Below are 115,343 nucleotides of genomic sequence, written 5' to 3' on the forward strand. Positions count from 1 at the left end.
AGCTGAAATGGCAGAAGAGCTTCGTAACTGGACAGCAGAGCAACGTACAGATGACATAAATCGGACAGGCTCCTTTACAGCACAAGCGTAATGATGGAGGTGAGAACACAATGACGACTACAGACAACAATGTATCCACCAGTAACGTCTGGCCGAATTACAATGTGAATAATGTCAAAACAGCAAGTGCCAAGGATACTAAAACGATGGGTAAAGATCAATTTCTAAAAATTTTGATCACTCAGCTGCAAAATCAGGATCCAATGCAACCATTGGAGGATAAAGAATTTGTCGCTCAAATGGCACAGTTTTCCTCGGTGGAACAACTGATGAACATTTCTACGCAGTTGACTGCATTGGGGCAGTCTTTGGGTACAGCTTCCGGTTTAATTGGCAAAGAAGTTAGCTGGATTGAGCCAGGTAAAAAGGATTCCATTACAGGTGAAGCAGGCGCAGGTACAGTGAAAAGTGGAATCGTAGATTCCATCGTTATTCGCGATGGTGTGCAGTATGCCAAAATGGGAGCAGCTGAGGTTGCATTAAAAGATGTAACATCCGTAAGCCAGGCCAACACAACGGCTCCTGTTTCAGAGACGTCAGATACTTCATCTTCTTCCTCTACTGGAAGTGGTGAGAACTCATGAATGACAGGATAACGGTTGGACGTCTTTTTCCTACCAGCGTTCCTCCGGCGATCTCTCAAAACCGAGTAAATTCGGTTACAAAGGATACCAAACCATTCGGTCAGGTATTGCAGGAACAGGTACTCAAGCTCAGCAACCATGCAGCCAAGCGATTGGAGCAGCGGGGAATAGAGTTGAAAAGTGATCAAATGGCGAAAATTAATTCTGCTGTGGATAAGGCTGCTGCCAAGGGCGCTAAAGAATCCTTAATTTTAATGAAAGATATGGCTTTGATTGTTAGTGTGCCTAATAGAACAGTTGTTACTGCGATGGACAAGCAGTCCATGGAGGATAACGTATTTACGCAGATAGATAGTGCTGTAATCATTTCATAAATATATACGAAGTGGCTGGCCCGAATAGGAAAGCCATGAAAAAGCCGCGGATCGACTGATGCGGTCAACTAAGCAATCAATCAGAGGAGGATTTATACTCAATGTTGAGATCAATGTATTCAGGTGTATCGGGCATGAAGGGCTTTCAAACAAAGCTGGACGTTATCGGTAACAACATTGCAAACGTAAATACTACAGGCTTCAAGTCCAGCCGAGTGATGTTCAAGGATATTTTGAGCCAAACCAGCTCGGGCGCAAGTGCACCTGATGCTACGACAACTGCAGGTCAAAATGCCAAGCAGGTTGGTCTAGGGGTGTCTGTCAGCTCAATTGATACGATGCATCTTCCAGGTAGTGCAATGACTACGAACAATCCAACGGATTTGCGGATTAACGGTGACGGTTTCTTCCTGGTCAAAATGAATGATGCACAGGATGTCCCTTATTTGACTCGTGCAGGTGATTTTCACGTAGATGCGAACCGAAATCTGGTGACTTCCGATGGATTTTTCGTAGGGGATGCAGGTGGCGATCCAATCACACTTGCTGACAATGTTACATCGTTCTCTATCTCGCAGGATGGCACAATTGTGCAGCAATTGGATGACGGAACAGTTGACAATGGTACGCAAATTGGTATAGCCAGAGTCACAAACCCAGAAGGTCTGGAAAAAATCGGTGGAAGCTTGTACCGTACTACGGTCAACTCAAATATTGATGCAATTGAGCCTGGAGCAGCCAACTCAGAGGGGCGTGGAGCTATCATCGCGGGTCAGTTGGAAATGTCCAACGTTGATCTGACAGGCGAATTTACCGAAATGATCGTGGCTCAGCGTGGATTCCAAGCGAACTCACGTATCATTACGACTTCGGATGAAGTGCTTCAGGAAGTTGTAAACTTGAAACGATAATCTCATTTAAACGCGGAGGAGTAGAGGCTCCTCCGCACCTATCAGGAGGTTGGTGTTACGATGATCCCGTTAACGCGGCTGAACGGCTCGCCTATGTGGCTTAATGCGCTGCTCATTGAGACTGTGGAGGAAACACCGGATACATACGTTACTTTGGTAACGGGGAAACGGTTGATTGTATTGGAAAAAGCGGCAGATGTCGTCTCCTTGATCAAGAGTTACAGCCGTGAAATCGGCATGCATGCCGCCACGATAAAAGTGCAACAAATGGAGGAAGACGAATGAAGAAGATGCTGCCATGGCTCATTACAATTTTACTCGCGATTACTTTGATTGCAGGCGCGGCCTTTGTACTTATACCAGCGCTTAGCGGGAAGAAGTCGGAAGTCATACCGAATGCGCAAGCCGCCGCTCAAGCAGAACAGCTTCCAAGATTGTCAGCAGATGAATTGGTGGAAGTAAGCTCTGAAATTACCGGTATCAAAACGAATTTGGCAGACGCAGATTACATTGTGCAGATGAATCTTGCTTTTCAATTGAACGATGCCAAAGCAAAAGAAGCTTTTGAAAAAATCAAGGATATCAGTATTAAACCCATCGTTATTCAATTACTTGCAGACACCAAACCTGATGAGCTCAGAACGGCTAAAGGCCGGGATCAGTTCAGTGACAAGCTGACGGATCTCATCAATAAGTCGCTCCCTGAAGGTCACCTGGGGAACGCCAAAATTACAGACTTTTTGCTGGCAGCCATTTGATTCCAGGTGATTTTGTCAGGAACACGTAAGGGGGTGAATAACATTGGTGGATGTACTGTCACAAGGGGAAATTGATGCCCTTTTAGCAGCTCTCTCGTCCGGTGAAATGGATGCGGAAGAACTCAAAAAGGAAGAGACCCAAAAGAAAGTTCGCGCATATGATTTTAAAAGAGCGCTTAGGTTTTCCAAGGACCATATACGAAGTCTGACGCGGATACACGAGAACTTTGCACGGTATCTGACCACTTACTTTTCAGCACAGCTTCGTACTTTTGTCCAGATTAATGTCGTTCAGGTGGAGCAGCTTCCATATGATGAATTCATTCGCTCCATTCCGAAAATGACCATACTAAACATTTTTGAAGCTGAACCACTGGAAGGCCGAATGGTGCTTGAGGTTCACCCGAACGTAGCTTATGCCATGCTGGACAGGCTTCTCGGAGGAACAGGTTCGGCACCAACCAAGGTTACCGCGTTGACTGAAATCGAGACGACGATCATGGAGCGAATTTTCAGCCGTACCTTTGATAGCCTGCAAGAGGCTTGGAAAACGGTACTGGACATTGAACCGCGCCTGGAGGCGATGGAAACGAATCCGCAGTTTATGCAGATTGTTTCGCCGAATGAGACGATCGCTCTGATTTCGCTCAGCACCAAAATTGGTGATACCACAGGGATGATTAACCTCTGTATTCCACATGTGGTATTGGAACCAATTATGGCCAGACTGTCCACGCACCAGTGGTTTACATCCGAAAAGAAATCAAGGGCGCCTGAAGAGATCGACGCCTTGAGATTACGGGTCACCAAAGCAGAGCTTCCGATTATTGCGGAGTTGGGTGAATCCCGGATAAATGTAGCCGAGTTTTTGGGCCTTTCGGTTGGGGATGTCATTTCATTGAACAAGCCAGTCAAAGAAGGACTATCCATCCGGGTAGGCGAGAAATTGAAGTTTATGGGAAGTCCCGGCATGGTAAGAGATCGTGTTGCCGTACAAATTGATGAAATTGTCAACGAAGGAGTTGAAGAAATTGACGAGTAAAGACTATTTGTCCCAGGAGGAAATTGATGCCTTGCTGAAACAGTCTGAAGCGGGGACGGATTCTACTCCCGCAGGCAAGACCGTTGACGATTTTCTGACTTCGCTGGAGCAGGATGCTCTCGGGGAAATCGGTAATATAACGTTCGGCAGCGCAGCTACGGCTCTTTCCACACTGCTCGGTCAAAAGGTGGATATTACGACACCTAAAGTTTCAATTATTACACGTTCTGAATTTGAAACTGCTTTTCCAAAGCCGCACGTAGCCGTACATGTAAATTATGTCGATGGATTTGAAGGCATTAACTCGCTTGTAATTAAAAAGCGTGATGCGCAGGTCATAGCGGATTTAATGCTCGGCGGTGGAGGAAACCCGGTTGATGAAGAATTGAATGAAATTCACATCAGTGCCGTGCAGGAAGCGATGAACCAGATGATGGGATCGTCTGCGACCTCTATGTCTACCATGTTTAATCGTTTTGTTAATATCTCTCCACCGGGGATTGATATATTGGACCCTCTGCACGGTGATGGAGTGTCCAGCCTGCCAGATGAAGAGACGCTGATTACAGTATCCTTCCGGTTATTGATTGGAGACCTGATTGACTCTACGCTAATGCAACTGTTGCCTGTTAATTTCGCCAAAAAGATGGTGAGCATCTTAATGAATGGCGGAGAGGAAGACGAGCAACCGCAAGCGTCCGCACAGCAGGCAGCTGCAACAGCTGCTCCCGAAGCGCCGAAACAAGCTAGTACTCCGCAGCCACCGTCTGCACCAGCCTACCAACAGCCGCCTGCGGCCGCGCAGGCGCCGCAAGATGCAGGCTATGGGCAACAACCGCCGATGTATCCTCAAGACCCGGGATATGGACAGCAGGGCGCTCCAGGGTATGGAACGCCGGGGTATGGAATGCCAGCAGGTGTACCACCGCAAGCGCCTTATGGAACGCCTCATCATTACGGGGCTGTACCGCCGGGACGTAATGTAAATGTGCAGCCTGTACAATTTTCTAATTTGCAGTCTGGTGGATTTCCGCAAGTGGATGAAAACAATTTAAATTTATTGATGGACATTCCCCTTAGAGTCACCGTAGAATTAGGAAGGACCCAAAAGCAAATTAAAGATATTCTGGAGCTCTCGCAAGGTTCAATTATTGAACTGGACAAGCTTGCCGGGGAGCCGGTGGACATTATGGTTAATAACAAACTGATAGCCAAGGGCGAGGTTGTCGTAATCGACGAGAACTTTGGCGTGCGTGTAACGGATATTGTAAGCCAATGGGACCGAATTCAAAAATTACAATAAAAGCATAATTTAGGGAGGATTTATTTCAGATGGCAAACCGTATTTTGATCGTGGACGATGCTGCATTTATGAGAATGATGATTCGGGACATCCTGTCCAAGAATGGATTTGAAGTAGTAGGAGAGGCTCAGGATGGATCACAGGCCATTGAAAAATTTAAGGAGCTTCGTCCGGACCTGATTACGATGGATATCACGATGCCTGAAATGGACGGCATTGCCGCTCTGAAGGAAATCAAACAAATTGACCCGAATGCAAAGGTTATCATGTGTTCCGCGATGGGTCAGCAAGCGATGGTTATTGATGCCATTCAAGCTGGCGCAAAAGATTTTATCGTTAAGCCATTCCAATCGGATCGGGTTATCGAAGCCATCAACAAAACACTGGGTGTGTAAGGCGCATCCAGTATGGATACACAACAGGGTGCCTCTGACGCTTTGAGTACATCCAGCAATATAGGAAACATTGCTTGGGTCCTTTTCGTGCTAATCTTTATCATCGTACTGATCGTGTACTTGATACGGTTTTTGAGTAAAAGAAATCAGAGCTGGTTCAGCAACCGCTCCGTTCGCATACTGGGAGGCGTGGGACTTGGCCCCAATAAATCCCTTCAGCTTGTTGAAGTTGGTAGCAGTGTGTACCTCATTGGTGTGGGAGAAGATATCCGGCTTGTTGACAAAGTGTCCGATCCTGAAGAAGTGGAGCAAATTTTGGCCGCACTGGAGCAGGAAGCTTCCCTGCAGCGCGGCCCAATTGCCCCGCTATTCGCTAAAATTGCGGATAAGCTTCGCCGGAACAACGCGGCACAGCAACAGCAACCTGAAGAGGAAACGTCTTTTCATGAGATGTTTGAATCCAAGCTCCGGCAGATGCCGAATCGCAAGGATAAACTCGAAAAGTTGCGCAATGAGGAGAATACTACAGATCGGTCGGGAGATTCATGAGAAAAAAGATTATACTAGCATGTTTGCTGCTTGTCTTGTTCAGTTTCATTTCGGTGACGGCGGCCTCTGCTGAACCGATTCCGAACATTGATATTCAAGTCGGCAATTCGGACAAAGGACAGCCCGGTGCCACCTCGCTGTCTATTATTTTACTTATTACTGTCATTAGTGTAGCGCCTGCGTTGCTCGTACTTATGACAAGTTTTACACGTATTGTGATTGTGCTTGGCTTTGTACGGACTTCACTGGGAACCCAGCAAATGCCGCCCAATCAGGTGCTTGTTGGACTGGCCTTGTTTCTCACCTTATTCATTATGGCACCGACCTTCTCAGCTATGAACGAAACTGCGCTTCAGCCGTACCTCAAGGGGGATATAACACAGTCTCAGGCACTGGATAAGGCAGCGGTACCAATGAAAACCTTTATGTTCTCTCATACACGTGAGAAGGATTTACTGCTTTTTATGAAATACACCAAGATGGAAAAACCAAAGAATTATCAAGAGATTCCACTAACGGTGATGGTTCCGGCTTATGCAATCAGTGAGTTGAAAACGGCATTTCAGATGGGCTTTATGATTTTTATACCCTTTTTAGTGATAGACATTGTAGTGTCCAGTACACTTATGGCTATGGGGATGATGATGCTACCGCCGGTAATGATTTCACTTCCTTTTAAAATACTGCTCTTCGTACTTGTAGATGGTTGGTATTTGGTCGTCAAATCATTGCTTCTGAGTTTTAACACATGAATACTTTCTGCAAGGACAGCAATCAAGGAGGACGGCAATGACTTCGGAGTTTATTATTTCCCTGGCTGGGCAAGCGGTGTACATTGTACTCAAGGTGAGTGCTCCGATGCTGATTTTGGGGCTAGTCGTGGGTTTGATCATCAGTATTTTTCAAGCGACAACTCAAATCCAGGAGCAGACACTGGCTTTTGTTCCGAAGATTGTCGCCGTATTGCTGGCATTGCTTTTGTTCGGGCCCTGGATATTGACGACATTAGTAGACTTTACGTATAACATTCTGGACAATTTGTACAAATATATAGGTTAGGCTGAAAGTTATGAACATATTGTTGCAGAGTTTTCCTGTTTTTTTGCTGATTTTTTGTCGGATTACCTCATTTTTTGTAGTAGCGCCTATTTTTTCAACCCGAGGGGTACCTAATATCTTTAAGGTTGGAATTTCGGGATTCCTAGCTTTGGTCGTGTATCTTACTTATGGTACGCATCAACAGGTGCCGACGGATGTAGCGTATGTGCTATTAGTAGGCCGTGAGGTACTGATTGGGCTGTTGCTGGGGTTTACTGCATATCTGTTCATGACAGCAATCCAAACCGCAGGTTCATTTATAGACCTACAGGTGGGATTCGGAATGGCCAGTGTATTTGATCCCATGACAGGGGCTTCAACGCCTCTAACGGGTAATTTTAAATTCGCTATAGCTGTTTTGTTCTTTTTGAGCATAAACGGGCACCATCATCTGCTAAACGCTATTTTATACAGTTATGATTGGATACCACTGACCAATGATTTTTTTATAAAGCTGTATGGTGGCAGTGTAACTGAATTCCTGGTACGTTCCTTTGCGGAATCCTTTATGCTGGCCTTTCAAATTGCTGCTCCCATTGTAGTAGCTACTTTTTTAACGGATGTGGGACTCGGTTTTTTAGCCAAAACAGCACCGCAATTTAATATTTTTGTCATTGGCGTGCCGCTAAAAATAATTGTGGGATTGTTCATGTTACTGCTGCTTATGCCAGGTTTTGCTTTTATATTCGAAAGATTGTTTTCTGTGATGTTCGAATCCATGCGCAACTTGTTGGATATTATGGGTAATCGTCCTTAATGTCTGGTCTGGAGGAACGTAGTTTGTCATTTAAATATGCTATGAACCTGCAGTTGTTCTCAGGGGAAAAAACGGAAAAAGCTACACCCAAAAAGAAACAGGATGCAAGACAAAAAGGGCAGGTTGCCAAGAGCATGGAGTTGCCCGCTGCTGGTGTCCTGCTAGTTACGTTTTTTTGCCTCATGATTTTCGGCGGGTATTTTAAGGATCATGCAGTCCGCTTGTTTCGGGATATTTTTATGAATCGTCTTTCTATGGAAGTAACACCGAATACAACGCTGCTTATGATGGGGGAGTATGGTGTACAAATCTTGATTATGCTGGCCCCCATTTTTGTTGGTGCCATTGTCATCGGAATAGCAGCGAATTACATGCAGATCGGTTTTTTATTAACCGGAGAGGGCATTACACCCAAGTTTAGCAAGATCGACCCGATTAAAGGCTTTAAAAACATTTTTTCCATGAGGTCATTGGTTGAATTTCTGAAATCTGTGTTAAAAATGACCGTAATTGGTTATCTGGTGTACAGCGTACTTTGGAAAACAAAGGCGGACCTACCCAAACTAGCTGAGATGTCCGGCGACCAGATGTTGAGTTTTACAGCTTCATTAACGATGGAACTGGGACTCAAAATTGGTGTGGTGCTGTTCATATTAGCGATATTGGATTATATGTATCAACGTTATGAGCATGAGAAAAATCTGAAAATGTCCAAACAGGACATCAAGGATGAGTACAAGAAAATGGAGGGTGACCCGCTGATCAAAGGGAAAATTCGCGAGCGGCAGCGCCGTATGGCTATGCAGCGCATGATGCAGGAGGTCCCTAATGCAGATGTCATCATCACCAACCCTACGCACTTTGCTGTGGCTTTGAAATATGACGGTTCGGAGATGGAAGCGCCGCAGATTATTGCGAAAGGACAAGACTATGTTGCGCTCCGAATTAAGGAAATTGCCAAGCAAAACGGCGTTATTACGATGGAAAACAAGCCGCTGGCGCGGGCGCTGTTTCAAAGAGCCGAAATCGGGGATGCGATACCAGCTGATCTTTTTCAGGCCGTTGCCGAAGTGCTGGCGTATGTATATAAATTAAAAGGTAAAGTGAAATAAAGGGATCGGAGGCCAAGAGACCCGTGAAAATAAAAGAAATAACCGTCCTTGCAGGCGTCATCGGTATCGTTCTTATGATGATTCTCCCGATCCCTTCATGGCTGCTGGATGTTCTACTCGTTATTAATATTTCTATTGCTTTGATGATTTTACTCGTTTCAATGAATACGAAGGAAGCTTTACAGTTCTCTATCTTTCCTTCATTGCTACTCATTACGACGTTATTTCGTTTGGCACTTAACATTTCTACGACCAAGCTTATTTTAGGTGAGGGCCATGCCGGCGAAGTAGTTGCTACGTTTGGCAGCTGGATTGCAGGCGGTCAAATTGCCGTCGGCTTTGTTGTCTTTCTCATTCTTGTGGTCGTACAGTTCATAGTTATCACCAAGGGATCGGAGCGGGTAGCAGAAGTGGGCGCCCGGTTTACACTGGATGCGATGCCGGGTAAACAAATGAGTATTGATGCTGATTTGAATGCAGGTCTGATTAATGAGCAGCAAGCCCGTGAACGACGTAGTAAAATCGAACGGGAAGCGGATTTTTACGGAGCAATGGATGGTGCGAGTAAATTCGTTAAAGGCGATGCGATCGCCAGTATTATCATTTTGATCATTAACTTGGTGGGCGGCTTTATTATCGGTATGGCTGTTCAGGGAAAAGGATTTCAAGAAGCACTGTCTACATATTCTGTTCTCACGATCGGTGATGGATTAGTCAGCCAGATTCCCGCATTGCTCATATCCACGGCGTCAGGGTTGATTGTTACGCGGGCTACGTCGGATGGCAACTTGGCAGAGGATTTAACCGGACAGCTCTTTTCTTATCCCAAATTGATCTACATTGTGGCTGCTACCATAGCATTATTGGGCCTTTTCACGCCTATTCATATCATTACAACTCTTCCACTTGCGATTCTATTGTTTTTTGCAGCTCGAAGAATGCAGGGCAATATGGAACGCAAGCAAATGGCTGATGAACAGCTGGAGGAGGAGCAACAAATCGAAGAGGTACGGAGTCCGGAAAGTGTCATTAATTTGCTGCAGGTTGATCCGATTGAATTTGAGTTTGGGTACGGGTTGATTCCGCTGGCGGATACACAGCAAGGCGGTGATCTGCTGGATCGGATCATTATGATTCGCCGTCAATGTGCCTTGGAGCTCGGGTTGGTTGTGCCGGTCATTCGTATTCGGGACAACATTCAGCTCAAGCCTAACGAATATGTAATTAAGATTAAAGGCAATACGGTAGGCGGCGGAGAGCTGTTGTTGAATCATTACCTGGCTATGAGCCCAGGATATGACGACGACTCTATTACAGGAATTGAAACGACAGAACCGGCCTTCGGATTGCCTGCACTCTGGATTGATGAGAACACCAAGGATGTTGCTGAACTGTCAGGTTATACCGTAGTTGATCCACCTTCAGTTGTAGCTACTCATCTAACAGAGACGATCAAGAAACATGCCCATGAATTGCTTGGCAGACAGGAAACACGGTCGCTGGTTGACAATCTCAAGGAGAATTATCCAGTGCTGGTGGACGACCTTATTCCTTCTGTGCTTGCCATAGGGGACGTACAAAAAGTGCTGGCCAAGCTGTTGAAGGAAAAAATCTCTATTCGCGATATGGTGACCATATTCGAGACACTGGCTGACTATGGTACTTATACAAAAGATCCAGACGTGCTGACTGAATATGTACGTCAAGCGTTATCGCGTCAGATTACGCAGCAATTTGCACAGCAGGGAGAAACGTTACGCGTTATTACCGTGGGACCAGGATTGGAGAAGAAAATTGCTGAGAGCGTGCAGCAGTCGGAGCAAGGTAGCTATTTGGCTCTAGATCCGGTGTCAACGCAAACGGTGTATCAAAGGATGATGGAACAAATCAACCGTCTCATTCAATCTGGACAGCAGCCAATTGTGTTAACGTCACCAACAATACGTATGTATTTGCGGCAAGTGATGGAGCGGACAATGCAGGATGTCCCGGTGCTGTCGTACAGTGAGCTGGAGCCGAACGTTGAAATTCAAAGTGTCGGGGTGGTGAACTTATGAGAGTGAAACGATATGTAGTGGATACCATGCCAGAAGCCATGCTGCAAATCAGGGGTGACTTGGGAACAGATGCCGTCATATTGAGTACAAAGGAAGTGAAGGTTGGCGGTTTCATGGGGATGTTCAGTAAAAAGAAGATTGAAGTGGTTGCTGCAGTTGAGGAGCAGCAACCTCAACAGCCTCGGCGGGCTGGACGATCGTCACAGCAGCTTGCCCAGGCTGCTTTTCCTCTCATGGACGCCCCTGAGCAACCGGAAAAATCATCAGTACCTGTAGTCCCAAGACAGGCAGCTCCAGAAGCTTATCGACGGGTTACACAACAGATAGCTGGTAATTCCAAAGAAGGACAAGCTGAATTGTCGATTAATACAGAACAAACTGCATCAGCAACTGAGCAGTTGTCAGCTAAGCCAGCTAATAATCTGGAGACTACGGCTCAGGCACTGGATCACGAAGTAATGCTTTCGAACATGAAATCATCTAGTGAGCTGCAAAAACGGCCAATCGAAGCAAGTGTTCCAGACAAGAGTGGAGCAGAGGAAAATCAGGCATTGCTTAATGAATTACGAGAAATGAAGGCAATGATGACTCGGTTTTCCAGAAGCTCTTCAATGGAAAGCACTTGGCCGGAGGCGCTACAAGAAATTTGTGAGCATGTGTTGGAGCAGGAAGTGGAACGTGATCTGCTGGAATATTGGATCGAGCAGGTACATGTGCGCCGAAGTGAGCACACTTTTGCGCCTGAAACTTTTGATTGGGAACAAGCCTTTCGGGAGGTAGTCACTGGTTTTATACAGACAAGACTGGATCAAGGGATATCCAAAGATACCAAAATTGTGTATGTTGCAGGTCCTACCGGAGTAGGAAAAACGACAACCATTGCAAAATTGGCAGCGGAACAGTTGTTCAAGCATCATCGCAAAGTTGGATTTATTACTTCTGACACGTACCGGATCTCAGCCGTCGAGCAACTGCGTACATATGCTACGATTTTGAATGTACCGCTTGAGGTTGTGCAATCTCCCGGTGACGTCCAAAGGGCTATCCAACGTCTGGGGCATTGTGACTTGATCCTTATGGATACTGCGGGGCGAAATTATCGTAATGAGCTGCTTGTATCAGAGCTGCAAAGTTTGCTTTCGCCTATTAATGAAAGTGAGACCTATCTGGTGCTCAGCCTGACATCCAAAAGCAGGGATATGATCAATATAACTGGACATTTCAGTAAGTTTGGTCTGGGTAAGGTTGTATTCACCAAGATGGATGAGACAGGCAGTTGCGGCAGCATGTTTAATCTTTTGGACCAGTTTCCTATGCAGTTGGCGTATATTACCAATGGACAAAATGTTCCTGATGACTTGCTTCATCCCGATGCGGAAATGGTGACAAGCATGCTGCTTGGAGCCAAAGGATCAGGATCACCAGGAGTGGACGGAGATTCCATATGAGTGATCAAGCCCAATCGCTTAGGCAAATGGCTTCATCCTTGGATAAGTATCGATTACCCCCACGCAATCGTCACGCAAAAGTTATAACGATCACCAGCGGTAAAGGCGGGGTGGGCAAATCCAATTTTACACTAAACTTTGCATTGGCCCTGCAATCTCTTGGTCGAAAGGTACTTGTGTTTGATGCTGACATCGGTATGGCCAACATTGATGTGTTGATGGGGGCCCACTCACAATACAATCTTCTTCACCTATTAAAACGTGAAAAATCAATTGATGAGATTATTCAGACGGGGATAGGTGGTTTGCCTTATATTGCTGGAGGGTCTGGCCTGAGCGAACTGTTTGCGTTATCGGATGAGAATCTGAATTATTTTGCTGAAGAAGTAGAAAAAATGGCGGCAGACATGGATTATATTCTTTTTGATACAGGTGCAGGTTTATCCAAGGAAAGCCTTAAATTCATCACTTCGGCTGACGAATGTATGGTAGTAACCACCCCAGAACCGACGTCCTTAACAGATGCGTATGCACTAATTAAAGTCGTCAACGGGTTGCAGAAAGATACAGTATTCAAAATTATAGTCAATCGTGCCGATAACGATAATGAGGCCCGTCAAGTTGCAGATAAGATTGCGCTTGTTGCGAAACGCTTTTTGGAGATCGAGATCCCGCTGCTGGGACATATCAGTGATGATGCTCATGTCATGCAGGCAGTCAAAAGACAAGTACCTTTTATGGTTGCTTTTCCGGGATGTGCGGCTTCAAGGGATGTACTGAATCTGGCACACCGTTTTGCAGCAATGCCACAGGTTCCACAATCAGGTGCATTGAGTGGAATTAAAGGATTTATGCAAAAATGGTTGCGGCGTTCTATGCATTGATTTTTGATGAGAGGAAACAGGGGTGTTAAACATGTGTGCTTACCGGGTGCTGGTTGTAGATGATTCGGCCTTTATGCGCAAAATTATTACAGATCTAATTGTAAGGGATGAGTCGTTCAACATCGTAGGTACAGCCGCTAATGGCAGAGAGGCTGTAGAGAAAGTGAAAGAATTGCAGCCTGATTTGGTCACCATGGATGTCGAAATGCCTGAAATGAATGGTCTTGAAGCGTTGCCACTGATTATGGCAGCCCATCCGCTACCTGTCATTATGTTGTCAGGCATTAATGAACAAGGCATGAGGGAGACCATCATGGCTTTGGAGGCAGGGGCTTTCGATTTTATAAGAAAGCCTTCCATTGCTCATGCACAAGATATTGAGCAGGTGAGCAAGGCGTTGCTTGAACAGATGCATACTGCTATGCAGGCAGTGCGTAGCCGCTTGGAGCGCAAGGAAGCTAATGAGCGGAAAGCTGCAATGGAACAAGCGAAAAAGACGCCAATGGAACAGCCGCCTGGACAGGCTCTGAGTGAGAGACGATCTGGAAGTCAAGCTTCGACAGACAAGCCTACTGCTGTTCCGCTTGCTCCTCCACCTGCTGCATCGGCTCAGCCAAAGCGAGATGCTGGGAATGTCGTCCCTACAGCTGCCAAGCAGGAAACTAAACGACAGGTGTCTGGTACATCTAGTACGGGTGCTCGGATAGATCAGCCAGTTGTTCAGCCGAGGAAACCAGCGCAGGCACCTCATGCGCAGAAGAAGGAAGACCTGTCCATGGGTACGGGAAGAACGCCGGGGCAACTGAAAGGTTCTGATCCAGCCGCTAGCAAATCACTACAGGGTAAGGAGAAAGCAGGGCTGGTCAAGCCGGAGACACGGAAGACAGTAACTTCATCAGCTTCTTCCACGCCTGCGGCTGCAACGCCTCCAGTAACGGCGCCTACAGCTCCAGCCGCGCCAAAGGAATTGTCACTTAAAAAAGGTGTGCACACGTCCAGCTTTAGAAAACTGGTGGCGGTCGGATGTTCTACAGGCGGACCGCGGGCGCTTAAGACGCTGCTGGAGCGCATTCCTGGAGATTTTCCAGCTCCGATCGTTATTGTTCAGCACATGCCGCCAAACTTCACTCGTTCGCTAGCACAACGTTTGAATACGTTAAGTCCACTACGAGTTGTAGAGGCTGAGCAGGGGATGATGCTGGAGACGGGAACAGCCTATATCGCTCCAGGGGGATATCAGCTAAGAATTGTGCCTGGAGCCGGTGGTAAATACACTGTGTCACTGAAGATGGAAGAGGCTCGCAATGGTCACCGTCCTTCCGTAGATACGATGTTCGAATCGCTGCTCTCGTTAACCTCACTGGAAAGACATCTAGTATTGCTGACTGGAATGGGAAGCGACGGGGCTAAAATGATGAAAAAGCTTTATGATGCTGGGGTTCAATCCACATTTGCTGAAAATGAGGAGACTTGTGTAGTGTACGGAATGCCGCGCTCAGCAGTTGAATTAAAATGTGTGCGCCACCTTCTGCCAATGCAGGAGATCGCCCCTAAGCTTGTACAAGTTGTGAAATAATCGGAGTGTAACTCATGGAGGAGGTGTCTCACAATGGACATGAACCAATATTTAAACATGTTTATTGATGAGTCGAATGATCATCTGCAATCACTTAACGAAAATATGCTTCAACTGGAAAGCAACCCGACCGATCTAGGCATCGTTCAGGTGATTTTCCGTTCTGCTCATACCCTCAAGGGAATGGCTGCTACAATGGGGTTTGAAGACCTGGCATCGCTCACTCACCAAATGGAAAATGTTCTTGATCTGGTACGTAACAACAAGCTGGCGATGCATGAATTTATATTCGATACCTTATTTAAAGGATTGGATGCTCTGGAGTCCATGGTGCAGCACATTACAGAGGGAGGCGATGGAAAAGCGGATGTCTCCTCTATTGTATCTTCACTGCAATCCATCGTGAGTGGGGATTTCCTAAAGTCCGGCACAAATGCGGCCACTGAGGAAGCTCCTTCTACAAAAAAAGCGGGTTCAAACGATAGTGCTGGACTTGTTTTGGACCAGTTCCAGTATTCTGTATTGGAGCAATCCATTTCGGAAGGGCATCGAGTTCACTATATACAGGTAACCATCAGTTCAGAGAGCCAGCTGAAGGCAGCACGTGCCTTTATGGTATTCAACGCGCTGGAAAACTCTGGTGAAATCGTCAAGGCCTACCCGTCCGTACAGGATATCGAGCAGGAAAAATTTGAACAAAGCTTCTCGTTATATTACATAACGCAGAAAGAAGTTGGAGAGCTGGAAAAGGAAATCACGGGTATCTCTGAAATTGATACGGTCTCAGTGGTACAACTTGATCAGGAATCGCTTAAACAAATGAGCGAAGTTACTGCCGGACTCGCTGAGACAGCAGCGGTACAGGAGGCACCTGTTGCCGTGCAACCGCCCGTTCCATCCCAACCGCAGTCTCCAGCTACGGCATCTGTCGCCAAGCCAGCAGCAGGCAAAGCGCCAGCAGCCAAGGCGGCTGCTCCTACGCATAACCGTACTATTCGCGTAGATATTGAACGTCTGGATGTACTTATGAATTTATTCAGCGAGTTGCTCATTGACCGTGTGCGGTTGGAACAGTTAGCCAGTGAGGCTTCCAATCCAGCACTGACAGAAACGGTTGAGCATATGAGTCGTGTGAGCAGTGATTTGCAAAATGTTGTTCTAAAATTGCGGATGGTACCTGTAGATACTGTTTTCAACCGTTTTCCGCGTATGGTTCGCGATTTGGCCAAGTCGCTGGATAAAAAGCTGGAATTGATTATTACTGGAGCAGAGACTGAAATGGATCGGACGGTTATCGACGAAATTGGCGATCCCCTGGTGCATTTGCTTCGTAACTCCGTGGATCATGGCATCGAGTCGGTAGCCGACCGAATTGCAGCTGGCAAACCAGAGACTGGAACAGTTCACCTGCGTGCTTTCCATAGCGGCAATAACGTATTCATCGAGATTGAAGATGATGGGAACGGGATTAACCGTGAGAAGGTACTAAACAGTGCTATTTCCAAAGGAGTTTTGACAGCAGAACAAGCAGCTTCGATGACTGACGAGGAAGCTTATCAGGTATTGTTTGCTCCGGGCTTTAGTACAGCGGCAGTCATTTCAGACGTTTCAGGACGCGGTGTAGGTCTGGACGTTGTTAAATCCAAAATTACCGCTTTGGGTGGTAATGTTACAGTTCACTCGACATTGGGCCAGGGCACTAATTTCTCTGTACAATTGCCGCTGACCCTATCCATAATTGCAGCTATGATGATACAGATCGGTTCTGAAAAATATGCGATTCCTTTGTCTTCCATTGTGGAAACTGCAATCGTCAAACGTAAGCAAATCCGTTCTGTGCATGGTAATAAAATGATTGCTTTCCGCGATTCTCACATCCCGCTTATCTCCTTGAGTCAGCTGTTTGAGGTTCCGGACTTCAACGAAGATGAAGAGGAAGAGACAGAGGTCGTGGTCATCCGTAAGGGAGACCGTCTGGCAGCTCTTTCCGTACAGGACTTCTTGGGACAAAGTGAAATTGTCCTTAAAAACCTGGGCAAGTATCTTCCAAACATCCAAGGAATTTCAGGCGCCACGATTCTGGGTGACGGTCAGGTTGCTTTGATCATTGACCCGAATGTTTTCATTAAATAATGTCTTCATTAAAAATGAAAGAAATGTGAAATTGCTGACATCAATAAGGAGGGTTTTTAGACATGGGAGAAGAAATTAAAGTTATCGTATTTAAGCTTGGTGAAGAGGAATACGGTGTTGAAGTAGAAAAAGTCCAATCTATTGAACGCATGGTGCCGATTACTCGAGTTCCGAGAACCTATGATTTTGTTAAAGGCGTATTCAACATGAGAGGCGTGGTTATTCCGGTTATTGATCTTCGTGGTCGGTTTGGATTGCCTGAGGCTGAATATACGGATCAAACCCGTATCATTATTGTTGCTGTTGGCGAGATGCAAGTTGGCTTTATCGTTGACTCAGCGAATGACGTTATTGACCTGAATACTGACAACATTGAGACACCACCGGAAGTGATTGGCGGAGTTAAGGCTAAGTACCTGCGTGGAGTTGCTAAAATTGGTGAAGAACGTCTGTTGATTATGCTGAACTTGTCCGAAGTTTTGAACCGTAGCGAAATGAACCAACTGGAAGGCTTAGAGGATTAATTTATGGAGAATTTGGAAAATCTTGAAGACTTCAAGTTGGATGTATTGAAAGAAGTCGGCAACATTGGCTCGGGGAACGCTGCTACAGCGCTCTCCCGGCTTCTCAATAAACCAGTCGATATGGGTGTGCCCAAAGTGCAAATGCTGCCCTTTGAGGAAATTGCGGACAAAGTCGGCGGAAATGAACAACTTGTTGTTGCAATATTTTTTAGGGTAGAAGGGGAAGCACCTGGTAATCTATTCTTCATATTGCAACCCCAGGCGGCGAAAAGCTTACTATCCCGTTTGGCGAATATTCCTTCAGATGACGAGGATAGCTTTAACGAAATGGAGCATTCAGCTCTGTCGGAGATCGGTAATATTTTAGCAGGCTCTTATCTTTCTTCGCTGGCGGATTTCACACGTCTGTCCATGTACCCAACAGTCCCTGCGCTGGCACTGGATATGGCAGGAGCCATTCTCAGCTACGGACTGCTGCAGTTTGGACAGATGGGGGATGCTGCTTTATTGATTGACACATCATTTCTGGAAGGGCAGAATCAGATTGAGGGTCAATTTTTCCTGATTCCTGATCCAGAATCGTTCGGGAAAATCTTTAAGTCGTTAGGAGTCCCGATGAACGATGATTGAGGATAAAAGCATCATTAAAGTCGGCATGGCAGATTTAAATGTTACCAGCAACCCGAACTCGATTCGCACGACAGGACTTGGCTCCTGCGTCGGATTGACCCTCTATGATCCTCATTTGAAACTGGCAGGCATGGCACATGTGATGTTACCGTCCTCGGATATTGCGCGTGAAGGGCAGCTAAATATTGCCAAATATGCGGATACAGCACTGCCAGAGTTATTGGAACGAATGTTAAAACAGGGTGCTGAACGGCGCAGACTGATTGCCAAAATGGCAGGAGGAGCGCAAATGTTTGCCTTTGCCGGTAGTGGAGACACCATGCGGATTGGCCCACGCAATGTGGAGTCGTGCAAGGAAATGCTCGTAGATTTGGGCATTCCTTTAATTGCGGAAGATACGGGTGGCAATTATGGACGAACAATTGAGTTGGACTCTGAAACTGGCGTTTTGAATATTCGAAGCGTACAAAAAGGTGTAAAGGAATTATAAACATGTTATTTGGTAGCTTACGCATTAATCTTTGGTCTGGAGTAGTCGGATTTATTCTGACTTTTGTGTTGTCCGTTGGCAGCAATCTGCTGACCACGAGCTTAATTCGTGGCTTAATCGCCTTCGTTTTTTGGTTCCTACTTGCATTTGTGCTGCGCTGGACACTTGGTGTGGTGGCGCGGCCAGATCTAGGGAATGCCCAGAATAGGGCAAGCTCTCAGGTAGACGGCGTGGGGGGGAATCTGGACCTGACGACACCAGACGAAAATGAAAACCTGAACGAATTGCTAAAACCGAAACCGGAGCAGACGGACGAGGGGAATAATGGTTTCGCACCTTTAAACCCGCCCAAGCTGGTTTCCAACAAGGACCCTGAAGAATTGGCCAAGGCCGTTCGTCACCTGACAGACAAATAAGGAGGGTGAAGCCGATGAACGAGCGAAAAGCCGCTCATTTGAACCATTCCGAGCTGTGGGAGCAATGGAAAGAACACGGTGACAAGGAAGCAAAGAAGCAGTTAATTGAAAAGTATCTCCATATTGTGGAGTATGTGTCGGGCCGTCTTGCAGTAGGCTTGCCTAAAAATGTATCCAAGGATGATTTGGCGAGCAACGGCGTCATGGGTTTAATTGATGCTTTAGAGAAATTTGATTATGAGCGTGGTTTGCAGTTTGAGACTTATGCTTCTTGGCGTGTTCGCGGAGCGATTTTGGATGGTCTTCGACAAGGAGATTGGGTTCCTCGTTCAGTTAGGGAAAAGGCAAAAAAAATCGAAGACGCCTACCAGCATTTAGAACAAAGATATTTACGCACAGTGAGCGACGAAGAGATGAGTCATTATTTGGACGTCTCTGAAAAAGAGTTTCAAAGTATGATCCAGGAGGTCGCTGTGATGTCGATTGTCTCACTGGAGGACCCGATCCGCGAAGAAGAGTCGGAAACACGGCTTTCCCTCTTGGTGGACGAAAAGGCGAAAAATCCGGATCATAAGGTCAATGAATTCACGCTTCGCGATGCCTTGGCACAAGGTATTGATAAATTGACTGAAAAAGAGCGTATCGTTGTTTCTTTATTGTATTACGAGGATCTGTCACTCAGCGAAATTGCTGAGGTCATGTCACTTTCTCCTTCGCGAATTTCTCAGTTGCATTCCAAAGCAATATTACGTCTGAGAGCGACACTGGATAAACAACGGGATTTGCTAATGCGTAAAGATTAACATACGGGAGGTTACAGTAACAGTTAGACGGAAGGAGCACCCATGTGGAGAAGCAGTATGCTTTGGATCAGTTTTTAAAAGTGGTTGTCTCACCTGACAAACAATCCGCCTACTTGGAGTTTGCCAAACGTGAAGAAGGCTTTGCCTGTTCTGTGGAAGAATTAGAACGTTTTCTAAGCAACCAAAAAATAACGTACGGTGTAATTACCGATGCAATTCGCGTGTTTGCAGCAAATCCCGAAGATCATTTCTTTGGGAAATTACTAATAGCTCAGGGGAAACAGCCGATTCATGGTACAGATGGAAAAATTAATCTGGCCGAGATTGTGACCGGTGAAGATGCCCATAAGCCACTTGAAACTGTAGATGGACGGGTGGATTATAAAGAATTAACTCGTTTAAAAAATGTAAAACGTGGACAACTGATTGCCGAACGGGTGGATCCTCTGCCAGGTGTACCGGGGATTGCTGTAACTGGAGAGGAAATTCCTTTTCTTCCAGGTAAAGAGGCGCGTTTTAAAGTTGGAAAAAATGTAGTGATTCATCCAGAAGGCGTTGCGATGTATGCAGCTATTGATGGCTTAGTGACTACAACTGAAAAGGGCAAGCTTAATGTGTTCCCTGTGTATGAAGTGAACGGAGACGTCGATTACAGCGTCGGCAACATTGATTTTGTTGGAACCGTCGTCATTCGTGGGAATGTCTTGACAGGGTTTCGCGTTCGGGCGGCTGGCGACATTCGTGTCATCGGCGGTGTAGAAGGTGCTGAGATTGAAGCGGATGGTTCAGTGGAAATCAGCGGAGGTATTATCGGATACCATAAAGGATTCGTGAAAGCTGCACAAAATGTGAAATGCTCGTTTATACAAGATGGTAACGTGATTGCGGGGGGCGATATACTTGTATCCCAAAGCATCATGCATTCCCAAATCAAAGCGAGTAATAATGTAATCTGTGAAGGGACAAAAGGGCTCATCGTAGGTGGCAGTGTACAAGCTGGTAAAAAAGTGGTGGCTCGTACCGTCGGTAATACGATGTCCACAGCTACCAATATCGAAGTGGGTGTGCTTCCCGAACTGCGTGACGAGCTGACAGAACTCCGCGCACGGTTAAAGCAGCAGACTGACAGCCAGGATAAAACGAACAAGGCTCTAACGATATTGGATCAGCTAGCGGCTGCCGGGCAGCTTGCACCTGACAGAATGGCTATGCGAATCAAGCTGACATCAACTAAAAAATCTAATGAACAGGAATTACTGGAAACCAAATCCAGAATGCTTGAAATAGAACGGACATTAGAAGATACGAGCCGCGCCCGGGTAGAAGTAAAAAATGTGATTTACGGTGGCTCTAAGATAGTTATCGGCAGATATACAAAATTTATTAAAGATTCTGTGGAAAGAATGGCGTTTTATTATCATGAGGGAGATATTAGCATGTCCTCCTATGTGTAATTCAATACACTGATTATCATTCAATTTATCATATTCCTCGGTAGTCTAATACGGATGCCCAATCGGAAAGGGTGTGGTCCAATGAGCTTGAAGGCTGTTGAATTGCAAATTGCTGTACCTCGCACCAGTGAAGCAGGGAAATACCATAGTGAGTCTCAGCAGCGGCCGATGAATGATCAGGCATTACTTGGACAAAAAACTGCGCTGGAGACAGAAAACATGCGTCAGCGAAGCAGTGCCATAGATCAATCTGCGGAAACATTCGTCGGTGAGAGGCAGACAGGTGAGCAGAGCAGAGATTCTTCCCAACAGAACCGCTCCCGCTCAGATGAGACTGAGTTGCCTAAGGAGCATCCGGCAGAGCATCCGTATAAGGGACATCATATTGATTTTTCGCTCTGATCCAAGGGTGGAGAAGCGTTATTAAAGGAGACGATGGGCAGTGGATCAACCATGGATTTATATTGTTCTGCTGGGCGCCGCAGCTGTTGTCTACGCTTGGCTTCTGCCTAAGCGCCAGCCAAGTCGGGGAACAGAAGAGGCCGTCGTTCAAAAGGTTGAGGCTACATTGGAGCAATATATGGCCGATATTGAAAACGACAATGACGAGCTGATAGAGCTCGTATCTGGAATGAAGCAGGAACACGCAGTTAAGCAGACAGCATTGCAAGAGCAAGTAGCTGAGCTTCGAAATCGTATTGTGGAGCTTGAGCGTCAGGCAATGCTTGCTACCGTCTCTATACCAGTCCCAGATTCAGAAGCTTCTTTCGTAACTTTGGAGGAGCAGACGGCACTGCAAGAGCCTCAAACTGAGCAGCAACCAGAGTCCATCCGAGATCGTTATCAAGAGTTGTTCGCGATGCATGAGCAAGGCAAGTCAGTGGATTACATAGCCAAGCAATCAGGCATCCAGCGGGGCGAAGTACAGCTCATATTACAACTTGCGGAACGGGAGGATGTGACGTGATCAAAAACCGTTCATTTATGTTAGGCATGGGTACTGGTCTTATAATGGGGGCATTGCTGTTGCAATTGGCAATAATTGGTCAAGGGCAGTCGCAGCAATCTTCGGTAGATCCGAAAAACATGACGCGAGAGCAACTAGAAAAGGCGGCAGCCGAGTTAAACCTTCAGATCAGTGACAGTTCTGATCCGAAAATGACAGAAGAGGAATGGCGTAATAAGCTGATCAAGGAAGGCAACAAGACTCCCGCTGCACCTCAACAGGCAAAACCAGCTCAAACGCCATCAACACCAAAGGTGCCTGCAAACAGTATATCCTCGGCTGCGACGAAGCCATCGACTAGCACGTCTGCACCACAAAGTCCGAACAAGCCGCAAACACAAAAAGCTGGCACTACAACTAGTCCTAATATTCCTGAACAGCCTGTCAGCCCACAAGTGCAATATAGCATTGCATCAGGCAGCAACTTGAGAAGTGTGGCATCAGGATTGGAGCGGGCAGGAGTCGTATCGGATGCTAGCGCTTTTGAGGCGGCAGCAAAGGCTCAAAAAATCAATACTAAAATTCGTACAGGCACCTATCAGTTTGCTAAAGGTGAGGATTTTAGCTCTATTATTACTAAAATTACAAAGAAGCCGTCCAACTGACCTAATCGGGAAGAGGACGGCTTTATGTTTCTATAACAAGTTAGATGAGGAGTAAAAACTAAGAATCTCCCTCAATCCAACTATTGTCGAAAAGCTGGTTGCAACGCTGCAAGTGTTATGGTATATTAATTGACGGTGTTAAAAACGCACGTCGGTTAATTTTATAAAGGGTGCTTTCAAAATAGAAAGTCTTTATAAAAAATGATGTCGGCGGAGGACACACAAAAAAAACCAAACTTAGGAGGTGCGTGAAGATGGCAGTAATCTCCATGAAACAGCTTTTGGAAGCTGGGGTTCACTTTGGTCACCAAACACGTCGCTGGAACCCGAAAATGGATCGTTATATCTTCACTGAAAGAAACGGTATTTACATCATTGACTTGCAAAAGACAGTGAAAAAGGTTGAGGAAGCTTACAACTTCGTAAAAAGCATTGCAGCTGAGAATGGTACAATTCTGTTCGTAGGCACGAAGAAACAAGCGCAAGATTCTGTTAAAGAAGAAGCAGCACGCGCTGGTCAATTCTACATCAACCAACGTTGGTTGGGTGGTACACTGACTAACTTCCAAACTATTCAAAAACGTATTGATCGTTTGAAACAATTGGAAGCTTGGGAAGAAGATGGTACATTTGCTGTACTTCCTAAAAAAGAAGTTATTATTCTTCGCAAAGAAAAAGATCGTCTTGAAAAATTCTTGGGCGGTATCAAAAACATGAAGGGCCTTCCAAGTGCTCTGTTCATCATTGATCCACGCAAAGAGCGTATCGCGGTTGCTGAAGCTCGCAAATTGGGTATCCCAATCGTAGGTATCGTTGATACAAACTGCGATCCAGACGAAATCGACTATGTTATCCCAGGTAATGACGACGCAATCCGCGCTGTTAAATTGCTTACAGGTAAAATGGCTGATGCAGTTATGGAAGCGAACCAAGGCGAAGAAACTACAGCATAATATTTCCGATTGGAAATATCTATACGAATTAAATGAAAAGGGTGGTTGGTAGGTGGTAAACCTCTCACTACCCTTTTTTTAAGGAATAAAGCTCATATATATCACTGAATATCAAATTTGGAGGGAAATAATATGGCAGTTAATGCTAGCGCAGTAAAAGAGCTTCGTGAAAAAACAGGCGCAGGAATGCTGGATTGCAAAAAAGCGCTTGAAGAAGCAAATGGTGATTTGACAAAAGCGGTTGAAGTTCTGCGTGAAAAAGGACTTGCAGCTGCAGCCAACAAAGCAGGTCGTATTGCTACTGAAGGCGTTGTTGAATCCTATATCCATGCTGGCGGCCGTATCGGCGTACTGGTAGAAGTAAACTGCGAAACAGACTTCGTAGCGAAAACTGACCAGTTCAAAGAATTTGTTCGTGACATTGCAATGCATATCGCTGCATCGAACCCTCGTTATGTTCGTCGCGAAGAAGTGCCACAGGAAGAGATTGAAAAAGAAAAAGAAATCCTGAAAGCACAAGCTTTGAACGAAGGCAAACCAGAAAAAATCGTTGAGAAAATGGTTGAAGGCCGCATCGGTAAATTCTACGAAGAGTTCTGCTTGCTGGAGCAATCTTTCATTAAAGATCCAGACAAAACAATCTCCACGCTGATTAACGAGAAAATCAGTACGATTGGTGAAAACATCTCCGTACGTCGCTTTGTTCGTTTCGAACTGGGTGAAGGTCTTGAGAAAAAAGAAGACAACTTCTACGAAGAAGTTATGTCTCAAGTGAAACAATAATTACCAACGATCGGTAATTGCATACGAAAAAACAGAAATGGAACACATCAGTGTTCCTTTTCTTGCAACAGGACACCTATCCTGTTACATAAAGAATATATGAAATTGGAGGGTGATCATTTGGAAAAACCTGTGTTTAAGCGTGTTGTTCTGAAAGTTAGTGGGGAGTCGCTGTCAGGTCCTAACGGTTATGGTATTGATGCGGACACAATTGCGTCGATTGCTCAGCAAGTCAAGGACGTAGTGGAACTGGGAGTAGAAGTTGCTATTGTGTGCGGAGGTGGTAATATCTGGCGTGGTATTGCTGGAAGTGCCAACGGGATTGACCGGGCAACGGCAGACTACATGGGTATGCTTGCAACCGTAATGAACTCACTGGCTTTACAGGATGCTTTGGAGCAAATTGAAGTACCTACGCGTGTACAAACATCCATCGCGATGCAACAGATTGCAGAACCTTATATCCGCCGTAGAGCTATCCGTCATTTGGAAAAAGGTCGAGTTGTTATTTTTGCTGCAGGCACGGGTAATCCGTTCTTCTCGACTGATACTACAGCTGCTTTGCGTGCCGCTGAGATCGAAGCTGAAGTGATTCTGATGGCTAAAAATAAAGTGGATGGTGTGTACTCCGCCGATCCGTTTAAAGATAGCACAGCTGAAAAATATGAGCAGCTTACGTATTTGGATGTACTTAATAAAAATCTCGGTGTCATGGACTCTACTGCTTCCTCGCTGTGCATGGATAACAATATTCCGTTGATTGTCTTTGCTATTACAGAGCAAGGTAACATTAAACGTGTCGTACTGGGTGAAAAAATTGGTACGATCGTCAAAGGGAGTGTAAATTAATGCCACAATCGGTGAAAAAGAGCGCTGAAGAGCGCATGCAAAAAGCAATCCAGGCATTGCAACGTGATCTTGCATCTTTGCGTGCAGGACGGGCAACACCAGCATTGCTGGACCGTGTGCAGGTTGAATATTACGGTGCAATGACTCCAGTCAATCAGCTGGCGAATATCAATACACCTGACAGTCGGACCTTGATGATTCAGCCTTGGGACAAATCCTCTTTGGCTGATATCGAGCGTGCTATTCAAAAATCCGATTTAGGTTTGACACCTTCGAATGACGGTAATACCATTCGTCTGAGTATTCCTGCTTTAACGGAAGAGCGCAGAACTGACTTGGTGAAGCTGACGAAAAAGAGCGGTGAAGAAGCAAAAATCGCTATTCGTAATATTCGTCGTGATGCGAACGATGATATCAAAAAAATGGAGAAAAGTGATATTTCCGAGGACGAATCTCGTAAGCATCAGGAAGATATCCAGAAGACGACTGACAAGTTTATCGCTGAAGTGGATAAAGTTTTAGCTGCAAAAGAAAAAGAAATTATGGAAGTTTAAAAAGATTGGCAGCCCCTCCCTTACGGTGGGGTTTGTCTCTTTTCAAGCCTGAGGCACATTTTCAGAGAATGCTGGAGGAACTGGAATGATCAAACGGGTTCGGTCTTGGTGGAACGGGGAACAAAAACAGCAAACACCGGCCATTTCAAAAGACAATATTCCGCAGCATGTTGCTGTCATCATGGATGGGAACGGCAGATGGGCCAAACGGATTGGAATGCCGCGGATTGTAGGGCATCAAAATGGAATGAAGGCAGTGAAACGCACAGCAATTGCAGCGGATGAACTGGGTATTAAATACTTAACTATGTTTGCTTTTTCAACTGAGAATTGGACGCGTCCAAAGGACGAAGTTGATTTTCTGATGAAACTGCCTCAAGAGTTTTTGGCAATTGAACTGGATGAGTTAATTGAAAAAAATGTGCAAGTGCGTATGATGGGGAATAAGGAACATTTACCTTCCCATACCGTTGAAGCGCTGACTGAAGCGACTCGACGAACTGAAAATAATACTGGACTTGTACTTAATTTTGCATTAAATTATGGCAGCCGATTGGAGATCACAGAATGCATGCAAGCACTGGGTCGCCAAATTGAGGCTGGAAAGCTTAAGCCGGAAGATATAACATCTGAGCTAATCGGCAACACGTTGCTCTCTACTGGTATGCCAGATCCTGATTTGTTGATTCGAACGAGCGGAGAGCTCAGACTCAGTAATTTTATGCTTTGGCAGCTTGCTTATAGTGAGTTGTGGTTTACTGATATTTATTGGCCTGAGTTTAAGAAAGAGCACTTATACGAAGCAGTGATCGAATATCAGAAGAGAACGCGACGGTATGGCGGACTGAAGTAAATGGAGGATGAAAGCCGTTGAGACAGAGATTAATTACCGGTATTCTGGCAGGCATATTCTTTTTGGCAATGGTCCTGTGGGGCGGCTTGGCCTACCATTTGCTTATATTGGTGATGGCCCTAATCGGATTTTATGAGTTCGCACGAATGACACAGGTATCTCCTTTTGGAGGTACAGCAATGCTTGGCTACGTAAGCATATTAGCATTTGTATTCCCGTATCAACCTCTGGGTTTACACTTACCGTTACCCTTTGCCAGTTTGCTTTGGCTGGTAATGATCGTGTTTATGATGATTACGGTAGGAACGAAAAATAAAATACCGATTCAAACGGTAGCTATACTATTTCTTGGCACCGTATATATAGGATTTGGATTTTCGTATATTGCTGAATCACGTCATATGGAGCATGGACTGTTATGGACATTTCTGTTATTGTCTTGTATTTGGGCAAGTGATGCAGGAGCATATTTTGTAGGTAAAATGGTAGGAAGAACGAAGCTATGGCCTGCGATTAGTCCAAACAAAACGGTCGAAGGGTCCATTGGCGGTGTTGTTTTAGCGCTGGTTGTAGCTCTGGTATTTGCTGGATTGTCAGCTGGACTACTGCCATGGGGTAAAGCCTTCGGCATCGGCTTGTCATGTGCAGTTGTGGGACAACTGGGTGATTTGATACAATCTGCATACAAGCGAGTGTATGGCATTAAAGATTCCGGTAATCTGCTGCCAGGACACGGTGGGATACTAGATCGCTGCGACAGCTGGATTGTCGTTTTTCCATTTGTACATATGCTAATGCTGCTTCCATAAGCCTGGTGATTACAATTTATGATCAGTATTAACCATTATGCTGTTCACCCTGCGCTATTAGAAAGATGGGAACAGTTGCATAGCTGCCTGGAAAACAAACAATGAGCTCCTGATATAAGTGATTTTCAGGATAGGAAGGTGCATCATGAAAAGAATTACGGTACTTGGTTCAACCGGATCTATTGGTACTCAAACGCTGGATGTGGTATCTATGCATCCAGATCAGTTCGCTGTTGAAGCTTTAGCAGGTGGCTCCAATATTAAGTTACTTGCTGAGCAAGCGCATCTCTATCATCCCCAAAAGGTGTCTGTTGGTACTCGGCAATTAGCAGATGAAATTCGTCCTTTACTGCCTTCTGGAATCGAACTACACTGGGGCAATGAAGGACTTGTTGAGTTGGCTGCGAACACAGAGGCGGATATGGTTGTGACGGCTGTAATGGGCAGTGTCGGATTGCACTCCACGCTGGCTGCGATTGAGGCTGGAAAACAGATCGGTTTGGCCAATAAGGAAACACTGGTTACTGCTGGTCATCTGGTCACAGCGCGGGCTCGGGCGAAAGGAGTGCCGTTGCTGCCGATTGACAGTGAGCATTCAGCTATTTTCCAATGCTTGAATGGTGAGCGTATGAAAGATGTAGCACATATTACCCTCACAGCATCAGGCGGTTCTTTTCGAGATTTAACAAGAGAACAGCTGCGTGAAGTTACCGTGGAAGATGCACTTAAGCATCCTAATTGGTCAATGGGAGCCAAAATTACGATTGATTCAGCAACGATGGTAAACAAAGGGCTGGAGGTCATTGAGGCGCATTGGCTGTTTGGACTTAGCTATGAGCAGATTCATGTGCTGCTTCATCCAGAAAGCATTATTCACTCCTACGTCGAGTTTCAGGATACAAGCATCATTGCTCAACTTGGAAACCCGGACATGAGAGTACCCATTCAATATGCATTGACTTACCCTGAGCGGATGAAGTCTCCAGCGAAACCTCTGTCGCTAGCTGAAGTCGGTAAACTCCACTTTAAGGAAATGGATTTTAATCGTTTTCCTTGTTTAAGGCTTGCCTTCGAATGTGGTAAAATGGGTGGTACAGCACCGACCGCATTTAATGCTGCTAATGAGATTGCTGTTGCTCGTTTCTTACGTGGAGAAATTTCTTTTTTGCATATTGAAGCGATTATCGAACAGGTGCTAGAACAGCATATCAATATGGCTGATCCTGATTTGTCTGCGATTGAAACCTGTGACCGCGAGACTCGTAGTATAGCTGCGAAACTGTAAGCCAATTATTGGATTCAAGAAACGAATTGTGATTCTCTTGTGTGGGTTCGGAGAATAATGATAATCTAGGAAGACAAACTCGATCTCATTGAAAGGGGAACGGAAACGATTGGAAACGATTCAAATAGTGTTGATGACGGTGCTCATGTTTTTCGTCATAGTGACGGTGCATGAATGGGGGCATTATTATTTTGCCAAACGCGCCGGGATTCTGGTACGGGAGTTTGCGATCGGTTTCGGTCCGAAACTGTTCTCTTATAAAAGAAACGAGACGCGATTTACGTTGCGGTTGCTACCATTCGGCGGATTTGCCCGCATGGCGGGAGAGGATCCGGAGGTCAATGAAATTGAAACCGGACAAACGATTGCTGTACGTGTAACAGACGGTGTTGTTAAGACCATTTATCTGGACCAACTGGATAACCGTAAGAATGTAGTACGCGGTGAAGTGTTGGATATTGATCTGGAACAAGCGCTAACTGTAAAATTGGATGTGGATGGCGAAGATCAGCAATATACTGTCCACCCGCAAGCGATGATGGTAACCAAAGGACAGTCTATTCAAATTGCACCGAAGGATCGACAGTATGGCAGTAAAACAGTAGGACAGCGTGCCATGGCTATATTTGCTGGACCGCTGATGAATTTTATTCTTGCCTTTATTCTGTTTGGTTTGCATATCCAGATGGTGGGCATACAAGTGGACAACCCGACGTATGTCCAAATTAGTGAAATTACAGCAGGTATGCCTGCTGCTGAAGCTGATTTGCACAAGGGAGATATCATTGAATCGGTGAACGGAGTAGCAATTGGGGCGAATGTTGAAAACATGATTAAACTGATTGCGGATTCTCAAGACAAACCAATGAAGTGGACAGTTCGCCGTGATAATAAAACTTTTGATCTTATGATTACACCACGTGCAATGGAAGGACAAAAGGGCGGCAAGGTGGGGATTGTGCCTGAGCTTCCAAAGCGCCAAGCTGGTGTGGGAGAAACGTTTAAATTTGCCGGACAATCCATGGTGAGAACAACAGATATTATTTTCCAAGGGTTTAGTCAGCTTATCCAACGTTTTTCTATCAATGACCTGGGTGGCCCTGTACGTACTTTTGAAGTGACGGGACAAATTGCTAAGCAAGGCATTGAGCAGTTGACATATTGGACTGCGATTATGAGCCTTTACCTGGGAATATTCAATTTATTGCCTATTCCGGCGTTGGATGGTAGTAGACTTGTTTTCCTTGGTGTTGAGGCGGTAAGAGGACGTCCTGTTGATCCGAGCAGGGAAGGAATGGTCCATTTTGTTGGTTTTGCTATGCTATTCCTGCTTATGATTGCGGTCACGTATAACGATATTTTACGCTTAATTAATGGTTAATTAGAGATGGACATTATAAAATGGTCTGTATGGGAGGACATGCATTTCTATGTCGAACGATAAACAGTTTGTCGAGGAAATTACGCCGCAGAGCGAAGATTTTTCCCGATGGTATATTGATGTTATTAAAAAAGCAGAACTAATGGATTACTCGCCGGTTCGCGGATGTATTGTATTTCGTCCTGATGGTTTTGAGATCTGGGAGCACATTAAGGAAGCTATGGATGTACGTTTCAGAGAAACGGGACACCGCAATGCGTATTTTCCAATGTTTATCCCAGAAAGCTTTTTCCAAAAAGAAAAAGAGCATGTGGAGGGATTTAATCCTGAACTGCCATGGGTGACTGAGGCTGGTGGGGAAAAGCTGGAAGAGCGTCTTGCAATCCGTCCAACTTCGGAAACCATGATCGGTCATATGTACTCCAAATGGATTCAATCCTATCGTGATCTGCCTGTGCTCATTAACCAATGGGCCAACGTAGTGCGTTGGGAAAAACGCACATTGCCTTTCTTGCGAACAAGTGAATTTCTGTGGCAAGAAGGTCATACTGCTCACGAAACAGAAGAAGAAGCACGTGAAGAAACGATGAAAATGCTGGAAGTTTATCGTGAGGTTATCGAGGAAGTTCTAGCTATTCCGGTTATTACTGGACAGAAAACACCTTCTGAAAAGTTTGCAGGTGCGAAGGATACATTTTCACTTGAAGCGATGATGAGAGATGGACGTGCGGTACAAGCTGGAACATCCCACTATATGGGGACTAACTTTGCCGTAGCATTTGATATTAAATATTTGAGCCGTGAAAACAACCTGGAGTTTGCACATACGACATCTTGGGGAACAAGTACACGTTTGATTGGTGCATTGATTATGGTTCATGGAGATGACCGTGGTCTCGCACTGCCTCCTAAAGTAGCACCTACACAGGTGATCATGGTTCCTATTGGACCGCCGAAGAAACGTGATGCTGTGATTGCTCGTGCCGATGAATTGTTCGCCGAGTTGAAACAAGCGGGTGTCCGTGTTAGAATGGACGACCGCAGTGATGTAAGTCCAGGATGGAAATTTAATGAATATGAAATGCGCGGTGTACCGGTTCGTCTGGAAATCGGACCTCGTGATATGGAAAACGGTGTTTGTGTGCTCGTATCCCGTATTAGCGGTGAGAAAAAAATTGTACAACAGGACAATTTAGTTGAAGAAGTGCACGCGATGCTCGCACAAGTACAACAAGAGATGTTTGACCGGGCGAAGAATTTCATGGAAGAAAACTTCTATTCCGTCGATACATTGGATGAGATGAAGACTCTCATGGAAGAGAAACGTGGCTTTACTTTGGCTGGCTGGTGCGGATCTGAAGAATGTGAAGACAAAGTTAAAGAAGTGACAGGCGCTACAAGCCGTAACATACCGTTTAAAACAACCGAGCAAAAGACCACATGTTTGTGCTGTGGCAAACCAGCCAAGCATACAGTAGTGTTCGCACGGGCGTACTAATAAAGAAGGGCAATACCCTATACTCACTTCATTCGCTTCACCGACAGGAATAGCTGTTGCGGGATCATGTTCCGGACTATCTATGTCGTTGTGATGAGGGTTGAAGAAGGCTACGAAAAGCTTTTGCGGTCGGAGATGTTTTAGACGCAGAAGCTTTTCATGTTTTCAGAATAGTAGATTGCAAATTGGGGGGAGAGCCATGGGCGGAGCTGAAGAAAAGAGAAAGCGGCTGGAACTGCTGATGAAGCAGGTTGTAATGCCGGCGGGAGTGGTTGATCCGTATTTTTTGGACGGTTGGATCGATCAGGTTGAAATTAGCCGTACCAACAAGGATTGGAATATTACCATTGCCAAGGAGACACTGGTCCCCGCTCAGGTGTATCGTACGTTCTGTATTCAAGTACAGGAAAAAATGAGCCATATTGCGAAAATCACGTTCCGCTTTCAGTACAGTGAGCAGGTTCAACCTGGTGATATTATCGGTGAATACTGGAAGCTTTTTTTAGAGTGGGTGCATCGTGAAATTCCATCTGTTAACGGTTGGATGAACCGGGCTGTGCATGAGTGGGAAGACGGTCTATTATTACTAACGATGAGTGATAGTATGTCATTGGAACTAGCGCGTAAAAAGCAGATAGATCAAGCTATCATTAGGTTTTATGATAAATATTTTGGGATTTCTATGCGCATTAAGATCCAGGTAGGAGAAAGTAATCAGGAGGCATTACAAGAATTTCAGGAAAAGAAAATGCAGGAAGAGCGCGAAGTTATTCAGCAGATGATGGAAAGTATGGAAGCTGAAATGCCGCCTTTGGAAGAAGAAGAAGGAGATGTGCGGCTTCAATTTGGCTATGACATCAAAGAACCGGCTATTCCGATGCAAGAGATTCAGGACGAAGAGAAGAAAGTCACCCTACAGGGAACAATCTTCGGTTTGGACAGTAAAGAATTGCGTAATGGCAGTACGTTATTTACGTATTATTTAACAGACTTTAGTGATTCACTGCAAATGAAAATGTTTGCTAAAACTAAAGAAGATCTAAAAATTCTCAGTCTGTTGGCTAACGGTAAATGGGTCAAAGTGCGGGGACGAGTTGAATATGACCGTTTTATGCAAATTCCTGAGCTGGTTATGATTCCTTCCGATCTAGTTGAAGTACAGGCTCCACCCGGACGTAAGGATAATGCAGCGGAAAAACGGGTTGAATTCCATCTGCACACAAAGATGAGCGCCATGGATGCTGTCGCTTCGATTGATCAGTACGTCAAAACAGCCGCCAAATGGGGGCATAAAGCGATTGCGGTCACGGATCATGGGGGTGTGCAGTGCTATCCTGATGCTGCTAAGGCTGCAAAGAAAAACGGCATTAAAATGATCTACGGCATTGAGGCTAATGTAGTTAATGATGCTGTTGAGGTTGTAATGCAGGCGCAGCCTTTAAATTTGAAAACAACGACTTATGTCGTTTTTGATATTGAAACCACCGGTTTGTCAGTTACACAAAATAGAATCATTGAGATTGCTGCTGTTAAAATGCATGAGGGCAAGGAAGTTGATCGTTATGCAACCTTTGTCAATCCGCATGAACGTATACCCTACAACATTCAGCAACTGACCAACATTAACGATGAAATGGTCAAGGATGCGCCGGATGTCGAACCTGTTATGAAGGAATTCGTAGCTTTTGCTGGCGATGCTGTATTGGTTGCTCATAATGCGCGGTTTGATGTCGGCTTTATCCAGGCCACTCTTCGAAAGATGGGTTTGCCTGAAATGACTAATCCGGTGCTGGATACGCTGGAATTGGCTCGTTTGCTGTTTCCTACGTTGAAAAATCACCGTTTGAATACACTGACTGCTAAATATAAAGTCGCATTGGAAAGCCATCACCGGGCTATTGATGATACAGTTGCATTGGCTGAAGTGTTAAATGGACTCCTCAATGATGCAGAACAAATTAAGGGTTTTAAAATGCTCGACCGTTTGAATGATTATGTGGGGAAGGACCTATCGACTGTTCGACCTTTCCACTGCTGCATCTATGCTCTTAATCCGGTGGGTAAAAAAAATCTGTACAAGCTGGTTTCTATGTCTCATACCGAATATTTCAAGCGTGTACCTTGTATTCCTAAATCAAAATTGTCTGAGATGAGAGATGGATTACTTATTATCTCTGGCTGTGAAAAAGGAGAATTCTTCGAGGCTGTGTTGAACAAGTCCGAGGAAGAAGCCGAGGAAATCGCACAGTTTTATGATGTATTGGAGATTCAACCTTTGACGATGTATATGCATCTGGTAGAAAAGCAATTGGTAAGCGGGCCTGATGCACTAAAAACGGCCGTTCGCAAAGTATGCGAAATAGGAAAACGGCTTGATAAGCCCGTAATTGCTACAGGCAATGTTCACTATTTGGAAACTCGTGATAAGCTGTACCGTGATATTACCATACATGGCATTACTGGGTTTAGCCCGCTAAAGGATATCCGAAAGCCAGATGCTCATTTGCGGACAACGGATGAAATGCTGGCAGAGTTCGAGTTTTTGGGTGAGGAAAAAGCGTATGAAGTTGTTGTGACAAATACTAGCGAGCTGGCGGACCGATTTGAAGAACTGGAACTGTTCCCTGACAAGCTTTTTACACCATTGCTGGACGGAGCAGATGAAGAAATACGTAATACATGCTATGAGACGGCTCGATCCATTTATGGTGAATCCTTACCTGAGGTCGTTGTAGCTCGCCTTGAAAAGGAATTAGAACCTATTATTAAATATGGTTTCTCCGCTAACTATCTCATTTCCGAACGTCTGGTTAAAAAGTCTAATCAGGATGGATACTTGGTAGGTTCACGGGGTTCAGTTGGTTCTTCTGTAGTAGCTACGTTTCTCGGTATTTCTGAGGTAAATCCATTGCCTGCCCATTATATTTGCGGTAATCCTGAATGCAGACACAGCGAATGGTTCTTGGACGGAAGTGTACCGAGTGGTTTTGACCTGCCAGATAAAAACTGTCCAAATTGTGGTGGTAAACTTAAGGGTGAGGGACAAGATATACCTTTTGAAACGTTCCTTGGCTTTAAAGGAGATAAAGTTCCCGATATTGACTTGAACTTCTCTGGTGAATATCAACCTGTTGCCCATAACTATACAAAAGTGTTGTTTGGTGAAAAAAGTGTTTTCCGTGCAGGAACCATTGGTACAGTTGCTGAGAAAACGGCGTTTGGTTTTGCCAAAAAGTATGAAGAGGCACATCATAAAAAATGGCGTGGAGCTGAGCTGAACAGGCTGGCTTCCGGTTGTACGGGGGTAAAACGCAGCACCGGACAGCATCCGGGCGGAATCGTGGTTGTTCCGGACTATATTGAGGTCGAGGACATCACACCGGTGCAGTACCCGGCTGATGATACGAGCTCGGAATGGAAAACAACGCATTTTGATTATCACGCCTTTGATGCGAACTTACTCAAGCTGGATATTCTGGGCCATGATGATCCGACCATGATGAGAATGCTTCAGGATTTAACCGGGGTTGATCCTACGACCATTCCAATGAATGATTCCAAGGTGATGAGCATGTTCAACTCCACGGAGGCACTCGGTGTAACACCACAGCAAATCCGCACGCCTGTCGCCACCTATGGTGTACCAGAGATGGGGACCAAATTTGTACGCCAAATGCTGGTGGAGTCGCAGCCGAGTTCTTTTGCCGATTTGCTGCAAATATCCGGTTTGTCTCACGGTACGGGTGTATGGCTCGGGAACGCACAAGAATTGATTAAAAATAATACATGCAACATCAAGACCGTAATTGGTTGTCGGGATGATATTATGCTGTTTTTGATTTACAAGGCGGGGATGGATGCAGGTCTGGCTTTTAAAATTACGGAGAGCGTTCGTAAAGGTAAAGGACTTAGTGCCGAATGGATTGAAGAAATGAAGAAATGCAAGGTGCCACAGTGGTACATTGATTCCTGTCTGAAAATCCAGTACATGTTCCCGAAGGCGCATGCCGCGGCCTATGTTATTTCAGCTGTGCGTACAGCGTATTTCAAGCTGTATCATCCGATCGAGTATTATGCAACTTACTTCTCAGTACGTGCAGCCGATTTTGATATTGACCTGTGCTGTCAGGGGTATGATGCGATCGCACGAAAGATTGTCGAAATTGAGCAGCTTGGTTTTCAGGCCCCACCGAAGGAAAAAGGGATGCTTCCGATCCTGGAGATGGCTTTGGAAATGACGGCTCGCGGGTTTAGCTTTAAATCCATTGATTTGTACCGTTCCGAAGCTACTCGTTTTAAAGTGGACGGGGACTCGCTCATTCCTCCGTTTGGAGCTCTTCAGGGGATTGGAGATAATGCAGCACGTAACATCGCAGCTGCTCGTGAACAGGGTGAATTTTTGTCTGTTGAGGATTTTCAACAGAAATCGAAGGCTAGTAAAACCATTGTCGAAATGCTGTCCCAAATGGGTTGCTTCCGAGGGCTACCAGAGAGTAATCAGCTGTCTCTGTTTTAATCTGAGCCACAGTAGTCAAGCTCTAGCACTTGTCACATAACTACGGTTATGTTATAATTTTTTTGGTAATCATGGAGATAAAACCGTTGCTAAAAGAGTGGGGAAACCCACTCTTTACTGTTTGATATACAGTTACAACGTGAAAAAAGGTTATTTTTGGGCAGGCAACCGGTATACCGGTTTATTTGCAGTGAGCCCAAAATGAACATTACATCAAATGAAAATGAAAAATGCCGGTGATGGAGAAGCATTGCCCATGGCAATAGGGTGTCTCTTTTTCACCACAGGAAAGTTCACTTTTGGAGGTTATAATCTTTGAGCACACCAAAGATCAAATCAGTAGTAGAAGAAATGGCCCAACCTTATCTCGATGAGCATGGTTTTGAACTGGTCGATGTCGAGTATGTCAAAGAGGGCAGCAATTGGTTTCTTCGCGTTTTTGTAGATAAAGACGGAGGAATTGATCTGGACGACTGTAGTATGATCAGTGAATATCTGGGTCAGAAGCTGGATGAGAATGACCCTGTTTCTACAGCATATTTTCTGGAGGTGTCTTCACCAGGCGCCGAAAGACCGCTGAAAAAAGCGGAGGATGTTACTAAAGCGGTAGGCAAAAATGTATTCGTTACTACATACGAGCCGATCAATGGTCTGAAGGAATTCGAAGGCCGTTTGCTTTCTTTTGAACAAGGGGAACTTACCGTCCAAAGCGGACAAAAGAAGCATACCATACCTTATGACAAGGTAGCTGGTGCAAGGCTCGCGATCATATTTTAATTCAGATTTGATTGTTGCTGTTTGACATGTACTACATGTTTTTTTTGCCTCGTGTGCCGACCAGTACGCAGGTGCCATCATTTGAAAGGGGGAGCAGTAATCCATGAGTATGGATTTTATTGAAGCAATGAACGAGTTGGAAAGAGAAAAGGGGATCAGTAAGGACGTGCTGTTTGAGGCCATTGAAGCAGCCCTGATTTCCAGCTACAAACGGAATTTCAACACCGCACAAAACGTGCGTGTTGATATGAACCGCAACTCGGGAGTCATTAAGGTATATGCCCGCAAGCTGATTGTTGAGGAGGTATTGGATCCTCGCACTGAGATTTCGTTGCCAGCAGCACGTGAAATTAACCCGCATTTTCAGTTGGAGGATATTGCTGAAATCGAAGTCACACCACGTGATTTTGGACGGATCGCTGCACAAACAGCAAAACAGGTCGTAACTCAGCGTATCCGTGAAGCGGAACGGGGACTGATCTACAACAAGTTTGTGGACAAGGAAGAGGATATTGTAACAGGAACTGTACAGCGCCAAGACCCACGTAATATTTATATTGATCTTGGCAAGGTGGAAGCGGTTCTACCATTGAGTGAACTGATGCCTAATGAGAAGTTTAACCATCTGGATCGGATTAAGGCTTATATTACCAAGGTGGAGAACACAACCAAAGGACCGCAAATTATGCTGTCCCGATCACATCCGGGTCTGCTTAAGCGTTTGTTCGAACTTGAAGTGCCTGAAATTTTTGACGGCGTTGTAGAGATTCGTTCCGTAGCGCGTGAGGCAGGCTTCCGTTCTAAAATTGCGGTTCATTCTCGTAACGACGAGGTTGATCCGGTAGGTTCCTGTGTGGGACCAAGAGGAACGCGGGTACAGACCATTGTAAATGAGCTTCGTGGCGAGAAAATCGACATTGTACGCTATTCCGATAATGTTGATGAATACGTGGCTAATGCTTTGAGTCCGTCTAAGGTGCTTGAAGTACAGGTATTTGAAGAAGAAAAAATGGCGCGTGTCATAGTGCCTGATTATCAGCTTTCGCTGGCGATTGGTATCAAAGGGCAAAATGCTCGCCTTGCTGCTAAGTTAACTGGCTGGAAAATTGATATTAAGAGTGAAACGCAGGCGGAGGAAGAATTCGGTAGACCGAGAACATCCACCGATGAAATGCATCAGGATTCCGTTTCTGTAGATTAAGCGGAGTGTAAGGGGGTTAATGCATGAAACAGAGAAAGATACCTTTGCGCAAATGTGTCGCTTGTCATGAAATGATGCCAAAGAAGCAGTTAATCCGCGTCGTCAAAACCCCTGAAGACGAAGTGTTGATTGACTTGACTGGCAAAAAATCGGGACGCGGCGCTTACTTGTGCGGCAAGGCCGCCTGCTTTAAGCTGGCTCAAAAGAGCAAGGCACTGGATCGAGCATTGAAGCACTCGGTCCATCCTAATATTTATGAGCAGCTAAGTCGTGATTTTGCTGCCGTCGAGGAAGAATTCCTGGCGGCACAAGGCAGCGTGCAGGATGAATAAGGCGCTGTCTGGATTGGGGCTTGCCATGAGAGCTGGCAAGTTGCTAACAGGTGATGAGATCGTTTATAAAGCGATCAGGTCTTCAGAAGCCAAGCTGGTCATTCTTGCGAAAGATGCTTCAATGAATACTCAAAAGAAATTCCGCGACAAATGCGGGACGTACAAAATCCCCTTATTGATAGGATTTGACCGGGAAAGCTTGGGAAGCAGCATCGGCAAACCTGAACGGGTTGTGCTGGCTGTGACGGATCAAGGATTCGCGAAATTGATCATGAAACATGCGGGGATAATGTCGGAGGTGGAGTATATTGAGTAAACAAGAAAGCAAAGACAAAGTGCGGGTATACGAATACGCCAAATCGTTGAACATGAGCAGCAAAGAAATTATCACCATTCTTAAACGGCTGGATATTCCCGTAAACAACCATATGAGCGTCATGGAACATGATGCCGTAGGTAAAGTGGAAAATTTTTTTAAGAATATTAAATCCAATGCTGCGGTCAAGCAAGGCGAAGCAGGCACGGCGCAAGTAAGCTCGAATCAGACCGGTTCAAGCCAGAATAGTAATCATTCAACGGAGCAAACCAAAAATCAACAGGAAAAGCAGGTAAGTATGAATAGGACAAACAACAACCAAAACAGTAACCGAAGTAGCGCTCCAAAAGCGCAAAGCAGTCAGCAGGGCGGTCAAAACCGCAGTCAACAAAGTTCTACTAGACCAGGCGGCCAGCAAGGCGCTCAGAACCGCAGTAACGGTCAACAGCAGGGAGGACAACAGCGTACCAGTAGCAATAACACAGGTTCACGTCCTCAGGGCAGCAGCCAGGGTGGTGCGGCAGTAAGAACTTCTTCTTCTACAGGAAGCAACAACTCCAACCGCAGTGGTGGCAACCGTACAGGTGGCAATTCCAACAACAGCGGTAACCGTTTCGGTCAAGGACGTTTTGACGATAACCGTCAAGGCGGAGGACGAGGTGGTAACGGTGGCCGCGGAGGCAACAACCGCGGTGGTAGCAATCGTGGCGGGAAATTTAACAACCGTGGTAAAGGTCAACAACAGGAACGTCGCGAGAAAATCGACAACACGCCTAAGAAAATTATTGTGCGTGGTGAGATGACTGTAGGTGAAACAGCCAAGCTTCTTCATAAGGATGCTTCAGAAGTCATCAAAAAGCTGATTATGCTCGGAACAATGGCGACCATCAACCAAGAACTAGATATGGACACCATTCTCTTGCTTGCTGGTGACTTTGGCGTCGAAGTAGAAGTGAAAATCCCAGTCGAAGAAGATCGTTTTGAAACTGTGGAAGAAAATGATGATCCGGCGGATTTGAGAACACGTCCACCAGTTGTAACGATTATGGGTCACGTCGATCATGGTAAAACAACTTTGCTGGATGCCATTCGCTCCACGAATGTAACAGGTGGAGAAGCTGGTGGTATTACACAGCATATTGGTGCATACCAGGTTGAAATTAACAGCAAAAAAATCACTTTCTTGGATACACCAGGTCACGAAGCCTTTACGGCTATGCGTGCACGTGGTGCTCAAGTGACAGATATGACGATTATTGTGGTTGCAGCTGATGACGGTGTTATGCCACAAACGGTTGAGGCCATTAGCCATGCTAAAGCAGCGGGTCTACCAATCATCGTAGCTGTAAACAAGATCGACAAACCGGATGCTAACCCGGACAAAGTAAAGCAAGAACTCACAGAATATGAGTTGGTACCCGAAGAGTGGGGCGGCGATACAATTTTCGTCAACGTTTCCGCTAAACAAAGAATGGGTCTGGAAGACTTGCTGGAAATGATTCTGCTCGTAGCAGAAGTGAATGAGTACAAAGCGAACCCGGATAAACGGGCACGCGGTACTATTATTGAGGCTGAGCTGGATAAAGGTCGCGGTTCTGTAGCCCGTATTCTCGTTCAAAACGGTACGTTAAAAGTCGGCGATGCTTTCGTTGCAGGTAACTGCTTCGGACGTGTACGTGCCATGGTTAACGATAAAGGTCGTCGTCTTAAGGAAGCAGGTCCTTCCACTCCAGTTGAAATTACTGGTTTGACAGAGGTTCCACTTGCAGGCGATCCGTTCATGGTGTTCGAGGATGAGCGTAAAGCTCGTGCTATCGCTGACAAACGTGCGATTACGCAACGTCAATCTGACTTGGGCAGTAATACCCGTGTAACGCTGGATGACCTGTTCCAACACATCAAGGATGGCGAGATGAAGGATTTGAACGTCATTATTAAGGGTGACGTACAAGGTTCTGTCGAAGCGCTGAAAGGTTCCTTGAACAAAATTGAGGTTGAAGGTGTACGCGTTAAAATTCTTCACAGTGGTGCAGGTGCAATCACCGAATCCGATATTATTTTGGCTGCGGCATCCAATGCCATTGTCATTGGTTTTAACGTTCGCCCTGATAATCAGGCGAAATCTACAGCGGAAGCTGAAAAAGTGGACATTCGTCTGCATCGTGTCATTTACAATGTTATTGAAGAAATCGAGCAGGCTATGAAAGGCATGCTGGACCCTGAATATAAGGAAAATGTGATCGGTCACGCTGAAGTTCGTAACGTGTTCAAAGTTACTAAAGTCGGTACGATTGCTGGTTGTATGGTAACGTCCGGTAAAATTACCCGTTCAGCAGAAGCACGTCTGATCCGTGACGGTATCGTTATTTTTGAAGGTAAAATCGACTCACTGAAACGCTTTAAGGACGACGCAAAAGAAGTTGCCCAAGGTTACGAATGTGGTATCACCCTTGATGGTTATAATGATGTTAAGGAATCCGACATTATTGAAGCGTTCGTCATGGAAACAGTGGAGCGCTAACGGCAGAGAGGTGAGCACCCATGGCTAAAATACGTACAGGTCGAGTTGGCGAGCAGATTAAGAAGGAACTAAGCCTACTCATACAGACCGAATTAAAAGACCCGCGTATCGGTTTTATTACGGTGACGGGTGTCGATGTCACAAACGATTTGTCCCAAGCGAAAGTATACTTGAGTGTACTTGGAGATGAAGAACAAAAAACTTCTTCCCTGAAGGCGCTGGACAAAGCGAACGGTTATCTTCGTTCTGAACTTGGCAAACGGATACGGCTTCGCCATATTCCTGAGCTGATTTTCAAAATTGATGAATCTATTGCTTACGGCAGCCGAATTGAAAAGCTGTTGAGTGATATCGACAAGGACGAGAAATAGGAATTTTTGTTAGTCTAAGAACCATGAACTGAATGTAAAGGAGACGGCAATGCATACCTATGAACAGGCGCTTCAACAAGCGAAGGAATTTATTCTGGAGCATGATGATTACCTGATCGTATCGCATGTACAGCCGGACGGAGACGCAGTCAGCTCCACCGTAACGGTGGGCTGGCTTCTCTCATGTCTGGGGAAGAAATTTACCATGCTGAATGAGGGACCTATTCCTAAACGCATGGATTTTTTATGGCATGCCGATGAGATTATGGATATGAGTCAGCAACCGCCAGAACGGAAATACAACCGAATCATTTGTGTAGATTGTGCGGATTACCGTCGTGTTGGTCTAACAGAGCAATTTTTCACGGAAGATGCCGTTATTCTGAATATTGATCATCATCCAACGAACGATGCTTATGGAACAGTTAATGTAATAAAGTCGGACGCTGCGGCAACAGCGGAAATTCTGTTTGATTTATTGGAAAAGTTCGCAGTAGCCTGGGACGTTGAAGTGGCAACGGCTATATATACAGGGTTGCTGACGGATACGGGAGGCTTCCGCTACTCCAACACTTCGCCTAAAGTGATGTCTACAGTATCACAGCTTCTTGCTTATGGTGTGGATGGTCCATTTTTGTCTGAGAAATTACTTGAGGAAATGACATTTCCCCAAATGAAGGTATTGACCAAAGCATTGCAAACGCTCACGATGTCGGAGGATGGAAAAGTGGCCTGGGTCGTTGTAACACCTGATGATATGGTGGAATGTGGTGCTGTAAATGAGGACTTGGAAGGTATCGTGAATTACCCAAGAAATATACGTGGGGTTGAAGTAGGTATTTTCTTTAAAGTTATTAATGATCAAGCGGCCAAAGCAAGTTTGAGATCGGCAGGGAATGTTGATGTAGCTGCGCTAGCCCAATCATTTGGGGGCGGGGGACATGTACGTGCCGCTGGCTGTCGGGTAGAAGGTAAGCTGGAAGATATTATCGAGACAGTTGTAGGGCGGGTGAAGTCTGAGCTATGACCCCGATTAATAAGGGACAGGCAAGTTGGGAAGGGGTGCTGCCTGTCTACAAACCTGCTGGATTTACCTCACATGATGTGGTGGCCAAGGCTCGCCGTATATTGGGGATGAAGCGAATTGGACATACCGGAACGCTAGATCCACAGGTAACAGGCGTACTCCCCTTGTGTCTAGGACGAGCGACCCGAGTGGTGGAATACATGCAAGAGCGACCCAAGGAATATCAGGCTACACTGCGTTTGGGCATTGCCACTGATACCGAAGACCTGACTGGAACCATTACAGAAGAGTGCGAATGTCCGGTTGAGGTGACCGAAATGGAAGCCAAAGCAGTTTTGGAACGTTTCGTGGGTACGATCTCCCAAGTTCCACCTATGTACTCTGCCCTTAAAGTAGATGGAAAACGTCTATACGAGCTGGCTCGAGAAGGCAAAACTGTGGAGCGTAAAAGTCGAGAAGTAAGTATTTACGAGCTCGAAATGACAGGATTTGCGAAGATCGGGCCGCATGTGGATATTTCCTTCCGTGCTTTGTGCTCCAAAGGTACTTATATCCGTACACTATGTGTCGATATTGGCCGTGAATTGGGCTATCCTTCAACGATGGTTAAGCTTGAGCGAACTATGTCTGCCGGAATTTCTGCGAAACATTGTTTAACATTCGAAGAAATTGAGCGCTTTGTAGCAGATGGCAGCCTGGGTGAGCGGCTTATCGCTACGGATAAAGCCATCGACTATATGCCCGAGCATACAGTGGCCGAAGCCAAGGCAGCCGCGGCTCTCCAAGGTCAACGCTTGTCACTGAGCATGATTTCACCGACAGTGACCGACAGCCAGCCTTTCCGGCTGTATAAGGAGGATAAAACATTTTTAGGCATATATGGACGGGATGAATCAGGCGCGATCGCACCAATTAAAGTTTTTTTAAGCTCATAGTATCTATAGATTTTCAGTGAAGCTGTTGAATAATTTTAATCTCAGAAAAACTTCTCCTTGGTGTTGCCTGGATTCCGTGAAATTGTGCCGATAGACGTTTTTCACCTTGAATTGTGCTATAATTTTTGACGAAGTTAGTCAAATGATGTGAAATGCAGGTGAATGAATATGATTACCGTATCGTTATCTTATCCATTGAGTGATGAGCTATTGCAGCAATGGGGACGTCCACAAGTCACGGCGATCGGCCAGTTCGATGGTCTTCATCTGGGACACGCAAGCGTGATACGCAAGGCCGTCGCGCTCGCTCGTGAACAGAAGGTGCCAGTATCTGTCATGACATTTCACCCTCATCCGAAGGAAGTCATGAAAAAAGGCGATTATGAGGGCTATTTAACACCGCTTGCGGACAAGCAGACCATTTTGGCCGATATGGGTGTGGATGTACTTTATATTTTAAGTTTTAACGAACAATTTTCCAAGGTCAGCCCGGAGGCTTTTATAACTGATGTGTTGCTTCCATTACAAATTCGAACGGCTGTCGTAGGTTTTGATTTTAGGTTTGGCCACCGGGGAGCCGGGCACGAAGATACGCTTCGGAAGCTGGGAGGAGAGCAGATGTCTGTCCACACTGTACCACCATTCGAACTGGATGGGGATAAGGTAAGCAGCTCCGGCATTCGCCGTGCTTTACAGACGGGGGATTTAGCACATGCCTCGCGCTGGTTGGGACGCCCTTATCGTATCCAGGGTACTGTGATGGATGGAGAGAAGCGCGGACGCACAATCGGTTTTCCGACAGCAAATCTCAAGCTGGATGATTCCTATGTCATTCCGGTTAAGGGTGTATATGCTGTACGGGCACTTGTGGGTGATCATTGGATAAATGGTGTAATGAATGTAGGGGTTAAGCCTACTTTTCATGAAGGTGTGCTGAATCCGTCGTTTGAGGTACATCTTTTTGATTTTAATCAACAAATTTATGGAGAGCCTGTGATCGTTGAGCTTCACCATTACATCCGCCCTGAACGCAAATTCTCTTCGGTGGATGAGTTGATTAGCCAAATTGGCAATGACGCACAAACGGCTAAAAAGCTGTTGGGCTAATTTATTTACATAAGACAGGCGCTGTGGTATACTGACTTATGTTGTGTAAACAACGATGAACCTTAGCTTGGTTGTCCGCTTTCACCGGCGGTTACGAGGCTAATGGCGATTATAATGAAGGAGGTGAACAGGATGGCATTGACTCAAGAGCGTAAACAGCAATTGATCGAGGAGTACAAAACTCATGAATCCGATACAGGATCACCTGAGGTACAAATCGCTATCCTTACTGAAAACATCGTCAACTTGCAAAGTCACTTTCGTTCGCACAAGAAAGACCATCACTCCCGCCGCGGGTTGTTGAAAATGGTCGGTCAGCGTCGTAAACTTTTGGCTTACCTGAAGAAGACTGATGTTAAACGTTACAGTGCGTTGATCGAGCGTCTCGGACTGCGTCGTTAATTTTCAGACATGTAATGAGAAAAGAAGCCTGGTTGTTCACCGCTTGTCCCTGCTAAGGCGACGGCGGACAGCAGCCGGGTTCTTTTTTGAAATGAGGAATCTTTTTTGAATTGCATATTCTAATTTGTCTGCGAGCTTCTTATGAATACGACCTGCGCAGGAAATACTGGATATGTATAGAACTTTTACAATGAAATGAAATGGAGGGATACCATGGAGCAACGCGTAGAAATGCAACTCGGCGGAAGAAAGCTGGTGCTTGAAACAGGACGTCTTGCAAAACAAGCCAATGCGGCAGTTAAAGTAAGTTACGGAGAAACAGTTGTGCTGTGTACTGTGACCGCTTCCCGTGAACCAAAAGATCTGGATTTTTTTCCGCTGACCGTGAACTATGAGGAAAGATTGTATGCTGTGGGAAAAATTCCTGGCGGATTTATTAAGCGTGAAGGACGCCCAAGTCAAAAGGCGATTTTATCCAGCCGTTTGACAGACCGTCCAATTCGCCCATTGTTCCCTGAAGGTTTCCGAAATGATGTACAGGTGTTGAACCTAGTTATGAGTGTTGATCAGGACTGCGAGCCTGAGATTGCAGCCATGATTGGAACCTCGGCAGCACTCAGTATTTCCGATGTACCTTTTAATGGACCCATTGGCGGAGTTGCTGTAGGCCGTGTAAACGGACAATTTGTAATTAATCCGGATATCGCACAGCAGAACGCAAGCGATCTGTACCTCGTTGTAGCCGGAACGAAAGATGCCATTATGATGGTAGAAGCAGAAGGCGACGAGATTCCAGAGGAAGTTATGCTCGAAGCTATTATGTTCGGACATGATGAGATTAAGAACATTGTGGCAGTTATTGAACAATTGGTGCAAGTAGCTGGTAAAGAGAAAATGCAGGTTAAGCTGCATGCTGTTGATGAAAAAGTGAACAGCGAAGTACGTGCTTATGCAGCTGAGCGATTGGTGGAAGCTGTTAAAATTGCAGAAAAACATGCCCGTCAAGAGGCGATTGATGCAGTTAATGAAGAGACCGTTGCTCATTTTGAAGCACAATACATAGAGACACCTGAGCTGTTAAGCGATGTGAGCGAAGTTCTCTATGATATCGTTAAGGAAGAAGTCCGTCGTCTGATTACGCATGATAAAGTGCGTCCTGATGGTCGTAAGCTTGACGAAATTCGTCCGATTGAAAGTGATACTAGCATTTTGCCGCGTACGCACGGATCAGGCTTATTTACACGTGGGCAAACACAGGCGCTTAGCGTTTGTACTCTTGGTGCTCTAGGAGATGTACAAATTCTAGACGGTATTGATCTGGAAGAAACCAAACGCTTCATGCATCATTACAATTTCCCTCCATTCAGCGTAGGTGAGGCTCGTCCTTTGCGTGCGCCGGGTCGCCGTGAAATTGGACATGGTGCTCTTGGTGAGCGTGCGCTTTCTAAAGTAATCCCTTCCGAAACTGAATTTCCGTACACGATTCGTCTGGTTTCTGAGGTTCTGGAATCGAATGGATCGACCTCACAGGCTAGTATTTGCGCAAGCACGCTGGCTATGATGGATGCAGGTGTACCAATTAAGGCTCCAGTTGCAGGCGTAGCCATGGGATTGATCAAGGATGGAGATCACGTTTCTGTATTAACGGATATCCAAGGCATGGAAGATCATCTGGGCGATATGGACTTTAAAGTTGCTGGTACAGCGGAAGGCGTAACTGCCATTCAAATGGATATTAAAATTGACGGTATTGACCGTAATATTTTACAGGATGCGCTCAAGCAAGCCAGGGAAGGCCGTTTGTTCATTCTTGGTAAAATGATGGAAGCGATCCAGAAACCACGTGAGCAGTTGTCTCCGTATGCTCCAAAAATCATGACAATGCACATTAACCCGGATAAAATCCGCGATGTTATTGGAGCTGGTGGTAAAATCATCAACAAAATCATCGAAGAAACCGGCGTGAAAATCGATATTGAACAAGATGGTCGTGTATTCATCGCTTCTACAAATCAAGAGATGAATGAGAAGGCGCGTTCCATTATTGAAGGTATCGTAAAAGAAGTTGTGGTTGGCGAGATTTATATCGGTACAGTCAAACGGATTGAAAAATTCGGCGCATTTGTTGAAATTTTACCGGGTAAAGATGGTCTGGTTCATATTTCTCAACTGTCTACTGAGCGTGTAGCCAAAGTTGAAGATGTCCTTGCTATTGGTGATACGATTACAGTGAAAGTAACTGAGATCGATCAGCAGGGTCGTGTCAATTTGTCCCGTAAGGCAGTACTAACGGCTGAAGCCCCTGCAAAGTCCTAGGTTCTGGTTCGCAGACCACAGGGAGTTTATACGTTTGTGCAGATTAAGGGATTTGAATAGCATTAATTAAGCTTTTGGAAAGAGGCAGAGCTACGTTTCTGGCTCTTTTTTCATACATATGCACAAGCTGCACTTCAGTGGGCTTCTATAGCTTGCTACGTCATAGATCTTGTCCTCCCCGCATACAATGTGGACAAACGGGCGGGAGGATGAAGGAATGATGAGTAGGGTGAAACGAGCAGTATGGGTGGTAGCCACTTTAGCCATCACACTGGTAATCGGTCAGTTTAGCGGAGTCCGGGACTACGCCAGTCAATTACGTAATGGAGGCGCTACAGGAGCCGATGTGCCTGAGGCTACACCTACGATGGCGACAGTAACTTTGCCTGATAATGCGCTTATGCAGCGTCTAAAGACAGAGGCATCGCGTCAGCGGAGGGAACCAGTCGATGCCAAGATTGACAGAGTGTGGAAGGCCATTCCAGGTTATAATGGACTAGAGGTAGATCTGGATGCTACCTATCGCAAAGCCATTGCAGCCCCGGATCGGCCTATTCAATATGTATATCGCCAATTGGCCCCTAAAATACATTTAAATCAACTGGGTAATGTCCCAATTTACAGAGGCAATCCTGAAAAACCAATGGTATCTTTCATGATCAATGTAGCATGGGGGAATGAGTTTATCGTGCCTATATTAAATACATTGGATCAGGAGAGGGTCAAGGCCACATTTTTTCTTGATGGGAGCTGGCTGAAGAAAAATCCTGAACTCGCCAAGGAAATTCAAAAAAGAGGGCATGAGCTTTCGAATCATGCTTACTCTCATCCGGATATGAGTCGTCTGAGCCGAGCTAGGGCCGTACAAGAAATCGAAAAGACGGAAGAGCTTCTTCAACAAACTTTAGGTGTCAAAAATACTTGGTTTGCCCCTCCATCGGGTGATTTTAATCAACAAACGGTAGATTTAGCGGCAGAACAGGGGCTCAAAACAGTGCTGTGGACATTGGACACCGTAGATTGGAAACATCCGTCACCGGAATCGGTGGTTCAAAAAATCAGTAGTAAGGTTGAGTCAGGCTCTCTGATATTGATGCACCCAACAGATTCCTCTGCTGCTGCTCTCAAAGGCATGATCCATGCCATTCGCAGTAAAGGACTTGTGCCCGGAACAGTCAGTCAGACCCTTTCCCCTGATCGGCAGCTGCCGGCTTCGGTTGAGTGAACGTCTTTTTTCTGTTAGGATTGAACATTATGGCTAAGTATGCAATTCAGTTTAGGAGGGCCAAGCGTGGAAAGAATTCAACTCAAAAACGGCCTAAGAGTGGTCATCGAAAAAATTCCAACCGTGCGTTCTGTTTCCTTCGGTATCTGGGTTAAGACGGGTTCCCGGAATGAAACACCGGACAATAGCGGTATTTCTCATTTCATTGAACACATGCTTTTCAAAGGAACAGAGCGTTTTAGTGCTAAGGAAATCGCTGAGCAATTCGACGCCATCGGAGGAAATGTTAATGCTTTCACTTCGAAGGAATATACGTGCTATTATGCGAAAGTGCTAGATGAGCATCTACCGATCGCAGTCGATGTACTGTCGGATATGTTTTTTAATTCCAAATTGGATCAGGAAGAGCTGGTAAGAGAGAAAAACGTGATTTTGGAGGAAATCTCCATGTACGAGGACACACCTGATGATATGGTGCACGATCTTGTATCTCGGGCGGCCTATGGTGAACATCCACTGGCTTATCCGATTCTCGGAACCGAAGGTCACCTGCTAGCTATGGACAGCTCACATCTCAGTCAATATATGAAGGAGCACTATACAATCGACAATACAGTTATCAGTGTGGCTGGTAATGTTGACGATCGTCTTATAGAACTGCTGGAGCAACATTTTGGACATTTCGATAATCATGGAGCTGTTTCGTCACTGACAGTACCTGCGTTTAACGGGAAGCTGCTTTACCACGAGAAAGCAACGGAGCAGAATCATATCTGTCTATCCCTGCCTGGATTTGCAATAGGTGACGATCTCCAGTATGCTATGGTTTTGCTGAATAACGCGATCGGTGGGGGCATGAGCTCACGTTTATTTCAAGAAATTCGTGAAAAACGCGGACTGGCTTATTCGGTCTATTCCTATCATAGCTCCCACGCAGATAGTGGTATGTTCACGATCTATGCAGGTACCGCTCCTAAGCAAACAAAGGATGTGCTCGATTTGACATTGGAGCTGTTACGAGATGTGGCTATCAACGGTTTGGACGCTAATGAGCTTCGTAAAGGCAAGGAGCAGTTAAAAGGAAGTCTGATCCTAAGCCTTGAGAGCACTGGTAGCCGGATGAACCGTCTTGGAAAAAATGAGTTAATGCTGGGTCAGCATTATACGCTGGATCAAATGATTGAACACATCGAACAAGTAACGGCTGATGATGTGAACAAAGTGCTGGATCGAATGTTTTCGGAGCCGTTTGCTCTGTCAATGGTCGGAGCGAGTGATTCAGCGGTTAAGGATATGAGGAGGGACTATTTTGTTAACTTACGTTGAAATTAACAGACTCGGGGGCAATGAAGATATTGAGCTACCCCGCAAAATGTCAGAGCTTGCATCCGGGTTTGACTTGTATGCAGCAGTACAGGAGGATTTGGTTCTGGAGCCTGGCAAACGGTGTCTCGTTCCAACTGGATTTGCAATAGCTATGCCTGCAGGTTTAGAGGCACAAATTCGTCCACGTAGCGGATTGGCTCTCAAGCATGGTATTACTTGTCTTAACACCCCTGGGACGATTGATGCAGATTATCGTGGGGAGATTAAGGTGCTCCTTATCAATTTAGGCGAGGAACCGTTCACCATTACGCGCAATGAGCGAATTGCACAAATGGTATTTCAGGTTGTCCCTGAGGTTGAGCTGAAACAAGTAGACCATTTGTCTGAAACCGTGCGTGGTGCTGGTGGGTTTGGTCATACAGGACGCTGAGTCTACGATGTACCTGCAAAACCTGCAAGCCAATGTAATGCAATTTTTTGCAAAAGCTTCAATATTACTCGTTTAAGAGTAAGCATATACATAAAAGTCGCCTTGTAGAAGGGCGGCTTTTTTTGTGTTTTTTCACCTCTCTCCGGGCATCTGCATAGAATAAAAGCAGATCGTGTCTCGGAAAGGAGTGATCCGGATGCTAACAGGAATGCGCATCGTTGTTTTGGGTGGCGATGCGAGGCAGCTTGAGGTAATCCGCAAATGTGTGGACATGGATGCTACCGTCACTATAGTCGGCTTTGACAAACTCGAAGTGCCACTTAATGGAGTCACACTAGAGCCTATGTCTGTCAAGCTGCTGGAATCGTCAGACGCACTGATACTGCCGGTGGTAGGATGCGATGAGGAAGGCAACGTGAATGCACTTTTCGGAGCACAAAAGCTCCAGTTTCTGAATGAGCATGCTGCTGCTCTACCACCGCATTGCGTTGTATATACAGGAATGGCGCGAGCGTACTTAAAAGAAATATGCACCAGACATGAATTGAAGCTGGTTGAGCTGCTGGAACGAGATGATGTGGCCATATACAATTCTATACCTACGGCTGAAGGCGCACTGATGATGGCAATTCAGCATACTGATTTTACGATTCATGGTGCAGATTGTATGGTTCTAGGCATGGGACGGACTGGATTTACCATGGCAAGGGCATTACAGGGATTGGGAGCCAAAGTGAAGGTTGGAGTACGGCGGGCAGAGGATGCAGCAAGAGCGGTGGAAATGGGCTGGAAGCCTTTTATGACAAGGGATTTAGCGAATGAGACAAAGGGCGTTGACTTGATTTTTAATACGATACCCTCTATGATTATCACAGCGCAGATCCTGTCTAAATTGCCACTGAGCACCGTGATTATAGATCTTGCTTCCGCCCCGGGCGGTTGTGATTTCCGATATGCGGAAAAGCGTGGAATTACGGCTATGCTTGCCCCCGGTCTTCCCGGAATTGTTGCTCCCAAAACTGCAGGTGCCATTATAGCGAATACGCTGGTGCAGTTGTTAATGGAAGATAATCCTGATCGGGGGGATGCACAATGAGTTGGCAAGGGAAAACGGTAGGTTATGCGATTACAGGCTCACATTGCACATTTGAAGAGGTAATGCCTGTAATAAAGCGCTTCGTGGATGAGGGTGCGAAGGTCGTTCCCATTATATCCAATACCGTACTAACAACGGATACTCGCTTCGGTAGTTCGCAAAGTTGGCAAAAACAGTTGAAAGATATAACAGGGAATGATATCATTTCTACAATTGTGGAGGCTGAGCCACTGGGGCTATCCCAAATGCTCGATGTGCTGGTGATTGCACCTTTGACGGGGAATTCGATGAGCAAGTTAGCAAATGCGATGACGGACAGTCCGGTTTTGATGGCTGCCAAGGCGCAATTACGCAACGGTCGTCCTCTTCTTTTAGCCATATCTACTAATGATGGACTTGGTCTAAATGCTGCTAATATCGCCAAGCTACTAGTAGCCAAAAACATCTTTTTTGTGCCGTTCGGACAGGACAATCCAATTAAAAAGCCGAACTCGCTTGTAGCCAATATGGAGCTTATTCCGGAGGCTGCCTATGAAGCATTACAGGGTAAGCAGATTCAGCCCATGATTGTGGAACGCAAGACCCCATGAAGTACTATAGTTAACTGCTGAGCATCCCTCGCCTAGAAGATGATTCGATAATGCATCGAGTCTAATTTCTTGTTGGCGGTGGATGCTTTCAGAATAAAAAATGGTTTTTTAGTCGAGAAGGGGAGATACACCAGATGAGCAATAGAAAGTTTAATGTAGCTGTCGTTGGAGCGACAGGCGCTGTAGGGGAACAGATCGTAAATCTGCTGGAAAAACGAGATTTTCCTGTGGACAAAGTCAAATTTCTTTCTTCGCCTCGTTCTGCCGGCACGTTAATTAGCTTTAAAGGTCAGCAGATTCCAGTAGAGATTGCTACCCCCGACAGCTTTGAAGGAATCGACATTGCTTTGTTTAGTGCAGGCGGAGATGTGAGTAAGGAACTGGCCCCGCATGCCGTTCGTCATGGGGCAGTTTGCATTGATAACACCAACGCATTCCGAATGGAACCGACAGCTCCTCTTGTAGTACCTGAGGTGAACAGCGACAAAATTGCCGAGCACCAGGGAATTATCGCTAACCCGAACTGCTCCACCATTCAGATGGTAGCTGCTTTGAAACCATTATATGATCAGTATGGCATTTCTCGTATCATAGTATCCACCTACCAGGCTGTATCCGGTGCTGGAAGCCGTGCTATTGATGAATTGAATCGTCAAAGCGCAGCAATTCTTAACGGTGATGAGGTTCAGCCAGATCTGCTGCCAGTAGGTTCGTTGCCAGTAAAACATCAGATTGCTTTCAATGCTATTCCGCAAATTGATAAATTCCAGGATAATGGTTACACACTGGAAGAAATGAAAATGGTACGCGAAACGAAAAAAATACTGGGTGACGATTCTGTAGACGTAACAGCAACATGTGTGCGTATTCCTGTTGTATACGGTCACTCGGAATCTGTCTATGTAGAGCTTAAAAAAGATTATGATCTCGAAGAAGTTCGTAATCTGCTGGCTTCCGCACCTGGAGTAACACTGGTAGACGATCCTGCTGCCCAGCTTTATCCGCTGGCATCCGAAGCGGCGGGAAAACCTGACGTGTTCGTAGGGCGTGTACGTCGTGATTTGGGCAATAGCCGTGGTTTGAATTTGTGGGTCGTATCCGACAATCTGCTCAAGGGAGCGGCATGGAACGCGGTGCAAATCGCGGAAATTATTGCTGCAAATGCGGAGTAACGTTCCTAAAGCAGGGAGTAATATGGGGGAAGAATAATGGGTATTTTGGTACAAAAATTTGGGGGAACCTCGCTATCCACGCCTGAAGCACGTCAACTTGTGCTGGCACATGTGAAGCGGGAACTGAAGCAAAATTTTCAATTGGTTGTTGTTGTGTCGGCCATGGGGAGGAAAGGAGAGCCTTATGCCACGGACACGCTGCTGGATTGGGCGGCATCTAACGGCGACAGTCTTCCGAAGCGCGAGCGCGATTTACTGCTGTGCTGTGGTGAAATCATTTCTGCCACTACGTTATGCAGCCTGATGGAGAAGGAAGGTATTCCTGCTACGGTGCTGACTGGAGCACAGGCAGGCTTTATTACGGATGATCAATATGGCAATGCTCGCATATTGGATATAAAGCCAGACCGAATTGTGGAAGAGCTGAACCAAGGCAGAGTTGTCATTGTGACAGGTTTTCAGGGACAAACTGCTGATGGTGATATGACTACGCTTGGTCGGGGAGGCAGCGATACGTCAGCTACGGCGCTGGGGGCTGCTCTACATGCGGATATGGTTGATATTTATACAGATGTGAATGGTATATTAACCGCTGATCCGCGTATTGTGGAAAATGCGAAGCCGCTTGCACATGTTAGCTATACAGAAATTTGTAATATGGCTCATCAGGGAGCCAAGGTGATCCATCCTCGTGCTGTTGAAATCGCCATGCAGGCGAATATTCCGGTACGGGTTCGCTCTACCTTCTCCGAAGGCGAGGGGACACTGGTTACCCATCCGGAAGGCTTTAAAGACGTGCAGGCAGATATCGTAGACCGCTTCGTGACTGGTATTGCGTATGTCGGCAATGTTACTCAAATTACAGTTGAATTAAAGTCGGGTTTGGAGCACTTGCAATTGCAAGTATTCAAATCTATGGCTGAACATGGAATCAGTGTCGATTTCATAAATGTAACTCCATCCGGAGCAGTTTATACCGTATTTGATAATGATGGAAGCAAAGCGGTTGAAGTACTTAACGGTTTGGGTCTAGAGCCTAGGATACTGGCCGGGTGTGCTAAAGTTTCGGTCATAGGCGGTGGTATCAACGGGGTACCAGGGATTATGGCGACAATTGTGGAGGCATTGACAGAATCAGACGTACAGATCCTTCAATCAGCAGATTCCAACACCACGATCTGGGTACTTGTTAAAAAAGAAGATATGGTGCAGGCTGTACGCGCATTGCATAATAAATTTGAACTCCATCAATAGGCGCATTGTCCGTGCTCGGACTTGCAAAAAAAGGAGGCAGCATGGTGAACTTCGGCAGATTGATTACCGCAATGGTGACACCTTTTGATCAGCAAGGAGAGATTGACTGGACTGCATTGTCCTCGTTGATTGATTACTTAATAGAAGAACAGCATTCAGAGTCACTTGTTGTATCTGGAACAACAGGGGAGTCTCCTACCCTGAGCGATGATGAAAAAATTAAGTTGTTTGCATTTGTTGTAGAAAAAGCAGCTGGGCGATGTAAAATTATTGCCGGAACGGGAAGCAATAATACACGTCATTCCATCCATCTCACCCGTGCTGCGGAGCAGGCGGGAGCAGACGGTGTGCTGCTGGTAGTGCCATATTATAATAAACCGAATCAGGAAGGGATGTACCAGCATTTCAAAAGCATAGCAAACTCCACATCCCTCCCAGCTATACTGTATAATGTTCCAAGTCGTACTGGCGCGAGCCTAACAGCTGAAACGACGCTGCGGCTTGCACAAATTCCGAACATTGTAGGAACCAAAGAATGTGCATCACTTGCACAGGTTACGCAGATTGCAGCAGCAGCACCGGAAGGTTTTCTGGTTTATTCCGGGGATGATGCCTCTGGACTGCCTGCTATGGCTGTAGGTGCTTATGGCATTATCAGCGTAGCGAGTCACGTGGTAGGTGCAGAAATGAAGCGGATGATGGATTCATTTGTAGGAGGACACGCGCAGGAGGCAGCAAAACTGCATCAGCAGTTGTTCCCAATTTTTAAGGGTATGTTCGGCTGTCCACATCCTTTGCCTAATCCGGTGGCTGTAAAGTATGCTTTGGAATTACGGGGGATTAAGGTAGGTTCAGTTCGGTTACCGCTTATCCCACCTACCGAAGATGAAGCAGCGTTTATTAAGAATTTATTTACCCGCTAAAAAGAAATAGACAACTGTGTTGATGAATACAAGGAGCACCCTTGTTAAAGGCAGTCAGTAGGTTTAACACCGACTGGGTTAATGCCTTACAGGGTCTTCCGGCATGAAGGGCGTTCTTATAGAACGTCCTTTTTGCTATGCTGATAACCAGCTATGTAGACAAAATGACATATACTTATGGTTTGAGAAGGCAATGGGAAACCTAGCGTAACAAACAGGATGACTTGTTTTTTCGTATTTTAATCATGTATAATGGGGTCAAGTGACTGGGTGCGGTATTTTTTTGAAAATTAAATAAACAAATCAAGGTACGACGTCCAACTACCATAGGAGGTTTAGATTCATTTGTCTAAAAAAACAAACAACGATAAATTGATGATTTTCGCTTTGGGCGGCGTCGGTGAAATCGGGAAAAATATGTATGTCGTACAATACGGCAATGACATTGTCGTGGTGGATTCCGGTCTGAAATTCCCGGAAGAGGACATGCTTGGCATTGATATCGTTATTCCTGATATTTCCTACCTTACAGAGAACCGCGACAAAGTAAGAGGCATTGTGCTGACTCATGGTCACGAGGACCATATCGGCGGTTTGCCTTACGTGCTGAAACATTTGAATGTACCTGTATATGGTACCAAATTGACGCTGGGACTGGTGGAAAACAAGCTGAAGGAAGCGAATTTGCTTGGTGAAACCAAACGTATTTTGATCAATGCTGATTCCGAAATCAAGCTGGGCTCCACATTGAAAGTAACTTTCTTCAAAACCAACCATAGTATTCCTGATTCCGTAGGTGTTTGCATTGATACTCCTGAAGGCGCTGTTGTTCATACAGGAGACTTCAAATTTGATCATACTCCGGTGAACGGACAATATGCAGATTTGCAGCGTATGGCTGAAATTGGCACACGTGGCGTACTGGCTCTTTTGTCAGACAGTACCAATGCCGAAAAACCGGGCTTTACACCTTCGGAAAAAAGCGTTGGTATTGTGCTGGAAGATATTTTCCGCAAGTCAAGACAGCGTGTGGTCGTAGCCACTTTTGCTTCGAACGTACATCGCATTCAGCAAGTTATTAATGCTGCTGAAGCAACCGGACGTAAAGTAACAGTGATTGGTCGAAGCATGGTTAATGTCGTAGGTATTGCTTCTGATTTGGGCTACTTGGAAATTCCAGATGGAATGTTGATTGAGCCTGAAGAAGTTGGCAAAATGTCAGCGGATCGCGTAGTTATTCTCTGCACAGGTAGTCAAGGCGAACCGATGTCCGCTTTGACACGAATGGCTCGTTCTACTCATCGTAAAGTAGATATTCTTCCAGGGGATTCAGTAATCATCGCAGCTACTCCGGTTCCAGGTAACGAAAAATATGTTGGACGCACTATTGACGAGCTGTTCCGTCTGGGTGCCAATGTATACTACAGCGCAGCTAATCCTGGTATCCACGTTTCTGGACACGGCAGTCAGGAAGAACTCAAGTTGATGCTGAATCTGATGAAACCAAAATACTTCTTGCCAATTCACGGTGAGTTCAGAATGCAACGTCGTCACGCTCTTCTTGCTGAAGGAGTAGGTATCGAGCCTGAAAATATCTTTATCACAGATATCGGTGAAGTCATTGAAATTCAGAATGGCGGAGCACGCAGAGCTGGTAAAGTTACAGCAGGTAACGTACTGATCGATGGACTAGGCGTAGGAGATGTAGGAAATATCGTGTTGCGTGACCGCAAATTGTTGTCACAGGACGGTATTTTGGTAGTGGTTGTCACACTGAGTAAGCAAGACGGCACGATTAAGTCGGGCCCAGATATTATTTCCCGTGGTTTCGTGTACGTTCGTGAATCAGAAGGCTTGCTGGATGAAGCAAATCGTATTGTTTCAAGTACATTGCATAAGCTCATGAGTGAAAATGTAAATGAATGGGCTTCCCTCAAGACGAATGTCAAGGATGCACTGGGTCGCTTCTTGTATGAGCAAACTCGTCGCAGACCGATGATTCTGCCAATTATAATGGAAGTGTGATTCAATTGAAATATGTTCGAAAACTTGAATTAAAAACTTAAGTCACAGGCACACAGTCGCCTCTCTTCCCGCAGGAAATATTGGACGGTTTCCGCGGGGAGAGAGGCTTTTTTTGGTTTTGGGGTGAAGGAAAGGCATGGAGGCGAGTATAAAATATTCCATTTTAATCCCATACTATAGGGTGAACACGGGGCACATAGATGCGCAAAGCGAAAGGAAGATGACCCATATGGAATATTACAGCAACATATCTTCTGGCAACGAGGAAACGGAAGCGCCAGATCAACCAGAGGTTGGACAAAGACCCGTCTTGCCTGCAATGGAGGCTTTACAGCAGTTGGGTCAAACCTCCATGCCCGGAAGCGAGTCCAATATTTTTTGTATGACGATTATCGGTCAGATTGAAGGACATCTCATCTTACCGCCTCAAAACAAAACAACAAAGTATGAGCACATTATTCCGCAGTTGGTAGCGGCAGAGCAAAACCCACGTATCGAAGGATTAATGATTTTGCTGAATACAGTTGGTGGTGATGTAGAGGCAGGACTGGCTATTGCAGAGATGATTGCATCGATGAGTAAACCAACAGTGACCATTGTTATAGGAGGTGGACATAGCATCGGTGTGCCGATTGCTGTATCTTCTACGTATTCTTATATTGCCGAGAGTGCGACGATGACTATTCATCCAATTCGTATGAGCGGCCTGGTCATCGGAGTCCCACAGACTTTTGAATATATGGAAAAAATGCAGGAGCGTGTTGTACGATTCGTCGTTTCTCATTCTCGCATTACAGAAGAGCGGTTTAAGGAACTGATGTTCAAAACTGGTGAATTAAATCGCGACATTGGTACAGCGGTTGGAGGAATCGATGCAGTAAAATACGGTTTGATGGATGCGGTTGGTGGTATAGGAGAGGCGCTGAAACAGTTGAATACCATCATTGAGACGCGTCGTCAGCAAAACGTTATGACAGGGACTCCACAGCAGCCCCCCTATGCACCTTTTTCGCCCAATGCCACAGGCACCCCTACAGGAACCCTTTCAAGTGAGCACAGCAAGGAGCTGCCCCAATGACACTATATACTGTAATGCCAATGGAATTGGTATGGGAAGGTATGTGGAAGGAGGTGGAGGAGCTTGTAGAGGTGCGGGTAGATGGTCTGCTTATGCAGGTACAGCCGCTTGAAAGTCGCCGGGGAATCATTGTAAGGCTCCTGGACTGTCCATTGGAAGCCTACCTCAATCCTCGCTATGGACCAGGTCGAGTTATCGAGTGGTCATAGAAGCTGTCGAATAGTACAAAATCAGGTCATTTGCTGCTGAAAAAGAACATATGTGCGGATAGCGAGTGACGTGGTATAATATTCTTCTGGGGGGTGACCTTGTATGTCCAGAAGAAGAAAAAGAAAAAAGAAAGCCATATTTGGTGGAGTTCTAAAATACGAAATTTACGGCATTGTGCTGATTACATTGGCGGTCATTGCGTTGTCGGGTGAAGCGGCGGTCGGTCGGTCACTATCCAAGATGTTTGGACTTGTATTGGGGAAATTTTATTTTGTGATCCCCCTAATTGGCATTTATTATGGTCTGATGGTGATGATTCACCGCAAGTGGCCGAATCAGTGGAACTCGCGAAAGACGGGTTTGCTGTTGTTGGTATTTGCCTTTACACTTATGAGTTCTATTTCATCCATGGAGCAGCGTTTGGGGCCGATCAACGCGCTTCAGCCGGGCGGAGTGATGAGCCAGATACATATAGATATGCGTGAGCAGTTGCTGTCGCCTGATCAGCAGGGCCATACCTCGATGCTGAATAAGGATATTAGCGGGGGCTACGTTGGCGCATTACAGCTTACCGTTCTGTTGTGGCTGTTTGGTCTTACAGGAGCTAAGCTGATCATGATTGTCATGTTTGTCATTTGTTTTATGCTAATGACCCAACTGTCTTATGTGGATTTAGTGCGGATTGTAAAAACCAAGCTGCTAACAGCTGGGGGAAGCGTGCGAAAAAAATGGACTGGGAAAGCGACTCCACTTTCTGCATCTAGCAAAGGTAGTGGAAGTAGAAGACCCAAAGCCGAGCCTATTCCTGCCTATGAGGAGGATATGGATGATGACTTTGACGAGATGCAGCCTCCAGCACGCAAGCAGCCAATTTTCTTTCAGTTGTTTGGCCTTAAAAATACAGATAAGGCGGACAAGGAAGAGCTACCTGCCCGTGCGGATGAGGATGAGCAAGATCTCTTATATGAAGCTGATAATATGCAGCCCCAATGGAGAAGCGGCCACGAGGAAGAAGATCTGTCTGAATTGGTCGAGCAACCTGAGCAGGAAGCTTCAATTCCAGTAAAAAGATCGCCAATTATTAGAGATTTCTTCGAGCAAGTGAAAAATGAAGAAAGAAGATCAGGGGCTGGACCTGAAGAGTCCCTAACAGGGGGAGAACTGAACGATTCCATTATTGATGAACCACTGGATCATAATTTTGCGGATGCCGATTCCAATAAGGATATAAATGATTCGGCAACGGTTCAAGAGACAGCAGAAGAAGCTCAGGGACAGGCACAGACGATTGCAAATGAGGGGACAGGCGAAGAGGCTGAAGGTACCGGTGTAGTTACACCGGCTCCACCGCCACCTAAGCCGTACAAGCTCCCATCGTTTCGTTTGCTTGCCAAACCGCAAAATGCAGGCAAAGGTATGGGGCAGAAGGATTATATGCAGACAGCACGCAAGCTGGAGGCAACGCTGGAGAGTTTTGGTGTTCGGGCGAAGGTGCTGGAGGTTGTGCGTGGCCCAGCCGTCACACGCTATGAAATTCAGCCGGATATTGGCGTGAAGGTAAGCCGGATTGTAAGTCTAACGGATGACATTGCGCTTGCGCTTGCTGCAAAGGATATTCGTATGGAGGCACCTATACCTGGCAAATCCGCCATAGGAATAGAAGTTCCAAATAATGAAGTTTCTATCGTAACCATGCGTGAGGTCATGGAGACGACAGTTTTTCAGGAATCGGTTTCCAATTTATCAATTGCATTCGGACGTGATATTGCAGGACAAACGATTGTCGGTAATTTAGCCAAGATGCCCCATCTGCTTGTAGCTGGAGCTACGGGTTCAGGTAAATCAGTGTGTATCAATGGGATCATCACGAGTATTTTGTACAAAGCGAAGCCGGATGAGGTCAAATTTTTGATGGTCGATCCCAAGATGGTGGAATTAAACGTGTACAACGGAATCCCCCATTTGTTGGCTCCGGTCGTGACTGATCCAAAGCGTGCCTCACTGGCGTTGAAGAAAATTGTAGTGGAAATGGAAAAAAGATACGAGTTGTTTTCCAAATCAGGTACCCGTAATATTGAGGGTTACAACAATCTGATGAAAGATAACCCGGATGCATTTCTGCCTTACATTGTCGTTATTGTGGACGAGCTGGCAGACTTAATGATGGTTGCTGCAGGAGATGTGGAGGATGCCATAGCGCGACTTGCCCAAATGGCACGTGCAGCAGGCATCCACCTTATTATTGCAACACAAAGACCTTCGGTCGATGTAATTACTGGGGTTATTAAAGCCAATATTCCTTCACGTATTGCCTTCGGCGTTTCCTCGCAGGTGGATTCCCGCACCATACTGGATATGGGCGGAGCTGAGAAACTGCTAGGACGTGGTGACATGCTGTTCATGCCGATGGGAGCTTCCAAACCAGTTCGCGTTCAGGGAGCGTTTATGAGTGATCAGGAAGTGGAGAACATCGTTAACTATGTACGTGAACAGGGCGAAGCGCAATATGATGAAACGCTAGTGCCTGAGGTGGAAGAGGTATCCACTGATGGGGATGAAATGCTGGATGAGCTGTATGATCAGGCTGTCAACATCATTTTAGAGGCTAAACAAGCCTCCGTTTCGCTCCTTCAGCGTCGTATGCGGATCGGTTATACACGTGCTGCCCGACTGATTGACTCCATGGAAGCTCGCGGAGTTATAGGCCCTTACGAGGGAAGTAAGCCCCGTGAGGTACTTATCTCAATGGAGCAATATCAGCAGAATAAAGTTAGCTCCTGAGCACTATCTTTATCAGCATTTCAATAAAACGCTGTTTGTGCGCATGATGGTTGTTTAAATATGACAACCCATGCACGCGAATAGCGTTTTTTTGTGATTTTTTATGAGGTGTGGTACTGCCTGCTGAAAGAAGATTAAAAGGGTGAATAGCTTCTAGTGGAGCTTGTCATAATAAACGTAGCCATCCTGTTAATCCCACAAAAGAAAGGTAGAGCACAACATATGAAAAAGACAATGGTCTGGATTTGCACGGGTATCCTCGCAGCCTCGGCTATTACGTACTCAGGACTTTCTAAACATGACTCTGCGCAGCAACAAGCAAAGTCGCTGAGCACGCAGCAGAAAGTACAAGCGGCACAGCCTGTTCAGCCCACATTCAGCTCAGAAGCGGTTGATTTTGGTTCCTATGGTCAGGATGTATATGAGCTGCAATCACGATTAAAGTTGTTGGGTTTTTTTGGCGGGGAAGTGGACAGCAATTTTGGAAGCAGTACACTGAAGGCTGTCAAGGGTTTTCAAAAGGAGTTTGGTATCAACCCCGATGGAGTGGTCGGTGCGAAAACCAAATTAAAGCTGGTGAATGCTACTCCACATTGGAAGCCAACGGAAACGCCTAAGCATCGTAACAATCAAGGTTCCGATCAGGGACAGACAGCGAACAGATCAGATCAAAATGCTGAAACGATGGGATCGGCCAACACCATGGGACTATCTGAAAACGATCTTAAAATCATGGCGAATGCGGTCTACGGTGAATCCCGCGGTGAGCCGTTTGAAGGGCAAGTTGCCGTGGCGGCTGTTATTTTGAACAGGGTTAAGTCGCCCAGTTTTCCAAACACACCGTCTGGGGTGATTTTTCAGCCGGGGGCTTTCACTGCTGTAGCAGACGGCCAAATCTGGCTCACGCCGAATGAGACCGCACAAAAGGCGGTACGTCAAGCTCTGAACGGCTGGGACCCAAGTGGAGGATGTCTCTATTATTTTAACCCTAAAACAGCTACCTCCAAATGGATTTGGTCCCGTCCGCAGGTGAAAACCATCGGAGAACATATTTTCTGCATGTAAAACGCCGAAGCAGCCGGGAGCTTGTCTCCGGTTGCTTCTTGGCTTTTGCATGGTTAGAATAAAGATTGGTACACTTTACCTCTTTACAGGAAAAAGATGTACAGCAGCTATTGCTAATCAAAGGCTTGACGCAAATTGACGTCACAAAGGAGTTTTGGACTTGAACAAAACAGGTTTCGAGCGTGGCACACGCAGACAACTGAGGATTCATGTACTGCCGACCAAGCGCTTTAAGACGTTCGCCATATCATTGTATGTAGGTACTCCACTACGTGAGGAAACCGTAACTCGTGTGGGACTGGTACCTTTCGTTCTGCGACGGGGTACAGAATCGTATCCGCAGACTACACAATTTAGAGAGCAATTAGAGCAATTGTATGGTGCTGGTTTTGGATTCGATGTATATAAACGTGGAGATTATCAGATCGTGCAATTTCGCATGGATACGATTAATGACAGTTTTGTAAGCAGTCCAGATAGTTTACTGGATCGTTCTTTTGCTTTCTTGGGAGAAGTTCTGACGAAGCCTGCATTGGAAAACGGCGCATTTCAAACTGGATATGTGCAGCAGGAACGAGAAAATGTGCGTAAAAAGCTGGAATCAATAGTTAACGATAAAATACGTTATGCTGGGGAGCGCTGCTTGGAGGAGATGTGCAAGGATGAGCCTTATCGTCTGCATCCTCTTGGTCAACGATCTGATCTGGACAGCATAAATGCACAGAATTTGTATGAGGCTTATGGAGACTGGCTGAATAATGCCAGCATGGATTTATACGTCGTGGGAGATACCACGCTGGAAGAAGTTGAAAAGTTTGTTGATCGCTATTTTCAATTAAACCGCTCGACGGAAGCGGGATATGTACCTGAACAGCCCAAATCGGTAGAACGTGATGTACAGACCATAGTAGAGCGTCTTGATGTAAACCAAGGCAAGCTCAACATGGGGCTACGTACCCCTATTACGTATGGCGATGAACGTTATGCTTCCGCATTAATGTACAATGGCATTCTGGGTGGATATCCGCATTCAAAGCTGTTTGTCAATGTGAGGGAAAAGGAGAGTTTGGCGTATTACGCTTCGTCACGCTATGACGGGCATAAAGGCATTGGTACAATACAATCCGGTATCGAAATTCCTAATTATGAAAAAGCGGTTACTATTATCCGCAAGCAACTGGAAGATACGCAAAATGGAGCGATTACCGAGCTGGAAATGACCCAAACGCAGGCGATGATACGCAATTTGCTAAAGGAAATGCAGGACTCCGCTTTTGAGATGATTGCCTATGATTTTAACAGACAGCTTTCCGGCAAAGAGCGGACGGTAGAGGAGCTGCTGAGCCAGGTGGAGGCAGTTAAGGTGCAGGATGTTCAGAATGCCGCCCGGACGTTCCGACTGGACACTATTTATTTCTTGAGAGACCAGAAGGGGGAATAGCGTTGGAGCATATATCATATGAGCACTTGCAGGAGACGCTGTACTATGAAGTAATGGATAATGGCTTACACGTTTATGTTTTGCCCAAACCGGGCTTTCAGAAGACGTATGCCACATTTGCAACTAAATATGGATCGGTTGATAATCATTTCCGTGTAGAAGGTCAACAGCCCGTCAAGGTGCCGGATGGCATAGCCCATTTTTTGGAGCATAAAATGTTTGAAGAGCCTGAAGGTGATATTTTTGCTACCTTTTCCTCTAATGGAGCATCGGCGAACGCATTTACAAGCTTTGATCAGACCGTATATCTGTTTTCGGCAACCGAACGCATTCAAGAAAATTTGACCACGCTAGTCAATTTTGTTCAACATCCTTACTTTACAGATGAGAATGTGGAGAAGGAAAAAGGTATTATAGGCCAGGAAATCAATATGTATGAAGATAATCCCGACTGGCGGAGTTACTTTGGTCTGATTGAGGCCTTGTACAAGGTCCATCCGGTGCATATCGATATCGCAGGTACTATCCAATCCATCAGTACGATTACCAAGGAAACACTATACAGTTGCTATGAAGCTTTCTACCATCCGAGTAATATGATTCTTTTTGTAGTGGGTGGAGTGGACCCAGCCGAAGTAATGGAATTGGTACGTAATAATCAGGCGAAAAAGGATTATAAGCCGCAGGGAGAGATCGAGCGGATTTTCGATGATGAACCCACAACGGTTGCAGAACTGCGTCGTGAAGTAAAGCTGGCTGTTTCTTTGCCAAAGTTGCTTTTTGGATTCAAGGAGGCTGAAGTAGGTCTAACGGGAGAAGCATTGCTACGTCATGATCTGGAAACCAAGCTAATGCTTGATCTCTTGTTTGGCTCCAGCACACAGCTTTATCAAAAGCTCTACGATGAGGATCTGATTTCGGACAGTTTTGGCCATGAGTACAACAGTACGCAACAGTATGCATTTTCTGCGATTGGTGGGGATACCAAAGACCCTGATCGGCTGTTGGCTAGGATAAGAGAAGAGGTAGAGTCTATTCAGAAGCAGGGTTTTACAGCAGAACATTTTGAACGAGCGCGCAAAAAGAAGATCGGCGGTTATCTACGCACACTCAATTCTCCCGAAAATATTGCGCATGAGTTTACAAGACATCGCTTCCGGGGCAGTGATTTTTTTCAATTGCTTCCGGTTTATGAAAGCATCACGCTTGAGGATGTAAACCGCCGTCTGCAAGATCATATACAGTGGGATCAGATGGCAATATCGCTGGTGGTGAGTCCGTAATGTCCAGGGAGAGGGAACCGATAACCACCGAGGGCGGAGAATCTAAGGCTATTGGCGATACGACCGTGCTGATTACAGGAGCAAGTGGTGGTATTGGTGCAGCTATTGCCGAGCGTTTTGCAGCAGTAGGGATGAATGTGGTCATTCACTACATGAAGTCCCATGAAAAAGCAAATGAAGTTGCCCGTCGTTGCATGACTTATTCAGGCAAGGTAATGACTGTCTCAGCCGATCTGCGGAATAAGGAGCAGATTGAACGCATGCGGGAAAAGCTGGATAATCATGGAATGAAGCCGGATATTCTAGTGAATAATGCTGGATTATCTCATTATGGGTTACTTACAGACGTTTCGGAAGAGGAATGGGATGAAGTGATGGCCGTAAATGTTAAGGGAACCTTTTTGTGCACGCAGGTTTTTATGCCGCATATGATTTCCCAACGCTATGGCCGTATTGTGAATGTTTCATCCGTATGGGGCATATGTGGAGCCTCCTGCGAGGTATTGTATTCCACTACCAAGGGAGGCATTAACGCCTTCACTAAGGCGCTGGCTCAAGAAGTAGCGCCTTCTGGAGTGACAGTGAATGCTGTGGCTCCAGGGGCGGTAGATACGTCGATGTTGGATCATTTGGATGATGGCGAAATTACCAGTTTAGAAGAAGAAATCCCTGCTGGACGATTGGCTCGACCTGATGAAATATCGTCCCTGGTTTATTTTCTTGCACTTCCAGAGTCAGGTTATATTAATGGCCAGGTCATAAGTCCTAACGGAGGATGGGTGACTTAAGAGAACAGCGCTTGGTGGAATTCACCAGTATAGTAAGCGTCTGTGAAGAGCATATTACAACTGTTGATTTTAAATCTGAATCATCTAAGGAGGATTTAAGTATGTCAACAGTTGTTCAGAATTTTGATGTTTGGAAGAAGTTCCTCGGTCAGCGTGTAGAGCAAGCGGAGAAGCTGGGAATCAGCCAAGACACCATTGCGGAGCTTGCTTACGAAATTGGTGACTTTCTGGATGAGAAGGTCGATCCAGCCAACCACTCTAACCGTGCACTGAAAGAACTGTGGGGAGTTGCCGATGAGGACGAGCGTCACACCATCGCCCGGCTAATGGTAAAATTGGCCAAAAGCAACGCATAAGATAGGAACCAACATGAAAAGCTCCCTTTTTTGGGGGGCTTTTCTGTAATGGTTACAGAGCTGTTCTTGTAATTCCATTGTAATTTATATATCATAAACGTGATTGAGGCTCACAACACAATATAGCCTATCGAGTTTCAATATTTGGTTTTGTCGAATGATGCTATCTTATGTTACAATAATGCTTTGATTTGGCATTGTTGACGGTTTGAATGTGAATGAGGTGCTAACGTGACGGAAGAGACGAAACAGTGGTACATGGAATACAAGATACATAAAAATCGACCCGGACTGCTGGGGGACATTGCTTCCATGCTTGGTATTCTGGGGGTTAATATACTGACGATTAACGGTGTTGAAGGCGAAAGACGGGGAATGCTTCTCGAAACGGACGATGACGAGAAAATACGCATTCTTGGAGATACGTTAAAAAAAGCCAGCAACATTACAGTCACGGCCTTACGTGCTCCGAGACTGGTCGATATATTGGCAGTTAGACATGGCCGTTACATTGATCGGGATTCGGATGACCGTAAAACTTTCCGCTTTACACGCGATGAGCTTGGGTTGCTGGTCGATTTTTTGGGTGAAGTATTAAAGAGGGATGGCAATCAGGTAATTGGTCTTCGAGGAATGCCGCGTGTGGGTAAAACGGAGTCCATTATTGCAAGTAGTGTATGTGCAATGAAACGATGGACTTTTGTGTCGTCGACGTTATTACGACAGACGGTGCGCAGCCAGCTTTCTGAGGAAGAAATGAATCCCAACAATGTGTTTATTATTGATGGCATTGTGAGTACAATTCGATCAAATGAAAGACATTATCACCTGCTTCAGGAAATTATGAGTATGCCGAGCACCAAAGTGATTGAGCATCCTGATGTATTTGTGCGTGAATCGGGATACAGCTTTGACGATTTTAATATCATTATTGAACTTCGCAATAATCCGGCTGAGGAAATTATTTATGACACCTTTACAGCCAGTTATACAGAAGATCTTTAAATAAGTGTAATTACACAAGGAGATGATGACATGTCAGAACTGGGTCAGCAATTAAAGGAGGCCCGGCTGCAAAAAGGATTGAGCCTTGACGATGTTCAGGAAATGACGAAGATACGCAAACGTTATCTGGAAGCCATTGAGACGGGCGATTACAAAGTGCTGCCGGGAAGCTTTTATGTCAGAGCTTTTATTAAAACATACGCCGAAACGGTCGGGTTGAATCCCGATGAGCTTCTGGAAGGGCATCAAAGCAATGTGCCTGAACCTGAACCGGAAGCAGTCATGGAGCCTGTTACACAAAAACGCTCCAGCCGTCCCGCGACGATTGGTAATCTTAAGTGGTTGCCTACAGCGTTAATGTGGCTTTTTCTAGTTCTCATTGTTGGGGTTATTTATGCTTATTGGGTGAGTAATAACCATTCCACTCCAAAAACAGCAGAAAACACAACGCCGATTACGACACCAAGCACAACACCAAATACAACACCAAATACAACACCAAATACAACACCAAATACATCTACTCCAAACACGACTACCCAGCCTAATAACGGCCAGACGACGACTCCAAATGGTGCTGGCGGACAGACCCCTGATACAGGGAAAACCGGGGAAACCCAGCCAGGTGGTACGGGAACTACGGATGCGACGAACCCAAATTCTGGTCAGCAGCCTGATACGACTACACCAGTGCAGGGAGTAACTGTGGCCCAGGATGGTAAGCAAGGCAAAACGACGATCTTCAAAGTCTCCAGCGCAACGGGGGCCACAGTCAAGGTTGACATTAAAGCAACGGGCGAAAGCTGGCTTGAGGTGTATAAGGGACAAAATTCCCGTGGAGAAAAGCTGAGCTACGGTATGACTAAAAGTGGAGATGCCATGTCTTTTGATATTGGTCCGGAAGGTTTATATATTAAATCAGGGCGGTCTTCTGCCACGGATATTTCCGTTGCCGGCCAACCGATAACTGATAATAAATCGACGACTCGCGTACTGATACAGCAAGGAGAAGCATCTTCGACTGGAGCGAGTGCTGGGGTGACGGGCTCATCTCCGGATTCTACAACAAATAGTAGCACGGATGCTGCACAAAGTGGGACAGATTCTAATACAACTACCAACGGTGAATAAATGCCTTATAGCGAGGAGATACTAATGACTGTAATTCTCGGGAAGTCAGTCATTTTATTTTCCGCAAAGTGAGGTGTATACGTTATGACCGTCAGCTGGATTGTGACTGGGCTCGGAATAATTGTCAGTTTACTGGGCTATTATCTAACACCGAATGCATGGGGCTATGGCATATTAGGCTTTGGTCTTGCTCACATTGTGCTTGGAATTTTGGATATGTTTAGAAATCCAACACGAAGTCACTATTAGATTGTTAAACTGCAATTGTAATACAAGGCGTTTTTGTCGGGGAACTGGCAAGAACGCTTTTTTAGTGAACGGATTATTGGATTTTTGTAAATGACTAGCCTATAATTAGATATTGAACTTTGTTGTGGAAAGGAAAGTGAAACGATGGCTTCAGAAAATTCATTTGATATCGTCTCCAAAATGGATATGCAGGAGTTAACAAATGCGGTTCATCAGACGGAGCGTGAAATTGAAACTCGATTTGATTTCAAGGGAAGCAAAAGTAGCCTCAAGCTTGAGAAAGATGCTCTTACGATTGCATCGGAAGATGAATACAAGCTGAATGCAGTGATTGATATTTTACAATCAAAAATGGTCAAACGAGGTTTATCCCTTAAAAATGTGGAATTCGGAAAATTGGAACCAGCTTCTTTGGGTTCAGTGCGTCAGCGTCTTTCTCTTAAGCAGGGAATTGATCAGGATAACGCCAAAAAAATTAATATCCTTATTCGGGATTCCAAGCTAAAAGTAAAAAGTCAGATTCAAGGTGATCAAATTCGTGTAACTGGAAAAAACAGGGATGATTTACAAGCCATTATCCAACTACTGCGAAAAGCTGATCTGCCATTGGAACTTCAATTTACAAACATGAAATAAGCTGTTTTCTCTCATAGATTTTGCAGGAATAAACGTTGCTTGATGTGCAGCAGGTTATTTTGACATGCGTTTTGCGCCATATTATACTTGTAACGAAAATGCAGACAATTGAGGTGTATAACGCTCGTCGAAAGCGATTTACATAGGATTGAATTCAATCCGAAAGCTGCTGCCATTTGTAATCAAGTACGATAATCAGGGGAGAGTGTGTTGTGAATTTACCCAACAGAATTACAATAACGCGGATTTGCCTTATCCCGGTGATGATGCTGGCTTTGCTGGTGGATTTTGATTTTTATCCGCCGCCGATTGAGATCGGTGCTTTCAAGTTGCCGTATAATCAACTGATTGCGGCTATCATTTTCCTTGTGGCAGCCAGCACAGATGGCCTTGACGGATATTTGGCTCGTAAAAATAATATGGTCACCAATTTAGGCAAGCTTCTGGACCCCCTTGCTGATAAGTTGTTGGTAACCGCTATTTTGGTTTCATTGGTAGAAATGGGAAAAATTGATTCCTGGATTGTCGTTGTAATTGTCAGTCGTGAGTTTGCAGTTACGGGCCTAAGGCAGATCGCCTTATTGGATGGCTCTGTGGTTGCTGCAAGCAATTGGGGGAAATTAAAGACGATCATCCAGATTGTTGCTATTGTAGCGCTGCTTATTAATAATTTCCCGTTTGTTTTTCTGGGTATTCCGTTTGATTTAATAGCAATATGGGCAGCGGTATTAATTACCATTTATTCGGGTATTGATTACTTTGTAAAGAATATCCATTTGCTGAGCTCCTCTAAAGTTTAACAGGATAAATCTTATGGAAACAGCAATAGGGAATTAACTTATTGCTGTTTCTTTACATAATTCCCACAATATACGCACCATAGGAGGACGAATTGATGAAGGCTGAAATTATTGCAGTAGGAACAGAGTTGTTGCTTGGGCAAATAGTGAATACCAATGCACAATATTTGTCACAAGAGCTGGCTACAATCGGAATTGATGTATATTTTCAGACTGTAGTGGGCGATAACATGGATCGACTTCAGGAAGCGGTACGACTTGCCCAGAAGCGTGCAGATATCATTTTATTTTCTGGCGGGCTGGGACCAACCCAGGATGATTTGACAAAAGATGCAATAGCGGCTGTACTGGGACGAAAATTGCAAATAGATCGTCTGGCCATGGATAAGCTGGATCAGTTTTTCCGTAACCGTGGGGTAGAAATGACCGAGAATAACCGCCGGCAGGCACTTTCTATTGAAGGAGCCACTCCGCTTGAGAATGAGACAGGTTTAGCTATAGGGGATGCCATTGCACAGGACGGTAAATTTTATGTGGTCCTGCCCGGACCGCCTAAGGAACTTAAACCTATGTTTGCGAATCATGCTAAACCATGGTTGCTTCAGCAGGCACTGAGCGGTGATGAGATGCCGATTTATTCGAAAATGCTAAAATTTGCAGGGATCGGTGAGTCAGCTCTTGAAACCCGCTTGTTAGATCTGATTCAATCCCAGACGGACCCCACGATTGCTCCTTATGCCAAGGAAGGCGAAGTCACAATCCGTATATCCACCAAGGCGGCCAGTGAAAGTGAAGCTTTAATTAAGCTTACAGCTACGGAAGTACAAATTCAGCAGCGTCTTTCCGAATATATGTATGCAAGTGAGGATGTTACGCTGGAGAAGGTTATCGTAGATCTAATGTCCAAACGCGGACTCACTGTGAGTGCGGCAGAAAGCTGTACAGGTGGTATGCTGATGGAACATATCACTTCCATTCCTGGCAGTGCTGTTATGTTTCAAGGCGGCATCGTGTGTTATTCTAATGAAATGAAAATGAAGTTGCTTAATGTGCCTTATGACTATTTGGAGGGGGAACATGCGCCAGGCGCAGTGAGTAAGGAAGTAGCTCTTGTGCTTGCAGAGCAGGCAAGAATGATTATGGACAGCGATTTTGGACTTTCAGTTACTGGTGTAGCAGGACCTGGATATTCCGAGCGGAAGCCAGTCGGCCTGGTGTATATTGGTATTGCTGAGCGTGACAAGGAAACAGAGGTATACGAGCTGAATTTAAGCGGTAACCGTGAGACCATCCGTTTGCGATCCGTCAAAGCCATTCTGTACAGATTGTGGCGCCGATTGGTAGAGAACGAGAAACTCTCTTAATTATCGGTGAGTTGTTTTAGATTGATATTCATGATATAATCTTCTTATCGGAAGAACCGTTGCAAAGCTTTTTGCCAGCGGTTCTTTTTTCGTTTTAAGAGATCGCTATAATTATAGAAAAGGCTGCAGGAAACAAAAAAACGAATGTATGTTCGAAAAAATGCTTGGCAAGCGTGTCAAAACAAGGTATTATTAAAGTACAAACAATGAAGGATGTGAGTTTATTGTCAGATCGTCGTGCTGCGCTGGATATGGCGCTCCGTCAAATAGAAAAGCAATTTGGTAAAGGTTCCATTATGAAGTTGGGAGAGTCTACCCACATGCAAGTGGAAACAATTCCCAGCGGTTCGATTGCTTTGGATATTGCCTTAGGAACGGGCGGCTTTCCAAGAGGCCGGATTATTGAAGTATATGGACCGGAATCATCCGGTAAAACGACAGTAGCTCTTCATGCTATCGCAGAGGTGCAAAAAACAGGCGGACAAGCCGCCTTTATCGATGCCGAGCATGCGCTTGATCCGTCGTATGCGAGCAAGCTGGGCGTCAATATTGATGAGTTATTACTATCACAACCAGATACAGGTGAGCAGGCACTAGAGATTGCCGAAGCTCTTGTACGTAGTGGGGCAGTGGACATTATCGTCATTGACTCTGTAGCGGCACTTGTACCGAAGGCAGAGATTGAAGGCGAGATGGGAGATTCCCATGTCGGTCTTCAAGCGCGCTTGATGTCACAAGCATTGCGTAAGCTGTCTGGAGCCATTAATAAATCGAAAACCATTGCTATCTTTATCAACCAGCTCCGTGAAAAAGTAGGTGTTATGTTCGGTAACCCTGAAACCACACCAGGTGGACGTGCCTTGAAGTTTTACTCTACGGTACGTTTGGATGTTCGTCGTGTCGAAAGCCTGAAAATGGGTAACGATATTGTGGGTAACCGTACACGTATTAAAGTCGTGAAGAACAAAGTTGCTCCTCCTTTCCGTCAAGCAGAAGTGGATATTATGTACGGTGAGGGCATTTCCAAAGAAGGAAGCTTGATCGATATTGGTACGGAGCACGATATTGTTGACAAGAGTGGAGCTTGGTATTCCTACGAAGGCGAGCGCCTTGGTCAAGGACGTGAGAATGCGAAGCAATTTTTGAAGGAAAATCCAAACATTGCTAGTACGATCGAGCAAAAAATCCGGGTAGCTAGCAATTTGATTACAACAATTGCTCCACCAACAGAGGAAGAGTTGGCGCAGGAGGCCAAGGAAGAACAGGAACTGCTGGAGCTTGAATAAGCTTGGCTGAGACTTCGCTTCTGATCTGTCATGTGAACCGTAGTCTAGGGACGATGGTATAGTCTGGTACAGTCCGTTTGAATAGCATGATTCTGATGCCCTGCACAGCTGTGCAGGGCATTTTTGCACATCAAATAAAGCCTGATAGGTCAGTGGAATCTAACTTTTGCGCAGCAGCTGATTGCAGGTTGCTTTCGTGAATTTCAAAGTGAGGGAAACATATTGCAATTGGACGATAAGGATGAATACACTTCAGAAGCAAACAAACAGCAAGGGATTTCTCTTTTTCCAGATCATGAAGAATTGATGATTACTAGAGTGGAGCAGGGACAAAGACGCAACCGTGGAAGATACATCATTCATTTTGGTCCATACTCATTGTCTGTGCTGGAAGATGTAATGATCAAGTACAACATGTTTAAGGGAACGTCCTTCGTCAAAAAAGAACTAGAAGATATTGTTCTGGCAGATGAAAAGCAACAGGCTTATGTCCATGCGCTGCGCTATTTGGGACAAAAGCCCCGTACATGTCAGGAAATTGCCCAGCGTTTAGCGCAAAAGGAAGTGGCTCAGACGGTTATTGATGAAATATTGGTCCGACTGCAAAGGGAGAACCTTGTAGATGATGATTTATACGCCCGTCAGTGGGCAAGACAGCGGATAACAAGTCAACGTAAGGGGAAGATGTGGATCAGGCAAGAACTTCGTCAGAAGGGCATTTCTAAAGCCTCTATCGGGGAAGCGTTAGGAGAAATCACCGACAATGAGGAATGGGAGAGTGCATTGACGGTTGGACGTAAGAAATGGAATCAGGTTCGCGGTGATATAATGGATAAAAAAAAGAAGACATTCCCGTTTCTTATGAGACGTGGATATTCGGGAGATATAACACGTCGCGTGATCAATCATCTTACTGCGGCCGAACAAGACGATGATTTTGATGACGAGGGATCAATGCAATGGGAGGAATAGTTGCAAAAAGATAGCTGAACCTTTGGCTGGATGAGTCGCTTATGATGTGGACAGTTGCACGGAGTCTACTAATGTTTGCATTCCCTTGACAATGCCATTTGTCAAATAATAAAATATATATGAAACGATATTTGTGGAGTACCCTTTTTCCTTCCAAAAAAGTGGAACCCACGATAAAGTTCTCATCGCCAAATAACAAGTGATGCCGCTATGCCAGGCGGAATTGTACGTGTGAAAGCATGTGCATATGAAATGAAGCGACCTTGTGTCGTTATCTTAGTTTGACGATCAAAGTAAATGTGACAATTGCAAAAAGTCCCAAGGAATGCCTTGGAGGAACCAACGGGGAGGTGAACAGTATGATGACTGCGATCTGGTTCGTTCTCGTTGCTGTAGCCGCGTTATTCTTTGGGTTCGGGATTGGTTATTTTATTCGCAAATCTATTGCAGAAGCTAAGATCTCCAGTGCGGAAGAAGCTGCCGCGCAAATCGTGGAGAACGCGAAAAAAGAGGCAGAAGCGCTGAAGAAGGAAACGGTATTGGAAGCGAAAGATGAAATTCACCGCATTCGTGCCGAAGCTGAAAAAGAAACTCGTGAACGTCGCAATGAAATTCAACGACAGGAACGAAGATTGCTGCAAAAAGAAGAATCGCTGGATAAAAAATTGGAATCACTGGAACGCAAAGAAGAACAAGTGGCCAACAAAGAGAAACGAATCGATGAAACCCAGCAGCAAATTGATTTGATTTACAAGAGTCAGGTAACTGAGTTGGAGCGTATATCCAATCTTACGATGGAAGATGCAAGAAGTATTATTCTGACCAACGTAGAGCAGGAAGTTCGTCATGAAACAGCTCAGATGATTAAGGAAATTGAACAGCAGGCCAAAGAAGAAGCAGACAAAAAGTCTCGTGAGATCATCACACTGGCCATCCAACGCTGTGCGGCAGATCATGTAGCAGAAACGACGGTTTCTGTTGTAACATTGCCGAATGAAGAAATGAAAGGCCGGATTATCGGGCGCGAAGGCCGTAACATCCGTGCACTTGAAACCCTTACAGGGATCGACCTCATTATTGATGATACGCCGGAAGCTGTTATATTGTCCGGATTTGATCCGATTCGTAGAGAGATTGCTCGTACAGCACTTGAGAAGCTCGTAGCGGACGGACGGATACATCCGGCTCGTATTGAAGAGATGGTGGAAAAATCTCGTAAAGAGGTGGACGAACGAATTCGTGAGTATGGTGAACAGGCCACCTTTGAAGTGGGTGTGCATAGCCTGCATCCGGATTTGATCAAGATCTTGGGACGACTCAAGTTCCGTACGAGTTACGGACAGAACGTATTGAAGCACTCGATGGAAGTTGCATACTTGACAGGTCTGATGGCCGGGGAACTGGGCGAGGACGTTGTACTGGCAAGACGGGCAGGCTTGCTGCATGACATCGGGAAAGCGCTGGATCACGAAGTGGAAGGATCACACGTTGAAATTGGCGTGGAGCTGGCGAAGAAGTACAAGGAACACCCGGTCGTTATCAACAGCATTGCTTCACATCACGGCGACTGCGAAGCGACTTCAGTAATCGCCATGCTGGTCGGAGCAGCAGATGCTCTGTCAGCTGCAAGACCGGGAGCACGGCGTGAAACGCTAGAGACGTATATCCGTCGTCTTGAGAAGCTGGAACGCATCTCCGAATCTTTTGAAGGCGTTGAAAAATCATACGCAATTCAAGCCGGACGCGAAGTTCGTGTCATGGTACAGCCAGAGAAAATTGATGATGCGGAAGCATTCCGACTGGCCCGCGATATTACGAAAACGATTGAGAATGAACTGGATTATCCAGGGCACATCAAGGTTACCGTTATTCGTGAGACACGTGCGGTAGAATACGCAAAATAAAAGCATTTCAATGAAAAGTGGCCGCTTGTAGGGCCACTTTTCATTATGTAAGGCAGACTAGGGAGGGTTTTCTATCAACGTATTATTTATTGGAGACATCGTCGGCAGTGTAGGCAGAAAGGCACTGAGGGAGAATCTCCCTTCGCTTAAATCAAAATACAACCCGCATGTTATTATCGTGAACGGAGAAAATGCAGCTTCGGGAAGAGGGATTACTCAATCCATCGCCAGAGAGTTTTTTGATTGGGGCGTTCATGGAATTACAATGGGTAATCATACATGGGACAATAAGGAAATATTTGATTTTATAGATGATGAGCCGCGGATCATCCGTCCGGCTAACTTTCCACCAGGGACACCAGGCCGAGGTTATACTGTGGTAAAAGGTGGAGGTAAGGAGCTGGCCATTGTTAATCTGCAAGGTAGAACCTTCTTGCCAGCTATTGATTGTCCATTTCGTGCAGCGGATGAAATTGTAGACGAGCTGCGCAAAAAACATAAACATATTCTGGTAGATTTTCACGCTGAAGCCACCTCCGAAAAAATAGCGATGGGTTGGCATCTGGATGGACGTGCATCGATTGTGGTAGGTACACATACACACGTACAGAGCAATGACGACACAATTTTGCCACAAGGAACTGCATATCAGACAGATGCAGGGATGGTAGGTCCTTATGAGGGTGTGCTGGGTATGCAGAAAGAGGCTGTATTACAGAAATTCCAGACCCAGCTTCCGGTACGCTTCCAAGTGGACACGGGCAAATGGCACTTTCATGCCATTAGTGTAGAGCTCAATGATCAGGATGGAAAAGCCCGCAAAATTGAGAAAATCAGACTAAAAGAAGATGAATGGCGAATGGATTAAGCTTTTTGAGAGCTACTCAAGGAAAGAATAAGGAAAACTGTCACCAAAAAGCAGGAATTTTTTGCTGACCCTCGAATAACATCTAATAGTGGAATCAAACCATCATCATTCCCAGGGGAGGTACTTACTATGGATGTATTAAAAGTATCAGCAAAATCCAATCCCAATTCAGTTGCAGGCGCACTCGCAGGAGTACTGCGTGAACGCGGAAATGCAGAATTACAGGCGATTGGAGCGGGTGCACTAAACCAAGCCATTAAAGCGGTAGCCATTGCCCGGGGATTTGTCGCACCAAGCGGAGTGGATTTGATTTGTATTCCTGCTTTTACAGACATTGTTATTGATGGAGAAGATCGGACTGCGATCAAATTGATTGTAGAACCAAGATAATAAATGGAAGTCGCCTGAGCCTGTTTACGTTTTGTAAACGGGCTTTTTTGCTTTGCGGTTTAGCAACTATGTTTTTCAAAATAAATTTTGGTCTTTAATTAAATGGAGGTATGGCGCATGAATGATAAGTTTGAAGCGAGTTGGCCAGTTGTGGACTTTCATTGTGATGTGTTATGTAAAATGCAGCTCGATTCGCAGGTGGACTTCAGTCATTCATCGCTTGATGTCACAAAAGAGCGTTTGCTAGAAGGCAATGTAAGTTTGCAAACATTCGCTATATATATTTCACAGGTATTGGGTACACCGAAATTTGAGCATGTGGTTCGTCAAATTGAGCTGTTCAGGCAGCATGTAACTTCTACCTCAGGCGGATTAAAACCTTTGCTGTGGAAAGAAGACTTGGCAGCATTTAAAAATACGTCCGCTATACGTCAAGTGGAGCAAGCACAGCAGACAGACGTAGAGAAGCAAGCAGGAAAGATAACGAATGGGCATGGAAGTGGGACGAATCATGCAGGGTCACCTTGGGCGTTGCTCTCGCTTGAAGGGGTAGATGCGCTGGAAGGCAATCCGTTTTATGCAGATGTGTGCTATGCCATGGGAATACGATTGATTGGACTGACATGGAATTATGCAAATTGGGCTGCTGACGGAATTATGGAGGTTAGAGGAGGTGGCTTAACCCGCAAGGGACGTGATTTGGTCCATCGCTGTAATAGTCTGGGCCTGCTGCTAGATGTATCACACTTGTCCGTACAAGGCTTCTGGGAAGTGATGGAGTCGGCGGCCTTACCCCCCATTGCCTCGCATTCGAACGCCTTCGCGAGATGTGCGCACCCCCGTAATTTACAGGATGAACAGATTCGGGCGTTAATCGCCCGTAATGGACGAATCGGATTGACCTTTGTCACGATGTTTCTGAAAGAGCAGGGAACAGTACACGCTGAGGACCTGCTACCGCACATTGAGCACATTTGTTCATTAGGTGGCGAAAGGCATTTGATGTTTGGCTCTGATTTTGATGGTATCGAGACACATGTGCGGGGACTGGAGCACTCGGGGAAATATCCGGTTTTTGCAGAACTGTTGTTAAAGCATTACCCTGAGGAATTGGTGAAGGGATGGCTGGGAGAACATGCGCTGGACTATTTGCGAACGAATCTGCCGTCTAAAATATCTTCTTAATTAGCTGATATAGCAATTGTTTTCGGCTGACCAATTCCTTGACAAAGCGAGAAGGATTACGAAATAATTGGAGCATCCAAGGACTGCATGGTGCTAAAAACAACGCTTACTGAAATTTGATATATGTAGGAGTGAGCCTGACAGTCACCATGCTGTACCGCCATACTAGAGGGGGACTCCGTTACATAATGTTGATAAAAAAGGTTACCTGGCTTGAACTCTTTTATGATTTATTGTTTGTAGCAGCTGTCTCCAAGGCTACTCATGTTTTACTTCATGTTGAGCATGGCAGTATTGATTGGCACAACTTAGTAAAGTTTATTTTGATTTTTATTCCAATCTGGTGGGCATGGGTGGGGCAAACTGTCTATAACAATCGTTTTGGTCAAGACAGTAAAACGCATCGAATCTTTATGATCCTGCAACTATTTTTTGTGTTAATTATGACTGCCAGCCTGAATATAGATTTTGATGCGTATTATGCTTCTTTTTTTGTTGGCTATATTGGCTTAAGAGGTTTGACTGTCGTTCAATATGTACTTTCGGCCCCCAATGAAACAGCCCACAAACAAGAAACAGCTCGTTTTTTTGGAACTTATTTTTGGGTTGGGTTAGTCCTCTCTAGCTTCTCCCTTTTCTTCGACTCGTGGGTTCGATATTTGATTTTATATACTGGTATTGCTGTAGATATCCTCGTTCCTTTGATCGGTCGTAAAAAGCTGGTGATTACACCTATCCATACAGAGCATCTTTTGGAGCGCTTTGCACAGTTTACTTTAATCCTGCTTGGAGAATCAGTGATAAGTATACTTTCGGTTTTACAAGCCGATCATTTCGCAGTCTCCTCCATTGTATTTGCTGCTTTGACATTTGTACTGGTCATCGCGATCTGGTGGCAATATTTTGAGATTATAGAAAAGCGCGTAGACAAATCAAAACAAACAGCAGGACAGACTATTATATATGGTCATTTGTTTATTTATCTTTCCCTTAGCATGCTTGCGGCTTCCATACAGCTCTTATTTTTGGGGCAAGTAGCCTATACTTTTGTACTTTGCTTTACTTTTGCTTCTGTTTTTATTTATTTTTTGTCAGTATTGCTGGTATTCCATCAGTACAGACTAAGTCATCTTAAACCTCGTCTCAGAGTCATTCTTTTCTTAACTGGTATCCTCTGTGCGCTGTTTATTCTGAATATATTTGTTGTAGCTCCTCATCTCATCGTAGCTGAAATCATGCTTTTCTTCCTCCTGTTTGCTAAAATGACGGTTTGATCCCAGTTTTTATATGGACGATATGTATGGCTGGTTAGGGCGAAAAAGGGAACTTTATGCGCTATCCTTTTCTTTCTTGTTGAAATAGGAGTATAATAGCATAGATGTGTAAAGTATTGTATAGAGAAAAAGGAGTGACCACACGATGACTAAAATCGTACCTGTCGGCGTTTCCGCCCGTCATATTCACCTGACTCAAGAGCATATTGAAATTTTGTTCGGAGCAGGCCATCAATTGACTGAATTTAAACCTTTGTCCCAACCAGGACAATTTGCTGCAAATGAAACGGTAGCTGTAATTGGTCCTAAGGGCCAATTTGATAAGGTTCGCATTTTGGGACCTGCTCGTCCTGCTTCCCAACTGGAAATCTCTCGCACAGATTCCTTTGCTATTGGTGTTAAGGCACCTGTACGCGAATCCGGTAGCATTGACGGTACACCAGGAATTACAGTAAAAGGACCAGCTGGAGAAGTGGAACTGCAAGAGGGCGTTATTGTAGCAGCGCGCCATATTCATTTCCATACATCTGATGCAGCTAAATGGGACATTAAGGACAAGCAACTGCTGAAAGTACGTGTTGGCGGCGAACGTGGTCTTGTGTTTGAAAATGTTCTTGCACGTGTGTCCGATTCTTTTGCTTTGGATATGCATATCGATACAGATGAAGCAAACGGAGCTGGTGTGAAAAACGGTGACACTGCTGAAATCGTAGACTAATATACGTGTATGATCCGGAAGGTGTGAAAGTCCGATTCTTGCAAAAGAGTCGGACTTTTTTGCAGTGCTATACATACACAAACACTTACCTATATACATAAAAAATATCAGCATTACATGGCATCCAAATCCGTACCCGGGGATGATCTATGGCTATGACCTATAAATCATGCTATAATTTAGTGTAATGCCTTTTTCAAAGGTTTTTTTGGAGCTTAAAATAAAATAACTAATGCCTAAAGATACAGTAAAATCACAAATTAGCTCGTGAAATAGATGGTGTAAGGAGTGACCAGGGATATGGCTAAGGAAACAAAAGACTACTCCAAATATTTTGATTTCTCGGATGCGAAGATTATTTCTGAAGATGAGCATAGCAAAAAGATTCGTATTCGCGGACGCGAAATCAACATTATGGCGGAGCCGAACCATAGAAAAGAAAAGCAGCGCGGCAAAGAGGACGTGCAGGTATTATATGATAACGCAGTTCCAGATGAGCTAAAGCATATCGGTGAGGGCAAGCATTATATCGTATATACCTTCGGTTGTCAGATGAATGAGCATGATTCCGAAACAATAAAAGGCTTGCTGGAGCAAATGGGCTACCAGGCAACCGAGGATCGGAAGGAAGCAGACATCATTTTACTGAACACTTGTGCTATCCGTGAAAATGCGGAGGATAAAGTGTTTGGTGAGCTGGGTCATCTCAAGCATCTCAAAACAGAAAAGCCAGGACTGCTGCTTGGTGTGTGTGGCTGCATGTCGCAGGAAGAGAATGTCGTGAACCGCATTATGCAAAAACACGGTTTTGTCGATATGATCTTTGGTACCCATAATATTCACCGTTTGCCTCAGCTCGTCAAGGAAGCACTCTTCAGCAAAGAAATGGTGGTTGAAGTGTGGTCCAAGGAGGGCGACATTATTGAAAACCTGCCGAAGAAGCGCGAGGGTATGCGGGCCTGGGTAAACATCATGTACGGCTGTGATAAGTTTTGCACCTATTGCATCGTTCCCTTCACGCGTGGTAAGGAAAGAAGCCGTCGGCCAGAGGATGTTATAGCTGAGGTGCGGGATTTGGCCCGTCAAGGTTTTAAAGAGATTACCCTGCTGGGTCAGAATGTCAATGCCTATGGCAAGGATTTGAAAGATATAAATTACAGATTTGGGGATCTGATGGATGATATGCGCAAAATCAATATACCGCGTGTACGTTTTACGACCTCACATCCGCGTGATTTTGACGACCATTTGGTTGAAGTGCTTGGTAAGGGTGGCAATCTGGTGGAACATATTCATCTGCCTGTACAATCCGGTAATACGGATATATTGAAGAAAATGAACCGAAAATATACTCGTGAGCGTGTTTTGGAGCTAGCAGCGAAGATAAAAGCAGCTGTTCCGCATGCTTCTCTGACAACGGATATTATCGTAGGTTTCCCGGGTGAAACAGACGAGCAGTTTGAAGATACTCTTTCTTTAGTGCGTGAAGTGGGCTATGACTTTGCCTACACATTTATTTATTCACCACGTGAAGGTACGCCGGCGGCTTCGATGGAAGATAATGTGCCTATGTCGGTCAAAAAAGAGCGCCTCCGGCGTCTGAACATTGCGGTGAATCAAAACAGCCTTCGCTTTAATAGTCGATTGCGTGGCGAAGTGGTGGAAGTGCTGGTGGAAGGCGAGAGCAAAAATGACAGCAACGTGCTTGCTGGTCGGACTCGTTCCAATAAGCTGGTTCATTTTGAAGGATCGAAGGACCTGATTGGTTCCTTTGTCCAAGTGAAAATTACAGAGCCTATGACCTTCTACATTAAAGGTGACTTGGTTCAAACGCCAGTAGCGGTTAACGGATAAAAAGAATAGTCTAACGAGCGTGCTGTACGCGGTTTGAATAAAGGGCTGTGTGAAAGACCATTTAAGTGAGAAAAGGAGCGATGGACAATGACAGAGGAGCGGTTGCAGCAAACAGAACTTCAATCGGCGGCACGCCAGCATGATCATTTGGTCAATCGCGATATGATATTGGCAAAGGCCAAAGAGTTGGCGGGTATTCTGGGCAGCAGTGAGGAAGTACAGGTCTTCCGGAAAGCAGAAGAAAAGATTCAGGATCATGAGCGCATTCAGCAACTGATTGCCACGATGAAGAAGAAGCAAAAGGAAATTGTGGCTTTTGAATCTTTAAAAAATCAAAAAATGATTGCTAAAATAGAGGCCGAACTTCAGGAGCTACAGGAAGAGCTTGATAGTATTCCAATTGTAACGGAGTTTCAGCAGAGCCAGGTAGAAATTAATGAGCTGCTGCAAATGGTGATCACGGCTATCCGTGATACCGTTGCTGAAAAGGTAAACGTAGAAGAGGGGAAAACTACTTCCTCCTCTAATTGCAGTGACTAGAATAAGATTTATGGTGTGGAGGCTTAGCTTCCACGCCTTTTTTTCGAAAGAAATTAGGTTCAAGAGACATCAAGAGAATTACGAATCATAAAAGGGATGGAAGCGAGGGAATGGATAAGTTGCGTAAGATGTTAGAGGGCGAACAAAATACCTTTTGGGAGTATTTAGGATGTGAACTGATTACCGCTGATGCTAACGAGGCACATATCGCTTTGGAGGCCAAACAACACCATACCAATGTGATGGGGATTGTTCATGGGGGTGTGCTCACATCATTGATGGATCAGGCGATGGGGATGGTCAGTATGGCTTCACGAAATATGGCTTCATGTGTAACAACGAATCTGAATGTTCATTTTTTGTCAGCCATGAGACAAGGACGACTGGACGTTAAGGCACGGATTCTTCATCAGGGAGGTCGCACCATAACCACTGAGGCGGAAGTAAGGGATAGTGAAGGTACACTCGGTTGCACAGCTACAGCGACCTTCCGAGTATTGCGTCAACAAGCAAGTGACTCAGGCAAGGCCTGACGCTTGACAAAAATTTTTATTATGTCATAATGAATTTATCAAAACGATATAATATGGTGATGCCAATGGATAGCAATCGTATAAACGAAGAGGCGCAGAAGGCGTCTTATAACATTAAGAAATATCGTACCCCGGACGGCGCTCCGGCGGATATCGTCATGTTTACTTTAACGAAGCGTGAGCGCAAGACGGTAACAAAGACACTGCCGATTCGTGAGCTGAAAGTGATGCTCATCAAGCGCCGTAGTTGGCCATTTGCCGGACGATGGGCGTTGCCTGGAGGGTTTTGCCAAGAAGACGAATCCATATATGGAGCGGCCAAGCGGGAACTGTTAGAGGAAACCGGTGTAGACGGCGGACATCTGGAGTATTTGGGCGTGTATAGTGGACCAGGTCGTGATCCGCGCGGGTGGATCATATCACATGCGTTTTTTGCACTGGTAGAGGAATGGATGCTGGAGCAGCGTCAGGCGGCTGATGACGCTTCTGAGGTCGGGTTATTTACGATCAGAGAAGCGTTGGAAGAATTGGAGCTGGCGTTCGATCACCGGGATATCATAGTTGATGCTTATCGCAAGATTCAGTTGCAGATGCTTCAGACAACGATAGCCAAGCAGTTTTTACCGCCACATTTTACACTGGGTGAATTGTATCAGGTGATCCAAAGCGTCGTGCCAGATTTCGAAGAGCCTAATTTTATTCGCAAAATAACATCGACTCGCAGCAGACAGGGAATACTGGAAGAAGTGCGGGATGAGAATGGCAAACCGCTTAGTTCCAATCAGTATTCACAAAGACCGGCACAATTGTACCGCTTTAGTGATAGAGTACCGCGTTTATCTATTTATACGTAACTGCCAATAGAATGGGTTACGCACAGAGCGTACAATCTCACTTTGATGATAAGGAGTTGACTGTACGATGAAGGCACTGATTGTTATTGATTACACAAAAGATTTCGTGGATGGTAGTCTGCCTGTCGGGCAACCTGCGATTGAACTGGATGAACGGATCACCGCCATTACGCAGGCCTATGTAGAGCAAGGGGACTTTGTTGTCATGGCTGTCGATTTACATGAGGAGAATGACCCTTATCACCCGGAGAGTAAGCTGTTTCCTCCACATAATATACGTGGAACCGATGGACGACAATTGTATGGTAAGCTTCATAGCCTATATGAGCAACAAAGTGATCGTATCTACTGGTTGGATAAAACACGGTATAGTGCTTTTGCTGGTACAGATCTGGAACTCAGACTGCGTGAACGCGGGATTCTGGAGGTTCATCTGATTGGTGTGTGTACAGATATATGTGTGCTGCATACGGCTGTAGATGCTTATAACAAAGGTTTTGCTATTACCGTATACAAGGACGCTGTGGCGAGCTTTAATCAGGCGGGACATGATTGGGCTTTAGGCCATTTTGAGGGAAGTCTTGGAGCCACGGTACGGTCGGCTGAAGATACGCTTATGCTCCAGAAGAAGTAAAATAACTGAACGATTGTGCACCAATGTCCGATAACAAAAAGGAGTCGGATATTGCTGAATCTGGACAGATAAGACGGTATGCCGTCACCAAGCCAGTGATAGTCAGAGAGGATGATACGATGAAGTCAACGAGCCTCGCATTACATACAGATAAATATCAGATTAATATGATGTACGCCCATTGGGTGAACGGAAGTCACCAGCGTAAAGCTGTGTTCGAGGCGTATTTTCGTAAGCTCCCTTTCGGTAATGGATATGCCGTGTTTGCTGGTCTGGAACGGATTGTGAATTACATTTCAAATTTGCGGTTTACAGAAGAAGACATTCGCTATCTGTCAGAGCAGGAGGAGAAGTACGACCCCATGTTTATGGAGGCGTTGCGCCAGTTTAAGTTTGGCGGAACGGTCCATTCGATGAAAGAAGGGGCGCTTGTTTTTCCGAATGAGCCTTTGGTGCGAGTTGAAGGAACCATTATGGAGACACAGCTTGTCGAAACAGCGTTGCTGAATTTTATGAACTACCAGACACTCATTGCGACAAAAGCATCGCGCATCAAGCAGGTGGCCAGTGACGATACACTGCTCGAATTTGGTACACGGCGTGCGCAGGAGGCAGATGCAGCCATTTGGGGAGCGCGTGCAGCTTATGTTGCAGGTTTCGATGCGACTTCTAATATGCTGGCAGGCGAACATTTTGGGATTCCGACAAAAGGAACACATGCCCATTCATGGGTACAAACCTTTATGACGGAGCAAGAGGCGTTTGACGTGTATGCGAAGGTTTTGCCAGATCAGGTTACATTGCTGGTAGATACCTTTGACACGCTGGAGAGCGGTGTTCCTCATGCGATTCGGACAGCAAAGATGCTGGAGAGTCAAGGCAAGCGTATGAATGCCATCCGTTTGGATAGCGGTGATTTGGCTTATCTATCTATTCAGGCCCGGGAAATGCTGGATGCCGAAGGTTTGGATTACGTACAAATTGTTGCTTCCAACGATTTGGATGAAAATACGATTTTCAATCTAAAAGCCCAAGGTGCACGTATTGATGTATGGGGTGTAGGAACACAGCTGATTACGGCTTCAGATCAACCTTCATTAGGCGGAGTGTACAAGCTGGTTGAGCGGGAAGTAGACGGTGAAATGCTGCCGACGATTAAGATCTCGGGTAACCCGGAAAAAGTATCTACACCAGGCAAAAAGGATGTATACCGTATTGTGGATAAGAAGAAAGGGAGAGCTGTAGCTGATTACATTTCTTTCCCGGATGAAGAACGTCCGCGCAATGGTAAGCGCCTGAAGCTGTTTAACCCTTTGCATCCATATATGAAGAAGTATGTAGAAAATTACGAAGCTGTACCGATGCTTGAACCTATTTTTATAAATGGACAAAAGGTATACGAGCTTCCTGAACTGGATGAAATTCGTGCCTATCATGTTTCACAGCTGAAGCTGTTTTGGCCAGAATATTTGCGGAAGCTGAATCCTGAAATTTATCGGGTAAACCTTAGCGAGAAGGTATGGGAGCTGAAGCAAAAGCTGATTGACAGCTACATGCAGCCCGACGTTGAAGAAAAGGAATAATTTGAAAAGGCACCTCATCTTGTATGGGGTGCCTTTTTTGTGTTGGTGTATGCGTGAAATAGGGCTTATTTATAAATTTCCCTCATCACATGTCGTAGCTCAGGAACGATAATGCGTTCCATTGCCAAACGAACGGCTCCGCGAGAGCCGGGCATAGAAAATACAGCTGTCTGGCCTACAGTACCCGCTACAGCTCGGCTTAATATAGCTGCTGATCCAATGTCCTCAGCAAAGCTTAAATAACGGAAGATTTCTCCAAATCCAGGTAATTCCTTATCCAGTAGAGAGGAGACGGCTTCATATGTAGTATCACGCGGAGAGATGCCGGTACCACCTGTTAAAAGTACAGCCTCGATATCATCATGTGCCACAGCTTCAGTTACTAACTGGCGTATACCTTCATAATCGTCCTTGACGATAACATATCGAATAACCTTATACCCATTCGTTTCTAGTAATTCCTTGAGCAGTCGTCCCCCGGTATCCGTTTCCATGGTACGTGTATCAGAGACAGTCACGACCATACAGTTAACTTGCTGCGGAGATTCCCGGCGGTGCTCCTCTACAGATGTTATATTCATTACAATATTCACTCCTTGCTCAGTGGTTAAACATACTCTATTTTTACAATAGAGGAATGAATGACGGTATGCAAGTCATAAACGAGGACTAAAATTATGTGATTAATATCCTTGCATTCATACTTTGGAATATAGTACACTTCCTTACATAAGTCGGGATTTTTTGGATTTGCTTTGTTGAAAGCGCGAACACCAAATGATTAAATTCAAAGTTCAGCGGGTAATAGTACAGCAGGATCAACAACTGGGAGGTAATGTAATATGAATCATTCATACCAACAATGCGTGGATGCTTGCCTGGAATGTATGAACGCTTGCAATGTATGCTATGTAGCAAGTTTAAAGGAATATGATTTAGCTATGCTGCGTGAATGTATTCGAGTGAGCAGGGAATGCGCAGAGATATGTGGGTTTGCCGCTCAAATGTTGCAGCGTGGAACGGATTTTGCCGAGGAAATCTGTGAGCTATGTGCTAAAGCCTGCGAGCTATGTGCTGCTGAATGCAGCAAGCATTCCCATAATCATTGCAAACATTGTGCAGAAGCCTGCCGTCATTGTGTTGAGGCCTGCCGCCAATTGGTGGCAGTGTAATTACATATACAGAGCTAGTCCCTGAAGAAGGGAATAAAAGGTTGCTTTCCACTAAATAGGTTTGTATAATGGTGGGAATTAACGTCAAGGAACGGGAGAGTAACAACGGAACCGTATCATTACAGCGAGCCGGAAGAGGTGGAAGCCGGTATGAAATCCGATGTGAAGCGCACCCGGGAGATGGTTGATCCAACGATAAGAACTTCTAGTAGATCAGCCCGGCAGACACCGTTATACGTCAATGGAGTGAAATCGCGATTTGTGTAAACTAGCTATAGCTACACAACCGATTTACGAAGAGTGGTACCGCGGGGATATCGAAGTTCTCGTCTCTTGAATTATATCAAGAGGCGGGAGCTTTTTTTGTTAGATCCTATAAAAAGAAGGAGAGAGGAATATGTTGTTGACGATTGCTGCCCAAGCTATATTGGCTCATACGGGCTTGGAGGAGAAGGAGGTTTTATCTTTATTTGAGGTGCCTCCGCAGCCAGAATGGGGAGATGTGGCATTTCCTTGTTTTGTGCTGGCAAAAAAATTTCGAAAGTCTCCACAACATATCGCGATGGAATTGGCAGAGCTAGTAAGCCACGAAGCAGGTCTAACCGCTTCAGCATCGGGCGCCTATGTAAATATCACAATGGATCGATCTGTTCATATTCCGACGATGCTTGCTGAATTGAGCAAGACCGAGTTTCTCAGGCCCAATATCGGAAATGGACAGCGAGTAGTGATTGATATGTCCTCACCCAATATCGCCAAACCATTTGGTATCGGTCACCTTCGCTCTACTGTTATCGGTGCTGCCTTGTATCGCATACTTGGTGAAACCGGATATGTGCCGATTAGTGTGAATCATCTGGGGGATTGGGGGACACAGTTTGGCAAGCAAATCGCAGCCTATAAAAGATGGGGAAATGAGGATTTGCTTCAGCATGATCCGATTGGGGAATCGTTGAAGTTGTATGTGCGTTTTCATCAGGAGGCTGAGCATGATCCGTCACTGGAGGATGAAGGCCGTGAGTGGTTCCGACGTTTGGAGCACGGGGATGCTGAGGCTCAACAATTATGGGAGTTTTTTGTTGAAGTCAGTCTAGGTGAGTTTGACCGTATGTACCAACGTCTGAACATTTCGTTTGACCATGTGTTGGGGGAAAGTTTTTACAATGATAAGATGCAGGCGGTTGTTGCCCAATTAAGAGCAAAAGGATTGCTGGAGGAAAGCGAGGGGGCACTTGTGGTTCGTTTGGAAGACGAGCAGTTACCGCCATGTCTTATTTTGAAAAAGGATGGCACCACCATTTATCCAACCCGAGACCTGGCGACAGCGATTTATCGTCATGAAGTGATGAAGGCTGATCGGTTGCTGTATGTCGTTGGCGGGGAACAGAAGTTACATTTCCAGCAGGTATTTGCGGTGCTGAAGCAGGCAGGGGAGACATGGGCAGAGCAATGTGAGCATGTACCCTTTGGTTTAATGCGGTTTGCGGGTAAAAAAATGTCCACAAGACGCGGTAAGGTGATAAAACTGGAGGAAGTGCTGGATGAAGCTGTAGCGCGTGCTCAAGCCATTATTACGGAGAAAAACCCTAATTTGCAAGAACAAGAGGCAATAGCGGAAGACGTTGGCATTGGAGCAATTATTTTTGGCGATTTAAAAAATAACCGTCTGAATGAAGTGGATTTTTCGCTGGAAGAGGCACTCACCTTTGAAGGTGAGACTGGACCTTATGTGCAGTATACCAATGCGCGCATACGCAGCCTTCTAGAGAAAGCTCGTGCTAGTGCTGATTCCAACTCCAACTCTAATTCTAGTGACAACACCCTTGCTCAAGACGGGCATTCTTCTGTATTGAATATCGTTCCGGATGAAATGTTGGGTGACGCAGGCTGGGTACTGCTTAAGCAGTTGGATCGTTATCATGGACAGCTGATACGTGCTGCTCGGCAACTGGAACCTTCGGTTATTGCGAGATTTGCATTAGATACGGCACAGGCGTTTAACCGCTTTTACGCTAAGGAAAGGATTGTTGATGGCGGACAGTGGCGCATTCAGTTGGCGAAACAAACTGCGGATATGCTGGCTAGTACACTGCGACTTCTTGGACTGAAATCACCTGATCGGATGTAAAGCTACCCCAAGTGGGTATTTTGGAGAACACTGCTGCTTTTTGCTGGCTAACTTACTGAAGCTTAGCTCTTTTTCTCTAAAAAGATGCTACAAAAGGATAACGGTCATAAACATTTTGGGTATGTATAAATGTGGTGAGCAGAAAAGAGCTAGACGGGTTACACTAATAGCTAAGGTATTCCATTGTTTTGCAACCAATTTGTGCATATTTGAAACATTTGATGATTTTATTGCGTCCGTAAGTATAGAAGCATAGTAAACATGGAGGTGTATCTCATGATTAAAAATAAAAGCGTGGCAGCTGCGCTGCTTGTCGTCTGCTCATTGGCTGTAGCTACGTCGGCTTCTGCTTTTCGTGATATAAAGGGAGCTGAGCAGGAGAAGATCGTAAATTCACTTCAGGACAAAGGAATTATTCAAGGGATAACCAAGGATAAGTTTGCACCAGATCAAACACTCACGTATGCACAAGGAGTACACTTGGTTGTTCGTGCGATGAATCTTCAGGTTATGCCTGATTTCACTACGGGCTCCTTTGCAAACATCCCGGCTTCCGCATGGTATGCCGATTCCTACCGGATTGCAGTTCAGCACCAAATCCCTCTGTCACCGGATATTGATCCGAGCACCCGCATGACAAGGGAACAATTCGCGAATATTCTGTATAAAGCAGTGAGTGCAACCGGTGAATATCCAACGGTCCGTATGCTCATTAATGTAGCAGATGGCAAAAAATTAGACCAAGAGTCGAACGAAGCAGTTCAATTTCTTTTGTTGACCCAAATTGCAACATTGGATGATAAGAGTAACTTTAACCCGGATCGTAAAGTAACGCGGATGGAGGCAGCAGAAATGGTCTATCATGCATCCGAGTTTGTACAAAGTCATAAACCAGTGCAAGCCACCCCTGAAAATCCAGCCGAGTCTGTAGATTCAGATCAACAGACCCATATTAGTATGAGCATAGAGAAGGCGAATGACCAGCAGAATAAAGTGACCATCACCCGTCTGCAGGCACCTAATCCAGGCTACGGCATTGAAGTGGATCATATCGACTATGTAGATGATACGAATGCTGTCATTTACTACAAGCTTACGAGTCCAAAACCGGGGGAAATGAATATTCAAGTCATTACAGATACCCATACCAGTACGTTGGTAGACAGTAAGTATAAGGTTACGCTCAAAGCAGTTGATGGAACAGTGCTTCCGCCCACCGGAACAGGCACGTCTGTAGCTAAATAAAACGACAGGCCATATGTCATTTATAAAATAAAGCCAGCGAGTCCCCAATATGAATGGAGACCGCTGGCTTTTTCATGCTAAATGTTAATGGTAAGCTCAAGCTCTAATATTTTTTAAGCTTTAAATGCAACTTTGCCTGTAAGCAAGTCATTCTGCACAGGAGGTGCAGCTGGGGAAGACGCAGATTCTGCTGCAACCGTTCCTGACTGGAGCTGATACATTTGGAAGTAGCGCCCGCCTTGGGCCATAAGCTCGTCATGGCTACCCCGTTCAACAATTTCACCCCGATGTAGCACCAAAATTTGGTCTGCACTACGAATGGTGGACAGACGGTGGGCAATGATAAAGGTCGTACGTCCCTTCTTGAGCACCTCAAGAGCAGATTGGATGAGTGCTTCCGTTTCGGTATCAATGTTGGCGGTCGCTTCATCCAGAATTAAAATGGCAGGATCAAAGGCTAATGCGCGAGCGAACGAAATAAGCTGGCGTTGCCCGGCGGATAAGGTACTGCCTTTCTCAATAACAGGCTCGTCAAATCCTTGGGGCAAATGGGCTAACAGTTTGTCGGCACCAACGTCGTGCAGCGCTTTATTCACCTGCTCTCTCGTAATTCTGCTGTCTCCGAGACTGACATTAGAGGCTACTGTACCTGTGAACAAATATGGATCTTGAAGCACAATACCCATATGATGGCGAAGCCATTGTTTAGGAATACTTTTGATAGGCGTTCCGTCAATAGTGATCGTTCCTTTTTGCGGATCATAGAACCGGAATAGCAGGTTGATAATCGAGCTCTTGCCTGATCCAGTATGCCCGACAAGAGCAACCGTTTGGCCAGGCTGTGCTGTAAAGGAAATATGCTTAAGTACATCATCCTTTTTGTAGGCAAAGGAAACGTCGTTAAATTCTACTTGACCTTTGTAACGCGGCATCGTGCCGTCTGTCACTGGCTCTCCCGTTTCATCCATCAATTCAAATACGCGTCCTGAGGATACGATGGAAGTATCCAGTACAGCGAGTTGGTTGACCATACCTGTTATAGGTTGGAACAATCGACCCAGTACATCGACGAAGGCGTATAATACACCTAGTGATATCGCACTACCTGTAGTGCCAAGCGCTGCAGATCCAAAATACCACAACACGACAGCGAAGGCGAGGTTTCTCAACACGTTGACCAAATTGTGCGATGTAAAAGCGTTCAAATTCAGCATTTTATTCTGATGCTTCATATAGTCATCATTCAGCTCTTCAAACTCTTGCTGTGTTTGTTTCTGGTGCCGGAATACACGAATAATGGACATTCCCTGAATCGATTCATTAATAATCGCATTAATCTCACTGAGTCTGGACCGAATGATCGTATTATAGCGAGTGGCGACCTTGCGGTACAATACAATCCATAAAATTAGCAACGGTACAATAAATAGAGAGATAAGCCCCAGTCTGAAATCCAGTAAAAAGAGTGCAACGTATACCCCTGCCATCGTTACAATCCCTGAGGTGAAGTTAGAGAGTACAGCCACAAATAAATCTTTGACTGCCTCCGTGTCATTCGTAACACGGGATACGACCTTACCCGCGGGTAAGTTATCAAAAAAGTATACTGGCAAGCGCTGAATGTGTGCGTAGAGATCGAGTCGAAGCTTCTGAATGACCTTGTTCGCCGAGGATTGCAACCAGTATGTTTTACCGAACTCGGCAAAAATCGAAACGACTAAAAAGAAACAATACCACCCAATCAGCTGAAAAATGCCAGGCATTTCTGGTTTGTAAAAGCTATACAGCTCATCAGCGGTAAGAGCCTTAGCTTGGTAACGAAAGGTGTCGGAGCCGCGTGTCACGGTCAGCGTACCGTTCGTAAAGGATCGGTTACCGTCTGCTACTTGGACAGAACCATCGACAAATACAAAAGATTTGCCGACTTGTAAAATCCTCGCTTCGCGCCCTTTGGTCTCCCCGGCTTCAAAACGATCTTCACGTTTGAAATGGGTTCCAGCGTAGCTAACAGAGCCGCCCGCACTAGTCGTCTCATAAAATGGTTTTTCAATAGCGAGCATGTGGTCGTCAATCATCGTTTTGGCGATGAAGGGACCGGCAAGCTCGGCGGCTACTCCAATAGCCAAGGCAATGAGAGCGGCAATAAAACCCGCTTTGCTCGTCAGTGCATATTGGAACAGCCTTTTACCTATATTGGATTTCATTAGGATACCTCCCCTGAGGTCAGATCAGATTCCACTTGTTGCCGTTCATATTGTTGTCGGTACCATCCGTCAGCCTGAAGCAGCTCATTGTGGGTTCCTTCCTCAATAATACGTCCTTGCTCCAGCACGACGATCCGGTCTGCATGCTCTACAGCCGATAGACGGTGGGTGGAGATCAAGGTTGTTTTACCCGAGCGTTTATGTCGGATATTGTCAATAATACGTGCTTCCGTGCGGGCATCTACTGCTGATAGTGCATCGTCAAGTACTAGAATATCCGGATCACCGATAAAGGCGCGTGCAAGCGAAACGCGTTGCTTCTGACCGCCGGACAGGGCGATACCTTTTTCTCCGACGAGTGTATCCAGCCCATCGGACAGGGTTCCCAAATCCTGATCAAAGGCGGCCGTACGGATCGCTTCCATGATGTAATCATCATCGGCCCCAGGCTTTCCGAACTGAATGTTCTCGCGCACTGATTTGGAGAACAAAATTTGTTCTTGCGGCACGTAGCCAATCCAGCTGTGTAATTGTTCCGCTGCAATGTCCTCCAGCCGAGTGCCGGAGATTAAAATATCACCACTGCCAGTCGGATATTCATGCAATAGTTGTTTGAGCAAAGTGGATTTTCCACTGCCTGTTCGTCCGACAACACCTAATGTTTCTCCACGTTTGAGCTCCAAATTCACATGTGACAGATTGTCAACCGTGGAGGTAGGATAACGGAAAGTCACGTCTTTCATGGTGATGGATTCGGGGCGATCTACTGGAACAGGCTGAGCTACATCCTGAACGTCTGGCTGGACATCAAGAGTTTCATTAACCCGGTCCAGGGAAGCGCTACCGCGCTGCATAATGTTAATCAGCTCGCCAATGGCGAACATCGGCCAGATCATCATTCCTAGATACATGTTAAAGGATACCAGTTCACCTAGCGTGATATCGTTATGAAATACCAGATAAATACCATACCCGAGTCCGATAACGTAGCTAAGTCCTACACATAAACGGATCGTCGGTTCAAAGAGAGCATCCATCCGGGCCACTGCCAAGTTTTTACGAAACACATCCTCAGTAATATCGGCAAAACGTTTTTCGTCCATTCGTTCTTGCACATAAGCCCGAATGACACGGATACCAGCCACCGACTCCAGCACCTGGTCATTCATATCGCCAAATGCGTCTTGTGCCAATGTGTAACGTTCATGTACGGCTTTACCGTAAATACTCATGGCCAGAGCAATAAAAGGAAGGGGTAGAATGGCCGCAAGAGTTAACTTCCAGCTAATCAGGGTACCCATGGCAACCAATACAACGGTAAGGTAGACAGTGGAGTCCGTTAATGTCAACATACCGAAGCCTGCTGTACTTGCGACAGAGCGAAGATCGTTCGTGGCACGAGCCATCAAATCACCTGTGCGATTGCGTTCGAAAAATGGAGGGGTCATCCGCAGCAGATGATTCATAAAACGAGTGCGCAATAGGCGCTCGACCAGATTCGCACCACCGAACAGCTTGTGCATCCATATGTACGTAATGTAGTAGATGACGGCAAGAATGCCTATGATGTACAAAATATAACGCCAAAGCGAGGACCAGGAAATCGAACCGCGTACAATCTCATCAATGGCACTGCCTAGCAGCCGAGGTGGAGCAAGCTCCAAAACGCCAACCGCAATCAGCAAAAACAATCCGATGGAGTATCGGCTTCGTTCTCTTTTAAAAAACCAGCCTAAATTTTTGAGTACTGAAAACAAGAGGAATCCCATCCTTTCATATCAAGTTCTTTCGAGAGTTGTGTACCATTTTGAAGAAACAACAGCGGCTTGCTGCCACAAGTACGATGCGGCAACAGGCGCAAAAAAGGCATACCGTCCGCAGACGATATGCCTTAAATCTCAATATCATATGGCGCGCAGGTATTCTCAGCACACTCACCACTGAAAAACTGCTCAAACGCAGGCAGCCACTCGTATTAAACCATACAACAGGAATGGCCCAATTCTGAAGGATGCGACAGGGGAGATGCTCCGGTATGAAGTTGTAGTGTTTGTAGATGTGGGTGGAATACAATCATAAATTTTAGCACCGGGAACACTCCTTTCTTCCTCAAAATGGGTTCATTCTTACATGAGTTATCGTTCAAATTGGTAATAAATTTCAAAATGGATCTCGTATGGTTGAATCTTAACACCCTTTTTTGCGAATTGTCAAACCTTTTTCAAAAAAATGTATATGACTTGTCCAAGAACTCGCGTGGGGTGAGACGGTTGGTGGTTATTCCAAAAGATGCTATGATATAGTTGGCAGGACGTCATTGTACAAGGAGATGAGCATAACGCATGAGCATACAGGTAACTGAACCTGCGGCACAGTGGTACATGAAGGAGCTTGGTTTGAATCGTGGAGATTCCATCCGTTTTTTTGTTCGCTATAGCTCCGGCGGTGGGTTGCATCCGGGCTTTTCTCTGGGAATTGCCGTAGAGCCTCCGCAGCACCCCGCACTACAGCATGAAGCGGCTGGCATTACGTTTTATATGGAGGACCAGGATTACTGGTATCTGAAAGGGCATCATCTGGAAGTGAAGTATTTGGAGGAACATGACGACATTATTTACACCTATGTTAAGGATGAGCAAGCTTAATGTTTCCACGTTAAAAATAGCGTGCCAATAGCGTGCCAATAGCGTGCCAATAATGTAATGGTTTAAGGACATGAAAAAGCGGCGGAGTATCGTGTGGCAGGAGATAAACCTGCATATGATACTCCGCCGCTTTATTGTGGTTAGGGCAGGATGTTGTATGTTAAGGATTGTTGAACATCGGACCATCGACTGCAAAATCAAAATCATCAATATCGTACACATGTACAGGTAGGGAAGCTTCGATAATGCGGTGGATCCAGTCCAATTGATCAGTCAGGATCGGTAATGCTTCACGCTGAGCTGTCAACACCAGTTCGGTTTCAATCGGATCAAAATATTCTCCGTAATGCGCCGTATCAACAGCATTAATGACAGTGAGTGATGTATTGGTGTCGAATAGGATAGGCAAGCTTTTCGCCCAAGGCATCTGAAGGGCGCGTCGAATTTTTTTCTGATTCAACGGTTCTTCAAAATAACTGATCAACGCACTTACCTTTCGCTTCACATGTTGGTCGTCCAAAGGGTTATCCATGAGAGGCTCTGTGCTATCCTGGAATTCATACAGCTCAAGCAGTGATGTGTAAGGCACTATATATTCCACAGGGGCGGGAGATGTAAGCAGCTGGCCGTATATAGCCACCATTACAGCTTCCGTTACAAATTGTCGAGACATCGGTCAAGCCTCCTGCATTTACCAAATTATGCGATATGAGTATAACACAAAGCGGGGCTGAATTCAGCCAGATATGCAGATTGCTATCATTCATTTGCATATTTACTGGACGGCTTTTTTTAATCGCGTGTCCCGAAATTTAGGAGCGGCCGATTAATAAGGAGAGCAGTCCGGCAGCAATCAGAGGACCAACAGGAACCCCTTTAAAGAAGGCAACGCCAATGACGGTCCCGATCAGTAGACCTGTTACAATAATGGGCTGCCCCGACATTAGAGTTACTCCGCGGCCGCCAAGGTAGGCTACCAGAATTCCGATACCAATCGCGAGTAGGGATTTCCAGTGCAGGAAAGACTCTGTCACCTGATTGATGCTGATTTTACCGCTGGCCAGCGGGGTCATGACCCCGATCGTTAAAATAATAATTCCGATCGTCAGACCATACTTCTCAAGCCATGGGAACGCAGTATGAAAGCTGGTTACCCGCAGCAGTAGTAGTACAACCATAGCAATCGTCACGGTTGAGTTGCCACTGATAATTCCAAGGCCAGCCAGTACCAGTAAGATAAGGGAGCTGTAATCCATTCAGTTGTCTCCTTCGGTCAATTAACTTTGGATATGTTCGGCGATTTGACGCCCGTGCCAGCGACCTGTTTCAATAAACACTTCATTGGCATTGCTGCCTGAAGCGATAACCCCGGCGACATATATGCCTGGGATATTAGTCTCCATTGTGGCAGGATTAAATTCAGGTTTGTCCAGATCTTCAGCCATGTGGACACCGACAGATTCCAATAATTTTCGTTCCGGGTGAAATCCGGTCAGTGCCAGTACAAAATCGTTTTCGAGCCTGAACGCTTCTGCGTTCATCGGAGTGACGATGACATGGTCGGGATGAATTTCGGTAATACGTGCGCCTAAGTGCAGCGTAATCTTTCCTTTTTGTACCATACTGTCAAACAATGGACGCACCCACGGTTTGATATACGGGGACAGCTCGTTACGACGATAAACCATATCAATCGTGGCACCGACACGCACCAATTCCATTGCAGCGTCTACCGCAGAGTTGCTGCCGCCGATGACTGCGACCCGGGTTCCTGTATAGGGATGGGCTTCGCTAAAATAGTGAGTGACTTTATCCAATTGTTCCCCAGGAATGCCCAAATAGTTCGGATGATCAAAATATCCCGTAGCCACTACAACATAGCGTGACGAATAGCTCTTGGTTATTTCCCGTTTGCTTAGGGTATGTACGGTAAATGTACCGTCTTCTTGCCGCTGAATGGATTGAGCCTCCTCATAATGCTGGATATCCAGGTTATAATGCGTGGCTACTTTACGATAATACGCCAGTGCTTCATGGCGGAAAGGCTTGTCATTCGGAGTTGCGAACGGAATATCACCGATTTCCAATAGTTCGGCGGTGCTAAAAAACTGCATATTCGTAGGATATAGAAAAATGGAGTGAACGATATTGCTTTTTTCAATAATGATCGTTCGCAAACCTCTGCGGCTGCATTCGATTGCAGCGGATAGTCCGCAAGGACCGCCACCAATAATGATTACGTCATGCATTTGGATGAACCTCCAGTTGTATTGGTTTATTTCGTCAGTTTTGTAGGGTTAGCATTAATTTGACGATTAAAAACAGATCTCAGGATTGATGCAAATAGCTCAGTATGTGAGAAGTTTTCAAATAATAATCCTACCGTAATGTGTGCACAATATCCAGCCGTTTTCAGAAAGAGATCATGCAAGGGAAGAATTGACAGACACTTTTAACACACATATAATTAGATAAACATCTATTTAGGTAAAGTGTACTCGCTTGTATAGCCAATCTGTAGTAGTGAAAAGAGGTGCAGTCACGATGCAACTAGATAAAATGGTCAATTATCATAAAGCACTTGCGGACCCGACACGTATGCGAATATTACTCCTTTTATCCCGTGGGCAGATGCATGGCCAAGTTTTGGCGAAAAAGCTGAATCTATCACAGCCTACGGTTACGCATCATGCTTCCAAACTCCGTGAGGTTGGGTTGATTAAGGAACGACGTGATAAAAACACGGTGTATTTTACACTGAACCCAGAACTGATTCGGCAGCATGCCGAGGCAACGGTGCGTTTTATTTTTGAAAAAGGAGAGGAAGAGGAAGATATGTCGGAACTAAATGAAACGCTGGAAGCAACGGTCTTACGCAATTTTTTTGCCAAGGACGGCAAGTTGCGTCAAATACCTGCCCAGTATAAGAAAAAATTGATCGTATTGCAGATGCTCGCCGAAAAGCTGGAGCCAGGTCGCATCTATGCTGAACGTGAACTAAACGAATGGATCAAGCAATACCATGAGGATTTTGCGACGATTCGGCGTGAACTGATCATGCATCAGTTTATGTACAGAGAGCGGGAAATGTACGAATTGAACCCGCGTGAAATGTGGACACGATGGGATCAGGTCCGTTAAACAAAACATGAAAAAGTTAAAATGTTTGGAAGCAGCCTTGACAGACAATTGATGGACTTGTATGATAAAGGAAATTTTAGGAGGAGGCGATGTTATATGCGTACGAACATGAGTGAATGGGTTCAGCAGCAGAATGACTTGTCTCCCGCACGGACGATGCACGGCTAAGACTGTAGATCTACAGTCTTAGCTTCGTAGTTGGTTGCACAGTAGAACCAACGAAATCCGCAGGGAGTGATTCCCTGCGGATTTTTTTATGGTCAAGTGTTTTGTTATCCGGTTGTAGGTTTTGGGAGTAGTCTGTGTAAGACTGCTTGCATAACTGAACAACGGATCACATTGCCTGAGCTGTATACCCTCCGCAGGGGTTTCCCTGCGGATTTTTTGCGTTGTTTGCTTGCGGAGACAAAAATGTACACCTATCAAGTAAAGCTACATCCAAAAAATAAACATGATTTCAGGAGGAAAACAATGAGTATACATGAATACGGCTGGTCTGATTACTGGAACGGTTTTTGGGACCAATGGAAACAAAGCAATGAGGAACGTGCAGCAAACACGCAGCTACGTCCTGCACGTTTGATTGCCGATTATGGACAAAAGGTGAAGCTTATAACGATGGATGGAGAACGTTGGGGAGCGGCTTCAGGTAAGCTGCGACATGCTATGGTTGACCCAGCGGAAATGCCAGCCGTAGGGGATTGGGTGGTCATCACCACGTCGGACGAAGTATCGGATGCAGTAATTCATGCTGTTCTGCCACGCAAAAGCCAAATATCTAGACAGGCAGCGGGCTTTGAGACAAAAGAGCAACTGATTGCGACCAATGTGGATACACTTTTCCTTGTTAATGCGCTGAATCATGATTTTAATATGCGCAGATTAGAACGGTATTTAATTATGGCCTGGAATAGCGGCGTAAACCCAGTCGTTGTGCTGAGTAAGAGTGATCTTTGCGACGATGTCGAACAGCGGGTTGCAGAAGCAGAGGGTGTTGCTCCTGGAGTACCTGTTATCGTTATTTCTGCTTTGCAGAACGAAGGCAAAGAGCAGCTAGAGGCGTTTCTTCAACCTGGCTGTACGGTTGCTTTGACTGGCTCTTCCGGTAGTGGCAAATCCACAATAGTGAACTGGCTCTCCGGAGCTGAGGTTCAACTGACACAGGATGTGAGGGAGGAAGACAGCCGGGGCAGGCATACAACGACACACCGACAGCTTTTTCCCATTGCAAAGCAAGCGGTTCTGTTAGATACACCCGGTATGCGCGAGCTTAATCTATGGGATGATTCCTTGGGTGTAGCTCATACCTTTGCCGATATTATAGAAACCGCGCAGCAATGTCGTTTTGCCGATTGCAAGCATAAGGGAGAAGCTGGATGCGCAGTGGAGGAAGCTATCCAAAAAGGGGAATTATCGGCATCCAGAGTGAACAATTATCGCAAAATGCAGCGGGAACTGGAGTATCAGGCACGCAAGGAAGCAGACCGACGTAGAAAGGATAGCCGCTCAAGTACAACTCCGGGCCGTAGGGATCAGCGAAGCGGTTGGCGACGTGATGTGGAGTGGTAAGCTGAGCTCTCAAGAAACATCGTTTGTAGAATTATAAGAAAATCTATGTTGTAGTCGGCATATGGTGTAAAGGGGTGAACATATGCCAAACTACAGCATCGTGGTGGTTTTATCGGATCGTCGTCTATATTTAAAAGATGGAAATCAGATCGTTGTTAGTTATCCGGTCGGTATTGGCAAGATGGTTACGCAGACACCTAGTGGGCAATTTACAATTATCAACAAACAACCCAATCCGGGTGGTCCTTTCGGAGCATTCTGGATGGGGTTGTCCAAGCCGCATTATGGCATTCATGGCACCAATGCGCCGTGGTCCATTGGCAAGTTGGTGTCACATGGCTGCATTCGAATGCAGAATAAGGATGTGCTGGAACTTCAAGAGAAGGTAAGTATAGGCACGCCGGTCACGATTCAGCCATAACGGCATGGCTGTAATTTTAAGTTCAGAAGCTCTCTAGTTACGATTTGGGCTGAATATGGACACGGGCTTCAATCCGTTTGGAGCCCTCTTTGTCGTCTGCGGATTTCACTAACGCTCCTGCAAGACGTTCTCCCTGTGTACCGTAAGTCTGTTTGGCGTTGATCCACATATCTTCATTCGGCTCGAAACTTATGACTAGGGTGTAGCGGTTGGCAAGGCTCGGCTTTTTGACTCTCATGCTGAAGGACCCATCAGGCATAACCTTGGTTTGATCATCGTAGCCAAACTGCCATCGGCCCGGAAAATCAATGGTGAGCTTAACGTCTGATCCTTCCAGCAAATTGCTGCGTGCATATACGTGATAATAATTTCCTTTCTGCTTCACATCAGGCTTAATCCACACTTGAGGATTACCGTAGTCCTTTGGTTTGTTCCAGACAGGCTTAACTAGGGGGACATGTTGTTCTTGTTCAGGATCAAACTCAGCTCCTATCCTCACTTCTTGCAAGAGCTGTTCGTTTTCCTCGTATTGATATACATAAGGACCCTCCAATTTGTTGCCACCACTACCATAGAGATATCGTATTTCTTGGTCTTGGTCATCTGGATGGAACAGAACCGTCAGATCCATACTGCCCTGTATACCAGGTCGGTGCACTTGGAGTACAAAGCTTCCGTCCTTTTGAATAGTTGTCTCGTCCGTGTATCCGGTTAACAGAGAGTTTTTGACTGCAAGATTCCCTTTGATTCGTGCTCCAGCCGGCAGGTTGGACTGTCCTGTAACCTTCACCGTATTTTTATCTATACTTACGTCGCCTGATATTTCGACATAGCTGCTGCCTTGGTGATGGGCAGGTGCATTGTTGGCGGCTCGTTCATCAAGGGATGAGGCAGCTTGGTTCGGATTACCTGTCACAGTATAGGCACGTGCTTCAGCTTCGTGTTGGGCCATACTTTGAGTTGAGGCTTTTTCCCTGCTGCATGCAGCTAGCATGATTAGAAGTAAGGACGTACATAAAAGACTCCAGCCTATTTTGATCATCTTGTGCTTAATCATATTTTTTACTCGCTCCCTTGTCCGTAGCATCCAGGCTTAACTGATAAAACTTTCGAAACTTTATGTATTTACCCTTTTTAAAGGGTATGTAATCCCGGCTGCTTTATCCTATTTAAAGCGTACGTGTTTAAACAACAGACGGAATGGTTAAAAATGGATAGCCTGATCATTCCCTTGAAAAGCAGGGGTAGCTTGCTGTAAAGGAGCCTGAGTCATATGTCCATTGACCGTTTTATCTTAAAAAAGCTGGACAACTGCCGGGAAGAGCATACACGCGCTAATTTACTAGAACTGTTTAGAATACGAATTGAAAAGGCGCAGAATAAGGAACGAGGCGGTAAAAAAGGTTATCGCAGAATACTATAAGTAGAGTTGAACAAGTGCATAGGCTACGGTAAGTCACATGTATCATGTATCAAAGCCGCTGACTGGAGAGGGTGCTGCAATGCCCCTCTCTTTTTTGTGTCTAATGCAAACAAAAAAAAGTCCCTCTTAGTAGAGGGACAATGCCAATGAATCATTTTCACTAACGCTATGCAGGATAGCTTCACAACCGACAATCTCTATACTGATCAAAGAGTTAAGACATTTTTGAAGGGCGCGCTTACCGCTAGAGATTTTATTCTCCAAAGTATTACTTAGAAGTTTTAAGGTTTTTTGTACCGGTTGCTTGTTTTCTTGATTGAAGTATACGGGAATACGTTTGTTTTGAAATGTAATTAATGTTCTCACAAAAATCACCTCACCTGAGTTATTTCATGGCTTTATTGTAGTGCCCGTTTCTTAAAATTACCTTAAAAACACCTTATAAAAACATAAAGGTCTGAAAAATTTACAAAGTGTTCACAACAATTTGGGTAACAATCGAATTTAGTTCTAACTAATCGACAAAATGACGTAAGCACGCAAATTAAATTTTGTAAATACCTATTTTTAATTCATTTGACTCTACTTTTAATTATGAATATGACTAAAGTCTCTGTTTTCTTTTGAGTGTGGGTATTTTGTAACAAATTGACAGCCTGATAGGTGGATGCTACAGTTACGATAGCCATATTTCCGTAGAAATAGGCTTTTTGCGTGAGTATTGCTATATAAATTAAGAATCGGGAGGGATGACAGATGATCCTGACCGTGCTTTCAGGACGACAGGAAACAGAGTGGTTCGATATTGAGGTGGCTGATGAATACTCGGTGGAACATTTAAAATTGATGCTGGGTGTGCGTATCTTTGGTGAGCCTCCGGCTGAAGGCATGCAATATATTATGGAAGCAAAATTTCCGGAAGGGCTTTGGTTCAGAGTGGAGGATAACCAGCTGCTTACAGGAGCAGGTTTGCGAGAAGGCTGTACTGTGCGCATTCAGCGAGCTTTTTCGACAACTCAGGACGAGGCACCTGTATATGGAAGGCGTTCTTTGTTTCAAACTGAAAAAAATGGGTAAATACACACATGAAATAATATGAAACCTTGGTAAAATGAAATAGTAAGCGAAAAGGGGGACTTTTGTCTTGAATGTATTATACCAGCGATCCCCGAGATTAAGACCAGCCCTCCGAGAGGAGAAGCTGGAGATTTTACGGCCTCCGGCTGAGCCGAGCAAGCCGTCTTTTTCTATTATATCTATACTTATTCCATTAATGATGACGTTGGTAACTATAGGCTTTTACGTATATATGAGCAGAACAGGCAAGATGGGTAACAGTAACTATTTGATGTTCCAGATGGTCACTGTGATCATGATGCTTACATCTTATACGATTCCTTTTTTCGTCTATCTAAATAATAAGAAGGAATATAAGCGCAAGTTGGAGGAACGGGACCGTATGTATCGGGAACAGCTCCAAAAGCATCGTGAAGAACTCGAAATGAAACGCGAAGAACAAATTCGCACACTATATGAGATTCATGGTGATCCGCAAATATGCACTCAAATCGTAAAAAACCGCAACAGTTCTCTTTGGGAACGATCACCGGAGGATGAAGATTTTTTGCAGGTACGTATCGGGACTGGACAAGTTCCCTTTCATATTAAACTGCAAATCCCACGACCTGACGGTTATGACCGAGATCCCTTATTGGGGGCTGCGGATGAACTGGAGGAAGAGTTTCGTTTGGTGGACGCTGCCTCCATCACATTACCGCTGTTTCAATCCAAAGTGGTCGGATTGGTCGGCGAACGGGAGCATACCCTGGCTGCGCTAAGAGTAATCTTGGCACAAGTGACGGTTCGTCATTCGCCAGATGAAGTGAAGATCGCCTCCTTCTATGATGAGCGGGAGGAAAGTGAATGGACTTGGATGCGCTGGCTCCCGCATGTGTGGGACGATGACCGAATCCAGAGAATGATGTCAGACCGCAGCAGTAGTGCCCATCAATTAGCTGACTTTCTGTTTGCCAGATTGAATCGTCGAAAAAATAATCGTAATGAACGTCAGGGCAAAGGAATGGAAGCCCCATGTTATATAATTGTTTTGTCTGACACCCAACTGATTGAGGAGGAGCCTCTTTTACCATTGCTGCTGGAAGACGGCCGAGCTATTGATGCGTGTACGATTGTGTTGGCTTCTCGTAAAGAGGCTTTGCCGATGCAGTGTCAGCTGATTGTGGAGGCTTCCAAGGAGCAGGGGGTATATGCTCTTAAATCAGAATCGGCGGAGGTTGAGCAGCAAAGTTTCAAACCAGACCGATTGTCAAAAGAAGAAGCTGACGCACTGGCGCGGTACATGGCTCCTATCCGCTTGAAGCGTTCCTCGGCTTCTGATATTCCCGCCGTTCTGCCTCTTTTTGATATGATGAGTGTAGCGAGCGTGGAAGAACTAAATGTGGCAGATCGGTGGCGACGTAACCGCCATCCTGATACATTACCTGTGCCGATGGGTGTGCGGGCAGGCGGCAAAAAGATTATGATTAACCTGCATGATAAAATAGAGCGTCAGGGTCATGGTCCCCATGGCTTGATCGCCGGTACGACAGGTTCAGGGAAGAGTGAGGTTATTCAGTCTATCGTAGCCTCGCTCGCTGCTGAGTTTCACCCGCATGATCTTGCTTTTATGCTGATCGATTACAAGGGTGGAGGCATGTCCAACACGTTCGTTAACCTGCCGCATGTTGTGGGTACAATCACGAATCTGGACAATAATTTGATTGAACGTGCTAAAATATCTCTTAAAGCAGAACTAGTTCGTCGACAAAAGATATTAAACGATGCAGGCAATTTACAGCATATTGATGAATATTACAGACTACTCCGGCAGCGGCAGGAACAACCGCTGCCTCATCTGGTTATTATTATTGACGAATTTGCACAGTTAAAGCGGGATCAGCCAGAGTTTATGGACGAGCTAATCAGTATTGCCGCGATTGGCCGGACGTTAGGTGTTCATCTGATTTTGGCGACTCAAAAGCCCGCAGGTGTTGTTGATGACAAGATTTGGAGTAACTCCAGGTTCCGCATCTGCTTGCGGGTGCAGAGCGAAGGTGATAGCCGCGATATGTTGAAAATACCGAATGCCGCGTGGATAACGAAGCCGGGACGAGGATATTTTCAAGTGGGTAGCGACGAAGTGTTTGAAGAGATGCAATTTGCTTGGAGCGGTGCGCCGTATATAGGCAACAGAGACATTTCTTCTGCCTTACCTGTTCATGAAGTGAGACTGAACGGGAAACGTGAAGCGCTGTTGACGGGCGGTGAACGGGCAAGCTCAGGCCTAAGAGGAGAAGAAGCACCTAAACAGCTCCAAGTATTTATTGATTATATTGCAAAAGAAGCAGCTAAGGCAGGAATCGAACGTCTTCAGGGACCGTGGCTTCCGCCGCTGCCAGAAATATTGGATTTAACTAATTTGCCGCAATGTACCGAAATAGATAGTATATCTTCCTCTTTGGAGCTGAAAGCTCTTATTGGACTGGTTGATGATTTGCCAAATCAACGGCAGGAGCCGATGTATGCGTCGCTGGATCATGGTCATTGGGCTGTGTATGGCATGCCAGGCATGGGGAAAACGACCTTTTTGCATACGTTGCTGATGTCCACGGCCCAGCGTTACGCTGCGAATCATTGGAACGGTTATATCATTGACATGGGTCGAACCATGCGCGACTTTGGAGAGCTTCCACAGATCGGTGCTGTGATGATGGCAGAGGAGGATGACCGGATTAAACGGTTGTTCCGCTATCTGTTCAAGATGGTGGCTGTACGCAAGGAAATGCTTTCTGAGGCTGGCGTCAAAACAATAGGTTCTTTTCGACGTTCTGCCGTTGAGGATGTACCGCAAATTGTCGTAGTTATAGATGGATACCTTAATTTTCGTAATGCGTATCCGGATGAAAATGAACTGTTGGAATCTCTTTTGCGTGAAGGAGGTAGTCTAGGCATCACCTTCATCATTACAGCAAACCGGATTACCGATGTGTTTGAGAAGTTCCGCAGTAACATACCTAATGCCGTTTCTTTCGAATTGGCCGATCCTAGTGACTACTATTATGCGGTAGGACGACCAGCCAAAACACCAGGACCGTTAATTCCGGGTCGGGCTTTGGTTAAAGGGCACGTTCCTCCGCTGGAGTTCCAGACGGCACTGCCTTCACCAGGAGAAGATGAGGCGGAACGGTCGGCACAACTACGTCGCAGTATTGCTGGCATTGTGCAGGGATGGAAGGGCAAGCACGCACCGGCCATTCTTCCATTGCCTGAGCTGATTCCATTGCTGGAATTGCTTCAGCAGTGGGATCAGACGAGTGGACCATCAGGCGCGCTTCCTTATGAAGTACCTGTAGGTCTACAGAGTGATGATCTTGAGCCTTTTCTCCTGAATTTGAAGGAAGGGCCTAATTTTATCGTAGGCAGTCCAATGGAAGGTGGAAAGACCTCCTTTTTAATGAGCTGGATTATATCGCTCGCTTATTACACCTCGCCGGATCAAATGCAAGTCTATACGATCGATACACGCTATGGAGGTGGGGGACTATCCCGATTACGGCATCTTCCTCATGTCAAGGCTGTTGCCGAAAGCGAGGAAGAAATGGGACCTCTGGTACAACAGGTGCATGATATCGTTCAACAACGGAGCAAGGATGGGAATGATCCCGAACTGCTCTTGGTCATTGATGATGCGGATATGTTAAGCAAGCAACTGAATGATTTTATGATAAAGGATCAGCTTTCCGCCATTGTACGGTTGGGACGTGATCGCAATGTGCATGTCGTGCTGTCAGGTGTGCCATCTGACTTCCCTACCTTTGGTGTGGACTGGTTTAACGATGTTAAGGCAAGCCAAAGTGGTATGCTTTTCGGAACACTGGATTCGAATGATTTATCGTTCTTTCGTATCCCTTATTCGGAAGCGAATGCCGCTGCTGGTGGCCTAAAAGTCCTGCCTCCTGGGCAGGGATACTACGTACGACGCAAATTTACCAGGATAAAAGCGGCGATTCCCTTCTCAGAGCAAATGAGCTGTGAGGATTGGATAACGAAAATTCGTGACCGATGGCATGTTGTAGTTTGAAGGGAGGTGGCTCATAATGTTAACGTTTCAAGCTTCCAAGCAGAAGTTAATTACCCTCAAGGCAAAGGAATTGTTTTTTCTGGCAGGCGTATTGGGTTCTGACAGACTGCTTGGGGTGGAAGATCCGTTTAAGGGCTATCTAGCAGAGGAGTTGGCGGAAGAGTGGGAGCAGGTCAAAGCTGCTCTTCTGGAAAAGGGTTATCTGAAGCAGGCCGATAAGGGTAAAGAGCTGGCTATGCCTCCTACCGTTTTTTCAAGAGTTGCTATCGCGGGATTATCCAACAGGGCTTGCCGTATACGCTATGTAAGGGGAGGTAAGCAGTTTGAGGGCTATCTTCATTGCACGAATGAGCGTGTGGTGGAGCTTGTGAAATCTGTTGACGAACCTGATGAATATCGTCTGTACGATCTGGGTAATGTGGAAAAAGCCTGCGAAACATTGATTGATAAAATGGGCTGGGCTGATCGGCTTGTACCTGAATCTCCCGCGCTTATGTTTTCCAAGCAGGCTTTTAATAAAATTTACGAGCAGTCTGCTGGAGAAAGTGTATCTCAAATCAGCAGTAAGCTAACCGAGGCTAGCGGAGATGAAGAGGGAGCGATGAAACTGGCTCAGTCTTTGAGTTCCCGTGTAGCTGAGGGAGAATTGCAATTGCTGGTCTGGAACGGCAGAGAGTGGGAGTCACAACGGGCAGCTTTTGTCCTGTGTCCTGCAATGAACTGGATATTTCGGATGAGCTCTGCGGGTAACGGAGACTGGTTGATTGCAGCTATGGCTTCGAGAGATCAGTTTGTGGACTTATTATTGAATTGGTTGAAACAGTCGGCAGTGACTGAAGAAGTGACAGAAGAAGGGTGATGGATATGCGCATTCGAGTTGAACCGGATGTGCTTCGGGGGCTTAGCGGGCAGCTACAGCATGCGGCGGAGCAAATTCAACAGTTAACAGCAGGTTTGGAGCAGGCGTTACAATCGCTGGATTGGGATGTATCTGCACGTGAGGCGATTTTGAATCAGTGGATGCAAGCCAAGCGGATGTCAGAACAGATTCATGCTTATCTCCATGCATCAGGTACACAACTGAACCGAAAGGCCGAGCAGTTTCAGTCTGTTGACCACAACTATCAAACGATTCTGCCATTTGCCAGCCAACCATTGGGACGACCTGTCACGATGCTCGATTGGTCGAATCAACAATCACCGTCTATTCTGCCTGGTCAAGCTTCGGAAGGAAGCAGTCTAATTTCTAACCCGCAGTCTGTCGTACATGCCATTACAGGTGTTCAGTCTTTGGATGTAGACACGCTGCATCAGGATATTCTGAAGCAAGCGTCTTCTAGCAGTCCACAGGATTGGTATTTTACTGATCCGTCTATAGCAAGAGATCAGCCTGTTGCTTAGTTCGGATCGTTCCAAGATGATCAGGATTAGCTCGTAACTCCATATGAGCTGGTATATCATTCCCGGTTTTTTGGGACTTATATGGGACTTATTAGGTGGTTCTTTTATTGAGATTGTACTGTTAGATGCTGTTTTATAGTTAAAAAGTGGGACAACTGCAATTAGGTCCTTTGCCTTTTGTAGGGAATTAAATAGCCATAGTACAATTTGAACCAGCTAAACAAAACATTTTTATCATCAAGGAGGACGCAAAAAATGGCAGGACGCATTTTAATTACCCCAGAACAGGTTGATCAGGTAGCTAACCAATTTAAACAAAGTGGTGAGCAAAGTCAGCAGATCGTTTCCAGCTTGACTCAGTCCATCTCCGGTATGGAAGGTCAATGGGAAGGTATGACTAAACAACGCTTTTTCCAAGAGTTTCAGGAAGCTAGCAAACAAATGCAAGCTTTCGTAACGACTTTGAATAGCATTAGCCAAGAATTGACAGCTATCGCTAACAAATTCCGTACAGTTGACCAAGCGAAATAAGTTGTCTTGCCTGATCGGCATTAACTTATCATATATCACTCTATAAGAAGCAATATGTGAACTCATTCCTCACGGTTTGGCACAGATTGTACAGGAAAAACCGGGCGATCTTCGGATACCCGGTTTTCTTGCCATCCATAGATGTATATAATAAAGTGAGGAAAACTAGCATACTGAACAATATAAGGAGAGGGATGTTTCATGTCTTTTCAACCGAATCCGGGAGACGAATTGATCATAAACGGCACAGCTTATGTGGTTGGACGACATCCCGCTGCACCCGGTTTAGCCTATGCTCAAGCAGGGAGGCAGGGAATTGTATATCAGCTGAATGCCAAATACGGAGCGCCACATGAGGCAAAAGCCCTCAAAGTGTTTTTTCCAAAGTTCCGCATCCCGGCTATGGTTTATCAATCTGAGCATATGGAAACATACGGGGATATTCCCGGTTTGCAGGTATGCAAGCGTGATGTGCTCACTCCAGAAAGAAACGGAAGTCTGATCGCCGAGCAGCCTGATTTGCTGTATGCGGTGCTGATGCCATGGGTTCATGGTATGACATGGTTCGATTGTCTCACAGATCAGCGTCAGCTTGAGGCTTCCGATAGTCTGGCTTTAGCCAGAGCACTGGCAGGGATCGGTTCAGCGATGGAACAAAAAGGATTGGCGCATTGTGATTTATCAGCGCCCAATGTTATGCTTCCGTTTTTTTCTGAAGTGGAACTGCCTGAAGGCACGTCAGCTGTGGAATTGGTAGACGTGGAGCAAATGTATAGCACCAAAATGGATCGTCCAGATGCACTCTTGGCGGGATCGCCAGGATATGCTGCACATCGTACCGTTCACAGCGGTTTATGGAGCGCGTATGCGGACCGTTTTGCGGGGGCTATCATTATTGGAGAAATGCTTGGCTGGTCAGATCGCGTAGTGGTCGAAAAAGCGTGGGGCGAAAGTTATTTTGATCAGCATGAAATGCAGACGCCTTGCGAACGTTATTTTATTTTGCGAAAGTCACTTGAAGCCCGTTGGGGCAGCAAGGTAGTAGAACTGTTCAGCCGTGCTTGGGATAGTCAGGATTTAAGCAGTTGTCCTACCTTTGGCGAATGGCTGGTTGTACTTAATGCGGTTACGGAGCAAGAAATACCTGCTGAAACTGTAGTATCTGAGCTAGCTGTGACAGAAACAATACAAACTGCAGCGACGGGTGGTCCCTCCAGTGAAACAGTATCCTCTTTGACAACAACTGCACCGCTCCAAGCTGAACGGACTGCATTGCTAAATCAGGATGCTCTAGAGCAGGGAGAGCGTGGAGTAACGGACAAGCTGTTTCGACAGGCGCGTGAACTGGAACAGCAGAACAAACCTGCTGCAGCGTTGGAAGTATATCGCTCGTTATATCATTTTGTAGAAGACGGCACTCCTTTGCAAGTAGAGGTGATGGCAGCGATCACAGGACTAGAGGAGCAACTGAATCCCGAGATGCCAGAGCAACCTGAAAAATCGAAAGCCTGGTATCGCTCCAAAATGTTTATCGTGACAGCATCAGCCGCAGTCGTTCTATTGGCAGCTGGAATCCCTACCGTGAGTATTCTTGCAGATCAGTCTAATCAGCGACAAATTGAGGCTGCTAAGCAAGAAGAGGCATTGAAGGCAGCAAAAGCGGCTGAGGAAAAGTTGGCAGCGGAGCAAGAGGCTGCTCAAAAGTTGCTATCGGAGAAACAACGGCAGGAAGCTGAAAAGCAGGCCAAACAACAGGCTCTTACTGTTCAAAAGCAACAGGAAGAGCAGCAGAAGCAACAAGCTCTGATTGCTCAACAGGTTAAATATGAAGCTTATCTTGCCCAAAAGGAACAAAATAAGCAGGCTGCTGCCAAGTTGGCAAAGCAAAAAGAATATGATCAACAGGCAAAGTATGAAAAATACCTGGCCTTAAAAAAGGAACAGGAGGCTCGTGCTGCCAAGGAAGAGACAGCTCGTAAGGCAGCAGCTGAGGCGGAACAAAAGCGAAGAGATGCTGTACAGGCACGTAACAAGGAGAATGTTCTCCAGCTTATTTCCCTGTATAACAAGGCTTATGCTTCGCAGGAAGGTGGAAGCACGGCGAAGGCCAAAAGCTTTGCCAAACGTTTTAGAGCATTATATGATAGCAATCCTTCTTATTATCGTTCGGTAGGTGAAGTGGGCTATCGGGCTTCCTCTATTTATAACTTTTTAGGAGATACGAATTTTAGGCTGCCTAAAATTTGATGTTTCATATGTTTATACAATGTCTGTCGAAATGATAGATTAGGAAACAGATACAGATTGAAGGTAACTGAGGGGAGCATGTACAAATCATGAATTATACAATACAGGCTTCACAACGTACTCCCGCCCTGATCATTTACCTGATTGACATCAGCGCGTCGATGAACATGCTGATGGAAGGGCGGCGGCGTATTGACGTTGTATATGAAGCTATATCGCTGGCAATTCGACAGATGGTTTTCCGATCGACTAAGGGAAATCGGCTGACTGCGCGCTATCGAATTGCAATTTTAGCTTATAGTGACGACGTGTATGACCTGCTGAATGGTGTTAAAGGAATTGATGAAATCGCGGCTATTGGTTCGCTACCTGATTTGACACCCAAACGATTTTCAGACTCAGCAAAGGCCTTCTTGCAAGCTGAACGTATTTTACAGGCGGAATTACCAGGGATGCAGGATTGTCCTGCGCCTTTGGTCTGCCATATGACAGATGGCGTTTCCACAGGCGACGATCCCGAGCCGATTGCGAAGCGCATTATGAGCATGAGTGTACCAGACGGTAATGTACTAGTGGAAAATATATTTTTATCCGATAGGTTGCTGGAAACGCCTATTCAGGACCCACGTCGCTGGAAAGGTCTGACGCATAATACGCCGTTGCAGGATGAACATGCTGTGAAATTACGTAATATGTCTTCTGTACTTCCTGAAAGCTATCGGGAAATGCTGTTTGAGGCAGATTATCAGTTAGGTGAAGGAGCCATAATGATGCTGCCTGGAACCTGTGCGGAACTGGTGTCCATTGGGTTTCAAATGTCAGCCGCAACGCCTGTACGGTAAGGAGGTAAAAGCATGAATCCACTGCTGTCCCTGCTCCCCACGAGCAAAAAAAAGGGATTGAAGAATGCAAGGCTGACTCAGCAATTTGCTTACATAAGCTCTCAGACCGGCGATCAGCCTATATCATCTCATCACAGTCGTTTTATGTGTCGTTATGGCTATGGAAGGTCTGCCGAATCTACCAGCATGGGGGAAAGTGGACAGGATTTTGCCGCAGTCCGTATTCATAAATCTGTCTGTTGTTTTGTCTTGTGTGATGGTGTCGGGCTTAGTTACCGAGGAGATTTTGCAGCTCGCTATCTGGGTTCTTCTTTACTGGATTGGATGGAACAGAGGCAGGATCTGTCTGCTGATCAATTGAGGGAGTATCTTGAACGTCTGGCAGGTGCAGCTACGAAGGAACTGGATCGGCAGCCTTTGGATCACGAATCAGGCTTAATGCGTTCAGTATTGGAAGATAAACGTCGTCAGGGAAGCCAGTCCATGTATATTTGCGGTAAAATCGAACTGCCGAAGCGAGGTACCCGTGGTCGTCTCCGGCTTGCCTGGCAAGGGGATTCACGTTTGCGATTGTGGAACGATGCGGAAGAAATCAGCGAACTATTTAATCATACCTTCTCTACTGCGGAGCGTTGGTCTACAAGTCGTGGGCCGATTGGAGGGAAGCCGCATTGGTACGAAAGAAGCATTCCCGCAGATATGCCGATGAGATTACAGGTATATACGGACGGGTTGTCCGATTTAGATCCTATTCGCGAGCCTGTCCCTGATGAGCAAATACAGGTATTGCTCGATGCGTCTCATACTGGGGGACTTGATGATGATGCTGCATTTATTGAGCTGCAGTGGTAAATGAATAAGCCAAAGGACGTATGCATCCATACCGAATGGTTGTAGAACGTCCTTTTTTGATGAATTCACACAAAACTACGAATAGACAAGATATTCACGGAATGTAGTGAGAGAGAAGAAGAAAAGATGCACTAATGCACGAAAAATTCGATCTTTTCCTGAATATCGCAAAGGAACAGCAAAAAATGCGCAAAAATGGTGATTATAAAGTGTACCCTTTTGGGTAATCTTGTGATTATACAGATTATTGAAAGGGAGCGATACATATGAGCTACACATATGCAGGAGGCGCACGGTTTGAAGGTAAAACCGCTCTAATCACGGGTGCTGGTTCTGGCATTGGCAAGGCGACAGCCATTCAAATGGCTAAAGAAGGAGCAAATGTCGCTCTTTTTGACGTAAGTAATGAACGTATTTTGGAGACGGAAAAAGAGATTAATGCCATACGTGAAGGGTCAGCCCGGGCTTTTGACGTGGACATTGCCGATCCGGTGCGTGTAGAAAAAGCAGTGCTGGAAGCGGTTGAATTGTTCGGCGGGCTGCATATCATTTTTGCCAATGCGGGGATTAATGGGGTCGTCGGACCGATCGAGGAGCTGAGCATTGAGGATTGGCGACAAACCTTGTCAACGAATCTGGATGGCACCTTCCTGACGGTAAAGTATACAATACCGCATTTGAAAAAGAACGGTGGCGGCAGCATTATCATCACCAGCTCAATTAATGGAAATCAGCGTTTTACCAGCTTTGGAATGTCAGCCTACAGCACATCAAAGGCAGGTCAAACCGGTTTTGCTAAAATGGCAGCCCTAGAGCTGGCTAAGTTCCGTATTCGTGTCAATGTCATCTATCCGGGCGCCATTTCGACGAATATTGATGAAACCACGGAGAAATCGGAAGGGTTAAAGCAGATTACCATCCCTGTGCAATTTCCTGAAGGAGATCAGCCGTTGGCAGATGGACCTGGACAGCCCGAACAGGTTGCTGATTTGGTAACATTTTTGGCGTCTGATCATTCGCGTCACATCACTGGCGCACAAATTGTGATTGACGGGGCAGAGTCGTTATTGTTTTAAGAATTAGAGCATTCTCTGGGATCGAGAGAGGTTTTGTGGTATCTTAAGTGTATTCTTACTTACGGTGCGAATATGAAGCTCACATAAAAACCCCAGATCCTTCGCACCTCGAAAATTTGTCGAAATGGATTTATATTCACTTTAATCGTTATAAGTCAATAGTCGATTCAAGCTTTTTAAACATCGTGTTTTTCGAAAATGCAGGAATTGATACCATTAGGGTATTAATTCCTGCATTTTTGTTTGTCGCACTCTATACGAGTGGGATTGGAGTCATTCATATCGCTACCATTTGCGGTTGGTAGGATGCACTGCAACATAGTGGCGATGGAGTATATTGACAAGGCGTAACATACTGTAACGAGATAAATTGAGATATAAGTACCCTTTTAAATTTATTATATAAATAACTCGCATTATATATCTAAAAGATATATAATTGATGTATCTAAAAGATATATAAGGAGATTAAAATGATGAATGAATTTTTTATTTTAGGTGAATTAATGGAAGAACCGCAAAGTGGCTATAGTTTACGTAATGCATTGCAAGCCACTTTAGGACGTCATAGAAAAATCAGCTATGGTGTGATTTATCCCCTACTTGAAAAATTAGAAAACAAAGGTTTTGTAGAAATAACTAATGTAGGTTCAGACGGGAAAAACAAGAAAGTTGCTACTATTACAGAAAAAGGAAAAGAGCGTTTTTTTGAACTACTGAAAATGCCC

Annotated in this window: 113 protein-coding genes and 1 other annotated feature (2 of these 114 running past the window's edge); of the genes, 105 read left to right on the plus strand and 8 right to left on the minus strand. The window is 45.5% G+C overall.

What is annotated here, in order from left to right; genetic code table 11:
• The 86 genes from ABEW32_RS21590 to ABEW32_RS22015 form a co-directional block, all read left to right on the plus strand.
• Window positions 1–91 carry the end of a flagellar hook-length control protein FliK gene (locus ABEW32_RS21590; protein ID WP_430191625.1) on the plus strand. Its footprint begins 1,364 nt before the window's first position, so the window shows 91 of its 1,455 coding nt (coding positions 1,365–1,455); the start codon falls outside the window, past its left edge; its stop codon occupies window positions 89–91.
• 19 nt (window positions 92–110) lie between these two features.
• Complete coding sequence (locus tag ABEW32_RS21595; protein ID WP_430191627.1) at window positions 111–644, plus strand: flagellar hook capping FlgD N-terminal domain-containing protein; 534 nt, start codon at window positions 111–113, stop codon at window positions 642–644.
• Window positions 641–1,018, plus strand: coding sequence for a TIGR02530 family flagellar biosynthesis protein (locus ABEW32_RS21600; RefSeq protein ID WP_430191629.1), 378 nt, complete (start codon window positions 641–643; stop codon window positions 1,016–1,018). The genes ABEW32_RS21595 and ABEW32_RS21600 overlap by 4 nt, the downstream gene beginning before the upstream one ends.
• Window positions 1,019–1,119: 101 nt before the next feature.
• On the plus strand, window positions 1,120–1,929 hold the full coding sequence (gene flgG / locus ABEW32_RS21605; RefSeq protein ID WP_430191631.1) for a flagellar basal body rod protein FlgG: 810 nt from the start codon (window positions 1,120–1,122) through the stop codon (window positions 1,927–1,929).
• Between the two features lie 60 nt (window positions 1,930–1,989).
• Window positions 1,990–2,214, plus strand: coding sequence for a flagellar FlbD family protein (locus ABEW32_RS21610; protein WP_013370683.1), 225 nt, complete (start codon window positions 1,990–1,992; stop codon window positions 2,212–2,214).
• Window positions 2,211–2,687, plus strand: a complete 477-nt coding sequence (locus ABEW32_RS21615; protein WP_430191633.1) for a flagellar basal body-associated FliL family protein — start codon at window positions 2,211–2,213, stop codon at window positions 2,685–2,687. The genes ABEW32_RS21610 and ABEW32_RS21615 overlap by 4 nt, the downstream gene beginning before the upstream one ends.
• Window positions 2,688–2,730: 43 nt before the next feature.
• Window positions 2,731–3,729: a flagellar motor switch protein FliM gene (gene fliM, locus ABEW32_RS21620; protein ID WP_013370685.1), complete on the plus strand. Its 999-nt coding sequence runs from the start codon at window positions 2,731–2,733 to the stop codon at window positions 3,727–3,729.
• Window positions 3,719–5,032, plus strand: a complete 1,314-nt coding sequence (gene fliY, locus ABEW32_RS21625; RefSeq protein ID WP_430191635.1) for a flagellar motor switch phosphatase FliY — start codon at window positions 3,719–3,721, stop codon at window positions 5,030–5,032. The genes fliM and fliY overlap by 11 nt, the downstream gene beginning before the upstream one ends.
• A gap of 29 nt (window positions 5,033–5,061) precedes the next feature.
• Window positions 5,062–5,427, plus strand: a complete 366-nt coding sequence (locus ABEW32_RS21630) for a response regulator (protein ID WP_013370687.1) — start codon at window positions 5,062–5,064, stop codon at window positions 5,425–5,427.
• A 12-nt stretch (window positions 5,428–5,439) separates the two neighbouring features.
• On the plus strand, window positions 5,440–5,976 hold the full coding sequence (locus ABEW32_RS21635) for a flagellar biosynthetic protein FliO (RefSeq protein WP_013370688.1): 537 nt from the start codon (window positions 5,440–5,442) through the stop codon (window positions 5,974–5,976).
• Window positions 5,973–6,728, plus strand: a complete 756-nt coding sequence (fliP, locus tag ABEW32_RS21640) for a flagellar type III secretion system pore protein FliP (protein WP_430191637.1) — start codon at window positions 5,973–5,975, stop codon at window positions 6,726–6,728. The genes ABEW32_RS21635 and fliP overlap by 4 nt, the downstream gene beginning before the upstream one ends.
• Before the next feature lie 37 nt (window positions 6,729–6,765).
• Window positions 6,766–7,035, plus strand: coding sequence for a flagellar biosynthesis protein FliQ (gene fliQ / locus ABEW32_RS21645; protein WP_007430038.1), 270 nt, complete (start codon window positions 6,766–6,768; stop codon window positions 7,033–7,035).
• A gap of 10 nt (window positions 7,036–7,045) precedes the next feature.
• Window positions 7,046–7,831, plus strand: coding sequence for a flagellar biosynthetic protein FliR (fliR, locus tag ABEW32_RS21650; protein ID WP_430191639.1), 786 nt, complete (start codon window positions 7,046–7,048; stop codon window positions 7,829–7,831).
• Complete coding sequence (flhB, locus tag ABEW32_RS21655) at window positions 7,831–8,943, plus strand: flagellar biosynthesis protein FlhB (RefSeq protein WP_090735506.1); 1,113 nt, start codon at window positions 7,831–7,833, stop codon at window positions 8,941–8,943. Before fliR ends, flhB begins: the two co-directional genes overlap by 1 nt.
• A 23-nt stretch (window positions 8,944–8,966) precedes the next feature.
• The gene (gene flhA / locus ABEW32_RS21660) at window positions 8,967–11,000 is read left to right on the plus strand and encodes a flagellar biosynthesis protein FlhA (protein ID WP_430191641.1); all 2,034 of its coding nucleotides are present in this window, start codon (window positions 8,967–8,969) and stop codon (window positions 10,998–11,000) included.
• The gene (gene flhF, locus ABEW32_RS21665) at window positions 10,997–12,448 is read left to right on the plus strand and encodes a flagellar biosynthesis GTPase FlhF (RefSeq protein ID WP_430191643.1); all 1,452 of its coding nucleotides are present in this window, start codon (window positions 10,997–10,999) and stop codon (window positions 12,446–12,448) included. The genes flhA and flhF overlap by 4 nt, the downstream gene beginning before the upstream one ends.
• Window positions 12,445–13,332, plus strand: a complete 888-nt coding sequence (locus ABEW32_RS21670) for a MinD/ParA family protein (RefSeq protein WP_430191645.1) — start codon at window positions 12,445–12,447, stop codon at window positions 13,330–13,332. The genes flhF and ABEW32_RS21670 overlap by 4 nt, the downstream gene beginning before the upstream one ends.
• Before the next feature lie 31 nt (window positions 13,333–13,363).
• Window positions 13,364–14,908 carry a chemotaxis protein CheB gene (locus ABEW32_RS21675; protein WP_430191647.1) on the plus strand — a complete coding sequence of 515 codons (1,545 nt, stop codon included), beginning with the start codon at window positions 13,364–13,366 and terminating at the stop codon, window positions 14,906–14,908.
• Window positions 14,909–14,941: 33 nt separating this feature from the next.
• A complete protein-coding gene (locus tag ABEW32_RS21680) occupies window positions 14,942–17,041 on the plus strand; it encodes a chemotaxis protein CheW (RefSeq protein ID WP_430191649.1) in 2,100 nt (699 codons plus the stop codon).
• A 62-nt stretch (window positions 17,042–17,103) separates the two neighbouring features.
• Window positions 17,104–17,565, plus strand: a complete 462-nt coding sequence (locus tag ABEW32_RS21685; protein ID WP_007430046.1) for a chemotaxis protein CheW — start codon at window positions 17,104–17,106, stop codon at window positions 17,563–17,565.
• 3 nt (window positions 17,566–17,568) lie between these two features.
• The gene (locus ABEW32_RS21690; protein ID WP_430191651.1) at window positions 17,569–18,195 is read left to right on the plus strand and encodes a chemotaxis protein CheC; all 627 of its coding nucleotides are present in this window, start codon (window positions 17,569–17,571) and stop codon (window positions 18,193–18,195) included.
• Entirely contained in the window at window positions 18,188–18,685 is a 498-nt protein-coding gene (locus ABEW32_RS21695) for a chemotaxis protein CheD (RefSeq protein ID WP_430191653.1), read from the plus strand. Before ABEW32_RS21690 ends, ABEW32_RS21695 begins: the two co-directional genes overlap by 8 nt.
• A gap of 2 nt (window positions 18,686–18,687) precedes the next feature.
• Window positions 18,688–19,101 carry a hypothetical protein gene (locus ABEW32_RS21700; protein ID WP_322156808.1) on the plus strand — a complete coding sequence of 138 codons (414 nt, stop codon included), beginning with the start codon at window positions 18,688–18,690 and terminating at the stop codon, window positions 19,099–19,101.
• Window positions 19,102–19,115: 14 nt separating this feature from the next.
• Window positions 19,116–19,904 carry a FliA/WhiG family RNA polymerase sigma factor gene (locus tag ABEW32_RS21705; RefSeq protein WP_016820968.1) on the plus strand — a complete coding sequence of 263 codons (789 nt, stop codon included), beginning with the start codon at window positions 19,116–19,118 and terminating at the stop codon, window positions 19,902–19,904.
• A gap of 44 nt (window positions 19,905–19,948) precedes the next feature.
• Window positions 19,949–21,358 carry a flagellar assembly protein A gene (locus ABEW32_RS21710; RefSeq protein ID WP_430191655.1) on the plus strand — a complete coding sequence of 470 codons (1,410 nt, stop codon included), beginning with the start codon at window positions 19,949–19,951 and terminating at the stop codon, window positions 21,356–21,358.
• An 81-nt stretch (window positions 21,359–21,439) separates the two neighbouring features.
• Window positions 21,440–21,760: a hypothetical protein gene (locus tag ABEW32_RS21715; protein ID WP_430191657.1), complete on the plus strand. Its 321-nt coding sequence runs from the start codon at window positions 21,440–21,442 to the stop codon at window positions 21,758–21,760.
• 40 nt (window positions 21,761–21,800) lie between these two features.
• Window positions 21,801–22,325, plus strand: a complete 525-nt coding sequence (locus tag ABEW32_RS21720) for a DUF6115 domain-containing protein (RefSeq protein ID WP_430191659.1) — start codon at window positions 21,801–21,803, stop codon at window positions 22,323–22,325.
• Window positions 22,322–22,969: an endolytic transglycosylase MltG gene (locus ABEW32_RS21725; protein WP_430191661.1), complete on the plus strand. Its 648-nt coding sequence runs from the start codon at window positions 22,322–22,324 to the stop codon at window positions 22,967–22,969. Before ABEW32_RS21720 ends, ABEW32_RS21725 begins: the two co-directional genes overlap by 4 nt.
• A gap of 254 nt (window positions 22,970–23,223) precedes the next feature.
• Window positions 23,224–23,922: a 30S ribosomal protein S2 gene (gene rpsB / locus ABEW32_RS21730; protein WP_013309916.1), complete on the plus strand. Its 699-nt coding sequence runs from the start codon at window positions 23,224–23,226 to the stop codon at window positions 23,920–23,922.
• 132 nt (window positions 23,923–24,054) lie between these two features.
• Entirely contained in the window at window positions 24,055–24,705 is a 651-nt protein-coding gene (gene tsf, locus ABEW32_RS21735; protein WP_430191663.1) for a translation elongation factor Ts, read from the plus strand.
• Between the two features lie 120 nt (window positions 24,706–24,825).
• A complete protein-coding gene (gene pyrH, locus ABEW32_RS21740) occupies window positions 24,826–25,554 on the plus strand; it encodes a UMP kinase (RefSeq protein WP_063208903.1) in 729 nt (242 codons plus the stop codon).
• On the plus strand, window positions 25,554–26,108 hold the full coding sequence (frr, locus tag ABEW32_RS21745; protein ID WP_014599669.1) for a ribosome recycling factor: 555 nt from the start codon (window positions 25,554–25,556) through the stop codon (window positions 26,106–26,108). The genes pyrH and frr overlap by 1 nt, the downstream gene beginning before the upstream one ends.
• A gap of 85 nt (window positions 26,109–26,193) precedes the next feature.
• The gene (gene uppS / locus ABEW32_RS21750; protein ID WP_430191665.1) at window positions 26,194–26,961 is read left to right on the plus strand and encodes an undecaprenyl pyrophosphate synthase; all 768 of its coding nucleotides are present in this window, start codon (window positions 26,194–26,196) and stop codon (window positions 26,959–26,961) included.
• 17 nt (window positions 26,962–26,978) lie between these two features.
• Window positions 26,979–27,770 (plus strand): phosphatidate cytidylyltransferase, encoded by a 792-nt coding sequence (locus ABEW32_RS21755; RefSeq protein ID WP_430191667.1) that lies wholly within the window; start codon window positions 26,979–26,981, stop codon window positions 27,768–27,770.
• Between the two features lie 145 nt (window positions 27,771–27,915).
• A complete protein-coding gene (locus ABEW32_RS21760; protein ID WP_430191669.1) occupies window positions 27,916–29,055 on the plus strand; it encodes a 1-deoxy-D-xylulose-5-phosphate reductoisomerase in 1,140 nt (379 codons plus the stop codon).
• Window positions 29,056–29,164: 109 nt separating this feature from the next.
• Complete coding sequence (rseP, locus tag ABEW32_RS21765; protein ID WP_430191671.1) at window positions 29,165–30,436, plus strand: RIP metalloprotease RseP; 1,272 nt, start codon at window positions 29,165–29,167, stop codon at window positions 30,434–30,436.
• 49 nt (window positions 30,437–30,485) lie between these two features.
• Window positions 30,486–31,934, plus strand: coding sequence for a proline--tRNA ligase (gene proS, locus ABEW32_RS21770; RefSeq protein WP_430191673.1), 1,449 nt, complete (start codon window positions 30,486–30,488; stop codon window positions 31,932–31,934).
• A 199-nt stretch (window positions 31,935–32,133) separates the two neighbouring features.
• Window positions 32,134–36,450 (plus strand): PolC-type DNA polymerase III, encoded by a 4,317-nt coding sequence (locus ABEW32_RS21775; protein ID WP_430191675.1) that lies wholly within the window; start codon window positions 32,134–32,136, stop codon window positions 36,448–36,450.
• A gap of 315 nt (window positions 36,451–36,765) precedes the next feature.
• Window positions 36,766–37,227, plus strand: a complete 462-nt coding sequence (rimP, locus tag ABEW32_RS21780) for a ribosome maturation factor RimP (protein ID WP_430191677.1) — start codon at window positions 36,766–36,768, stop codon at window positions 37,225–37,227.
• A 103-nt stretch (window positions 37,228–37,330) separates the two neighbouring features.
• Window positions 37,331–38,428: a transcription termination factor NusA gene (gene nusA / locus ABEW32_RS21785; RefSeq protein ID WP_430191679.1), complete on the plus strand. Its 1,098-nt coding sequence runs from the start codon at window positions 37,331–37,333 to the stop codon at window positions 38,426–38,428.
• A gap of 23 nt (window positions 38,429–38,451) precedes the next feature.
• Window positions 38,452–38,760 carry an RNase P modulator RnpM gene (rnpM, locus tag ABEW32_RS21790; protein ID WP_430191681.1) on the plus strand — a complete coding sequence of 103 codons (309 nt, stop codon included), beginning with the start codon at window positions 38,452–38,454 and terminating at the stop codon, window positions 38,758–38,760.
• On the plus strand, window positions 38,753–39,076 hold the full coding sequence (locus ABEW32_RS21795; protein ID WP_007430068.1) for a L7Ae/L30e/S12e/Gadd45 family ribosomal protein: 324 nt from the start codon (window positions 38,753–38,755) through the stop codon (window positions 39,074–39,076). Before rnpM ends, ABEW32_RS21795 begins: the two co-directional genes overlap by 8 nt.
• Window positions 39,069–41,597: a translation initiation factor IF-2 gene (infB, locus tag ABEW32_RS21800; RefSeq protein ID WP_430191683.1), complete on the plus strand. Its 2,529-nt coding sequence runs from the start codon at window positions 39,069–39,071 to the stop codon at window positions 41,595–41,597. The genes ABEW32_RS21795 and infB overlap by 8 nt, the downstream gene beginning before the upstream one ends.
• A gap of 20 nt (window positions 41,598–41,617) precedes the next feature.
• Window positions 41,618–41,968, plus strand: a complete 351-nt coding sequence (gene rbfA / locus ABEW32_RS21805) for a 30S ribosome-binding factor RbfA (protein WP_013370723.1) — start codon at window positions 41,618–41,620, stop codon at window positions 41,966–41,968.
• A gap of 49 nt (window positions 41,969–42,017) precedes the next feature.
• Complete coding sequence (locus ABEW32_RS21810) at window positions 42,018–42,995, plus strand: DHH family phosphoesterase (protein WP_430191685.1); 978 nt, start codon at window positions 42,018–42,020, stop codon at window positions 42,993–42,995.
• Window positions 42,992–43,930, plus strand: a complete 939-nt coding sequence (gene truB / locus ABEW32_RS21815) for a tRNA pseudouridine(55) synthase TruB (RefSeq protein ID WP_430191687.1) — start codon at window positions 42,992–42,994, stop codon at window positions 43,928–43,930. The genes ABEW32_RS21810 and truB overlap by 4 nt, the downstream gene beginning before the upstream one ends.
• Window positions 43,931–44,098: 168 nt before the next feature.
• On the plus strand, window positions 44,099–45,037 hold the full coding sequence (locus tag ABEW32_RS21820) for a bifunctional riboflavin kinase/FAD synthetase (protein WP_430191689.1): 939 nt from the start codon (window positions 44,099–44,101) through the stop codon (window positions 45,035–45,037).
• Window positions 45,038–45,169: 132 nt separating this feature from the next.
• Entirely contained in the window at window positions 45,170–45,439 is a 270-nt protein-coding gene (rpsO, locus tag ABEW32_RS21825; RefSeq protein WP_007430074.1) for a 30S ribosomal protein S15, read from the plus strand.
• Window positions 45,440–45,652: 213 nt separating this feature from the next.
• Entirely contained in the window at window positions 45,653–47,755 is a 2,103-nt protein-coding gene (gene pnp, locus ABEW32_RS21830; protein WP_430191691.1) for a polyribonucleotide nucleotidyltransferase, read from the plus strand.
• 217 nt (window positions 47,756–47,972) lie between these two features.
• On the plus strand, window positions 47,973–48,980 hold the full coding sequence (locus ABEW32_RS21835) for a polysaccharide deacetylase family protein (protein WP_430191693.1): 1,008 nt from the start codon (window positions 47,973–47,975) through the stop codon (window positions 48,978–48,980).
• 66 nt (window positions 48,981–49,046) lie between these two features.
• A complete protein-coding gene (locus ABEW32_RS21840; RefSeq protein WP_430191695.1) occupies window positions 49,047–50,306 on the plus strand; it encodes a M16 family metallopeptidase in 1,260 nt (419 codons plus the stop codon).
• Window positions 50,290–50,736, plus strand: a complete 447-nt coding sequence (gene dut, locus ABEW32_RS21845) for a dUTP diphosphatase (RefSeq protein ID WP_013370731.1) — start codon at window positions 50,290–50,292, stop codon at window positions 50,734–50,736. Before ABEW32_RS21840 ends, dut begins: the two co-directional genes overlap by 17 nt.
• Before the next feature lie 196 nt (window positions 50,737–50,932).
• Entirely contained in the window at window positions 50,933–51,832 is a 900-nt protein-coding gene (gene dpsA / locus ABEW32_RS21850) for a dipicolinate synthase subunit DpsA (protein ID WP_430191697.1), read from the plus strand.
• Complete coding sequence (locus ABEW32_RS21855) at window positions 51,829–52,422, plus strand: dipicolinate synthase subunit B (RefSeq protein ID WP_430191699.1); 594 nt, start codon at window positions 51,829–51,831, stop codon at window positions 52,420–52,422. Before dpsA ends, ABEW32_RS21855 begins: the two co-directional genes overlap by 4 nt.
• Before the next feature lie 134 nt (window positions 52,423–52,556).
• A complete protein-coding gene (locus tag ABEW32_RS21860) occupies window positions 52,557–53,594 on the plus strand; it encodes an aspartate-semialdehyde dehydrogenase (RefSeq protein WP_430191701.1) in 1,038 nt (345 codons plus the stop codon).
• 36 nt (window positions 53,595–53,630) lie between these two features.
• Window positions 53,631–54,848, plus strand: coding sequence for an aspartate kinase (gene dapG, locus ABEW32_RS21865; protein ID WP_430191703.1), 1,218 nt, complete (start codon window positions 53,631–53,633; stop codon window positions 54,846–54,848).
• A gap of 41 nt (window positions 54,849–54,889) precedes the next feature.
• On the plus strand, window positions 54,890–55,771 hold the full coding sequence (dapA, locus tag ABEW32_RS21870) for a 4-hydroxy-tetrahydrodipicolinate synthase (protein ID WP_430191705.1): 882 nt from the start codon (window positions 54,890–54,892) through the stop codon (window positions 55,769–55,771).
• A gap of 345 nt (window positions 55,772–56,116) precedes the next feature.
• Window positions 56,117–57,796 (plus strand): ribonuclease J, encoded by a 1,680-nt coding sequence (locus ABEW32_RS21875; RefSeq protein WP_430191707.1) that lies wholly within the window; start codon window positions 56,117–56,119, stop codon window positions 57,794–57,796.
• 229 nt (window positions 57,797–58,025) lie between these two features.
• Window positions 58,026–58,874, plus strand: coding sequence for a ClpP family protease (locus ABEW32_RS21880; RefSeq protein ID WP_430191709.1), 849 nt, complete (start codon window positions 58,026–58,028; stop codon window positions 58,872–58,874).
• Window positions 58,871–59,083, plus strand: coding sequence for a YlzJ-like family protein (locus ABEW32_RS21885; RefSeq protein ID WP_430191711.1), 213 nt, complete (start codon window positions 58,871–58,873; stop codon window positions 59,081–59,083). The genes ABEW32_RS21880 and ABEW32_RS21885 overlap by 4 nt, the downstream gene beginning before the upstream one ends.
• 103 nt (window positions 59,084–59,186) lie before the next feature.
• On the plus strand, window positions 59,187–61,865 hold the full coding sequence (locus ABEW32_RS21890; protein WP_430191713.1) for an FtsK/SpoIIIE family DNA translocase: 2,679 nt from the start codon (window positions 59,187–59,189) through the stop codon (window positions 61,863–61,865).
• Between the two features lie 222 nt (window positions 61,866–62,087).
• Window positions 62,088–62,930 (plus strand): spore cortex-lytic enzyme, encoded by an 843-nt coding sequence (gene sleB / locus ABEW32_RS21895; protein WP_430191715.1) that lies wholly within the window; start codon window positions 62,088–62,090, stop codon window positions 62,928–62,930.
• Window positions 62,931–63,090: 160 nt separating this feature from the next.
• On the plus strand, window positions 63,091–64,371 hold the full coding sequence (yfmF, locus tag ABEW32_RS21900) for an EF-P 5-aminopentanol modification-associated protein YfmF (RefSeq protein ID WP_430191717.1): 1,281 nt from the start codon (window positions 63,091–63,093) through the stop codon (window positions 64,369–64,371).
• A 2-nt stretch (window positions 64,372–64,373) separates the two neighbouring features.
• Window positions 64,374–65,654 carry an EF-P 5-aminopentanol modification-associated protein YfmH gene (yfmH, locus tag ABEW32_RS21905; protein WP_430191719.1) on the plus strand — a complete coding sequence of 427 codons (1,281 nt, stop codon included), beginning with the start codon at window positions 64,374–64,376 and terminating at the stop codon, window positions 65,652–65,654.
• Entirely contained in the window at window positions 65,654–66,442 is a 789-nt protein-coding gene (ymfI, locus tag ABEW32_RS21910; protein ID WP_430191721.1) for an elongation factor P 5-aminopentanone reductase, read from the plus strand. The genes yfmH and ymfI overlap by 1 nt, the downstream gene beginning before the upstream one ends.
• Before the next feature lie 101 nt (window positions 66,443–66,543).
• Window positions 66,544–66,798 (plus strand): DUF3243 domain-containing protein, encoded by a 255-nt coding sequence (locus ABEW32_RS21915; RefSeq protein WP_016821001.1) that lies wholly within the window; start codon window positions 66,544–66,546, stop codon window positions 66,796–66,798.
• Window positions 66,799–67,056: 258 nt separating this feature from the next.
• Window positions 67,057–67,803: a DUF3388 domain-containing protein gene (locus ABEW32_RS21920; RefSeq protein WP_034095171.1), complete on the plus strand. Its 747-nt coding sequence runs from the start codon at window positions 67,057–67,059 to the stop codon at window positions 67,801–67,803.
• Between the two features lie 30 nt (window positions 67,804–67,833).
• Entirely contained in the window at window positions 67,834–68,934 is a 1,101-nt protein-coding gene (locus ABEW32_RS21925) for a helix-turn-helix domain-containing protein (RefSeq protein WP_430191725.1), read from the plus strand.
• A gap of 84 nt (window positions 68,935–69,018) precedes the next feature.
• Window positions 69,019–69,183, plus strand: a complete 165-nt coding sequence (locus ABEW32_RS21930) for a hypothetical protein (RefSeq protein WP_013370749.1) — start codon at window positions 69,019–69,021, stop codon at window positions 69,181–69,183.
• A 144-nt stretch (window positions 69,184–69,327) separates the two neighbouring features.
• A complete protein-coding gene (locus ABEW32_RS21935; protein WP_013370750.1) occupies window positions 69,328–69,819 on the plus strand; it encodes a YajQ family cyclic di-GMP-binding protein in 492 nt (163 codons plus the stop codon).
• A gap of 212 nt (window positions 69,820–70,031) precedes the next feature.
• Window positions 70,032–70,619 (plus strand): CDP-diacylglycerol--glycerol-3-phosphate 3-phosphatidyltransferase, encoded by a 588-nt coding sequence (gene pgsA / locus ABEW32_RS21940; protein ID WP_013309954.1) that lies wholly within the window; start codon window positions 70,032–70,034, stop codon window positions 70,617–70,619.
• Between the two features lie 95 nt (window positions 70,620–70,714).
• Complete coding sequence (locus tag ABEW32_RS21945; RefSeq protein ID WP_430191727.1) at window positions 70,715–71,983, plus strand: competence/damage-inducible protein A; 1,269 nt, start codon at window positions 70,715–70,717, stop codon at window positions 71,981–71,983.
• A gap of 224 nt (window positions 71,984–72,207) precedes the next feature.
• Complete coding sequence (gene recA / locus ABEW32_RS21950) at window positions 72,208–73,269, plus strand: recombinase RecA (protein WP_430192025.1); 1,062 nt, start codon at window positions 72,208–72,210, stop codon at window positions 73,267–73,269.
• A 222-nt stretch (window positions 73,270–73,491) separates the two neighbouring features.
• The gene (locus ABEW32_RS21955; RefSeq protein ID WP_430191729.1) at window positions 73,492–74,241 is read left to right on the plus strand and encodes a regulatory protein RecX; all 750 of its coding nucleotides are present in this window, start codon (window positions 73,492–73,494) and stop codon (window positions 74,239–74,241) included.
• Between the two features lie 359 nt (window positions 74,242–74,600).
• Window positions 74,601–76,145, plus strand: a complete 1,545-nt coding sequence (gene rny, locus ABEW32_RS21960; protein ID WP_013309958.1) for a ribonuclease Y — start codon at window positions 74,601–74,603, stop codon at window positions 76,143–76,145.
• 73 nt (window positions 76,146–76,218) lie between these two features.
• Complete coding sequence (locus tag ABEW32_RS21965; RefSeq protein WP_430192027.1) at window positions 76,219–77,013, plus strand: TIGR00282 family metallophosphoesterase; 795 nt, start codon at window positions 76,219–76,221, stop codon at window positions 77,011–77,013.
• Between the two features lie 129 nt (window positions 77,014–77,142).
• Window positions 77,143–77,403 (plus strand): stage V sporulation protein S, encoded by a 261-nt coding sequence (locus ABEW32_RS21970; protein ID WP_007430104.1) that lies wholly within the window; start codon window positions 77,143–77,145, stop codon window positions 77,401–77,403.
• A 117-nt stretch (window positions 77,404–77,520) separates the two neighbouring features.
• Window positions 77,521–78,588: a dipeptidase gene (locus ABEW32_RS21975; RefSeq protein ID WP_430191731.1), complete on the plus strand. Its 1,068-nt coding sequence runs from the start codon at window positions 77,521–77,523 to the stop codon at window positions 78,586–78,588.
• Window positions 78,589–78,776: 188 nt separating this feature from the next.
• Window positions 78,777–79,862 (plus strand): low temperature requirement protein A, encoded by a 1,086-nt coding sequence (locus tag ABEW32_RS21980; protein WP_430191733.1) that lies wholly within the window; start codon window positions 78,777–78,779, stop codon window positions 79,860–79,862.
• 145 nt (window positions 79,863–80,007) lie between these two features.
• A complete protein-coding gene (gene pduL, locus ABEW32_RS21985) occupies window positions 80,008–80,580 on the plus strand; it encodes a phosphate propanoyltransferase (RefSeq protein ID WP_430191735.1) in 573 nt (190 codons plus the stop codon).
• 300 nt (window positions 80,581–80,880) lie between these two features.
• Window positions 80,881–82,434, plus strand: a complete 1,554-nt coding sequence (gene miaB / locus ABEW32_RS21990) for a tRNA (N6-isopentenyl adenosine(37)-C2)-methylthiotransferase MiaB (protein ID WP_430191737.1) — start codon at window positions 80,881–80,883, stop codon at window positions 82,432–82,434.
• An 87-nt stretch (window positions 82,435–82,521) separates the two neighbouring features.
• Window positions 82,522–82,974 carry a YlbF/YmcA family competence regulator gene (locus ABEW32_RS21995; RefSeq protein ID WP_430191739.1) on the plus strand — a complete coding sequence of 151 codons (453 nt, stop codon included), beginning with the start codon at window positions 82,522–82,524 and terminating at the stop codon, window positions 82,972–82,974.
• Window positions 82,975–83,084: 110 nt separating this feature from the next.
• Complete coding sequence (locus ABEW32_RS22000; RefSeq protein WP_430191741.1) at window positions 83,085–83,507, plus strand: PaaI family thioesterase; 423 nt, start codon at window positions 83,085–83,087, stop codon at window positions 83,505–83,507.
• Window positions 83,508–83,572: 65 nt separating this feature from the next.
• Window positions 83,573–84,361 (plus strand): NUDIX domain-containing protein, encoded by a 789-nt coding sequence (locus ABEW32_RS22005; protein WP_013370763.1) that lies wholly within the window; start codon window positions 83,573–83,575, stop codon window positions 84,359–84,361.
• 67 nt (window positions 84,362–84,428) lie between these two features.
• On the plus strand, window positions 84,429–84,995 hold the full coding sequence (locus ABEW32_RS22010) for a cysteine hydrolase family protein (RefSeq protein WP_430191743.1): 567 nt from the start codon (window positions 84,429–84,431) through the stop codon (window positions 84,993–84,995).
• 119 nt (window positions 84,996–85,114) lie between these two features.
• Window positions 85,115–86,578: a nicotinate phosphoribosyltransferase gene (locus ABEW32_RS22015; RefSeq protein WP_430192029.1), complete on the plus strand. Its 1,464-nt coding sequence runs from the start codon at window positions 85,115–85,117 to the stop codon at window positions 86,576–86,578.
• A 65-nt stretch (window positions 86,579–86,643) separates the two neighbouring features.
• Here the strand turns inward: ABEW32_RS22015 and ABEW32_RS22020 are convergent, their stop codons facing one another.
• Window positions 86,644–87,159, minus strand: a complete 516-nt coding sequence (locus ABEW32_RS22020; RefSeq protein ID WP_430191745.1) for a MogA/MoaB family molybdenum cofactor biosynthesis protein — start codon at window positions 87,157–87,159, stop codon at window positions 86,644–86,646.
• Between the two features lie 261 nt (window positions 87,160–87,420).
• On the opposite strand from ABEW32_RS22020, the gene ABEW32_RS22025 reads away from it, so the two are divergent.
• The 3 genes from ABEW32_RS22025 (at window position 87,421) to ABEW32_RS22035 (ending at window position 91,123) form a co-directional block, all read left to right on the plus strand.
• Window positions 87,421–87,750 carry a four-helix bundle copper-binding protein gene (locus ABEW32_RS22025; protein WP_430191747.1) on the plus strand — a complete coding sequence of 110 codons (330 nt, stop codon included), beginning with the start codon at window positions 87,421–87,423 and terminating at the stop codon, window positions 87,748–87,750.
• A gap of 78 nt (window positions 87,751–87,828) precedes the next feature.
• Window positions 87,829–88,087 (plus strand) — a binding site (T-box leader).
• 60 nt (window positions 88,088–88,147) lie between these two features.
• Entirely contained in the window at window positions 88,148–89,878 is a 1,731-nt protein-coding gene (gene argS, locus ABEW32_RS22030; RefSeq protein ID WP_430191749.1) for an arginine--tRNA ligase, read from the plus strand.
• 276 nt (window positions 89,879–90,154) lie between these two features.
• A complete protein-coding gene (locus ABEW32_RS22035) occupies window positions 90,155–91,123 on the plus strand; it encodes an S-layer homology domain-containing protein (protein WP_430191751.1) in 969 nt (322 codons plus the stop codon).
• Window positions 91,124–91,236: 113 nt separating this feature from the next.
• On the opposite strand, the gene ABEW32_RS22040 is transcribed toward ABEW32_RS22035, so the two are convergent.
• Entirely contained in the window at window positions 91,237–93,327 is a 2,091-nt protein-coding gene (locus ABEW32_RS22040) for an ABC transporter ATP-binding protein (protein ID WP_430191753.1), read from the minus strand.
• A complete protein-coding gene (locus tag ABEW32_RS22045) occupies window positions 93,327–95,084 on the minus strand; it encodes an ABC transporter ATP-binding protein (RefSeq protein WP_430191755.1) in 1,758 nt (585 codons plus the stop codon). Before ABEW32_RS22045 ends, ABEW32_RS22040 begins: the two co-directional genes overlap by 1 nt.
• Before the next feature lie 50 nt (window positions 95,085–95,134).
• Here ABEW32_RS22045 and ABEW32_RS22050 point away from each other — a divergent pair, with 50 nt between their 5' ends.
• Window positions 95,135–95,335, plus strand: coding sequence for a hypothetical protein (locus ABEW32_RS22050; protein ID WP_430191757.1), 201 nt, complete (start codon window positions 95,135–95,137; stop codon window positions 95,333–95,335).
• A gap of 334 nt (window positions 95,336–95,669) precedes the next feature.
• The gene (locus tag ABEW32_RS22055) at window positions 95,670–95,972 is read left to right on the plus strand and encodes a HesB/YadR/YfhF family protein (protein WP_430191759.1); all 303 of its coding nucleotides are present in this window, start codon (window positions 95,670–95,672) and stop codon (window positions 95,970–95,972) included.
• 160 nt (window positions 95,973–96,132) lie between these two features.
• Here ABEW32_RS22055 and ABEW32_RS22060 read toward each other — a convergent pair whose 3' ends face one another.
• From ABEW32_RS22060 to ABEW32_RS22070, 3 genes are all read right to left on the minus strand, one after another.
• Window positions 96,133–96,645 carry an ADP-heptose synthase gene (locus tag ABEW32_RS22060; protein ID WP_430191761.1) on the minus strand — a complete coding sequence of 171 codons (513 nt, stop codon included), beginning with the start codon at window positions 96,643–96,645 and terminating at the stop codon, window positions 96,133–96,135.
• 139 nt (window positions 96,646–96,784) lie between these two features.
• Window positions 96,785–97,228, minus strand: coding sequence for a DUF441 domain-containing protein (locus tag ABEW32_RS22065; RefSeq protein ID WP_013370775.1), 444 nt, complete (start codon window positions 97,226–97,228; stop codon window positions 96,785–96,787).
• 21 nt (window positions 97,229–97,249) lie between these two features.
• Window positions 97,250–98,221 (minus strand): YpdA family putative bacillithiol disulfide reductase, encoded by a 972-nt coding sequence (locus ABEW32_RS22070; protein ID WP_430191763.1) that lies wholly within the window; start codon window positions 98,219–98,221, stop codon window positions 97,250–97,252.
• A 295-nt stretch (window positions 98,222–98,516) separates the two neighbouring features.
• Between ABEW32_RS22070 and ABEW32_RS22075 the strand changes: the two genes are divergently transcribed.
• The 3 genes from ABEW32_RS22075 to ABEW32_RS22085 all read left to right on the plus strand — a co-directional run bounded on the left by ABEW32_RS22075 (window position 98,517) and on the right by ABEW32_RS22085 (window position 101,103).
• The gene (locus tag ABEW32_RS22075; RefSeq protein ID WP_430191765.1) at window positions 98,517–99,113 is read left to right on the plus strand and encodes a DUF2087 domain-containing protein; all 597 of its coding nucleotides are present in this window, start codon (window positions 98,517–98,519) and stop codon (window positions 99,111–99,113) included.
• Between the two features lie 471 nt (window positions 99,114–99,584).
• Window positions 99,585–100,682: a ribosome small subunit-dependent GTPase A gene (gene rsgA / locus ABEW32_RS22080; RefSeq protein ID WP_430191767.1), complete on the plus strand. Its 1,098-nt coding sequence runs from the start codon at window positions 99,585–99,587 to the stop codon at window positions 100,680–100,682.
• An 82-nt stretch (window positions 100,683–100,764) separates the two neighbouring features.
• A complete protein-coding gene (locus ABEW32_RS22085) occupies window positions 100,765–101,103 on the plus strand; it encodes a L,D-transpeptidase (RefSeq protein WP_430191769.1) in 339 nt (112 codons plus the stop codon).
• 37 nt (window positions 101,104–101,140) lie between these two features.
• Here ABEW32_RS22085 and ABEW32_RS22090 read toward each other — a convergent pair whose 3' ends face one another.
• Complete coding sequence (locus ABEW32_RS22090) at window positions 101,141–102,055, minus strand: flagellar motor protein MotB (protein WP_430191771.1); 915 nt, start codon at window positions 102,053–102,055, stop codon at window positions 101,141–101,143.
• Window positions 102,056–102,376: 321 nt separating this feature from the next.
• On the opposite strand from ABEW32_RS22090, the gene ABEW32_RS22095 reads away from it, so the two are divergent.
• Window positions 102,377–102,526, plus strand: a complete 150-nt coding sequence (locus tag ABEW32_RS22095) for a hypothetical protein (protein ID WP_023988262.1) — start codon at window positions 102,377–102,379, stop codon at window positions 102,524–102,526.
• A 126-nt stretch (window positions 102,527–102,652) separates the two neighbouring features.
• On the opposite strand, the gene ABEW32_RS22100 is transcribed toward ABEW32_RS22095, so the two are convergent.
• Window positions 102,653–102,892, minus strand: a complete 240-nt coding sequence (locus tag ABEW32_RS22100) for a hypothetical protein (RefSeq protein ID WP_013370782.1) — start codon at window positions 102,890–102,892, stop codon at window positions 102,653–102,655.
• Window positions 102,893–103,282: 390 nt separating this feature from the next.
• Between ABEW32_RS22100 and ABEW32_RS22105 the strand changes: the two genes are divergently transcribed.
• The 10 genes from ABEW32_RS22105 to ABEW32_RS22150 all read left to right on the plus strand — a co-directional run.
• Complete coding sequence (locus ABEW32_RS22105; RefSeq protein WP_013370783.1) at window positions 103,283–103,603, plus strand: hypothetical protein; 321 nt, start codon at window positions 103,283–103,285, stop codon at window positions 103,601–103,603.
• Window positions 103,604–103,670: 67 nt separating this feature from the next.
• On the plus strand, window positions 103,671–107,666 hold the full coding sequence (essC, locus tag ABEW32_RS22110; RefSeq protein ID WP_430191774.1) for a type VII secretion protein EssC: 3,996 nt from the start codon (window positions 103,671–103,673) through the stop codon (window positions 107,664–107,666).
• Between the two features lie 16 nt (window positions 107,667–107,682).
• Window positions 107,683–108,525, plus strand: a complete 843-nt coding sequence (locus tag ABEW32_RS22115) for a hypothetical protein (protein ID WP_430191776.1) — start codon at window positions 107,683–107,685, stop codon at window positions 108,523–108,525.
• A gap of 5 nt (window positions 108,526–108,530) precedes the next feature.
• The gene (locus ABEW32_RS22120) at window positions 108,531–109,067 is read left to right on the plus strand and encodes a WXG100 family type VII secretion target (protein WP_430191778.1); all 537 of its coding nucleotides are present in this window, start codon (window positions 108,531–108,533) and stop codon (window positions 109,065–109,067) included.
• A gap of 255 nt (window positions 109,068–109,322) precedes the next feature.
• Window positions 109,323–109,598 carry a WXG100 family type VII secretion target gene (locus ABEW32_RS22125; RefSeq protein WP_007430133.1) on the plus strand — a complete coding sequence of 92 codons (276 nt, stop codon included), beginning with the start codon at window positions 109,323–109,325 and terminating at the stop codon, window positions 109,596–109,598.
• Window positions 109,599–109,799: 201 nt separating this feature from the next.
• Window positions 109,800–111,845, plus strand: a complete 2,046-nt coding sequence (locus ABEW32_RS22130) for a hypothetical protein (RefSeq protein WP_430191780.1) — start codon at window positions 109,800–109,802, stop codon at window positions 111,843–111,845.
• 89 nt (window positions 111,846–111,934) lie between these two features.
• Complete coding sequence (locus tag ABEW32_RS22135) at window positions 111,935–112,687, plus strand: vWA domain-containing protein (RefSeq protein WP_007430135.1); 753 nt, start codon at window positions 111,935–111,937, stop codon at window positions 112,685–112,687.
• 12 nt (window positions 112,688–112,699) lie between these two features.
• Complete coding sequence (locus ABEW32_RS22140; protein ID WP_430191782.1) at window positions 112,700–113,539, plus strand: hypothetical protein; 840 nt, start codon at window positions 112,700–112,702, stop codon at window positions 113,537–113,539.
• Window positions 113,540–113,805: 266 nt separating this feature from the next.
• On the plus strand, window positions 113,806–114,615 hold the full coding sequence (locus tag ABEW32_RS22145) for an SDR family oxidoreductase (RefSeq protein ID WP_430191784.1): 810 nt from the start codon (window positions 113,806–113,808) through the stop codon (window positions 114,613–114,615).
• Window positions 114,616–115,088: 473 nt separating this feature from the next.
• Window positions 115,089–115,343: the beginning of a PadR family transcriptional regulator gene (locus tag ABEW32_RS22150; RefSeq protein WP_430191786.1), read on the plus strand. 276 nt of this gene lie beyond the right edge of the window; 255 of the gene's 531 nt are visible here — the first part of the coding sequence; its start codon is at window positions 115,089–115,091; its stop codon lies off the right edge, out of view.

It is taken from the genome of Paenibacillus jamilae, from assembly GCF_050482105.1.
GTDB lineage: Bacteria > Bacillota > Bacilli > Paenibacillales > Paenibacillaceae > Paenibacillus > Paenibacillus jamilae_B.

Bases quoted from the DNA above. Each gene is read 5' to 3' on its own strand.
- ABEW32_RS21890 (WP_430191713.1), top strand. From the start codon at position 59,187: ATGTCCAGAAGAAGAAAAAGAAAAAAGAAAGCCATATTTGGTGGAGTT.
- ABEW32_RS21675 (WP_430191647.1), top strand. From the start codon at position 13,364: ATGTGTGCTTACCGGGTGCTGGTTGTAGATGATTCGGCCTTTATGCGC.
- ABEW32_RS21760 (WP_430191669.1), top strand. From the start codon at position 27,916: ATGAAAAGAATTACGGTACTTGGTTCAACCGGATCTATTGGTACTCAA.
- ABEW32_RS21930 (WP_013370749.1), top strand. From the start codon at position 69,019: ATGACCGTCAGCTGGATTGTGACTGGGCTCGGAATAATTGTCAGTTTA.
- ABEW32_RS22055 (WP_430191759.1), top strand. From the start codon at position 95,670: ATGAGCATACAGGTAACTGAACCTGCGGCACAGTGGTACATGAAGGAG.
- ABEW32_RS22090 (WP_430191771.1), bottom strand. From the start codon at position 102,055: ATGGCCCAACACGAAGCTGAAGCACGTGCCTATACTGTGACAGGTAAT.
- ABEW32_RS21695 (WP_430191653.1), top strand. From the start codon at position 18,188: ATGATTGAGGATAAAAGCATCATTAAAGTCGGCATGGCAGATTTAAAT.
- ABEW32_RS21925 (WP_430191725.1), top strand. From the start codon at position 67,834: ATGTCAGAACTGGGTCAGCAATTAAAGGAGGCCCGGCTGCAAAAAGGA.
- ABEW32_RS21855 (WP_430191699.1), top strand. From the start codon at position 51,829: ATGAGTTGGCAAGGGAAAACGGTAGGTTATGCGATTACAGGCTCACAT.
- ABEW32_RS22075 (WP_430191765.1), top strand. From the start codon at position 98,517: ATGCAACTAGATAAAATGGTCAATTATCATAAAGCACTTGCGGACCCG.
- ABEW32_RS22040 (WP_430191753.1), bottom strand. From the start codon at position 93,327: ATGAAATCCAATATAGGTAAAAGGCTGTTCCAATATGCACTGACGAGC.
- frr (WP_014599669.1), top strand. From the start codon at position 25,554: ATGCCACAATCGGTGAAAAAGAGCGCTGAAGAGCGCATGCAAAAAGCA.
- ABEW32_RS21635 (WP_013370688.1), top strand. From the start codon at position 5,440: ATGGATACACAACAGGGTGCCTCTGACGCTTTGAGTACATCCAGCAAT.
- truB (WP_430191687.1), top strand. From the start codon at position 42,992: ATGACCCCGATTAATAAGGGACAGGCAAGTTGGGAAGGGGTGCTGCCT.
- ABEW32_RS22035 (WP_430191751.1), top strand. From the start codon at position 90,155: ATGATTAAAAATAAAAGCGTGGCAGCTGCGCTGCTTGTCGTCTGCTCA.
- ABEW32_RS22105 (WP_013370783.1), top strand. From the start codon at position 103,283: ATGATCCTGACCGTGCTTTCAGGACGACAGGAAACAGAGTGGTTCGAT.
- ABEW32_RS22005 (WP_013370763.1), top strand. From the start codon at position 83,573: ATGGATAGCAATCGTATAAACGAAGAGGCGCAGAAGGCGTCTTATAAC.
- miaB (WP_430191737.1), top strand. From the start codon at position 80,881: ATGGCTAAGGAAACAAAAGACTACTCCAAATATTTTGATTTCTCGGAT.
- ABEW32_RS21595 (WP_430191627.1), top strand. From the start codon at position 111: ATGACGACTACAGACAACAATGTATCCACCAGTAACGTCTGGCCGAAT.
- ABEW32_RS21945 (WP_430191727.1), top strand. From the start codon at position 70,715: ATGAAGGCTGAAATTATTGCAGTAGGAACAGAGTTGTTGCTTGGGCAA.
- ABEW32_RS21600 (WP_430191629.1), top strand. From the start codon at position 641: ATGAATGACAGGATAACGGTTGGACGTCTTTTTCCTACCAGCGTTCCT.
- rny (WP_013309958.1), top strand. From the start codon at position 74,601: ATGATGACTGCGATCTGGTTCGTTCTCGTTGCTGTAGCCGCGTTATTC.
- ABEW32_RS22000 (WP_430191741.1), top strand. From the start codon at position 83,085: ATGGATAAGTTGCGTAAGATGTTAGAGGGCGAACAAAATACCTTTTGG.
- ABEW32_RS21795 (WP_007430068.1), top strand. From the start codon at position 38,753: ATGAATAAGGCGCTGTCTGGATTGGGGCTTGCCATGAGAGCTGGCAAG.
- ABEW32_RS21975 (WP_430191731.1), top strand. From the start codon at position 77,521: ATGAATGATAAGTTTGAAGCGAGTTGGCCAGTTGTGGACTTTCATTGT.
- fliQ (WP_007430038.1), top strand. From the start codon at position 6,766: ATGACTTCGGAGTTTATTATTTCCCTGGCTGGGCAAGCGGTGTACATT.
- ABEW32_RS21885 (WP_430191711.1), top strand. From the start codon at position 58,871: ATGACACTATATACTGTAATGCCAATGGAATTGGTATGGGAAGGTATG.
- ABEW32_RS22145 (WP_430191784.1), top strand. From the start codon at position 113,806: ATGAGCTACACATATGCAGGAGGCGCACGGTTTGAAGGTAAAACCGCT.
- ABEW32_RS21860 (WP_430191701.1), top strand. From the start codon at position 52,557: ATGAGCAATAGAAAGTTTAATGTAGCTGTCGTTGGAGCGACAGGCGCT.
- ymfI (WP_430191721.1), top strand. From the start codon at position 65,654: ATGTCCAGGGAGAGGGAACCGATAACCACCGAGGGCGGAGAATCTAAG.
- ABEW32_RS21995 (WP_430191739.1), top strand. From the start codon at position 82,522: ATGACAGAGGAGCGGTTGCAGCAAACAGAACTTCAATCGGCGGCACGC.
- ABEW32_RS21935 (WP_013370750.1), top strand. From the start codon at position 69,328: ATGGCTTCAGAAAATTCATTTGATATCGTCTCCAAAATGGATATGCAG.
- ABEW32_RS21615 (WP_430191633.1), top strand. From the start codon at position 2,211: ATGAAGAAGATGCTGCCATGGCTCATTACAATTTTACTCGCGATTACT.
- ABEW32_RS22060 (WP_430191761.1), bottom strand. From the start codon at position 96,645: ATGTCTCGACAATTTGTAACGGAAGCTGTAATGGTGGCTATATACGGC.
- dpsA (WP_430191697.1), top strand. From the start codon at position 50,933: ATGCTAACAGGAATGCGCATCGTTGTTTTGGGTGGCGATGCGAGGCAG.
- ABEW32_RS21775 (WP_430191675.1), top strand. From the start codon at position 32,134: ATGGGCGGAGCTGAAGAAAAGAGAAAGCGGCTGGAACTGCTGATGAAG.
- ABEW32_RS21915 (WP_016821001.1), top strand. From the start codon at position 66,544: ATGTCAACAGTTGTTCAGAATTTTGATGTTTGGAAGAAGTTCCTCGGT.
- ABEW32_RS21980 (WP_430191733.1), top strand. From the start codon at position 78,777: ATGTTGATAAAAAAGGTTACCTGGCTTGAACTCTTTTATGATTTATTG.
- ABEW32_RS21810 (WP_430191685.1), top strand. From the start codon at position 42,018: ATGCATACCTATGAACAGGCGCTTCAACAAGCGAAGGAATTTATTCTG.
- ABEW32_RS22135 (WP_007430135.1), top strand. From the start codon at position 111,935: ATGAATTATACAATACAGGCTTCACAACGTACTCCCGCCCTGATCATT.
- rsgA (WP_430191767.1), top strand. From the start codon at position 99,585: ATGAGTATACATGAATACGGCTGGTCTGATTACTGGAACGGTTTTTGG.
- ABEW32_RS21835 (WP_430191693.1), top strand. From the start codon at position 47,973: ATGATGAGTAGGGTGAAACGAGCAGTATGGGTGGTAGCCACTTTAGCC.
- fliP (WP_430191637.1), top strand. From the start codon at position 5,973: ATGAGAAAAAAGATTATACTAGCATGTTTGCTGCTTGTCTTGTTCAGT.
- ABEW32_RS22095 (WP_023988262.1), top strand. From the start codon at position 102,377: ATGTCCATTGACCGTTTTATCTTAAAAAAGCTGGACAACTGCCGGGAA.
- ABEW32_RS22130 (WP_430191780.1), top strand. From the start codon at position 109,800: ATGTCTTTTCAACCGAATCCGGGAGACGAATTGATCATAAACGGCACA.
- ABEW32_RS22065 (WP_013370775.1), bottom strand. From the start codon at position 97,228: ATGGATTACAGCTCCCTTATCTTACTGGTACTGGCTGGCCTTGGAATT.
- ABEW32_RS22070 (WP_430191763.1), bottom strand. From the start codon at position 98,221: ATGCATGACGTAATCATTATTGGTGGCGGTCCTTGCGGACTATCCGCT.
- ABEW32_RS21715 (WP_430191657.1), top strand. From the start codon at position 21,440: ATGAGCTTGAAGGCTGTTGAATTGCAAATTGCTGTACCTCGCACCAGT.
- ABEW32_RS22025 (WP_430191747.1), top strand. From the start codon at position 87,421: ATGAATCATTCATACCAACAATGCGTGGATGCTTGCCTGGAATGTATG.
- rpsO (WP_007430074.1), top strand. From the start codon at position 45,170: ATGGCATTGACTCAAGAGCGTAAACAGCAATTGATCGAGGAGTACAAA.
- ABEW32_RS21685 (WP_007430046.1), top strand. From the start codon at position 17,104: ATGGGAGAAGAAATTAAAGTTATCGTATTTAAGCTTGGTGAAGAGGAA.
- ABEW32_RS21920 (WP_034095171.1), top strand. From the start codon at position 67,057: ATGGAATACAAGATACATAAAAATCGACCCGGACTGCTGGGGGACATT.
- rnpM (WP_430191681.1), top strand. From the start codon at position 38,452: ATGAAACAGAGAAAGATACCTTTGCGCAAATGTGTCGCTTGTCATGAA.
- rbfA (WP_013370723.1), top strand. From the start codon at position 41,618: ATGGCTAAAATACGTACAGGTCGAGTTGGCGAGCAGATTAAGAAGGAA.
- ABEW32_RS22010 (WP_430191743.1), top strand. From the start codon at position 84,429: ATGAAGGCACTGATTGTTATTGATTACACAAAAGATTTCGTGGATGGT.
- ABEW32_RS21690 (WP_430191651.1), top strand. From the start codon at position 17,569: ATGGAGAATTTGGAAAATCTTGAAGACTTCAAGTTGGATGTATTGAAA.
- rpsB (WP_013309916.1), top strand. From the start codon at position 23,224: ATGGCAGTAATCTCCATGAAACAGCTTTTGGAAGCTGGGGTTCACTTT.
- flgG (WP_430191631.1), top strand. From the start codon at position 1,120: ATGTTGAGATCAATGTATTCAGGTGTATCGGGCATGAAGGGCTTTCAA.
- pnp (WP_430191691.1), top strand. From the start codon at position 45,653: ATGGAGCAACGCGTAGAAATGCAACTCGGCGGAAGAAAGCTGGTGCTT.
- ABEW32_RS21880 (WP_430191709.1), top strand. From the start codon at position 58,026: ATGGAATATTACAGCAACATATCTTCTGGCAACGAGGAAACGGAAGCG.
- ABEW32_RS21680 (WP_430191649.1), top strand. From the start codon at position 14,942: ATGGACATGAACCAATATTTAAACATGTTTATTGATGAGTCGAATGAT.
- ABEW32_RS21970 (WP_007430104.1), top strand. From the start codon at position 77,143: ATGGATGTATTAAAAGTATCAGCAAAATCCAATCCCAATTCAGTTGCA.
- uppS (WP_430191665.1), top strand. From the start codon at position 26,194: ATGATCAAACGGGTTCGGTCTTGGTGGAACGGGGAACAAAAACAGCAA.
- ABEW32_RS22115 (WP_430191776.1), top strand. From the start codon at position 107,683: ATGTTAACGTTTCAAGCTTCCAAGCAGAAGTTAATTACCCTCAAGGCA.
- ABEW32_RS21610 (WP_013370683.1), top strand. From the start codon at position 1,990: ATGATCCCGTTAACGCGGCTGAACGGCTCGCCTATGTGGCTTAATGCG.
- ABEW32_RS22120 (WP_430191778.1), top strand. From the start codon at position 108,531: ATGCGCATTCGAGTTGAACCGGATGTGCTTCGGGGGCTTAGCGGGCAG.
- flhF (WP_430191643.1), top strand. From the start codon at position 10,997: ATGAGAGTGAAACGATATGTAGTGGATACCATGCCAGAAGCCATGCTG.
- flhB (WP_090735506.1), top strand. From the start codon at position 7,831: ATGTCTGGTCTGGAGGAACGTAGTTTGTCATTTAAATATGCTATGAAC.
- ABEW32_RS22085 (WP_430191769.1), top strand. From the start codon at position 100,765: ATGCCAAACTACAGCATCGTGGTGGTTTTATCGGATCGTCGTCTATAT.
- ABEW32_RS22125 (WP_007430133.1), top strand. From the start codon at position 109,323: ATGGCAGGACGCATTTTAATTACCCCAGAACAGGTTGATCAGGTAGCT.
- dapA (WP_430191705.1), top strand. From the start codon at position 54,890: ATGGTGAACTTCGGCAGATTGATTACCGCAATGGTGACACCTTTTGAT.
- argS (WP_430191749.1), top strand. From the start codon at position 88,148: ATGTTGTTGACGATTGCTGCCCAAGCTATATTGGCTCATACGGGCTTG.
- ABEW32_RS22015 (WP_430192029.1), top strand. From the start codon at position 85,115: ATGAAGTCAACGAGCCTCGCATTACATACAGATAAATATCAGATTAAT.
- nusA (WP_430191679.1), top strand. From the start codon at position 37,331: ATGAGTATGGATTTTATTGAAGCAATGAACGAGTTGGAAAGAGAAAAG.
- ABEW32_RS21670 (WP_430191645.1), top strand. From the start codon at position 12,445: ATGAGTGATCAAGCCCAATCGCTTAGGCAAATGGCTTCATCCTTGGAT.
- ABEW32_RS21820 (WP_430191689.1), top strand. From the start codon at position 44,099: ATGATTACCGTATCGTTATCTTATCCATTGAGTGATGAGCTATTGCAG.
- ABEW32_RS21630 (WP_013370687.1), top strand. From the start codon at position 5,062: ATGGCAAACCGTATTTTGATCGTGGACGATGCTGCATTTATGAGAATG.
- ABEW32_RS21700 (WP_322156808.1), top strand. From the start codon at position 18,688: ATGTTATTTGGTAGCTTACGCATTAATCTTTGGTCTGGAGTAGTCGGA.
- ABEW32_RS21705 (WP_016820968.1), top strand. From the start codon at position 19,116: ATGAACGAGCGAAAAGCCGCTCATTTGAACCATTCCGAGCTGTGGGAG.
- ABEW32_RS22020 (WP_430191745.1), bottom strand. From the start codon at position 87,159: ATGAATATAACATCTGTAGAGGAGCACCGCCGGGAATCTCCGCAGCAA.
- fliR (WP_430191639.1), top strand. From the start codon at position 7,046: ATGAACATATTGTTGCAGAGTTTTCCTGTTTTTTTGCTGATTTTTTGT.
- dapG (WP_430191703.1), top strand. From the start codon at position 53,631: ATGGGTATTTTGGTACAAAAATTTGGGGGAACCTCGCTATCCACGCCT.
- proS (WP_430191673.1), top strand. From the start codon at position 30,486: ATGTCGAACGATAAACAGTTTGTCGAGGAAATTACGCCGCAGAGCGAA.
- ABEW32_RS22140 (WP_430191782.1), top strand. From the start codon at position 112,700: ATGAATCCACTGCTGTCCCTGCTCCCCACGAGCAAAAAAAAGGGATTG.
- pduL (WP_430191735.1), top strand. From the start codon at position 80,008: ATGACTAAAATCGTACCTGTCGGCGTTTCCGCCCGTCATATTCACCTG.
- tsf (WP_430191663.1), top strand. From the start codon at position 24,055: ATGGCAGTTAATGCTAGCGCAGTAAAAGAGCTTCGTGAAAAAACAGGC.
- sleB (WP_430191715.1), top strand. From the start codon at position 62,088: ATGAAAAAGACAATGGTCTGGATTTGCACGGGTATCCTCGCAGCCTCG.